This is a genomic window from Pseudoflavonifractor sp. HNCC25GI2 (assembly GCF_058136395.1).
Map to the genome: position 1 here is coordinate 55,733 of NZ_JBYUOW010000003.1, position 111,885 is coordinate 167,617.

Sequence of the window (111,885 nt, forward strand, 5' to 3'; positions counted from 1 at the left end):
GTGATGAAGGTCATTCACAAGCCCCCTCTGGTGGTGGGGCCTGGCATCAAGACCGGACTGAACATCCAGATGGATACCCCCTCCCAGGTGGGCAGCGACCGCATTGTCATTGCCGTGGCCGCCCTGGCGGAGTATGAGCCCCCCCTGACCCTGGTGGACATGGGAACGGCCACTACCATCGAGGTAGTGGGGAAGGGGAACACCTATCTGGGCGGTTGCATCATCCCCGGCGTGCGGGTGTCCCTGGAGGCCCTTACCTCCAAGACCGCTCAGCTGCCCGGCATTCAGCTGGACCGGCCCCGGAAGGTCATCGGCAAAAACACCGTGGACTGCATGCGCAGCGGCGTGATGTACGGCGCGGCGGCCATGCTGGACGGGATGCTGGACCGGGTGGAGGAGGAGCTGGGCTTAAGCACCACCGTGGTGGCCACGGGTGGCATGGCCCAGTTTGTGGTTCCTCTGTGCCGGCGGAAGATTATCCTGGAAAAGGACCTGCTGCTGAAGGGCTTGAACGTCCTGTACCAGAAAAACATTCCCGAGCGGCGGAAAGAGGAGCGGTAAGCGGGATTTCCAGGCCGAACCCTTGACAGAAAGCGGCCCATTTCGTATAATAAACCCTGCATAACCGGCCAAAGCCGGTCTGCCACAAGCGATGCGGAAGAGGAGTACCCGGAGCGGAGAAGCTGCAGAGAGGGGACGGACGGTGCAAGTCCCTGCTTTCACCCGGAGAAGTGCCTTCCAAGCTCCGCCCCCGAACCCCGGTGCAGTAAGGGGCGGCGGTGCCCGCCGTTACCGGAGACAAGTGTGGATGTTTGACATCCAAATTCAGGTGGTACCGCGGACGATGCTTCAGTTCGCCCTGAGCCTAAATGGGCTCAGGGCGTTTTTTTATGGAGTCAGGCCGAAATACGGAAGGAGGAAGCTGATGCGATGCTGAAAACCGTCACAGACTATGACAGTGCCTGCATGGAAGAGCTGCAGTGGGTGGCGGGCAAGACCTTTGCCAAAGCGTCCATTCGGAACAAGCGGGCCGGCACCTTTGCGGCGGGCGTGGTTCTTACGGTGGGCGGTCTGGGGGTGTTTGCGTGGACCCGGGCCTGGTGGCTGCTGGCCGTGTGCGCGGTGGGACTGCTGCCCCTTTTGTGGAGCATTTTTTATTACCCCTTCACCGGCTGGGCTTCCAGCCGGAATCTGGGCAAAAACCGCATGCCCTGTGACTTCTTTATGGAGAAACGGGTCATTCTGATGACACAGGGAAAGATGCGGGAGGAATATCCCTACACCCAGTGTGCCAGGCTGATGGAGGCCGAGCGGAGCATCTACGTCTTTTTGGAGAGCGGCCGGGGCCTCATTCTGGACAAGTCCAACCTGATGGGCGGGAGCGTGGAGGAACTGCGCGCCCTGCTGCAAGAGAAAACCGGAAAGCCCCTGGAGTGGTTCGGTCGGAGACCGGCCGGTAAAAAGTAAAGGAAGCAACCCTCAAACAGAGTGAAACCATACAATTTTATTGAACAGAACAGGAGACAGACAACATGGGTATTGAATTGCCAAAGGTCTACGAGCCGCAGGAGGCGGAGGGCCGCATCTATGAAAAGTGGGAAAAGGCCGGCTGCTTCCGGGGCATCCGCGACCCCAAGAAGAAGCCCTTCACCATCGTCATGCCGCCCCCCAATGTAACGGGCCAGCTGCACATGGGTCACGCCATGGACTGCGCCCTGCAGGACATCCTCATCCGCTTCAAGCGGATGCAGGGCTACGCTGCCCTGTGGGTTCCCGGCACTGACCACGCCGGCATCGCCACCCAGATCAAGGTGGAGGAGGACCTGCGGGTCAACGAGGGCCTCACCCGCTATGACCTGGGCCGGGAAAAGTTCCTGGAGCGGGTGTGGGACTGGAAGAACAAGTTCGGCAACCGCATCGTGGAGCAGCAGAAGAAGATGGGCGCCTCCTGCGACTGGGAGCGCTCCCGCTTCACCATGGACGAGGGCTGCTCCAAGGCGGTCCGGGAGGTCTTTGTCAACCTCTACGAGAAGGGCCTCATCTACAAGGGCAGCCGCATCATCAACTGGTGCCCCCACTGCGTCACCGCCCTCTCTGATGCCGAGGTAGAGTACCAGGACAAGCCCGGCTACTTCTGGCACATCCGCTATCCCATTCAGGGCGAGGAGGGCCGCTATGTCATCGTGGCCACCACCCGGCCTGAGACCATGCTGGGCGATACCGGCGTGGCTGTCCACCCCGACGACGAGCGGTACAAGGACATTGTGGGCAAGAAGTGCATCCTGCCCCTGGTGGGCCGTGAGATGCCCATCGTGGCCGACGAGTACGTGGACATGGAGTTCGGTACCGGCTGCGTAAAGATGACCCCCGCCCACGACCCCAACGACTTCGAGGTCGGCCTGCGCCAGAATCTGGAGACCATCCGGGTGCTGGACGACAACGGCAAGGTGGTGGAAGGCTACGGCAAGTACTCCGGCATGGACCGCTACGAGGCCCGCAAGGCCATCGTGGCCGACCTGGAGGAGCAGGGCTACCTGGTGAAGGTGGAGCCCCACCAGCACAACGTGGGCACCTGCTACCGCTGCCACAGCGACGTGGAGCCCATCATCTCCGCCCAGTGGTTTGTAAAGATGAAGCCCCTGGCCGAGGAGGCCCTGCGGGTGGTTAACGACGGCGAGGTCAAGTTCGTTCCCGACCGCTTTGCCAAGACCTACACCAACTGGATGGAGAACGTCCATGACTGGTGTATCTCCCGCCAGCTGTGGTGGGGCCACCAGATCCCCGTGTGGTACTGCGACGACTGCGGCCACATGACCGTCAGCCGTGAGGATGCCTGCGAGTGTGAGAAGTGCCACTCCAAGAACATCCACCGGGACCCCGACGTGCTGGATACCTGGTTCTCTTCCGCCCTGTGGCCCTTCTCCACGCTGGGCTGGCCGGACAAGACGGAGGATCTGGACTTCTTCTATCCCACCGACGTGCTGGTCACCGGTTACGACATCATCTTCTTCTGGGTGGCCCGGATGATCTTCTCCGCCTGCGAGCAGACCAAGAAGCCCCCCTTCCACACCGTGTTCATCCACGGCCTGGTCCGGGATGACAAGGGCCGCAAGATGTCCAAGTCTCTGGGCAACGGCATTGACCCCCTGGAGATTGCCGACAAGTACGGCGCCGATGCCCTGCGCTTCAACCTGGTCACCGGCAACTCCCCCGGAAACGACATGCGCTTCTACACCGAGCGGTGCGAGGCCATGCGCAACTTTGCCAACAAGATCTGGAACGCCAGCCGCTTCCTCATGATGAACCTGACCATCGACAAGTGTGAGCTGCCGGAGAAGCTGGAGCTGGAGGACAAGTGGATCCTCTCCAAGCTGAACCGGGTCATCCCCGAGGTCACTGAGAACATGGACAAGTATGAGCTGGGTGTGGCCGCGCAGAAGATCTACGACTTCATCTGGGACGACTACTGCGACTGGTATATCGAGCTGACCAAGACCCGCCTCCAGGGCGACGACCAGGACAGCAAGGTCCGGGCCCAGCAGGTGCTGTGCTATGTGCTCACCCAGATGCTCAAGCTGCTGCACCCCTTTATGCCCTTCATCACCGAGGAGATCTGGCAGGCTCTGCCCCATGAGGGCGACTTCCTCATGCTCTCCGACTGGCCCAAGGCGAACCCCGCCCTGGACTTCCCCCAGGAGGAGCAGGCCATGGAGATCATTATGGACGCCATCCGGGCTGTCCGTACCCGCCGCAGCGAGATGAACGTGCCCCCCTCCAAGAAGGCCCACCTCACCGTGGCCACCAAGGAGGAGCAGGTCTTCAGCCTGGGCGTGCCCTTCCTGAAGAAGCTGGCTTACGCCAGCGACGTGGCCATTGTTCCCGCGGACCAGGCTCCTGCCGCTGCCGGCATGGTAGCCGTGGTTACCCACGCTGCCCAGATGTTCATCCCTCTGGGTGAGCTGGTGGACCTGGAGAAGGAGAAGGCCCGCCTGGAGAAGGAACTGAAGAAGAACACCGCAGAGCTGGAGAAGCTGAACACCAAGCTCAATAACCCCGGCTTTGTGAACAAGGCCCCCGCCAATGTGGTGGAGGCGGAGCGGGAGCGCTCCGTGAAGCTCACCGAGCTGGTGGCCAAGCTGGAGGAGCAGCTTAAGGGCATGTAACCTACTTTTCTTTCAAGAAAAGTAGGCAAAAGAACTCTCTGCGAAACTTTGTTTCGCTTCTGGGGCGCCGTGGCAACACGGCGCCCCATTTTCTTTGGGTTGACACAGGCAAGAAATGGACGTTTAATTAAAAATAGGAAACGAACCTGTGAGGAGGGATTTTTATGACAACGGTTACCCTGGGCCGCACCGGCATCGTGGCCCAAAAGCAGGCCTTTGGCTGCCTGCCCATCCAGCGCATCACGGAAGCAGAGGCGGTTCGTCTGCTCCGCCGGGCCTACGACGGAGGGATGAATTATTTTGACACCGCCCGGGCCTACACCGACAGTGAGGAGAAGGTAGGTGCCGCCTTTGCCGGCATGCGGGATAAAATTTATATTGCCACTAAGACCGCCGCGGTAACGGCGGAGGGGATGTGGAAGGACCTGGAGCAGAGCCTTCGTATGCTTCAGACGGATTACATCGATGTCTATCAGTTCCATAACCCTGCTTTTTGCCCCAGACCCGGAGGGGAGGACGGCCTATATGATGCCGCTCTGGAGGCGAAAAAACAAGGCAAAATTCGGCATATTGCCATCACTAACCACCGTCTGGCCGTGGCCCATGAGGCCATTGATTCTGGGCTTTATGAGACTCTCCAGTTTCCATACAGCTATCTGGCCGGACCTCAGGAGCAGGAGCTGGTGGACAAGTGCCGGGCGGCCAACATGGGCTTTATCGCTATGAAGGCCCTGGCAGGTGGACTTATCCGCAGCGGCTATGCGGCGGCGGCCTTCATGGAGCAGCAGCCCGACGTGTTGCCCATCTGGGGCGTTCAGCACGATTGGGAGCTGGAACAGTTCCTGGATTGTGTGAAGAATCCCCCGGAGATGACGGAGGAGTACCGGGAAATCATTGAGCGGGACCGGAAAGAGCTCTCTGGGGACTTTTGCCGGGGCTGCGGCTATTGCATGCCATGTCCCGTGGGGATTGAGATCAACAACTGTGCCCGCATGTCCCTGATGCTCCGCCGGGCACCCACGGCCGGTTGGCTGAGTCCGGAGTATCAGGCCAAGATGGAGAAGATTAAGGACTGCCTCCACTGTAACCAGTGTGTCAAGAAGTGCCCCTACGGACTGGATACCCCCCGGCTTCTGGAGCAGAACTACCAGGACTATCAGACCTATTTGAAGTGAGTAAATGTGTCAGACGCTGCGGTTCGGTTTGGACCGCGGCGTCTGTCTTTCCGGGGAAGGTTGACAAGGAACGGGAAGTTGGGTAAAATTTTCAGGTACAAGCCAATCAAATCTCAAGTGTCTCCGTGGGCGTGGGGCCCACGGGGGAGAATAGGAAACCGGGTGGAAATCCCGGACGGGACCGCCGCTGTAAGCGTGTTTCGTCTCTTCCACAGGCGAAAGCCGGTCATTGGGGAAACCTGAGAAGGCGGAGGAGACTGGAGCGGAAATAATCCGTTCCAACGCGCAAAGTCAGAAGACCTGCTTGAGAGGAGTGTACCCGAGCCCCCGGGATTGGGGCGGTATGGTGCAGCCGAAAGGAACGCGGAAAAAGGCCGCGGCAGTCCATCATGGGCCGCCGCGGCGTTTTGTTTCCCTTTCCGGCGGTTGACCCAGTGTGTATTGGCGGTATGCCGCCAGGAAAGGAAGATGTGTTTATGAGGAAAGGAAGAAGACGGGGGCTCAGTTTGCTGCTGGTCCTGGTCATGCTGCTGGGACTGCTGCCCGGCACCGCCTGGGCGGCGGGAGGAGAAGACGGAACGGTTACAGTCGAGATGAAATTTGACTATCGTTCTGTGGGCGAGCCGGAAGTTCTGGCAGAAATGTTCGAATTGAGCCTCCCTACCAATCAAACGGTGACCGTGTCCGTTGGCAGCACTATATATGACGTGCTCGAAGCAGCCAAAACGAAGGGCGGTTTTACGGTTGAGTATGATACCGGGTTCGGCGGCGTAGAAAATGGCTATGTAGTCGGTATAGGTGATATTGGGGAGATCAAGGAACTTTGCGAGAACCTTGGTGCTACTTATTCCGATTTGTTCCAGTATGCCGGTTGGACTTATACCGTAGACAATCAGGACGGAACGGGGATTCAAAATGATAAGGTAACAGAGGATTGTACAGTGCTGTTTCAGTATCAAGCGTACAGCGGTTATGTAGGACAAAAGTGGACCAATTTTGACATTCCCTTTGTAGATGCCTATTATGGCCTGAAGGAAGAACTAATCGAGGCCGAGCAGCTGAGTGAGGATACGTTCTCAGGAGATTGGGAAGCCCTTCAAAATGCCATCGCGCAGGGAAAGTCGGTTCTCACGGAGCTGGAAGAAGCGGATGACACCGCAACATTAAAAAGTGGCTTGATACTGAACTATTTGTGTTCGATGCAGACGGCCATCTGGGGTGGCAGCAATTCGCCCACAGGAAAGTTGGAGGGGGCTCTTCGGAATCTAGAGTCAGCAGTGCGGGGCGAAGCGGTCCCCGAGAAAGTTGACGTGTCCAATAATTTAGAAGAATTAACCGTGGGGCAAAGCTATACGATTACCCACACAGTGCTGCCGGAGAACGCATCCCAGGCGGTGACTTATGAGGCGATCGTGGGAGGAGACTGCTTCACTGTCAGTGAAGCAGGAGAAATTATGCCCACCAAAAGCTGCAACCTGTGTATGATACAGGTAAAAGCGGAATCTAACCCGTCGGTGAGTGCTTGGTATTCATTTAAGATTATTGATGCAGTTCAAACCGTTGGGGACGAAGAAGCGCTTCTTTCCAATATTTCTGACAGCTATCGTACCAACAGCAGTGAGTGGACGATCATGGACATGGGCGCATATGCGATGATTCGCCCTGAGGGAGCCAAACTGGACAGCCAGGTCCGGGAGTCCTATATTGATCAGACCATTTTGACGCTTTCCGGGGATCCCTCCATGGCAGAGTGCGCGAAAGGGGTCTTGATTCTTTCATCTCTGGGAGTTGATCCCACTGCACTGACACTGGTGGATGGGACTACCATAAATGCAGTGGAAAAGCTAAAGGCGTGTACCTGGGATCCGGAGGATACATTCTTTGTCTACACCGCACCCTATGTTCTGTTGGCTTACCAGCAGGGAGAATGGGGAACCGAAAAACAGGAGCAGGAACTTGTTGACTATCTCCTGGGATTGCAGAAAGAGGATGGCAGCTGGGACATTACCTGGGGCTATGATACCATGGGAATGGCGATTCAGGGACTGGCTGCATATTATGGCAAACAGGATGCAGTCACACAGGCGTTGGACCGGGCGGTGCAATATCTGCGTGACACAATCCAGGAAAACGGTTTATATCCCAATAGCTATGATGAAGGAATTTCTTCGGCGGAAGTAGCCATTGGACTGAGCGCCATTGGGGTAGACCCTGCCACCATTCAGAATTTGACTACCGGAACCAGTCTGAAGGACGGAATTCTTTCCAAAGCGAATGAGGATAATACGGCCTTTACCTACAAAGGGCAGGACAATGCCGGGACAACCGAGCGGTGTTTCCGGGCATTGATCGCTATGACCGGCGTAGTGGAGAAGCAGTCGGCCTATTCGGTATATGACTTTACCTCTATTCCCAAGACCGGGGCACAGATGTCCTGGGAGGCATGTCCGGTAAAACTTACTGTGGTACCCGGAGAGGCAACGGTTGTAGTGACCGGAAGCGACGGAGAGGAGACCGCAAAGACCGGTCAGCTGTACGATTTGTCCGCTGGTGACTACACATACACTGTGTCTTGCGAAGGTTATGTGAGCAAGACAGGCAAGTTCACCGTGACAGAGGATGAGGCGAGTGCCCATCAGCTCAAAACCGTCTATGTGTCTCTGACTTCTGAAGGAGGCCAGGGAGGTGGTGAGAGCACCAAATACATCAATGTCACGCTTAAGGTCATGGTGCCTCCGACAGATACAGATCGGATGTATATCTATAAGAATGACCGTGCACTGTATACGGATTTGCTGGAGCTGTCCATGCCTATGAAGGTGGAGTCCGGAAGCACCGTGCGCGATGTATTAATTCAGGCGTTGGACCGGCAGGGAGTGAAATACAAGGAAGTCTCCGGAGGATATTTTTCTTCCATCGGTGGATGGGAAGAACAGGGACGCTTTTCTACCTCTGGTTGGATGTATATGGTTGGCAGCCAGGTCCCCCAGCAGTCGTCTGCACAGTATGTGCTGACATCCAGCAAGGAGATTACATGGTTCTATACGGATGATTATAGTAAAGACTATGGTTCCGAATCCTGGAACGGGGGGACACAGACTGGCACTGGTGCGGAGATCAAAGAGCAGGCCGACGGCAGCTACCAGGTGACCCTGCCCAAGGATAGCACCGGCTCTGTGCTGGTGACCATCCCTAAGGTTTCCGAGGGTGATCTGCTGGTGATTGTCCACGCCGACGGCACACAGGAAGTGGTCAAGAAGTCCGTGGTTCAGGACGGCACGGCCTACCTGATGCTGGATGAGAGCGCCACCGTTAAAGTCGTGGACTACGTCAGTGACTTCAATGACGTGAAAGAGGACGCCTGGTATGCCGACGCGGTGGACTTTACCGCCGGACGCGGGCTATTCTCCGGTGTGGGCGGAGGCAGCTTCGCCCCCGACGAGACGCTGAACCGAGGGATGGTCGTGACCGTCCTGTATGCTCTGGAGGACGCCGGAGCCCAGAAGACAGCGGGCCTGTTTGACGATGTGGCCGAAGATGCCTGGTATGCCCAGGGAACGGCCTGGGCAGTGGAGGCGGGTATCGTCTCCGGCTATGGGGACGGCCAGTTCGGCCCCAATGATGCCATTACCCGGGAACAGCTGGCCCTGATGCTGTACCGCTACGCACAGTATATGAAGCTGAGCACCGGCACAGGTGCTTCTCTGGAAGTCTTTGGGGATGAGGAGGAAATTTCCTCCTGGGCCCAGCAGGCTATGTCCTGGGCAGTGAGCGCCGGGATCCTGGGCGGAACGCCCGAGGGCAATCTGAATCCGGGCGGGACCGCTACCCGGGCGGAGGCCGCTGTCATGGTGAGCCAGTTTGTGGCCTGGATGCTGAAGAGCGTATAATAGTGTGCAAAAACAATCCCGCTGGTTGAACCAGCGGGATTGTTTTCACAAAAAAGTGCATGCAAAAGCATGCAAATTAAAACTGTTATTTTGCAAATCATATACCATAATTCCACATTTTAAATGCAGATAGGAGCTATGGTTATGGACAAAAGAGAGGTTAAGAATATTGGATTGCGTGTTGCTCCCGAAATACACAAAAAACTGCGCTACATTGCAAAGTACGAAGGGAGAACCATTAACGGGCAGGCGTATTATTTAATTCTGACCTGTATTCGTGAATTTGAAAAAGAACACGGGCCAATTTCCGAGGAGGAACTGAAATGAGGTTGGGAACGGCAATTCTGAATCTGCTGTTTCCGCCCAAATGTCCCTTCTGCCATAAAGTATTGGAAGAGCCCGGAGCGGGGCTCTGTCCCGACTGTCAGACCGGGTTGCCCTGGCTGACAGAAAAGGTGGCGGAGCGCAGCGTGGAGTTTGCCGACGGCTGCTATTCCCCTCTTGCTTACCGGAACCGGGTGCGGGATGGGGTGCACCACTACAAGTTTCACCGCTGCCGGGCCAGCGCCGGTCCCTTTGGAGCGCTGATGGCCCAATGTGCCCGGGATCATCTGCCGGAGATGCCGGACGCCATTACCTGGACGCCCTTGAGCCGAAAACGGCTTCGTCAGAGAGGGTTTGACCAGGCGGAGCTGTTGGCCCGGGCGGTGGGAAAGGAGCTTGGCGTGCCCGTGGTGCCTCTTTTGGAGAAAGTCCGCAACACCCAGCCCCAGTCCTCTCTTACCGAGAAGGCCCAGCGGGAGGCAAACGCCAGGGGAGCCTACCGTCTGCGCGCCGGTGTGCAGGTGTCGGGCCAGCGGCTGCTGCTGGTGGACGATGTGGTGACCTCTGGTTCCACGCTGGGGGAGTGCGCCTATCTGCTGAAGCAGGGCGGAGCACAGCGGGTGTGGTGCCTCACACTGGCCCAGGCAAGACAGAAGGGAGAAAAGGCGGAGCAGAGGAAAATTTAAGGAAGAAACGGTTGAAAACCATAGTTTGACCCGTTATAATAAAATAAGCTATGATAGGATTCCTGTGGAAACGGGTTATACTAAAAAATATTTTAACTATAAGGTGGAACATTGCTATGGGTCTGTTCAGCAAGGATATCGGTATCGATTTGGGTACCGCTTCTGTTTTGGTATATATCAAGGGCAAGGGCGTGGTGCTGCGGGAGCCTTCCGTGGTTGCCATGGACAAGAATACGGGCAAGCTGCTGAAGGTGGGCACCGAGGCTGAGGCCATGCTGGGCCGTACCCCCGGGAACATTGTGGCTATGCGTCCTCTGCGGGATGGCGTGATCTCCGATTACGACATGACCGAGCGCATGCTCAAGGAGTTTATCAAGAAGGTCACCACCTTCTCCGTTTTCAAGCCCCGCCTGCTGATCTGCGTCCCCTCGGGCATTACCGAGGTGGAGGAGCGTGCTGTGGTAGACGCCGGCATTCAGGCTGGTGCCCGCCGGGCCTACCTCATTGAGGAGCCGGTGGCTGCTGCCATCGGCGCCGGCATCGACATCACCAAGCCCGACGGCCACATGGTGGTGGACATCGGTGGCGGTACCGCCGACATCGCTGTCATTTCCCTGGGCGGCGTGGTGGAGTCTGCTTCCATCAAGACCGCCGGTGACAAGTTCGACGAGGCGGTGGTCAAGTATATCCGCCGCAAGCACAACGTCCTCATCGGCGACCGTACCGCTGAGGAACTGAAGAAGACCATCGGCTGCGTCTTCCCCCGTCCCGAAGAGGTCACCATGGAGATCAAGGGCCGCTGTCTGATGACTGGCCTGCCCCGTGTGTTCTCCGTCTCCTCAGGTGAGATGATTGAGGCCTTTGAGGAGGTATCCAGCCGCATTCTGGAGGCCATCCACGCCGTCCTGGAGCGTACGCCCCCCGAACTGGTGGCCGACATCTCCACCAACGGCATCGTGATGACCGGCGGCGGCAGCCTGGTCTGGGGCTTTGACAAGCTGGTAGAGTCCCACACCGGCATTGAGACCCACGTGGCGGATGACGCCATTTCCTGTGTGGCCTTCGGTACCGGCAAGAGCCTGGACAGCCTGGACCAGATGCAGGACGGAACCATGAATCTGTCCCGCCGCCGTCAGATGAGCTACTAATCCGCCCGGAACGGCGAGACAGACGAGAGGAGCAACCATATGGCACTGCACGAATCGGGGGAGGACTACCTGGAGGCAATCCTGGTGCTCCAGGAGCAGAAGGGAATTGTCCACTCCATTGATGTGGCCCAGCACCTGGGTTACAGCAAGCCTTCGGTAAGCCGTGCCATGTCCATCCTCCGCGCCAGCGGCCACATTGTGATGGAAAAGGACGGGCAGTTAAAGCTGACCGAGGAGGGAATGCGGGTGGCGGCCAGCATCTATGAGCGGCACAAGCTGCTCACCAACTGGCTGATCCATCTGGGTGTTTCCCAGGAAACCGCGGCTGAGGACGCCTGCAAAATCGAGCACGACATCAGTGAGGAGACCTTCCAGTGCTTGAAGCGGCACGCCCAGGAGCCCGGCGCATAATGGCATGAAAACGGCGCGGAGCAGCGTTGCTGTTCCGCGCCTTCCTTATAGCGGCATCTTGTACCGGGTAAGAACGCTTACATCATGACACCGCCTGCACCAACAGGCGAATTTTGGAGAAAGAAGGAGAATACTTGAATCTGCAAGACATCCTGTCCGGCCTGACCAGCGGGCTGAAAGTGAGCCTGAACCTGTCTGTGGGCAGCATTATACGGGTTGTGTTCCTGGTTCTGGCGGGCGTCATCCTAATCCGCATCCTCACCAAGCTGGTGGGGCGGATGCTGGAGCGTTCCAAGGCGCTGGCCTCTCTGCGGGTTTACATTCTGTCGGTGTTTCGCATTGGGCTGTGGTTTTTGCTGGTGCTGATTGCGGCTGAGTCGGTGGGAATTCCCACGGGCTCCATTATTGCACTGCTGAGTGTGGCCGGTCTGGCGGTCTCCCTGGCGCTGCAGAATACGCTGTCCAACGTTGCGGGCGGCATTACGCTGCTTGTCACAAAGCCCTTCCAGGTGGGAGACTATGTGGAGGCGGACGGGGTGAGCGGTACCGTCAAGGCGGTGGATCTGTCCTATACCACCTTTACCACCATTGATAATAAGGAAATCTTCATTCCCAACAGTCAGTTGTCTTCCGTGAAGATTGTAAACTATACCGCCTCGGGCAAGCGGCGGGTGGACCTGAATTTCAGTGCCTCCTATGACGCCCCCACCCAGACGGTCAAGGATGCCATCCGGGAAGTGGTGGACTCCATTCCTCAGATTATCCGGGATCCGGAGCCTGTCATCTGGCTGTCCGCCTATGAATCCAGCAGCATCCAATATGTAGTGCGGGCCTGGACCACCACGGAGGACTACTGGGACGTGTACTATACCCTTCTGGAGGGGGTGCGGGATTCCTTTGCCCGCCACGGGGTGGAGATGACCTATGACCACCTGAATGTCCACCTGATGAAGGAAGAGTAAAAAGCTGTCCCTAAACGCACTTCATATACGGTGAATTCGGAGACCGCCTGTCAGGGCGGTCTCTTCTTTTTTCGAATGCGGACAAGAAAAAGCAATCTGGGTCACATTCCGCCCCCGGGGCCTTCAGGGCATGGACAGCCCGTGGAGAAATCCGTCCAGCTGGGGGGAGAGCACCTCGCCGCCGATGACGGTGTTTTTGTAGAGAAGCAGATTGGCCTGGACCCCCTGCTCCCCGGTGGGATAGTTGGTGATCTCGTAAGTGTAGCGCTTGACCCGTTTGCCGGCATATTTGGTCAGATCAAAGCCCTGATCGGACTGGAGTGCCAGATATTCGTCGTAGCTCTCGTCCATCTCCTCGGGAATAAGCAGCTCCTGGGTAGCCAAGGGCTCGGAATTTACCTCCCAGCCAAAGGTGCGCAGATAGTCCACCCGGTCCTCATTGCTCTTGACGCCTGTGGGGTCCGGCCCTGCGGGGGCGGACACCTCCCAGGAATCGGAGCGAGTCAGATTCAGTACCAGGGCGCAGCAGCAGGCCAGTGCCGCCATAGCCGCGCCAAAGGCCAGTTTCCGCCGGGGAATTTTGGCGGTTACAATCAACACAGCACATTCTCCTTCCGTTGAGGGTGTTCTCCCTTCAACCTATGCGGAGGTGATTGTGCTTATACCCCAGGTTCCTCAGAAAATAAACTCCAGCCCCGGCCTGCCCTGGCGGATGCTCTCTACCAGAACACAGTAGGGGGGATGGGAGGGACTGTGCTGAAGAAGCTGGATTCGTTTTGGCTCCAGACCGGCCGCCCGAAGGGCGGCAAACAGATCTACCAGCCGCTCTGGCCGGTGGCACAGGGCAAAGCGGCCCCCGTTCCGGGTCAGCCGGCCGGCCGCGGCGCACAGCTCAGTCAGGCTGCATTGCTCCTCACTGCGGGCGGCACCGCCGCTGGTTCCCAACCCCATCGGGAAGTAAGGGGGATTGGACACCACCAGCTCAAATCCACCGGCAGAGAGGGGCGCACGGCGCAGGTCCTCCTGGACAATGGTTCCCTCCAGACCGTTTTGTTCCAGGTTTTCCCGGGCGGTCCGGGCGGCCAGAGGGTCCAGCTCCACTCCGTGCAGGGAGAGTTTCCCCTGACGGCGGGCCAGCAGCAGAAGCAGAGCCCCGCTGCCAGTGCCCAGGTCACATACCCGCCAGCCGGGGCGAACCGTGGCAAAGCCCCCCAGCGCCAGCGTGTCCTGCCCTAAGGGGAAGACACCGTCCGGCCAGGTAAGGGTGTAAGGTCCCAGTTGTTCTCGTCCTGCCATGTGTTCCGCCTCCTTCCAAGTGAGAAAAGCATACCATATTCAGGCGGTCTATGCTATAATAATGTCTGCTGAATAAACCGCAATGCGGTTTGTTCGCGCGGCGGTAGCCGCGCAATTCTATAAAAACGGCTCAAAGTGGCCATTTTTATAGAATTTAGTCATTGTTACAATGCGTATTTCCGTTGGCGCATTGAGACGCACCAACGGAAAGTGTAAGGTTTTGGACGAGACCGCCCAAAACCTTACACTGAACAAAGCCAATTGGCTTTGTTCAGTGCGCATGATAATAATGTCTACTGAATCCAACCGACAAAGGAGAATGTGACATGGCAGGCACCCTCTATCTGGTCCCCACCCCCATTGGAAACCTGGGAGACATCTCAAAACGCATGGCAGATACCTTGGCCCAGGTGGATTTTGTGGCGGCAGAGGACACACGGGTGTCGCTGAAGCTGCTCAACCACCTGGATATCAAAAAGCCCATGCTTTCCTATCACCGCCACAATACCCAGACCGGCGGTCCACAGGTGCTGGCCAGGCTGCGGGCGGGCGAGAACGGAGCGCTGGTCACAGACGCGGGCATGCCCGCCATTTCCGACCCAGGAGAGGAGCTGGTGGCCCAGTGTGTGGAGGAGGGGATCCCGGTGGTGGCCCTGCCCGGCCCCTGTGCGCTGGTGACCGCTCTGGCCGTCTCCGGGCAGCCCACGGGCCGGTTTACCTTTGAGGGCTTTCTGGCCATGAACAAGAAAAACCGCCGGGCTCACCTGGAGTCCCTGCGGGGAGAAGAGCGTACCATGATTTTCTATGAAGCGCCCCACAAGCTTGCGGCCACGCTGGAAGATCTGGCCCAGGTGTTTGGCGGGGACCGGCCGGTCTCCCTGTGCCGGGAGCTGACCAAGCTCCATGAGGAGGTGCTGCGTACCACCCTGGGGCAGGCGGCGGAGTACTACCGGAATACCCCGCCCAAAGGGGAATTTGTGCTGGTGGTGCGGGGAGCGCAGCCCCAGGCGGAGCAGGAGGCCACCCTGGAGGACGGACTTGCCCTGGTGGAGCGGCTGCGGGAAGAGGGACTCTCCCTACGGGACGCGGTCAAACGGGCCGCCAAGGAGCTGGGCCTGTCCCGGAACCAGCTTTACGACTGTGCCTTAAATGGAGATAAATAAATTAGAAGACAGGATATAAAAAATCCGCCCTTTTTTGAAAAGGGCGGATTTTTTATGCATATACAGAAAGCGGTACGAGGGAAAGGTTTTAGTCCCGCTCGCCGGAGAGAAGAGCCTTGATGCAGTTCTGGCAGACGTTCTTTCCGCGGAAGGAGACAACGTCCTTCGCTTCGTCACAGAAGATGCAGGTGGGCTGATACTTTTTCAGCACAATGGAGGGGCCGTCCATATAGATTTCCAGGCTGTCCTTCTCTGCAATATCCAGGGTGCGTCTCAATTCTATCGGAAGTACAATGCGGCCCAATTCATCTACTTTCCGAACGATACCGGTAGATTTCATGAAATCCTTCCTTTCTCTTTTCCAGTGGGGTGGGGTGTGAGCAGACCTTGCCGGAAAAGGGGGGGCGCCCTGACAGCAAGGAAAATATTCGTAAGAATATTCTACTACAAAGATAGGTTCTGTCAACAGTTTTTAAAAGATAAAATGCAAAAAAATGCGAGAAAAGCAGGAAAAATATAGCGAAAATTGGCAAAAATAGGTAGAAAATGGCGAATGAAAAATCCGGTATCAACCACCGGGCTTGCCCGTATATATGGACAAGAGGGGGCGAGAGGATGGCAATGACGGCTATTTGGACCGGAATGGTTGTGATCTCAGTATTATGCGGGCTGGCGACCGGCCAGGGAGCGGAGGTAGCGGCGGCGGCAATGGAAGGGACGGGGGCTGCGGTGGAGCTGAGCTTGTCCATTGCTGGGATGATGTGCCTGTGGACGGGAATCATGGAGGTCATGCGGCAGGCGGGGCTGGCGGAGAAGCTCTCACGGCTGCTGGCCCCGGTTCTGAAACGGCTTTTTCCCCAGGTGGCAAAGGACCGGGCCATTATGGACAGCATCTCGGCCAATGTGTCTGCAAACCTCCTGGGCTTGGGTAATGCGGCAACTCCCCTGGGACTGGAGGCGGCCAGGAGAATGGGGGAAAAGAGCGGTGGTACGGCCTCCGATGCCCTGTGTATGCTGGTGGTGTGCAATACTGCCTCCATCCAGCTGATCCCCACCACTGTGGCGGCTGTTCGGGCCGGAGCGGGGAGCCAGGCTCCCTTTGATATTCTGCCGGCGGTGTGGTTGGCCTCAGCCATATCTGTGAGCGTGGGCATCGGGGCCTGTAAGGTGCTGGCCCGGCTTTGGAGGGACTGAGATGGCGGAGCTCTTTTTTACCATGCTGGTTCCCTTTACCATCGCGGGAGTAGCCCTGTATGGCGCGGCACGGCGGGTGGATGTTTATTCGGCCTTAGTGCATGGGGCCGGAGAGGGACTGAGTACGCTGGTGCGCATTGTTCCCGCCCTTATCGGCCTGATGGCAGCGGTCTACATGCTGCGTGCCTCGGGAGCGCTGGAGCTGGCTGCAGAGTGGCTGGCGCCGCTGCTGGAGCGGGCCGGTCTGCCTGCTGAGCTGCTGCCCCTCATGCTGGTGCGTCCGGTGAGCGGCTCGGCCGCTCTGGGCGTTGGGGCTGAGCTGATGGAGACCTATGGCCCGGACTCCCTGTTGGGACGGACGGCGGCGGTGATGCTGGGGTCTACCGAGACTACCTTCTATACCATCGCGGTCTATTTTGGCGCGGTGGGAATTACCCGCACCCGCTACGCGGTGCCGGCGGCCTTATGCGCGGATTTGGCCGGATTTCTGGCCTCCGCCTGGGCGGTGCGGCTGTTTTTTGGCAATTAAGGGGAGAAAACTCCCGGCCCAATGGTTCGGCCGGGAGTTTTTAATGCGATTCTTTTGTCTCGGTGAACTGATGGGGTTCGGGAGGTGTGATGGGCGCATCATCCTCCATGTGGGTAAAGTAGTCCTGCTCCTGAAGCACGGGCTTGCGCTTCCGGGCAATAGCCAGGATACAGGGATAAAGCACTACGGCCACCAGGCCACCGGAAAAGCCGTTGTTATAGAGGTTCATTCCGGCTACCGGAGTTCCGGTGTATAACACAACGGAGGCATGGAGAAAGCCGGCCAGCACGCCGTAGGGCCAGCCGAAGTATCCGGAGACCGGGGCCAGGGTGGTGCAGAACAGACAGGCCAGCTGCACGGCGGAGTCGTCCAGGGACCAGTGCATCACAAAGCTGCCCAAGATAACACCTATCATAGGGGGGAGAATATTGAACGCGTGCTTGCCAAAGGCAGAGAACCCCATGATGGTGAGAATTCCGCCCACAGTGGGACCGTTCAGGTCTCCGCCGATGGCCAAAATAAACAGGGTCCCGATAAGCCCATTGATACCGGAATTGATCATCACCGGAGCCGGACCAAACATACGCAGGTAGTCGCTGGGGGCCCGACCGCTGGTTTGAAGCAGGCGCCGGTAGCCGGCCCATGAGGCCCAAAGGGGGAGTCTGCACAGAAACAGGCCGGAGAAAATCAGCAGCAGGCACAGCACTACCAGCATGGGCAGGAAAATTTTGTTGCAGCCCTGGGCCCAGCGGTAGTGGGTGGTGGGGTCTGCCCCAAGGGAACTCATCAGCGGGACGCAGATAAAGGCGACCAATCCGCAGGCAAAGCCCACGTTGTAGAGGTTCATGCCGTTCTGGATCCGGTAGGTGTAGGCAGCCAGAGGAGGCACAATAAAGCCGATAACCAGGCCGATGAGCGCACCGGACAGGGGAGTGCCCCAGCCGTTGTCCAGGGCGATGTAGCTGATGACCGGGGCCAGGGCAGTGGACATCAGACCGATGTTGACATAGGAGGCGTAGGGCTCTTTGCGGTATTTGGCGTACAGCCAGGAGCCCAACAGAATGGGCCAGATATTTACAAAGTTTTTGCCAAACAAAGAGAACCCGGACATGAGGCCGATGACCACCAGCGTCATACCATTCAGTACGTCCTTAGAAAAGATCAGTACGCACAGGGAAATGGCGGTGACCAGGGCGGAGTTCACCAGTGCAGCGCCCACACCGGCCACCATGACGTAGTCGGTGATGAGGGCATCCTCAGTGAGGACAATGGCCTTCAGACCGGCGAGAATATTCTCCGGGGTGTCCAGCAGAAAGCCGGTCAGGGCCAGCAGAGCGGCGTAGGCCCACAGATAGGGGAGCATTTTGTTGTAGCGGGTGTGCTGGGAAACGGAGGGAGGGGACGGCAGTTGGCCCATGGATTCGACTTCCTTTCCTGTAAAATCGGTGTCAGGGGGTCAAGTGCAGTTCAGCCGCGGCGACGGAAATAGTCCCGCGTCTGCTCTACGTTGCGGCCAATCTCCTCCGAAAGAGCCTGCAGAGAGGGGAACTTCTGCTCCCCGCGCAGGTATTTGAAAAACTCCATCCGCATGGGGTGCCCATACAGATCGCCGTCAAAGTCCAGCAGGAAGCCCTCCACGGTGACCCGGCCGTCATTTTCATCCACCGTGGGGCGGACGCCTACATTGGTGACCGCGCACCGACACTGGCCGTCGAACCAGACCCGGGTGGCGTAGACACCAAAGGCGGGAACGATGACACGCTCAGGGATTTTCAGGTTGACCGTGGGGAAGCCCAGTGAGGAGCCGCCAATGTGCTTCCCGTGGGAGACCCGGTCGGAAAGAATGTGGGGGTGGCCCAAAAACTGGGTGGCCCGTTCCATTTCGCCCTGGGCAATGAGGGTACGGATGTAGGTGGAGGAGATGGTAATCCCGTCCTGCTCCACCTTGGGAATAATGTCGTAGCCGATTCCCAGCTGCGCGCACTTTTCCCGCAGACGCTCGGGGTTTCCCTTGCCCATGTAGCCGAAGTGAAAATCATGCCCGGCTACCACATGGACAACACCCAGCTCCTTGACCAGATACTGGAGGATAAAATCCTCCCAGTCCATGCGCATCATGGCGTCGAAGGAAGCCACAATTACCTCTTTGATGCCATAATAGTGGCGCATCAGCCAGATGCGGTCCTCCACCGAACTGAGCAGCGGGACGCTTTGACCAGTAATTGCAGCGCCGGGGTGCTGATCGAAGGTAAAGGCACAGGGAACAGCCCCCAGCCGGTCAGCAGCAGTCGTCACAGCCCGGAGCAGCGCTCCGTGGCCAAGGTGAACGCCGTCAAAGAAGCCGAGAGCGATCACCCGGTTTTGGTTGTTAGCCATAGTCTCTCTCCTAAGAAATGGTATGTACGGCGTTCACCTGCGAACGCCAGTGAGCCGCCCTGTGGGGCGGAGGAGCGGCGCGGAACGCCGGTTCGATAAAATCAAATCCATGCCTTTTGCGAAGCAAAAGGCACGCCGTCAAAGAAGCCGAGAGCGATCACCCGGTTTTGGTTGTTAGCCATAGTCGCTCTTCTAAGAAACGGCATGTACGGCGCTCGCCCGCGAACGCCAATAAACCGCCTAAAGGGACAAGCTACACAGTGAAAAAGCTTTTAATTGTGCTCAGCTTGTGTCCCTCACAGCGGCCAAGAGCAAGAAATTCTCCATCCGCGCCGTATACCCGGCACTCGCCTCGAAGCGGCTCCGGGAGCTCTTCCTTGGACAGCACCAGGGTCATGCCGTTGCGCAGCTTCCGCTCCGCCTCCGGCCGAAGAATCAGGATGGGCCGTCCGGCGAAGTAGGCATCAATGGGCAAAAGCAGGGAAAGGGGCTCCTCTGCCGCCTGCACCTGCTCCAGAGTAACGGCCTCTGCCAGAGAAAAGCCCGCAGCCATAGTCCGGCGCAGGCTGCTCATGCAGCCGCCGCAGCCCAGAGCCTGCCCGATGTCGTGGCACAGAGTACGCACATAGGTGCCCTTGGAGCAGCGTACCCGGATCGTAAACTCATCAGGGGCACGCTGTTCCTCCACCGTCAGGGCGTGGATGGTGACGGGGCGGGCGGGACGCTCCACCTCCCGGCCCTTCCGGGCCAGCTCGTAGAGCTTCTTGCCGTTGATTTTGATGGCGGAGTACATGGGGGGCACCTGCTGAATGTCTCCCCGGAAGGCCGGGAGCACCGCCTCCAGCTCCTCCGGCGTGACAGAGACGGGGCGCTGTTCCAGCACCTCGCCGCTGGTGTCCTGGGTGTTGGTGACAAGCCCCAGCTTCAGTCCGGCGACGTACTCCTTTTCTCCCTCGCTGGCGAAGGAGACGGCCCGGGTAGCCCGGCCCAGAAAGACAGGCAGAACACCGGTGGCCATGGGGTCCAGGGTGCCGGCGTGGCCCACCCGCTTTTCGTGGAAAATGCCCCGCAGCTTGGCGCACACATCCATGCTAGTCCAATCCTGGGCCTTATCAATTACAAGAATACCATTAGGCATGGAAGGACCCCCTTTCCTCGCGGCGCAGCCCAGCGAAGCGGGTGCGGCGCGAAAAGGAGGAGCCGCACGCCTGGATAAGCCCTTTTGCCCTGGCGAAGGGGCGTTTCAACAGGGCGGGCTCCGACGCGGTCCAGTCCTGGGCCTTATCAATCACAAGAATTCCGTTAGCCATGCTTCACCTGCCGGATGGCGTCCAGCACCGCCTGCTTGGCCTGGGCCATGGTGCCCTGGGTCATTCCGCCCGCGGCAGCGGCGTGGCCGCCGCCGCCCAGCAGAGCACATACCTGACTGGCATTGAGACGCTGGGTGTCGGTGCGCAGAGAAATCTTCCACTTGCCGGGGGACAGTTCCCGCAGGGTGGCGGCGTTGTAAACGCCCTCCACCTGGCCCACAAAGTTGGCAATGTCCTCCAGGTCCCGTTCATCCGCCCCCACCTGGGCCAACATATCCAGACTGACGGCGGCCAGGGCGGTCTCACCGTTGTCGTGGAGCTCCATGGACTGGGCAATGAGGCCCTCCAGCTGCAGCCGCTTCATGGTCTTGGTGCGGAAGTGGCGCTTGTTCAGCTGGGCCAGGGGGATGCCGCAGTCAATAAGCTGGGCAGCGACGCGATGGGTGTCGGAGGTGGTGTTGCCGTACTGGAAACAGCCGCAGTCAGTGGAGATGGCCACATAGAGAGTGGTTCCCATTTCTGGAGTAATTTGGCAGAATTGTTTCACGATGTCGTACATCAATTCGCCGCAGGCGGCCCGCTTGGCGTCCAGGCAGGTCTCTTTGGCAAAAAATTCCTGGGAGGGGTGGTGGTCGATGGCCAGATCCACCTTGTCCAGATAGACCTGGGCGTTGTCGGGAAAGAGCCCCCGGGCGGCGATGTCCACCGACACCACGGTGTCGGGCACAAAGGAGTCGGGAGCCAGCAGCCCCTCCAGGTAGGGAGAGAAGAGAGGGGTGGTCTCGGGGTTGGGCAGAACATGGGCGGTCTTGCCCGCCTGTCGCAGGGCCAGACAGAGCCCGGCGGCGCAGCCCACCGTGTCGCCATCAGGCCTCACGTGGGTCAGAATGAGATAGTTGTCATGGGAGCGCAGAAAATCCGCTGCCTGCTGTGGGGTCATGGTATTCACTCCTCGTCCAGATGGATGTGTTCGTTGGCGGGATTGGCGGGCTTGACGATGTCAGGGTTGCGCAGCATCTCTAGGATGTGGGCACCCTGATCGATGGAGTCGTCCCGGATAAAGGTGAGCTCAGGGGTGTTGCGCAGGTTGAGGGCGTGGCCCAGCTCCCGGCGCAGATAGCCAGCTGCGGACTTCAGACCCTTGAGCACCTGCTCACAGTCGCTCTTGTCCAGCACACTGATATAAATTTTGGCGTATTTCAAATCGGGGGTGGTATCCACTGCGGTCACGGAGATCATTCCGGTCACCCGGGGGTCCTTGACCGTGGGAATAAGGGAGGACAGCTCCCGCTGGATTTCTTCGTTGATGCGTCCGATTCGGTTGTTTGCCATGGTGTTGTTCTCCTTTCCGGGCAGAGAGCTGCCCGCAGGTTTTCAGTCAGATGGTAATGGTCATCCGGCACTGACCGGGGATATAGTTCCGTACCGGGGGATTGCACAGCTGGTCCAGCGTGTCCACGCCTAAGTCGGCAAGCTGCCCGCGGAAGTGGGGCACATGGGTTTCGCGGTCGTCACCCACCCACAGGTTCCATAGCTCCACCTGTTCGCCCGGGGTGCCATTGGTCTCCAGATAGGTGCGCAGCTGCTCTGCGTCCTCTTCCGTGGCCGCCAGGTTCAGTTCGTACTGGAATGGCTTCATCTCCAGACCAAGACTGTCCACCGCATCCCGGTAGTATTCGTGGTCCTGGACGGAGAAACCAGGGACTTCCACTGTAAAACCGCCGGAGACGGTGATCCGGCGCAGATCCGGGTCGTACAGGGGCATCGGGTGGTCGGCGGCCAAAAGGAAGACGCAGCTCATGGTGTACCTCCTGTCGCAGTGCAAAATAAGCGAAACAGGGCGGGCGAAAACGCCCGCCCTGCTTTGGGGTTTCAATATTCAGGAAAGCTCCCATACCATGGGGGAACGACAGAACATTTATTCTGCCTTGTGCATTACACCTCGATCTGCTCCATGAGGAAGGCCTCGATGATGTCGCCCTCCTTGATATCCTGGAATTTTTCGAAGGTGATGCCGCACTCGTAACCGGCGGCAACCTCTTTCACGCTGTCCTTGAAGCGCTGGAGGGAGGCGATGGAGCCGTCGTAAATGACGATGTTGTCCCGCAGCAGACGCATCTGGGCGTTACGCTGCATCTTGCCGTCCAGCACGTAGCAGCCGGCCACCATGCCCACGCCGGTGATACGGAACACATTGCGCACCTCGGCGCGGCCCAGGTCCACTTCCTTGAACTTGGGGGCCAGCATGCCCTTCATAGCCGCCTCAATCTCGTTGATGGCGTCATAGATAACCCGGTACATGCGCATATCCACATTCATCCGGGCAGCGGACTCCTTGGCGTTGGCATCGGGGCGGACATTGAAGCCCACGATGATGGCGCCGGAGGTGGAGGCCAGCATAACATCACTCTCGCTGATGGCGCCAACGGCGCAGTGGATGACCCGGACCCGAACCTCGTCGTTGGAGATCTTCTCCAGGCTGGACTTCACGGCCTCGGCGGAACCTTGGACGTCGGCCTTGACGATGACGTTCAGATTCTTCATCTCGCCGGCCTGAATCTGGCTGAACAGGTCCTCCAGGGACACCTTGCCCACGGGGTTGGCGGCAGCGGCCTTTTGCTCGTGCTTGCGCTGCTCCACCAGCTCACGGGCCATGCGCTCGTCAGCCACGGCGTGGAAGTCGTCGCCGGCGCCGGGCACTTCGCCCATACCGATGATCTCCACGGGGACGGAGGGGCCGGCCTCGGTGACCTTCTGGCCCTGAGCGTTGGTCATGGCGCGGACACGGCCCACGGCGGTGCCGGCAATGATCACGTCGCCCTGGTGCAGGGTACCGTTCTGGACCAGCAGGGTGGCCACGGGACCGCGGCCCTTGTCCAGACGGGCCTCAATGACGGCACCGTGGGCGGAGCGGTTGGGATTGGCCTTCAGTTCCCGCATCTCAGCAGTGAGCACCACCATGTCCAGCAGGTTGTCAATGCCCATGCCGGTCTTGGCGGAAATGGGGCAGATAATGGTGTCGCCGCCCCACTCCTCGGGCACCAGCTCATACTCCGTGAGCTGCTGCATGATACGGTCGGGGTTGGCAGTAGGTTTATCCATCTTGTTGATGGCGACAATAATGGGAATCTCAGCGGCCTTGGCGTGGTTGATGGACTCCACGGTCTGGGGCATGATGCCGTCGTCGGCGGCCACCACCAGAATGGCCACATCGGTGATCATGGCACCGCGGGCACGCATGGCGGTAAAGGCCTCGTGGCCGGGGGTGTCCAGGAAGGTGACAGGACTGCCCTTCACATCCACCTGATAGGCGCCGATGTGCTGGGTAATGCCGCCGGCCTCGCCGGAGACCACGTTGGCGTGGCGGATATAGTCCAGAAGGGAGGTCTTGCCGTGGTCCACGTGGCCCATAACCACCACAACGGGGGCGCGGGGGACCAGATCCTCTTCCTTGTCCTCGGTGGTATCGATGAGCTTCTCCTCAATGGTGACCACCACTTCCTTCTCCACCTTGCAGCCCATCTCCTCGGCGATGATGGCGGCGGTGTCGAAGTCAATGACGTCGCTGAGGGAGGCCATGACGCCGTTCTTGATGAGGCACTTGACTACCTCGGCGCCGGTCTTCTTCATGCGGCTGGCCAGCTCGCCCACGGCGATCTCGTCGGGGATGAGCACCTTGACGGGGGCCTTCTTGGCGATCTCCAGCTGCAGACGGCGCAGACGCTCCTGTTCCTCCTGGCGGCGCTTGTTGCCGAAGTTGCCGGCCTGCTTGCCGCCGCGCTGACGCTGGGCATTGCGGCCCTGGAACTTCTGCTTGCCGCCCCGGTCCTGCTGGCGCTCCGAGGTGAAGGACTCCAGACGCTCGTCGTACTTGTCCAGGTTCACCGCCGGGCCGCCGCGGGTATCCACCACCTTCTTGGTGGGGATGCGGGAGATGGGCTTGGAGGGAGCCTGAGTCTGAGGCTGGCTCTGAGTCTGGGTCTGCTTGTTCTCCTGGTGCTGACCGCCGGCCTGCTGGGGCTGAGCCTGCTGCTTGGGCTGGTTCTGGCCCTGCTGGGGAGCGGGCTTGGCCTCCGCCTTGGGGGCGGCGGGCTGAGCCTTGGCCTTGGGGTCGTGGTAGACGTCGGCGTACACCGACTCGATGGAATCGATCTGGTTGTGCTGGGTGAGATACTCAAACACAATGGACAGCTCCTGATCGGTCAGGGGCTGCATGTGGTTCTTGGGCGGGTGGTTATACTGGGTCAGAATGTCCATGATCTCCTTGGAGGGGAGCTCCTTGGAACCCTTCTTAAAATCCTTGGCCACCTTGTGAATGGGATATTTTATCATCATAGGGGAAGCCACCTCGTTTCTTAGGGATTGTGCCGGAACTTACCGGTGAGACGCCGTGTGCCGGGGCCGGACTTGGGGGGATGGGCGGGACGGACGGAGCCGTCCTTGCCGTGCCGTGCCGCGGCACCCGGGCGGGGCGGCTTCGGCTTGGCGGGGGATTTGGAAGGACGGGCCTCAGAGGGCGTGTCCTTGACTTCTTTTGGGGGCGGAGCCCAGGGCTTGTGCTTGCCCTGACGCAGGTTCTTTTCGTGCTGACGGCGCTCCTTCTGACGCTGAAGGGCGCGGCTGGCCTTTTCCCGCAGCTGCTCGGCGGCAGGGCCGTAGCGCTCCGGGTCCCGCAGGGCCAGCTTCTCAGCCACGGCCGAGGCAAGGCCAGAGTCCGTGAGGGCCAGCATGGCGCAGGAGCCCCGGCCCAGGTGGAAGCCCAGCTCCTCCTTGGTAAAGGGGAGCTCCAGCCACAGCACGTTTCCGGCCTCACCGAAGTGGGCGCAGCGCCGGCGGGTGTTGAGGGCGGCGTCCTGAGCCAGCAGAACCAGCTTGGCGTGGCGGGCGCGGCAGACGGCGCCCACCGGCTCCTCACCGATTTCCAGCAGGCGGGCCTTCCGGGCTACCCCCAGGAGGTGGAGGATGGGATCATTGGGCATCCTGAGGCACCTCCTTCATCTGCTGCTCCAGCGCCTCCCACACCGGGTCGGGCAGGGGGGCGGAGAAGGCCCGTTCCAGGGCCTTGGCCTTCCGGGCCTTGCTGAGGCAGGCGGGATTGGGGCACACGTAGGCGCCCCGGCCGGGGAGCTTGCCCTTGAAATCCAGGCTGACCTCACCCTCAGGGGAGCGCACCACCCGGATGAGCTCTTTTTTCGGTTTCATTTCCCGGCAGCCAAGGCACTGGCGCATGGGAATCTTTTTGGGCATGACCGCACCACCCTTATGTTGGAATTGAAAATGGGGAGACAGAAATCAGGCCAGGGGGGTCTCCTCCTGGGCGGGAGTCTCCTCCGCGGGGGCCTCGTCCTCCACGAACAGGTCCTCCTCAGAGGCCTCGATGGGCTCCAGGGGGGCGGAGGCGGGCTTGATGTCAATCTTGTAGCCGGTGAGCTTGGCGGCCAGGCGGGCGTTCTGGCCCTCCTTGCCGATGGCCAGGGACAGCTGGTCGTCGGGCACCACCACGCGGCAGCTCTTGCCCTCGGGCAGCTCCTCCACGCTGATGACGTCGGCGGGAGACAGAGCGGCGGCAATGTACTCGGCAGGATTCTCGGAGTACTTGATGATGTCCATCTTCTCGCCCTTGAGCTCCTCCACGATGGTGTTCACGCGCTGGCCGCGGGGACCGACGCAGGCACCGATGGGATCCACGTTGGGGTCAGCGGACCAGACGGCCAGCTTGGTGCGGGAGCCCGCCTCGCGGGCCACGGACTTGATTTCCACAGTGCCGTCGTAAATTTCGGGTACTTCCAGCTCGAAGAGGCGCTTGACCAGACCGGGGTGGGTGCGGGAGATGAGCACCTGGGGACCCTTGGTGGCCCGGCGGACCTCGGAGACGTAAATCTTCAGCCGCTGGCCCTCCACGTAGTGCTCGCCCTTCACCTGCTCGTTGGCGCTGAGGTAGGCGTCAGTGAACTCGGAGCCGGAGTGGATGCGCAGGGTGACGGAGCCGTTGCGGGGGTCAATGCGGGTGACCACGCCGGTGAGCAGCTCGTGCTCCTTGGAGCAGAACTCGTCATACACCATGCCCTGCTCGGCCTCCCGGATGCCCTGGATGATGACCTGACGGGCGGTCTGGGCGGCGATGCGGCCGAAGCTCTTGGGCTTGATCTCAATGCGCACCACGTCGCCCAGCTGGGCCTGGGGCAGAGCAATGCGGGCCTCCTCCAGGCTGATTTCAGAGGCGGGATTGTCCACGGTCTCCACCACGTCCTTCTTCAGGAAGAGACGGACGGTGGCGGTCTCCTGATTGGCCTCGATGACCAAATTTTCTCCCACGCCCTCATGGTCCCGGCGGTAGGCGGAGAGAAGGGCCTGGGTAATTTTTTCCATCATATAGCCGGGCTTAATGCCCTTTTCCTGCTCGATCTGAGCAATGGCGGCGAAAAACTCCTTGCCGTCCAGCTCGTTGCTGTTTCCCTTTTTGGTGGTTTTCTTAGCCACGATCTTCTCCTCCTAATGTTAAAAGCGGGGGTACAGCCGTACCAGCGCAATGTCTTTTTTCGTAAACTCCATGGGGGCGGCGCCCACCTGGATGGTCACATCTCCGTCGGCGTAGGCGGTGAGCACGCCAACATAGTCCTTCCGTCCGTCCCGGGGGCGGTAGAGCTTAACCTCCACCTCCTGGCCCTGGAACTGGGCGAAGTGCTCGGGCTTTTTCAAAACCCGGTCAGCCCCGGCGGAGGACACCTCAAAGGTATAGCTTCCCTCAATGGGGTCGGCCTCATCCAGGGCGTCGGACAGGGGACGGGAGACGGCCTCGCAGTCGTCAATGGAAATGCCGCCCTCCTTGTCGATGTAGACCCGGAGGAACCACTCGCCGGCCTCCTTCACATATTCCACATCCCACAAAGAGCAGCCCGCGGCCTCCACAAAGGGGGCGGCCAGCTGGGCCACGGTATCAGTTACTTTTGCCATGGGACACCTCCTGAGCGGGCCGGAAGGCGGAGCTCCGGCCGGTTTGGTCAATCAAAAAGAGCGGAGCCGAAACCCCACTCTTACCAATACTACCATAAATAACATCCATACTATACCACAAAGCCGGAGGGATTGCAAGGGGACGGGGCGAAGTTTTTTCCAAAAACAAGGTCCGGGAGCAAAAAAAGATGTGAAAAAACTGGGGAAAGAGCGAGGTATTACCAGTTTCACCCCAAGAAAACGGCGCATACTAGAATGCGGATGGAACCTCCGAGGGAAACAAGAATGGGAGGATGCGCAGAGATGGGAAGACAATGGACGGCACTTGCTCTGGCGGGCGCGCTGGCGGTGACGCTGACGGCCTGTGGTTCCGATAAGAATATGACCGACACCAACTCCTCCGGCAGCATGGCCGGGCAGGCCGGATATGCCCGTACCGGCCGGGCCGGCTATGCCAACCGGGGGCGGGTAACCAATGATTATATGGAGGATGCCCGCTACCGTGCCGGATCGGACGGAAAGGTGGATGGCAAAGACAGCACCACCTCCCGGGACCTGACCCAGGACGCCCGGGATATGCTAAAGGATGCCGGAGACGCGGCCCGTGATGTGGGCCGGGGCATGGAAAAGGCCGCAAAGGATATTATGAACCAGTAAACGCGGCAAAAGCTATCTTGAAAAGGCAACAGGTCCGCGGCAGCGCTTCGCTGCCGCGGACCTGTTTTGTCATTTCGTCATTTGGAGCCCCGGGACTTTCCACGGGGTTTGGCGTTGGGCTTGGGCTTTGCTTTGGCCCAGCCCGCCTTCCGCTGGGGCTTGGCAGGGGAGCTGTTCCGCTCGGCGGTGTGCCGCCCGTCAAAGCGCTCCTTCCGCCCGTCGCCGGAGGGTTTTCCTCCCTTGCGGGCGGGAGGGGCGGAGGGCTTTTTGCCGCCGCTCCGGAACTCACCCTCGGGCCGGCCCTGGGCGGCCTGCCCCTTGTCGGGGCGGATGAGACAGCGCTTGCCGTAGCCAATGAGATCTTCCCGTCCCGTCTTGTGGAGGGCCTCCAGCACCAGCTTCCGGTTCTGGGGCTTCCGCCACTGCATCAGGGCCCGCTGGAGGGCCTTGTCGTGGGGCGTCTTGGGCACGAAGACGGGCTTCATGGTGCGGGGGTCGAGACCGGTGTACCACATGCAGGTGGCCAGAGTGCCCGGAGTGGGGTAGAAGTCCTGGACCTGCTCGGGCATGTGGCCCTGCTTGTTGAGCCACTCAGCCAGCTGCACCGCGTCCTCCAGGGTGCAGCCGGGGTGGGAGGAGATGAGGTAGGGTACCAGATACTGGTCCTTGCCGTAGCGGCGGTTGAGCTTAAAGTACTTCTCCCGGAACTTTTCATAGACCTCGATGTGGGGTTTGCCCATGTAGTCCAGGGTGTGGTTGACGCAGTGCTCCGGGGCCACCTTCAGCTGGCCGGAGATGTGGTACTGAACCAGGTCGGTGAAAAATTCGCCGCTGGGGTCCTTCATCAGATAGTCAAAGCGGATGCCCGACCGGATGAACACCTTTTTCACCCCGGGGATGGCCCGCAGCTTCCGCAGCAGCATCATGTAGTCGGTGTGGTCAGCGTCCAGGTTGGGGCAGGGCTCGGGGGCCAGACAGGCCCGGTTTTTGCACATGCCGTACTTCAGCTGTTTCTGGCAGGAGGGGCGGCGGAAGGTGGCGGAGGGGCCGCCCACGTCGTGGATATAGCCCTTGAAGCCGGGGTGGTGGGTGAGGGCGGTAACCTCCCGGATGACGCTCTCGTGGCTGCGGCAGGAGATGGTCCGCCCCTGATGGAAGGCCAGGGAACAGAAGTTGCAGGCCCCGAAGCAGCCCCGGTTGTGGGTGACGGAGAAGCGCACCTCCTCGATGGCGGGCACGCCGCCCATCTCGTCGTACATGGGGTGGGGCTCCCGCACGTAGGGGAGCTCGGCCACCCGATCCATCTCCTCGGTGGTCAGGGGGTAGGCGGGGGGATTGACCAGGAGAAAGTCCCGGCCGTGCTTCTGGAGAATGGCCTTGCCCACCACCGCGTCGTGCTCCAGATACTCCACCATGTTGGCCCGGGCGTAGGCCTCCTTGCTGGAAGATACCTCCTCAAAGGAGGGAACCTCCACCTTGGGGTAGGCGCATACGCCGGGGAACTTGACGGCCACGCAGGTGCCCCGCACGTCGGTGATTTCGCTCACCGGGGTGCCGCTGGCCAGGCGGGCGGCAATCTCTACCGAGGCCTTTTCACCCATGCCATAGGTGAGGATGTCCGCTTGGGCATCAAAGAGGATGGAGCGGCGCACCTTGTCCTCCCAGTAGTCGTAGTGGGCGAAGCGGCGCAGGCTGGCCTCCAGCCCGCCGATGACGATGGGGATGTCCCCGAAGGCCTCCCGCACCCGGTTGGAGTAGACGATGGTGGCGTGGTCGGGGCGCAGGCCGGCCTTCCGCCCGGGGGAGTAGGCGTCGTCGTGGCGGCGCTTCCGGGCGGCGGTGTAGTGGGCCACCATGGAGTCGATGTTGCCCGCCGAGATGAGCACCCCCAGCCGGGGACGGCCCAGGGACGCAAAGGCGTCGGCGCTGTGCCAGTCGGGCTGGGACAGGATGGCCACCCGGTAGCCCTCCGCCTCCAGCACCCGGCCGATAATGGTGGGGCCGAAGGAGGGATGGTCCACATAGGCGTCTCCGGTGATGAGGAGAAAGTCATAGAAGTCCCAGCCCCGGCGGTCCATGTCGGCCCGGGAGACGGGGAGGAACAAATCGCGGTCAAAGCTCATGGTGTGCCTCTTTTCTTTGGTGTGGTTGGGGGGATGGCAAAGGGAGCGGTTACCGCCGCTCCCTCACCTCGGAACGCCCCACCAGATAGTCCAGACTGACGTCGAAGAAGTCGGCGATGGCGATCAAACCCTTGAAATCCGGATACCGTGTGGCATATTCATAAGCCTGATAGGAATTCAGTGCCAGTCCAAACTCAGCCGCCATCTCGCGCTGTTTTAAACCGCGTTCCTTTCGCAGCTCTTTGATGCGTTCACAAAACTGTGCCATAACTTTGCCTCCGGAACCTTGACAATCACTTTGAGTGAGTATATCATATAATCACTCAAAGTGATTAAAATAAATGAGGTGATTGGATGCAGGACCTGTTGAAAAACATCCTACGGCAGGAGACCGAAACGGCCCAGGCCGCCTGGGAGCTGCTCAAGACCCTGCCCGACTACAACAAAGCCCGGCAGGAGCTGGAAAAAGCGACGGAGACCATCCGGGCCCAAGTGGATTTTCCCACCTACAACGCCTGGGAGAACGCCTGGCTGGCCTGCTGTTCCTATGAGCTGCGTACGTACTTCGCCCTGGGGCTGGGCCTTCGCCGGGAATTCATCCGGGAACTGATGCTGTGAGGAGTATTTACCGGTCGTAGCCGATGTACTTCTCCATAATGTCCAGGGGCACCCGGCTGCCCTGCTCCTCGCCCACCTTCACGAAGCCGTATTTTTCGTAAAAGCGCTTGGCGGTGGTGTTGTAGGGGGCGCAGCGCAGACGCAGCTTGTCCCGGCCCATGGGACGGAAGTAGGAGACAGCCTGGCCGATGAGCTGAACGCCCAGCCCCTTGGCCCGCCGCTCCGGCATCAGATAGAAGAAAGGTATGTAGCCCGCGTTGTCCTGGCTGTACCGCTGGGTGTCCAGTTGGATGAGACCGGCAATTTCGTTGTCGGCCATGGCCACGGTGACACCCCAGGGGGACTGCTCCAGATGGAGCCGGGCGTCCCGGAGGAAGCTCTCCCCGTCAAAGGGCACGTCGGAGCCGTGGGTAGAGGTCCAGGCCTCCCGCCGGGCCTCCAGGTAGATTGCCTCCTCGGTCTTCCAGTCCAGGGGGCGGTACCACATGTTTACATCCCGCTGCTTGCTCTCCTTACGCCACCAGGCCTGTTTGCCCAGGGTGGACAGCTCATCCCCCAGATGGGAGTTGTCAATCTCATAAATGACGTGGAAACGGTCGTTTTCAAAGGCCAGACAGCTGACGCTGGTGTTGTCGCCGTGGGCCTGGCCGCGCCACTCCTCCGGTGTGAGACCCTTGATATCGGAAAGAGCCTGGCGGATAGCGGTACCGTGGCTGAACACGGCCACCGTCTGGTCCGGATGGGAGCGGGCGATGTCATAGAGCGCCTCGCACACCCGCTGTCCCACGGCGGCAAAGGTGTCGCTCCCCTCCACCTGCCAGGTGGGGTCGCTGTGGTTGAAGCGGCGCATGTCCTCCAGATGGAAGTGGTAGGCCTCACCCCAGGGGATGTCCTCCCACACGCCCATGTGGATTTCCCGCAGGCGGGGATCGGTGTGCAGCTCCAGCCCCTTGGGCCGGTACACCGCCCGGGCGGTGGTCATGGTGCGGTACAGGTCGCTGGAGTAGACCGCGTCCACGTGGACGTCCTGAAACCGCCGCTCCAGCGCCGCGATCTGGCGGAAGCCGTTGTCGGTGATGAGGGCGTCGTACCAGCCGTGAATCCGGCGGTACACGTTGCCCTCTGCCTCCGCGTGGCGAACGAGATAAATGGTGGTCATAAACTGAAAATTCCTTCTTACTGTTCAGAATTTGGCGTGGATTGGCGCTCTCCCCGCATCTCCACGTGGATGAGCAGGGACAGCAGGGCCCGCAGGAGAATCACCGCCCCCAGCACCAGCAGCTCATTGAGCTCCTGCACCAGGACGGTTTTCAGAATCTCCGCGGCCATTTTAAATTCCAGGCTGGTGGCCAGGCCGTTGGCCAGGTCAAACTTCACGTCCCGGGGTACGTGGGTGACCAGACCCTTGCAGTAGGCCCAGAAGGCCCGCAGGGCGGAGATCACCACCACAATAATGCCCATCAGCTCACACAGGGAGATAATAGGGGGCAGAATCAGCTTGACAAATTCCTCCAGCACGGCCTTGGCCTCCTTTGCCGAAACGTAGGGGTCCTTTTATGCCCAGGGCTGCACGGCGCCGGTGAGCTGGCTCACCTTGGCAAGGCCCTGCTTTGCGGCGATGTCCCGCAGCCCGTCCCGCACGGTGAGGGGGGCGTAGGGGTCGGCGAACATAGCGGTGCCCACCGCCACGGCGGTGGCGCCCGCCAGCATCAGCTGGGCTGCGTCGGAGCCCTTGCTCACGCCGCCCATGCCAAGAATGGGCACCTTCACGCACTGGGCGACCTCCCAGACCATCCGCACCGCCACCGGGAGTACCGCCGGGCCGGACAGACCGCCGGTGTTCATCTTCAGCACCGGACGGTGGGTGTTCACATCAATGCGCATGCCGCGGATGGTGTTGATGAGGGACAGGGCGTCCGCGCCAGCGCCCTCCACCGCCCGGGCAATTTCGGTGATGTCGGTGACGTTGGGGGAGAGCTTTACCATCACAGGTACCTTGCCCGCGTGCTTCTTGGCCACCTCCGTCACCTCAGCGGCCAGCTCGGGCCGGGTGCCGTAGGCCAGACCGCCCGCCTTCACGTTGGGGCAGGAAATGTTGACCTCGATCATGTCTACCCCGGCTCCGGCGAGCTTTTCGCACATAATGCCGTACTCCTCAGGGGTGTTGCCCGAGATGTTGGCGATAACCTTCACGTCATACTGACGGAGGAAGGGGAGCTCCTCGGCGATAAAGGCGTCCACGCCGGGGTTCTGCAGGCCCACGGAGTTTAGGATGCCCATGGGCGTCTCCGCAATACGCGGAGCAGGATTTCCTTCCCGCCGGTGGAGGGTGAGTCCCTTGGCGCAGATGCCGCCAATCTCCCCAAGGTCATAGAACTGGCCGTACTCCCGGCCGAAGCCGTAGGTGCCGGAGGCCACGCAGATGGGGTTTTTCATGGTCATGCCTGCCAGGGTGACGGACATGTCCACCTCGGGCAGCGGCTGCTCCGGGGCCGCGGGGCGGACAGAGGGATTGGGCTTTTCCGGGGACGGATTTTCACCGCAGTCCACCGCCTCGGGGAGATAAACAAACTTCTTCTCAGGCATCCCAGTTCACCTCCCTGGAATCAAAGACCGGGCCGTCCTTGCACACGTGCTTCCGGGAGCCGTCGGCCATGTCGCAGGCGCACACCAGACAGGCGCCTACGCCGCAGCCCATCCGCTCCTCCATGGAGACCTGGCAGGGAACGCCGAATTCCTCGGCCACCCTGGCCACGTTCCGGAGCATGGGCTTGGGGCCGCAGGCCAGCACGCCGTCGTAATTCTTGTCCTCACTCAGCTCCTGGCGGACCAGGGCGTCCACAAAGCCGTGGTAGCCCAGGGAGCCGTCGTCGGTGGCGATGAGCACCTTGGCGCACTCATCGTTGAAGCAGTTCTGCAGGATGACCTTGTCCGCGGACCGGCCGCCCAGAATGGCGGTGGAGCGGCCCTGGGTGTACTGGGCGCAGCCACGCATGGGGGGGATGCCGATGCCGCCGCCCACCAGCAGGTAGCGGCCCTCCGGCTTTACGTCAAAGCCGTTGCCCAGCATGCCCAGCACGTCCACGCTGTGGCCAACGGGGCGGTTGGCCAGCCACTCAGTGCCCTCGCCCCGCACCTCAAAGACGATGGCCAGGGTGTCCTCCGGCTCGTCCTCCATGCAGGAGCATACAGAGATGGGACGGCGCAGCAGCAGGCCGTCGCCGCACTTTACGTGGACGAACTGCCCCGGTCCCTTGCAGGAGGTGCGCACCATGTCGCCCACTTCCAGCACCATATAGACCGCGTCGTGGTTCAGCCACTCCTTGGATACGATTTTACACTTACGCTCTACCTTCAAGCTTCATCACAACCTTAATGCAGAATCCGCCGCGCCGGGCGGAACCTTATTTTTCCCAGGGGGGCTTGCGCCACCTGCCCGGCCGGGAGGAGTCCGTTTTGGGCGGCTTGGGGCGCTGCCCGCTGGCGGCCATGCGTGCCGCGCAGCTGGGACATCCAATCCTGGGACTGTGCTTGGTGCCGCAGACCGGGCATGTGACCGGCTCTTCCGGCTCCTCCTCGGGAATAAACTGGGAGGAAAACTGCGCGTCATATAGCTCAATTTTGCCGCAGCGGGGACAGGAGAACAGGTCCACCTCATAGCTGGGCAGTCCCAGAGAGGAGAGACCTCCATAGCCATCCTGACCGATGAAAAAATTCCGCAGCCTGCACTCCAGTGTGGCGCCGCAGGCGGAGCAGAGCTTGCCCGTATTTACATTGGCATGAACCATTTCCCGCTCCTGCAGATGGGGGGAGTCCAGAATCTGCTTGCCCAGCGCCTCCCGCTCCTTGGGGGAGGCGTGCTGCAGCTGCCGGTCACAGTCGCTGCACACAATTTGTTTTGTGCCGTGGAAGTCCAGCTTAATCTGGTCCAATATTCCGACTTTCTTGCCGCAGAGTACGCAGTTGGCCATAACATTTCCTCCTTGGCACAGGTGCAGGTGGATTACACCACCGTCACAAACTGCTTGATGTCATCCCGCATGGCGATAGCGGCGTTCCGGGCAGCTTCCTTGAAGTCGTGACCGTCTCCGCCGGTCTTCTTCCAGGCGCACATGATGCCCCGGGAGGAGTTGACAATGGCGCCGTGGCCGTACTTGTCAAAGGCGTACTGCACGTCCTCGGCGGTGCCGCCCTGAGCGCCGTAGCCGGGCACCAGGAAGAAGGTGTGCTCCAGACGCTTGCGGAGCGCCCGGATGTCGGAGGGATAAGTGGCCCCAGTGACGGCGCCGGCCATGGTGTAGCCGTACTTACCCTCGGTGCCCTTGGCAATGCGCTCGTTGAGGTCGCCCATCACCTGATACACCAGCCGGTCCCCGGCCACGATGTCCTGAAGCTCGCCGGAGCCGGGGTTGGAGGTCTTCACCAGTACGAACACGCACTTGTCCTCTCCCTTGGCGGCCTCCAGGAAGGGGTTGATGGAGTCGGAGCCCATATAGCCGTTGAGGGTGACGCAGTCCACGTCGAAGGACTTGAAGGTCTCGCCCTCGATTTTGGCCCCGGACAGCCAGCCCTCAGCGTAGGCGGAGGCGGTGGAGCCGATGTCGCCCCGCTTGATGTCGGCGATGACGAAGAGGCCCTTCTCCTTGGCGTAGCGGATGGTGCGCTCCAGCATCTCCATGCCCTGCCAGCCCAGATTCTCATAATAGGCGCTCTGGGGCTTGACGGCGGGGACGATGTCGCACAGGGCGTCAATGAGGCCCACGTTGAACTGGTAAATGGCCTCGCAGGCTCCCTTCAGCCCCACGCCGTACTCCTCGAAGGCGGCCTTGCGGATGTGCTCGGGGACATACTCGATGCGGGCGTCCAGCCCGGCCACCGTGGGGTTTTTCATGGCGCGGATTTTATCCTGCAGTACATCAAAAGACATGAAACTCTTCCTCTCTCTTTGTTGTTGTGAATCAAGCGTCCTTGTAAATAATACGGCCGCCTACAATGGTGTATTTTACCCGGCCCTTGACCTTTGCTCCGGCGAAGGGGGTGTTTCGGGCCTTGGAGGCAAACTGCTCCGGGTCAATAACCCACTCCTCGTCGGGGTCAAAGATGGTGAGGTCGGCGTCCACGCCCAGGGACATGCGGCCCTTGGGCAGGTGGAGAATGTCGGCGGGGTTGGTGGTCATCCGCCGGATGATGTCGGGCATCTCCATCTTCTTGGTGTGGTACAGGGCGGTGAGGGTGATGGCCAGGGAGGTCTCCAGGCCGATCATACCGCTGGGCGCCCGGGTGAGGGAGCGGGCCTTCTCCTCGGCGGAGTGGGGGGCGTGGTCAGTGGCGATGACGTCAATGGTGCCATCCTTCAGACCAGCCAGAATCCCCTTCACATCCTTGGCGGTGCGCAGGGGAGGATTGACCCGGGCCAGAGAGCCCTTGGTGAGCACCTCGTCCTCGGTGAGGGTGAAGTACTGGGGGCAGGTCTCGCAGGTGATGGGGGCGCCCCGCTTCTTCATCCGCCGGATGATGTCCACGCTCTTGGCGGTGGACACGTGGCAGATGTGGACGTGGGCGCCGGTCTCCTCGGCCAGCATGGCGTCCCGCATGACCATAATCTCCTCGGCGATGGCGGGCCGGCCCTCCAGCCACAGCTGGCGGGACACGCTGCCCTCGTTCACCGCCCGGCCCTCCACCATGGAGGTGTCCTCACAGTGGCACAAAATGGGCAGCTCCTGCCGCCGGGCCCGAATCATGGCGTCCCGCATGAGGTTGGCGTTGTCCACATTGCTGCCGTCGTCGGACAGGGCCACCGCACCGGCCTTTTTCAGAGCCTCCGCGTCGGTGAGCTCCTCCCCGCGAAGGCCGACGGACAGCGCGGCGATGGGGTAGACCTGCACGCCGCAGGCCTCCTTGGCCCGGTTCAGCACATAGGCCACCTGCTCCGGGCAGTCCACAGTGGGGTCGGTGTTGGCCATGCAGGCCACAGAGGTGATGCCGCCCCGGGCGGCAGCGGCGCAGCCGGTGAGGATGTCCTCCTTGTAGGTAAGTCCGGGGTCCCGCAGGTGGACGTGCATATCCACCAGACCGGGACACACCACCAGCCCGGTGGCTTCAATGATCTGGTCTGCCTCGGGGGGAAGTCCCCGCTCCAGCAGAGAAATTTTTCCATCTTCCACCAACAGGTCCTGCAGCATCACCGCACCGGTGACGGGATGGACGACTCGTCCGTGTTGAATGAGTAATTTCATATGCAATTCCTTCCAAAATGTTCAACGCAGGTTGACACGAATATCCAACTATAAATTATAGCGGAACACACAGGATTTAGCAACGGATTTTTCCGCCATTCGGGGAAGAATAATGGAGCGCAAAGGAACGCGCAGAAAACGCGCGCTGCGCGGGAAGGAGTTGAACGCGGATGAACGGAACTTGCTGCTCCGGCGGCGGAAAATTTATCATGGGTATGGCGGCCGGCATGGTGGCCGGCGCGGCCATCGGCATGACCATGGCCCCCTCTCACCGGCAGATTAAGCGGGCGGCCCACCAGGCGGCCAAGCGGGTGAACGAGGCGGTGGAGAGCCTCACTGAGGCAATGGACCTGTAACAAAAAAGCCGGACGGGATTTCCGTCCGGCTTTTTTCAGCGCGCCGAGAGAGCTCGGCGCGCTTCAAAAAACGCAAGCGTTTTTTGAGGAGATTCAGCCCGCTGCAGCGCACTCGCTTCGCTTGCACGTTTGCGGGCTGAGAAGTGTTTTTTTCGACGCACATGTCGTCGAAAAAAACGGATTTCAATTTATTTCGCCGCCAGCGGCGGCGAAACTCTGCCGAGGGCTTTTAAACCTGCAAAAATTTTGCTTTTTGTAATTATACGTCGTTTCGGGGCTGGGCGCTCATCTCCCAGAAGCGCAGCTCGTGGAGGGAACTCTGCCGGAAGATTTCCCGGCATCGGGCGGCCCGCTCCGGGGTGAGCCCCGCGCAGACCTGGTTGGCAAAGTCCACCCAGTGGTCGCATACCTCCTTGTAGGAGGGATCCGCGTAGTCCCGCACCAGGGGCCAGAAGAGAGAATCCCGCACCTGAGGGGAGTTTTGGGCAATTTTCTGGAAAATCCAGCCGTAGCTGAGCATGCAGGGCAGACAGGCCATCATGCACTCGGGAGCGCCCTGGCCGTCCCGAGCGGCAGCAATCATGTAGTCCACATAGGCCCGGTTTTCCGGGCGCAGGGGTAGGGGCTGGATGGTCTGGTCGGTCAGTCCCCAGCGGGCCAGATACACCAGCCGGGTAGCGTCCTCGCTCTCCTTCAGGAAGGAGAGCAGGGAGTGGTAGGCCCGAATTTCCTCCATGTCCGTGGAGTGGAGCATGCCCCAGGCAAAGACCTTGGCGTACTCTCGCAGGTAGAGGCTGTCGTCCACAATGTAGCCCTTGAAGCAATCCTCCGGCAGGGTGCCGTCGGACAGGCGGCGGAGAAATTCAGTTTCCAGGCAGTCCTGCCAGATGGGCAGGCTGTCCTCAATGCAGGTGTCCAGAAAGGTGCTCATGACACAAAGTCCCCCTTCAAATCAAAGAGGTGGTCCAGGGGGCCGCTGCCCGCGCCCAGGTTCAGCATGGAGCCCAGAGCGCCGGAGAGGTAGTCCTTGGCCCGCTCCACCGACTCCTCCAACGTATAGCCTTTTGCCAGGTTGGAGGCGATGGCGGAGGACAGGGTGCAGCCGGTGCCGTGGGTGTTGGGGTTGTCAATGTGCTTGCCCCGGAACCAGCGGGCGGTGCCGTTGTGCCACAGAAGGTCGTTGGCGTCATTGAGACTGTGTCCGCCCTTGCACAAAACGGCGCAGCCGTAGCGCTCGCCGATGGCCCGGGCGGCCCGCTCCATGTCGGCGGGGGAGGCGATGTCCAGTCCAGACAGCACCTGGGCCTCGGGAATGTTGGGGGTGAGGACGGTGGCCAGAGGGAGCAGCCGCTCCTTCAGGGGGTCCACCGCCTCCTGGGAGATGAGGCGGGAGCCACTGGTGGCCACCATCACCGGGTCCACCACGATGTTTTCTGCCTTGTACTCTTTGAGCTTGTCCGCAATGACCTCGATGAGGGCGGAGGAGGAGACCATCCCCGTCTTGACCGCGTCCGGCCGGATGTCGGTGAAGATGCAGTCCAGCTGGTTGGCCAGAAACTCGGGGGTGGATTCCAGAATGCCGTAGACGCCGGTGGTGTTCTGGGCAGTGAGGGCCGTGATGGCGCTCATGGCGTAGACGCCGTTTGCGGTCATGGTCTTGATGTCTGCCTGGATGCCGGCGCCTCCGCTGGAGTCACTTCCAGCGATCGTCAATGCTGTTTTCATGGTATGTACTCCTTTCTCAGTAAACGCATTGAAGTTTTGTAACGCGACAGAAGGTGGTGCCCCCAATCTGCCGCGGGGGTTCCGAAAGGTTCAGGGGGAGACCAGCTCTTCCGCCAGGGCCCGCAGCCGCCGGGCGGCCCCCTCCGGGTCGGGCTGGGCGAAGAGGGCGGAGACCACCGCCACGCCCCGGATGTCGCTGCCCGCCAGGGTAGGGAGGTTGTCCGGCCCGATGCCGCCGATGGCCACTACCGGGATGTCCACGCTCTGGCAGATGTCCCGCAAGGTCTCGTAGGCCAGGGCGGTCACATTTCCCTTGGTTCCAGTGGGGAACACCGCTCCAGCCCCCAGGTAGTCCGCGCCCGCCGCCTGGGCCTGCAGGGCTTCGGCCACATTGTGGGCGGAGACCCCGATGATCTTGTCCGGTCCCAGCCGCTGCCGGGCCCGTCCGGCCTCCATGTCCTCCTGGCCCACGTGGACGCCGTCGGCGTCCACCTCCAGAGCCAGGTCCACATCGTCATTAATCAGGAAAGGAACGCCGTAACGTTGGCAGATGGCCTTGATCTCCAGGGCCTCCGCCCGGAACTGCTCCCGGCTCAGGTGCTTTTCCCGCAGCTGTACCATGGTGGCCCCGCCCTTCAGAACGCCCTCCACCTGCTGAGCCAGGCTCACGCCGGGCAGGCGGCTGCTGTCGGTGACGGCGTACAGCCGAAGCTGCTGTTCATTGAATTTCATAGTCGCTCCTCCGATCCAGAGTGTCTCCATTCAAATGGTAAATGGTGTCCAGAATTTTTCCCCGATAGGCAAAGTTGCCGTCCCAGGGCTCCATCCGGGTCCAGGCCAGCTCTCCGGCGGTGTCCATGGCGGCCACTGCGGCGGCCACCGCCTCCAGGGGACGCTCCGGATTGGCAGCCAGATAGGCACACACCAGGGCAGACAGCTGACAGCCGGTGCCGGTAATCTTGCCCATCTCCGGCCGTCCGCCCCGGAGGACGAAGCAGCGCTTTCCGTCGGACACGAGGTCAATTTCCCCGGTGATGGCCACAATGGTTCGAAGACGCCGTGCGGCCTCCTTTGCAAAGGCCACCCCCAGGGCCAGATGGTCTCCATCCACCCGGTCGGCGGGGGAGACATCCACCCCGCTGAAGGCGGGGGCCTGCTCCAGCAGGGCCTTGATCTCCGAGCTGTTGCCCCGAACGGCGGCAAAGAGGACACTCTGGAGAAGGCTTTTTGCGGTCTCCCGGCGCAGGCTGCTGCCGCCCACCCCCACCGGGTCCAGCACCACCGGATGGCCCAGCCGGGCGGCCTCCGCCCCGGCGGCGTGCATGGAGGGGATGGTCCGCCGGCTCAGGGTGCCCAGGTTGAGGGTCAGCCCCTGGCAGCCGGCGGTGATCTCCGCGACCTCCTCCGGGTCGTCGGCCATAATAGGCCGGGCACCGCAGGCCAGCAGCAGATTAGCCACGTCGTTGGCGGTGACGTAATTTGTGATGCAGTGAATGAGGGGCGCGCGCTGACGCACCGCCTCCAGACAGGAACCCAGCATGAGCCTGCCTCCTTATGAGAAATGATCAAAATGAAACCGCCGGAGCCCGTCCTGATTTCGGACGACCCCCGGCGGCGATACCATCATGCGGCTATCTCCCTGCGTTGGCATTATCCAAATCAGGTCACAGGTCGAAGCGCTCAGCTTCCTCTCAGCCCGTCTGCGAGCTCCCTTGTTGTCTCCGCGCTTTGGCACGGACTGGCAGTATTATAATCCCCGCAAAAGGAGATTGCAAGTTTTTTCCCCATAGGGTATGCTAGAGGCAGTAAGACAGAGGGGGCACAGGGATGGAGCAGGAGCGGGACCTGGCGGGGCAGATTGCCCGGGCCAGAGAGGACGAGGGCGAGATTGCAGGGGGCAGGTTCCAGGGAGCCCTGCTGGAGGGGGCGGACCTGTGGGAGCTGGAGCTTCGAGAGGTCTCTCTCATCGGCTGCCGACTGGTAAACTGTGACTGTACCAAGCTCAGCCTGTACCGCTGCCGGCTGGAGAACTGCTCCTTTGAAGGGTGCTCCTTTGCCAAGAGCTTCTGGCTGGATACCCGGCTGGAGGGCTGCAAAGGGGAGGGCTGTGACTTCCGGGGCAGCCGGGTGAAGGGGAGCGTCTGGCGGGAGGGACGGTTCCGATACGCCAATTTTGCCCAGAGCCGCTGGGAGCGCAGCCGCCTGGAGGGCTGTGACCTGCGGGAGGCGGTGCTGTCCGAGGTCCAGTTTCACCGTGCAGAGCTTAATAAGGTGGACCTGACCGGGGCGGAGCTCTTTCGGGCCCAGCTGGGCGGTCTGGACCTGTCCCGGTGTACCCTGGATCAGATTGTGCTCTCCCAGAGCTGTGCCGAGCTGAAGGGGGCGACCATCGCGCCCCATCAGGCCCCGGTGGTGGCCCGGATTCTGGGGATCAACGTGCTGGAATAAAAAGGAGGAATTTCCATGACCGATCGTGAGCTGGTGGAGCGGGCCTTTGCCATGCACAAATTTTCCTACGTGCCCTACTCCCACTTCCCGGTGGGGGCGGCCCTGCTGTGCGCCGACGGAACGGTGTTTACCGGCTGCAACGTGGAGAATGCCGCCTACGGCTCCACCATCTGCGCCGAGCGCACCGCCCTCCTGAAGGCCATCAGCGAGGGACACCGGGAGGACTGGCAGACCATCGCTATCGCCGGACAGGGAGAGGACTACTGCTGGCCCTGCGGGTCCTGCCGGCAGATGCTCTACGAATTTGCACCCAGCCTGCGGGTGCTGGCCGCCCGGGGGGATGGACAGTTTCAGTGTGTTTCCCTCCGGGAGCTGCTGCCCCACGGCTTTGGCCCGGCGTCCTTGCAGGGGTAACGGTCCATCCAAACGCATACCGCTGAAACCGGCCGCCTCCGGGCGACCGGTTTTTTGCGAAAAAAAGAAAATGGAGTGAGATTTTTCACCCCGCTCATGGATATTCTTAGTGAAAGGCCTTTCAAGAGAAAACCCGAAAGGAGGTGGGCGGTCTTGACGGAGGAGGCATTTGGCCACGCGGTGCGTACCTACGGAGATACTGTGTACCGGGTGGCACTCCATGCCCTGAAGAACCCCGCAGATGCGGAGGATGTGATGCAGACGGTGATGCTGCGGCTGCTGGAGAGCGGCCGGGACTTTGAAAGTGAGGAGCACCTGAAGCACTGGATCTTGCGGGTGGCGGTGAACGAGAGCCGGAAGGTGCTGCGATCCTTCTGGCGGCGGACCTCAGTCCCGCTGGAGGAGTGGCGGGACGGTCCCGCGCCGGAGGACCGGGAGAAAACGGAGCTGTTCCGGGCGGTCATGGGGCTGGAGACAAAGTACCGTCTGACCGTATATCTCTATTACTATGAGGGATGTACCGTGGCGGAGGTAGCGGCAGCCCTGGGTGCCAATCCATCCACGGTGCAGACCTGGCTGCTCCGGGCCCGGAAGCGGCTGCGCCGGGAGCTGACGGAAGAGGAAGAAAAGGAGGAACCTGGGTATGTTCGACCGCAGATTGTACCATGAAGTGTGCCGGGAGCTTCGGGCTCCCGAGGAAAAAATTGAGGAGATTTTGACCATGACAAAGACCAATCCCCCTAAGAAGCGTCACAGACCGGTGCGTACCATTCTGGTGGCTGCCGCCGCGGTGGCCATGATGGCCGTGGGCGTCAGCGCCGCCAACCCCCAGGCGGTGCAGGATATATTTGTCCAGATTGCCACAGTGGTGCGGGTGGACGAGTTCCGCCAGGAGATGACCACCACCGATGGCGAGCAGATGACCGTGCTGTCCCTGCCCAAAATTCAGGTGGAGAACCAGGAGGGCCGGGCGGTATTGGTGATTGACGAGGAGCAGACGGACATCACTGATGCGCTGGCTCAGGACGGAAGCTATGTGTATGAGAAGGCTACCAAGGAGGGGACCAAGCTCACTGTGACGGTGAAGGGCAGCGGCGCCGAGGACTGGACCATGGAGGTGTCCATGTACGAGGACGGAGAGGAAGTGCTCTCTTACAGCGCGAAAAGCGGCGAGGACAGCCTGGGCGTCGGCGGGGCCGTTGAGGGAATGCCTGAGGACTGGGAAGTAAATGTGGGAGAGGGAGAGGAAAACATCTCTGCCGCCATTACGGTTACCGATTCGTCCGGCTGCGTGGCTCTGGACAAAACCGTGTCCGACTGAGCCGCAGCCGATTGAAAAAGAAAAAAATCCCTGTCTGCATACTTTGACGCCAGAGGGAGAAAACTAGCCTTGGATTTCAATCCGAGGAGGTAATCTGACGTGGTTATGGACAAAATTGCCCTGACCCTGCTGATTATAGGCGGCCTGAACTGGGGCAGCGTAGGTCTGTTTCAGTTTGACCTGGTGGCCTTCGCCTGCGGCGGGTCGGGCAGCATGGTCAGCCGTGTAATTTATACACTGGTTGGCCTGTCTGCTGTGTGGTGTATCTCCCTGCTGTTTCGCAACAAGGGCGCGGCGGGGGAGCGCGGCTGATAAGGGGAAATCCAACCTTACAAAACAGGAGTCTGAAGCGGAAGCTTTGGGCTCCTGTTTGATTTTTTTACATTCTGTTCGATTTTACAAAGACTTAACAGAGCAGTTGTTTTGTATTTTACATTTGCTTTTTATACTGAGCACCGTAATCCAGAAGGAACAAAACGAACAAAAAGGAGTACTTAAAATGAAAAAACTGACTTGTCTGGGCCTGTCCATTGTGATGGCTCTCTCTCTGCTGGCTGGCTGCGGCAGCAGCAATACCGGCGATACCACTGCTGACCAGAGCAGCACCGGCAGCAACAACGCCACCTCCTCCAGCAACACCGAGACCACCCTCAGCGGTGTGGTGAACACCAACGGCTCCACCTCCATGGAGAGCGTGATGAAGATTCTGGGTGAGGCCTTCAAGGAGCTCAACCCCGACGTTGAGGTGAAGTACAACGGTTCCGGTTCCGGCGCCGGTGTGACCTCCGCCATTGACGGCACTGCCGACCTGGGCCTGGCTTCCCGTGAGCTGAAGCCCGAGGAAGAGGAGCAGGGCGCTGTGGCCCACGTTGTGGCTCTGGACGGTGTGGCCGTTGTGGTCAACCCCGAGAACGGCGTTCAGGACCTGACCGTGGAGCAGATTGCCCAGATTTTCAAGGGTGAAATCACCAACTGGAAGGAACTGGGCGGCGAGGACATGGAGATTGCCGTCTACGGCCGTGAGGCTGGTTCCGGCACCCGCGGCGCCTTCGAGGAGATTCTGGGCATCGTGGACGCTGCCAAGTACCTCAACGAGTATTCTTCCACCGGTGACGTCATCGGCAACGTAGCTTCCAACCCCGCTGCCATCGGCTATGCCTCTCTGTCCGCTGTGGGCGACACTGTCAAGGCCGTGAAGGTGGGCGGTGTGGAGTGCACCGAGGCCACCGTGCAGGACGGCAGCTACGCCATCCAGCGCCCCTTCATCATGATTACCAAGGACGGCACCGAGCTCAGCGAGGTTGCCCAGGCCTTCCTGGAGTTCGCTATGAGCGCCGATGTGGCTGACCTCATCGCCCAGGCCGGTGCGGTGCCCCCTGTCCAGTAACTCAGACAGCCTGAGAACCAAGACCAAAACACGCGTCCGTTGGTCGCGTGTTTTGGTTTGTAAACAGACAAATGCGATGTGGATTCAATGTTAGGAAAGGCGGTTTCACAGTGAAGCGCACCCAAAAAATCAATCCTCTGGAGGCCGGAATGCACGGGCTGTTCTTCCTTTGCGGCTTCGTCGCCGTGGCCTTCGTGTTGGTTATTACCGTATATCTGGTCATCTCCGGCCTCCCGGCCATTCGGGAGGTGGGCTTGGTGGACTTCCTGTTTGGAACCACCTGGGACTCGGACAATAAGACCAATCCCCAGTACGGAATTTTGCCCTTCATTCTCACCTCTATCTACGGCACCGCAGGCGCCATTATCATCGGCGTACCCGTCGGCTTTCTGACGGCGGTGTTCCTGGCCAAGGTGGCGCCCCCCAAGGTGGCCTCGGCCATCCGTCCCGCCGTGGACCTGCTGGCGGGCATTCCCTCCGTGGTCTACGGCATGGTGGGCATGGCGGTGCTGCTGCCCGCCATCCGGGAGGCCTTCGACCTGCGGGCAGGCGATACCCTACTGGCGGCCATCCTGGTGCTGGCGGTGATGATTCTTCCCTCCATTATCTCCGTGTCGGAGACAGCCCTGCGGGCGGTCCCCCGGGAATATGAGGAGGCCAGCCTGGCTCTGGGCGCCACCGAGATCGAGACCTATTTCCGGGTCACTGCCCCTGCGGCCAAGAGCGGCATTGCCGCCGCCGTGGTGCTGGGTGTGGGCCGCGCCATCGGCGAGGCCATGGCCATCATGATGGTGGCCGGCAACGCCCCCAACATGCCCGGACTGTTCAAGAGCGTGAAATTTCTTACCACCGCCGTGGCCAGCGAGATGTCCTACGCGGCGGACGGAAGCCTGCATAAAATGGCTCTGTTCTCCATCGGCCTTGTACTGTTCGTCTTTATTATGATGATCAATGTGGGGCTCAACGTGATTCTCAAGCGGGAGAAGGAGTGAGCGGGATGGAAGGAGCAGATATTATGTCACAGACTGCCGTAACGGCCGAAGCGCCCCAGGAAAAGAGCTGGGGAACCGGACTTTCCACAGGCCGGAAGGTCTATGACCGGGGCCTGCGGGCTCTGGTTTGGCTGTGTGCAGGCCTGACCTGCGCGCTGCTGCTGTTTCTCATCGGATACATCCTCTACCGGGGCCTGCCCAACCTGTCCTGGGAGTTCCTTACCACCCAGGAGTCCCTGCTGAAGGGGACCATGGGCATTTTGCCCGCCGTCCAGAACACCCTTTACGTGGTGGTGGTCACCTTGGTGATTGCCTTGCCTCTGGGTGTGGGAGCCGCCGTCTATTTGACGGAGTATGCCACCAACCACCGGCTGGTCAACGCCATTGAGTTTGCCACCGAGACCCTGTCGGGCATCCCCTCCATTCTGTATGCCCTGGTGGGCTACCTGGCCTTCAGCAACACCCTGGGTCTGGGCTACTCCCTGCTGGCCGCCTCGCTGACGCTGGCCATGATGAACCTGCCCACCATCATCCGTACCACCCAGGAGTCCCTGAAGACGGTGCCCCAGGGCTACCGGGAAGGCGCTCTGGGCCTGGGCAGCGGCAAGTGGCACATGATCCGCACCATTGTGCTGCCCGGATCCATCGACGGTATTGTCACCGGCTGCATTCTGGCCGTGGGCCGTATTGTGGGTGAGTCGGCGGTGCTGCTGTACGTGGGCGGCATGGACAGCACCATGAACAACTTCTTTGCCAGCCTGGACAAGTTCGCCCACAGCTCGGGCGCCACCCTGACCGTGCAGCTGTACGTCTTCGCCAAGGAGCGGGCCATGATGGACCCGGCTTTCGCGGTAGCTGTGGTGCTGCTGGCGCTGACCTTCCTTATCAACCTTGCGGCCAAAGTGGTGGGCAAGAAGCTCAGACAGAAATAAACGGCCGAGTTCATTGAAATAAAGGAGCCATCATCAGACATGGAAGACATTATTCTCTCCGCCCGGGACCTGAACCTGTACTACGGGGAAAACCACGCCCTGAAAAACGTGATGATTGACATTCCCGAGCGCAAGATTACCGCTTTGGTCGGGCCCTCCGGCTGCGGCAAGTCCACCTTCCTGCGCACCATCAACCGGATGAACGACCTCATTCCCGGGGTCAAGATCACCGGCTCGCTCACCTACCGCGGCCAGGAGATCTACGCCCCGGAGCAGGACGTCACCGACCTGCGCAAGCGCATCGGCATGGTGTTCCAGAAGCCCAATCCCTTCCCTATGTCCATCTACGACAACGTGGCCTACGGCCCCCGTACCCACGGCATCCGCAACAAGGTGAAGCTGGATGAGATTGTAGAGGAGTCCCTGCGGGGGGCGGCCATCTGGAACGAGGTGAAGGACCGGCTGAAGAAGTCGGCTCTGGGCCTGTCCGGCGGCCAGCAGCAGCGTCTGTGCATCGCCCGCGCCCTGGCCGTGAAGCCGGATGTGCTGCTCATGGACGAGGCCACCTCCGCGCTGGACCCCATCTCCACCTCCAAAATCGAGGACCTTGCGGCGGAGCTGAAAAATGATTATACTATCATCATGGTGACCCATAACATGCAGCAGGCCGCCCGTATTTCGGACAATACCGCCTTCTTCCTGCTGGGTGAGCTGGTGGAGTTCGGCGGCACCGAGCAGATCTTCTCCATGCCCCAGGACAAGCGGACCGAGGACTACATCACCGGGAGGTTTGGCTGATTATGAGAAATTCCTTCAACGAGCAGCTTGAGCAGCTGAACGTGGAGCTCATCAAGATGGGCGCCTTGTGTGAGGAGGCCATTTCGGCGGCCACCAAGGCGCTTTTGGAGCGGGATTTGCAGCTGGGTGAGCGTGCCCGGGTGCTGGAGCAGGAGATCGACCACAAGGAGCGAGACATTGAGAACCAGTGCATGAAGCTGCTGCTGCGCCAGCAGCCGGTGGCCGGCGACCTGCGTGCGGTGTCTGCGGCCCTTCGGATGATCTCCGACATGGAGCGCATCGGCGACCAGGCCAGCGACATTGCGGAGATTGCCCGGGACATGGAGGAGAGCCGCCTGCGCCGGACGGTGCCCATGGCGGAGATGGCCCGCGCGGCCATCGGTATGGTGACCGACAGCGTGGACGCCTTTGTCCGGGGAGACCTGGAGCTGGCCCACAATGTGCTGCGGGAGGACGACCAGGTGGACCGCCTGTTTCTCCAGGTGCGGGAGGAGCTTATTACCCTCATTGCCGCGGGAGAGAACGGGTCGGTGTGCCTGGACTTGCTCATGGTGGCCAAGTACTTTGAGCGTATCGGCGACCATGCGGTGAACATTGCCGAGTGGGTGGAGTACTCCCTGACCGGGACCCATAAGAGCGTGGAATAAGCGCGGGCGGGGCGACTGTACCGCCCGCGGGACATAGAGGAGGCCGAGAGGCGGATGATTTACATTCTGGAGGACGACGCCAGTATTCGCAAGCTGGTGGTTTATACCCTGAACAGCCAGGGCATGGAGGCGGAGGGCTTCGAGCGCCCCTCCCGATTCTGGAGCGCTCTGGAGGAGCGGAAGCCGGAGCTTTTGCTGCTGGACATCATGCTGCCTGAGGAGGACGGCCTTCAGATTCTCAAACGCCTGCGGGCCGATCCCAATACCCGGAAGCTGCCGGTCATTATGCTCACGGCCAAGGGCACGGAGTATGACAAGGTGCTGGGCCTGGACCAGGGAGCGGATGACTACATTGCAAAGCCCTTCGGGATGATGGAGCTGATGGCCCGCATCCGTACTGCCCTGCGCCACGCCGGGCAGGACGCGGAGGAGAAGACCACCTACCGGGTGGGAGAGCTCTATGTGGATCCCGGCCGGCATATCGTCCGGGACGGCCAACGGGAGGTCACTCTGACGCTGAAGGAGTTTCAGCTTCTCTGCCTGCTGCTGGAGCGGCAGGGGACGGTGTTCACCCGGGACCAGCTGCTCAATACCATCTGGGGTTATGAGTTTGACGGGGCCAGCCGGACGGTGGACGTACATATCCGGACCCTGCGGCAGAAGCTGGGGGATTCGGGCAACTGCATTGAGACGGTGCGGGGCATCGGTTATAAAATCAACGGAGAAGGGGCCTGACCCCGCCGTGCTATGACAAGGAGCCAACTATGACAGCCAAAATTTTTCGCAATTCCATGGTGGTGGGGCTCTCGGTGTTCCTGCTGTCCGTGGCTTTGTTTATGGGTGTGCTGTACCAGTACTTCGGCACACAGCTGACCCAGGAACTGGAGTCGGAGGCCGTGCTGGTGGCCCGGGGAGTGGAGTCCATGGGCATGGACTACCTGGAGGATCTGAACCTCACCAACCGCGTCACCTGGGTGGACACCGACGGAACGGTGCTCTATGACAACCAGGCCGACCCGGCTACCATGGAAAACCACGGCGACCGGGTGGAGATTCAGGAGGCCATGCGGGGCAGCCAGGGCAGCGCGGTGCGCTACTCGGAGACCCTGTCGGAAAAAACCTTTTATGTGGCGCGGCGGCTCAGCGACGGAACTGTAATCCGGTTGGCCAGCGCCCAGTACACCATTGTGGTGCTGCTGTTGTCCATGGCCCAGCCGCTGCTCATCATTCTGGTGGTGACACTGATTCTGGCGGCCGTTCTGGCAAACCGCCTGTCCAAGCGGATGATTAAGCCCATTCTGGAGCTGGATCTGGAGCACCCGGAGGAGTGCAATACCTATGATGAGCTTGCCCCCTTCCTCACCCGGATCCGGCGGCAGAACGACACCATCAAGGGGCAGATGGACCAGCTGCGCCAGCGGCAGGAGGAGTTTGCCGCCCTGACGGAAAATATGTCCGAAGGCTTTGTGCTGCTGGACCAGAGGGGACATATCCTCTCCTATAACTCCGGGGCGCTGCGCCTGCTGGGCGCGGCCATTCCCGCGCCGGAGGCCAATGTACTGGCCCTGGACCGGACCGATGCCTTCCGCCACAGCGTGGAGCAGGTGCTCGCCGGCTGCCGCAACCAAGGACGACTGGACCGGTCGGGCCGGTGCGTCCAGATTCTGGCCGACCCGGTGTTCCGGGGCAAGGAGGTGGCCGGCGCCGTACTGGTGCTGGTGGACATCACCGAGCGGGAGCAGGGGGAGAAGATGCGCCGGGAATTTACCGCCAACGTCTCCCACGAGCTGAAGACCCCCCTCACTGCCATCTCCGGTATGGCGGAAATTATGAAAAACGGCATGGTGAAGCCGGAGGACGTGGCCGGCTTTGCAGGCGACATCTATAAGGAGAGCCAGCGGCTCATTGCCCTGGTGGAGGACATCATCCACCTCTCCCGTCTGGACGAGGGCGGAGACGAGCTGAAGCGGGAGCCCACGGATATGCTGGAGCTGGCCAAAAAGGTGGCTGGCCGCATTGATCCCCTGGCCAAGCAGGCGGGGGTGTCTCTGGCCGTGGCGGGCGCTCCCTTCACTGTGCAGGGAATTTCCTCCGTGCTGGAGGAAATGGTGTATAACCTGTGCGATAACGCCGTAAAGTACAATCATGCCGGCGGCACCGTGGCGGTGTCTGTCTCGCCCAAGGGCAAGGGCGGCGTGGTAGAGGTGACCGATACGGGTATCGGCATCCCTGTTCAGGACCAGCAGCGGGTATTTGAGCGGTTTTACCGGGTGGACAAGAGTCACTCCAAGGAGATCGGCGGTACCGGCCTGGGCCTGTCCATTGTCAAGCACGGGGCCGTGCTCCACGACGCTCAGGTGGAGCTGGAGAGCACCCCGGGTCGGGGAACCACAGTGCGCCTGATTTTCCCTTGATTGAATCTGTTATCTGCGGAAGCGGACGTCCCAATTTTGGGACGTCCGCTTTTTATGCAAAAAAGGGAAAATGGGCGTGCAAAAAGAAAAGGATTAAAAATGAAAAAAGCAGGGAACATTTTTATCCGAGGACCGTCCAATAGAGCGAACTCCCCTGAAACAGGGGAGACGAAATCAAGTGAATTGAAAAGGAGAACCTGTTCCATGAAGAAGATTCTTGCTTTTGCCCTGACGCTGGCCCTGTCCCTGACCGTGCTGGCCGGCTGTTCCAACGGAGGCTCCAAGACCTCTGATAAGACCCCTGAGGAGCTGACTCAGCTCTACTCCGATGCCCTTACCGCCAACGGAGGCGAGCTGGTGGAGTACAATCCGGTGATCACCGAGGTCAGCGAGGAGAACCCCCTCAGCAGCGTGGCTCTTGAGAATATGGGCCTGACCCAGGAGGATATGACCGCCTTTGCCATCAGCACCAGCATGATGAACGTGAAGGCCTACGGCATTGCCGCTGTTATGCCCGCCGAGGGCAAGGAGGAGGCGGTGACCGAGGCGCTTCAGGGCTATATTGACCGCCAGCAGCAGAGCTTTGAGACGTATCTGGCAGACCAGTATGAGGTGGCCAAGAACGCCCGCCTGGAGACGCTGGAGGACGGAACCGTGCTGATGGTCATGTGTGAGGGCCAGGACACCATTTTTGACGGCATTTCCTCCTCCATTCTGGAGGCGTAAGGCCAATCCGACGATACCCCCTGTGAAAACAGCCGCCTGCGGGCGGCTGTTTTTTGTTTTGCGGCTGTTTCCGACAAGAAATTGGAGAAAGTTTATAAAAGACAGAGCTGATTTACGGGATTCTATTGTAATTTAAACCAAAAAATGATATGATAGCAGTGTCCCAAAGGCCAAGCAGAACCACAGGTGCGTTCCTGAAAAAAAGGAGGGTCAGATATGAACGTGGAACAAATTCAATATCCCTATAACCCCAAACTGATTGTTTCCGCCTATTCCGGGCATTTTGCCACCCGACACTCCCATAACAGCCATTACATTGACATTACCCGCATGAAGCATGAGCACACCATGGCCCGGGAGGCCGCCATGACCCTGGCGCAGGCCTACACCTATGACAAAGGGGTGGACACCATCGTCTGCCTGGACGGCAGTGAGGTGATAGGAGCATTTCTGGCCCGCCACCTGGCGAAAAAAGAGATGTTCTCCGTCAACCAGGACAAGAACATCAACGTCATTACCCCGGAGTACGACTCCAACGGGCAGCTGATTTTCCGGGACAATCTGGTCTCCATGGTGGAGGATCAGCAGGTGCTGATTCTGATTTCCACGGTGAACTCGGGCAAGACAGCCCGCCGGGCCGTGGAGTGCGTGCAGTATTACGGGGGAAAGGTCCAGGGGATTGCCGCCATTTTCCGGGTTCCCGAGCAGGTGGAGGGCATTCCGGTGTATGCCCTGTTCTCTCCGGCGGATATTCCCGGCTATGCCACCCACGATCCTAAGGAGTGCCCCATGTGTGCGGCGGGGATTAAAATTGACGCCCTGTCCAACAGCTATGGCTTCTCCCTGCTGTAAACGACTTTTTCAAGGGGGCGGTCCGTGTCAGACGGATCGCCCCCCCCTTTTTTTTCTGCCTGCAGACTGAATAACGAATGAATAAAAACGGGTGAATATACAATAAATATTCATTTTTGTGAAAAATACACGGAAAAAAATTGGAGATTAGTGAATAATAATGCGAAACGAAGCTTGCAATTTGGTGACTCCCGTGGTAGACTGTTGCTCGAAAGACAGGCAGGGGGGAGCCGACGGAGAAAAAACGCTCCGTACCGGGCTTTTGAACCTTGCCCTTGCATGAATGTTTTATGGAGGAATGGAACAATGTCTGAGATTAAGAAAGTTGTACTGGCCTATTCCGGCGGTCTGGATACATCCATCATCATCCCCTGGCTGAAGGAGAACTACAATAACCCCGAGATCATCGCCGTCTCCGGCGACGTGGGACAGGGCACTGAGCTGGACGGCCTGGAGGAGAAGGCCATCAAGACCGGCGCCTCCAAGCTCTATGTGGAGGACCTGACCGACGAGATGGTGGATGAGGTGATCATCCCCTCCATGATGATGGGCGCCAAGTATGAGGATTACCTGCTGGGTACCGCCTTCGCCCGGCCCATCATCGCGAAGCGGCTGGTTGAGATTGCCAAGGCCGAGGGTGCCGACGCCATCTGCCACGGCTGCACCGGCAAGGGCAACGACCAGGTCCGGTTTGAGCTGGCCATCAAGCGCTTTGCCCCCGAGATGAAGATCATCGCTCCCTGGCGGGAGTGGGACATCAAGGGCCGTGACGAGGAGATTGACTACGCCGAGGCTCACAACGTCCCCCTGAAGATTTCCCGGGAGACCAACTACTCCAAGGATAAGAACCTGTGGCACCTCTCCCACGAGGGCCTGGACCTGGAGGATCCCGCCAACGAGCCCCAGTACGACAAGCCCGGCTTCCTGGAGATGGGCGTGTCCCCCGCCATGGCTCCCGACAAGGCCACCTATGTGACCCTGGACTTTGAGAAGGGCTGGCCCGTGGCCATCGACGGCGAGAAGATGAAGGCCAGCGACATCATCCGCAAGCTCAACGAGCTGGGCGGCGCCAACGGCATCGGCCTTCTGGACATTGTGGAGAACCGGCTGGTTGGCATGAAGGACCGGGGCGTCTACGAGACTCCCGGCGGCACCATCCTCTACCGGGCCCACGAGGTGCTGGAGATGATCACCCTGGACAAGGACACCAAGCACATGAAGCAGAAGCTGGCCGTGGACTTCGCCGACCTGGTGTATAACGGCAAGTGGTTCACCCCCCTGCGGGAGGCTCTCACCGCCTTCGCCGTGGACACCCAGAAGCACGTCACCGGTACCGTGAAGCTGAAGCTCTACAAGGGCAACATGATCACCTCTTCCGTCACCTCTCCCGACACCCTGTATTCCGAGAATCTGGTTACCTTCGAGGAGAGCGATTACAACCAGGATGACGCCACCGGCTTCATCAACCTCTGGGGCCTGCCCGACACCGTTCAGGCGCTGCGGGAGCAGGGAAAGCTGAAGTAATGTAACGTATCATCCGGAGAGTGAAGATAGCTCCATATCTTCACTCTCCGCTCTTAAATTCGTTCCTCTTTATTCTGACAGAACGTGAGGTAGCAGCTATGAAACTTTGGGCCGGCCGGTTTCAGAAGGAAACCGATACCTTAGTAAACGATTTTAACTCTTCCATTGGCTTCGACGCCCGGCTTTACAAGCAGGACATCACCGGATCCATCGCCCATGCCACCATGCTGGGCCAGCAGGGGATCATTGAGCAGCACGAGGCCGAGAAGATCATTGAGGGTCTGAAGGCCATCCTGGCCGACATTGAGGCCGACAAGGTGGAGTTCTCCCTGGACAACGAGGACATCCACATGAACATCGAGGCGCTGCTCACTCAGCGCATCGGCGATGCGGGCAAGCGGCTGCATACCGCCCGGTCCCGGAACGACCAGGTGGCGCTGGACACCCGTATGTATGTGCGGGAGGAGATTCCCACCATCATCGGCCAGGTGCTGGAGCTGGAGAAGGTGCTTATCAAGAAAGCCAAGGGCAACCTGGACACCGTGATGCCCGGCTACACCCACCTGCAGCGGGCCCAGCCTACCACCTTCGCCCACTATATGATGGCCTACGCCAACATGTTCAAGCGGGACGTGACCCGGCTGGAGGACTGCCTGGAGCGGCTGGACGAGTGCCCCCTGGGCGCCGGCGCCCTGGCCACCTCCACCTATCCCGTGGACCGCTTTGCCACTGCCCAGGCGCTGGGCTTCAAGAAGCCCACGGACAACTCCATGGACTCCGTCTCCGACCGGGACTACGCCATCGAGCTGCTGTCCGCCCTGTCCATCCTCATGATGCACCTGTCCCGGTTCTCTGAGGAGATCGTGCTGTGGTGCTCCTGGGAGTTTAAGTATGTGGATCTGGATGACGCCTACTCCACCGGCTCCTCCATCATGCCCCAGAAGAAGAACCCCGACGTGGCCGAGCTGGTCCGGGGCAAGACCGGACGGGTGTACGGCTCTCTGGTCACCCTGCTCACCATCATGAAGTCCCTGCCCCTGGCCTACAACAAGGACATGCAGGAGGACAAGGAGGCCATCTTTGATGCCATCGATACGGTGGAGCTGTGCCTGCCCGTGTTCAGCGCCATGGTGGACACCCTGACGGTGCGGCCCAAGAACATGGCCAAGGCGGCCGCCGGCGGCTTCATCAACGCCACCGACTGCGCCGACTACCTGACCAAGAAGGGCCTGCCCTTCCGGGAGGCCTATATGATCGTAGGCCGTCTGGTCAATATGTGCATCAAGTCCGGGGACACCCTGGATACCCTGACCCTGAAGGACTTCCGGGCCATTTCCTCCCTCTTTGATGAGGACGTGTACGAGGCCCTGGCGCTGAAGACCTGCGTCAATGAAAGAAAAGTTTATGGCGGCCCGGCCAAGGAGAGCGTGGAAAAGCAGATTGCGCTCATCGAGGAGTTTGTGCAGGCCCGGGCATAACGGGAAGAAAACCGTTGCAAGTTGGGCCATACCGCTTCATAATAGGAGTAAGGCAGTCCCTCCGGCGGGTTCGGAGCCGGACCGTCCAGATGACAAAGAAACCAGGTGGATGTTGTGAAGAAACCCAAGGTATATATTGATGGCAAGGAAGGCACCACCGGCCTGCAGATTTATCAGCGGCTGGGGGAGCGGGAGGACATTGAACTTCTGCTCATCGATGAGGACAAGCGCAAGGACCCGGAGGAGCGGAAGAAATTCCTCAACGCCGCGGATCTGGTTTTCCTGTGCCTGCCCGACGCCGCCGCTGTGGAGGCGGTGTCCATGATCGAGAATCCCGGGACGCGGGTGATCGATGCCTCCACCGCCCACCGCACGGCGGAGGGCTGGGTGTACGGTTTTCCCGAGCTGCTGCCCGGCCAGCGTCAGCGGATTAAGTTTGCCAATCGGGTAGCCAATCCCGGCTGCCACGCCACGGGCTTTTTGTCCACGGCGGCTCCGCTGGTGAAGCTGGGGGTGCTGCCCCCGGACTATCCCCTCACCTGTTTCTCCCTCACGGGCTACTCCGGAGGCGGGAAAAAGATGATTGCCGAGTATGAGGCGCCCGACCGCAGCGTCCTGCTGGACGCCCCCAGCATCTATGCCACCGGCCTTCAGCACAAGCACCTGCCTGAGATGCAGAAGCTGGCCGGACTCAGCTATCCCCCTGTGTTTGCCCCCATTCTGGGCGACATTTACAAGGGCATGGCCACCTCCATTCTGCTCCAGAACCGTCTGCTGAAGGGGAACCCCTCTGCCCAGGACATCTGGGAGCTGCTCACCTCCTACTACGAGGGTCAGAGCATGATCACCATCGCCCCCTTCGGCGGAAACGCCCCCCGTCTGGCGGCCAACGCCCTGGCGGGCCGGGACGTGCTGGAGATCACCGTGTCCGGTCATGGGGACCAGACCATGCTGACTGCCCAGTTTGATAATCTGGGCAAGGGCGCTTCCGGTGCTGCAGTTCAGAACATGAACATTATGCTGGGCTTCCCGGAGGCCACCGGTCTTACCCTGTAATCCCATTTATAAAAGGAGCGTCAGGATATCATGACGATGAAGGAAATTACCGGCGGCGTGTGTGCCGCCCAGGGCTTTACCGCCGCCGCCGTCCACTGCGGCGTCAAGGCGGGCAGCAGCCCGGAAAAAGACGATCTGGCTCTGATTCTCTCCCAGAAGGAGTGTACCGCCGCCGCGGTCTATACCCTGAACCGGGTGAAGGCGGCCCCCATCTATGTCACCATGGACCACTTGGAGAACGGCGTGGCCTGGGGCATCGTGGCCAACAGCGGCAACGCCAACGCCTGCTGCCCTCAGAGCCATGAAAACGCCCAGAAGATGACCGAGGCTGCCGCAGCCGCCACCGGCCGGGAGCCCGAGGACTTTGTAGTGGCCTCCACCGGCGTCATCGGCCATACCATCAACATTGCCGCCATCGAGGCGGGTATGCCCAAGGTGGCCGCCGAGCTGAATATCCAGGGCTCTGATGCCGCCGCCAAGGCCATCATGACCACCGACACGGTGAAGAAGGAGATTGCCCTCTCCTTTACTGTGGGCGGCAAGGAGGTCAAGCTGGGCGCCATCGCCAAGGGCTCCGGCATGATTCACCCCAACATGGGCACCATGCTGGCCTTTATCACCACCGACTGCGCCATCACTCATGAGATGCTGGGGGATGCCCTTCACGAGGTGGTTACCAAGACCTTCAACCGGGTGACTGTAGACGGAGACACCTCCACCAACGACATGTGCGTGGTGCTGGCCAACGGTATGGCTGGCAACACCCTGGTGGAGTGGAAGGACGAGGACTATGAGGCCTTCCGGGATGCGCTGATGTACGTCTGCCGCTATCTGGCCCGGGGCATTGCCGGTGACGGCGAGGGCGCCAGCAAGCTGGTTACCTGTATCATGACTGGCGCCCGCAGCGAGGAGAGCGCCGAGCGGCTCGCTAAGGCTGTGGTGGGCTCCTCCCTGGTGAAGGCGGCCATGTTCGGCGCCGACGCCAACTGGGGCCGGGTGCTGTGCGCCATGGGCTACTCCAAGGCTCCCTTCCGTCCCGAGCACGTGGATGTGTCCTTCCAGTCCTGTGCCGGCGAGATCATGGTCTGCAAGCAGGGCGACGGCCTGCCCTTTGACGAGGATAAGGCCAAGGAGATCCTTTCCCAGAAGGAAGTCATCATTGCGGTGGATCTCCACGAGGGCGAGGAGAGCGCCGAGTGCTGGGGCTGCGACCTTACCTATGACTACGTAAAGATCAACGGCGATTACCGCACCTGATGCTTTCAGAGTGGAGAGCGGGGAGGGAAACTCGGACCTCACTCTCCACTCTGAACGCTTCACTCTTACTTTGAAGGGGGAATACCCGTGTCATTCAATGAAGTGGATCGGGCCCAGGTACTGGCTGAGGCCCTGCCCTATATTCAGAAGTTTTCCGGCAAGACCATTGTGGTGAAGTACGGCGGCAACGCCATGGTGTCCGACCAGCTGCGCCACGCCGTCATCTCCGACATCATCCTGCTCCATCTGGTGGGCATTCAGGTGGTGGTGGTCCACGGAGGCGGGCCGGAGATCAGCGAGATGCTGAAGAAAATCGGCAAGCAGTCCCAGTTTGTGGACGGCCTGCGCTATACCGACGAGGAGACCATGGACGTGGTGCAGCAGGTGCTGTGCGGCCGGGTGAATAAGAACCTGGTCTCCACCCTGAACCGGTTGGGCGGCCGGGCCCTGGGCCTGTGCGGCCTGGACGGCGGACTGCTCTCCGCCAAGAAGCTGGAGGATAAGTATGGCCTGGTGGGCGACATCACCCATGTGGACCCCCGCCCGGTGACCGACGCCCTGGACAAGGGCTACATCCCCGTGGTGTCCACCGTGGCCCAGGGGGAGGACGCGGAGACCTCCTACAACGTGAATGCCGACACCGCCGCTGCCAAGCTGGCCACCGCCCTGGGGGCGGAGAAGCTCATTCTCCTCACCGACGTGCGGGGTCTGCTCCGGGACCCCAAGGACGACTCCACCCTGATTCCCGAGCTGCAGCTCTCCTCTGTCCCTGCACTGGTGCGGGAGGGCATTATTTCCGGGGGAATGATCCCCAAGATCGACTGCTGCGTGGAGGCGGTACGCTCGGGCGTGGATTCTGCGGTCATTCTGGACGGCCGTGTGGAGCACTCCCTGCTCATCGAGCTGCTGTCTGACGCGGGCATCGGCACCATGCTGGTGCGCTGAAGGGGAGGAATACGCCATGACATTTGAAGAGCTGAAGGCCCTGGACGAACAGTATGTGATGCAGTCCTACGGACGCTTCCCCGTGGCCATCGATCACGGCAAGGGAGCCACCGTGTGGGATGTGGAGGGGAAGGAGTATATCGACTTCACCTCCGGCATCGGCGTGTGCTCCCTGGGCTATGACAACGAGGATTGGGTGAAGGCTGTGACCACCCAGGCATCCAAGCTGGGCCACATCTCCAACCTCTTCTACTCCGAGCCCTACATCCGTCTGGCTCAGCAGCTGTGCACCCGGACGGGGATGTCCAACGTGTTCTTTGCCAACTCCGGCGCCGAGAGCAACGAGGGCATGATCAAGCTGGCCCGGAAGTACTCTTTTGACAAGTACGGCAAGGGACGGGGCACGGTGATTACCCTCCACAAGTCCTTCCACGGCCGTACCATCACCACCCTGGCCGCCACCGGACAGGATGTGTTCCACAACTATTTCTTCCCCTTCACTGAGGGGTTCCGTTACGCCGACGCCAACGACCTGGACAGCGTGGAGGCGGTGGCCGGCCACGACGTGTGTGCGGTGATGTTCGAGCTCATTCAGGGCGAGGGCGGCGTGCTGCCCCTGGACCCGGAGTTTGTTCAGGGCGTGGCCGACCTGTGCGCCAAGCGGGACTGGCTGCTGCTCATTGACGAGGTGCAGACCGGCGTGGGACGTACCGGCTCCCTGTTTGCCTTCCAGCAGTACGGCATCCAGCCCGACGCGGTCTCCTTCGCCAAGGGGATTGCCAGCGGCCTGCCCTTCGGCGGCGTGATGGCCAATGAGAAGTGCCGGAATGTCTTTACCCCCGGCACCCACGCCACCACCTTCGGCGGAAACCCCGTGGCTGCTGCCGCCGCTCTCCAGGTGCTGGATACTCTGGACGACAAGCTGCTCCAGGAGGTAAAGGAGAAGGGCGACTATCTCCGCAGCCAAATTGAGGCCCTGAACCTGCCCTGCCTGGGCGCCACCCGGGGCATGGGCCTGATGATCGGCATTGAGGTCAAGGGTGAGAAGACCAACAAGGAGATTGCCGCCAAGCTCATTGAAAACGGCCTCCTGTGCCTCACCGCCGGACCCGGTCTGCGCCTGCTGCCCCCTCTGGTCATTACCAAGGAGGAGATGGACAAGGGCCTGGCCATCATGAAAGCGACGCTTTCTTGAATTCGGAATTTGGGATCAGGAATTAAGAAACCGGCGGGATGGACGCCGAGGGTGTAAACACCACGTTCCTGGTTGTAAGAGAGGGAAATTCACCATGAAAAAAGATCTGCTGAAGCTGCTGGATCTGTCCAAGGAGGATATCATCAAAATTCTCAACACGGCGGACCAGCTGAAGTACAATCAGAAGCACGGGATTGTCCACGACTACCTGAAGGGCAAGACCCTGGCCATGATTTTTGAGAAGAATTCCACCCGTACCCGTGTGTCCTTTGAGGCTGGTATGTTCCAGCTGGGCGGCCACGCCCTGTTTCTCTCCGGCAAGGAGAGCCAGATCGGCCGGGGCGAGCCGGTGGAGGACACCGCCCGGGTGCTGGACCGGTACTGTGACGGCATCATGATCCGCACCTTTGCCCAGGAGGAAGTGGAGAACCTGGCCCGCTACACCACCATTCCCATCATCAACGGCCTGACCGATTTCTGCCACCCCTGCCAGGTGCTGGCCGACCTGATGACCGTGCGGGAGCACAAGGCCATTCTGGAGGGCCTGAAGATGTGCTACATCGGCGACGGCAACAACATGGCCAACTCCCTCATTGTGGGTGGCCTGAAGTGCGGTATGGAGGTCTCAGTGGCCTGCCCGGAGGGCTATGACCCCGACCAGCGGGTGCTGGACTTTGCCAAGAGCGATCCCAGCTACAAGTTCTCTCTGGTGCGTACGCCCCAGGAGGCCGCCGTGGGCGCCGACGTGGTGTTCACCGACGTATGGGCCTCCATGGGTCAGGAGCAGGAGAAGGCCATCCGGGAGAAGGCCTTTGCCGGCTACCAGGTCAATGAGGAGCTGATGGCTCTCACCAACCCTGAGTGTATGGTGCAGCACTGCCTGCCCGCCCACCGGGGCGAGGAGATCACCGCTGAGGTCTTTGAAGCTCACGCAAACGAAATTTTTGACGAGGCAGAGAACCGCCTCCACGCCCAGAAAGCAGTCATGTATCTGCTGATGGGGAAGGAACGGGAAAACTGAATCGCCTGCGTGCAAAACAGCCGCCGTAAAAACGGCGGCTGTTTTTTTGTTCTTTTCTGTATTATGGAACCCAAAGCGTTTTCGCTTAAAAAATAGAAAAACAAGGAAATGATATACTTGCATAAAAAATACGAAAAGAATATAATTAAATTTGTTAAGAGGATATAAAATTTATGGCCAAAAGGGAGGCGTTTGATCGTGCCGTCTTATCCCCGGTAGGATCTCCCTTGGCGGGAGAGTGAGTCAAAGAGTTAAGGAGGGAGTATTATGGAAACAAAAACAAGTAACCGTGCCGCGTTGGCAGCGAAGTTTATCCTTTGCAGCGCACTGGGCATCTTCATGTTTTTTATCAGTGTACCCTATGGGGGAAAAAGTACCATTCCTCTGGACCATCTGACGACCATTGTACGGAATCTACTGGGAGATTATCAAAAATACGTGGTGCTGCTGGTAATTGCAGCTGGGGCAATCATGCCCTTTGCCAAGAAGACATGGAACAAGAGCACCCAGGACATCGTCTTCTCCATCTTCAAAGTGATTGGCCTTGTGTGTGCCATCATGTATGTGTTCGGCCTTGGACCGGCAGAGCTGCATGAGAATCCGGACCTGTTCCCCTTCCTGTTTGTAAGCCTGTGCTGCTCGCTGTGTTTCCTGATTCCCATCGGCGCCATCTTTTTGTCCTTCCTGACCAACTACGGCCTGATGGAATTCGTGGCTGTTTTCCTCCAGCCCGTGATGCGCAAAATCTGGAAGACACCCGGCCGCTCCGCCATTGACGCAGTGGCCTCCTTTGTGGGCAGTTACTCGCTGGCTCTGCTCATTACAGATGACCTCTATCAGCACGGCCGCTATACCAAGAAAGAGGCCTTCATCATTGCCACCGGCTTCTCCACTGTGTCCACCACCTTCATGGTGACCGTGGCCAAGACTCTGGATTTGATGGACCGGTGGAACTTCTACTTCTGGAGCACGCTGGTCATCACCTTCATTGTGACCGCCATCGTGGCCCGGCTCTATCCCACCTGCAAGGTACCGGACGAGTACATGGAGGGTGTTACGCCCCAGCCCGAGGAGGTTGTAAAGAGCAACCGCCTGAAGGTGGCCTGGGAGGACGCTATGGCTGCTGCCGAGGCCTCCGGCCCCATTCTTCCTGCTGTGTGGAAGAACACCAAGGATGGCCTGCGGATGATCAGCACCATCCTGCCCACCATCATGTCCATCGGCCTGCTGGGTATGCTCATTGCCCTGTTTACACCGGTGTTTAACATCATCGGCTACATTTTCTATCCCTTCACCGCCATTGTGCAGCTGCCTGAAGCCCTGGTTGCCGCTCAGGCTGTGGCCACCAGCATTGCGGAGATGTTCCTGCCCGCCGCCTTTGTGGTGGAGGCCTCTCTGGCCACCCGCTATGTAGTCAGCGTGGTGTGTATCTCCGAGCTGCTGTTCTTCTCCGCCGTTATCCCCTGTATCCTGTCCACTAAGATCCCTGTGAACATCCCTCAGATCCTGATCCTGTGGGTGGAACGGGTCATCCTGTCTGTGCTGCTGGCGGGAGCTGTGGCACTGATTGTATTCTGACGGCTGACAGCCATTTTGCTGCCGCAGTCAGCTGGGTAAAAAGCAAAAAAAGGAAGCGCCTTCAAGGCGCTTCCTTTTTTGTTTAACAGGGATGGTTTCAGCGCAGCACAGCGCCGCACTCCTGGGACAGAGCTTCCAGAATGGACTTTACGTCGGCATCGGCTTCCTCGCCGGTGAGGGAGCGGTCATCCGCCCGCAGAACCAGATTGAAGGCCACGGACTTCTTGCCCTCGGCAATGCCCTTGCCGCGGTAGATATCGAACAGGGTGCACTCCTTCAGAAGGCCCTTGGCCCCCTTGCGGATGCAGTTCTCCAGCTGGCCCACGGTGACCGCCTCGTCACACACCACGGCGATGTCACGGGTGACGGAGGGGAACTTGGGCAGAGGCACGTACTCGGGGTCGGCGCCCTTGGCCTGAGCCAGCTGGTCCAGGCTCAGCTCAGCGCAGTAGAGCTCGGCGTCCACGCCGTAGTTCTGGGTAACCAGGGGATGCACCTGGCCGAAGATGCCGATGCAGTTGTCGCCAGCCCACACGGTGGCCACGCGGCCGGGGTGGTAGGAGGCGTCGCTGGGGGCGCCGGTGGGACCTTCAAAGTGGACGTCCTTGGCCCGGATGTCCTTCAGGAGGGCCTCGACGATGCCCTTCATGGTGTAGAAGTCCATGTCGCTGCCGTAGGCGCCCAGAGTGAGTACCTTGGACTCGTTGGCCAGACCGTCCTCGCCGCCGGGCAGGTAGATGCGGCCTACCTCATAAAGCTTCACGTCCTGGTTGCGGAAGTTGTAGTTCCGGGTCAGGATCTCCAGCATGGAGGGCAGGGTAGTCGTGCGCATGATGGAGGTGTCCTCGCCCAGGGGATTGAGGATCTTGAAGCTCTGGCGCTTGGCATAGTCCGCCGGCCAGAGGATCTTGTCGTAGCAGGTGGGGGAGATGAAGGAGTAGGTGATGATCTCATCGTAGCCCGCGCTGCGGCACACGCTGCTCAGCTGACGCTCCAGCTGCTCCTCAGCGGAGTAGCCGCCCAGAGTGGTCTGGCCGCGCATCAGGGTGACGGGGATCTTGTTGTAGCCGTAGAAGCGGGCCACCTCCTCGGCCAGGTCGGCGATACCCTCCACGTCGCCGCGCCAGGAAGGAATGGTAACTTCGGCGGGGCCGTTGGGGAAGTCGTGGTTCTCGGTGAGAATATTGACTCGCTCCAGGTAGCAGTACTGATCCACCGGATCGATGTCAGTACCCAGCAGGGCGTTGACCCGATCGGGGTCCATGCGGATGGTGTGGGGCTGGGGCACATAGTTGAGGATGTCGATGGTGCCGTCCAGCACCTCGCCGGCCCCCAGCATTTCCACCAGCTCGCAGGCGCGGTTGACAGCGGGCAGGGTGTTCAGGGGATCCAGGCCCTTCTCAAACTTGGCGCTGGCCTCGGTGCGCATGCCCAGAGCCAGAGCGCCCTTGCGGATGCAGGTGCCGTCGAAGCAGGCGGACTCAAAAACCACATCCACAGTGTCGGAGACGATTTCGCTGTTCTCGCCGCCCATGATGCCGGCCAGGCCCACGGCCCGGTGCTCGTCGGCGATGACCAGATGGTTGGCAGTGAGCTTGCGCACCTGACCGTCCAGAGTGGTGAGCTCCTCGCCTTCCTCAGCCCGGCGGACGATGATCTTGCCGCCCTTTACGTAGCGGTAGTCAAAGGCATGCATGGGCTGGCCGTACTCCAGCATAACGTAGTTGGTGATGTCCACGATGTTGTTGATGGGGCGCACGCCGCTGGCGCGCAGCCGCTCCCGCATCCACTTGGGGGAGGGGCCGATCTTCACGTTGCGTACCATCCGGGCGGTGTACCGGGGGCACAGATCGGAAGCAGGGGTCTCCACGTCCAGGAGCTCCATCAGATTGCCGTTGCCGCCGCCCTTGACCACAGGCTCATGGAGGGACAGGGGCACGTCAAAGGTGGCGGACACTTCCCGGGCCAGACCGATGACGGACAGGCAGTCGGGGCGGTTGGGGGTGATTTCAAACTCTACCACGTGGTCGTCCGCGCCGATGATGGGCTTGATGTCGTCGCCGGGCTTCACACCCTCCTCGTGGAGGACAAAGATGCCGTCAGGAATGCAGTGGGGGAACTCCGCCTGCTGGGCGTGGAGGTCCGCCAGGGTGCAGATATGCTCCTTCTTGGTGTCCAGAGCCACCAGGTCCCCGGCATGGAGGTTGGGGCAGGCGGTGGAAACAGAGACGGAGCCGCTGTCCACCTCACAGGCGGCGGTAAACTGGTTGATGCCGTCGGTCCGTACGGCGGTCACCCGGGCGCAGACCACGCTGCCGTAGATCTTGTGGCCGGGCTGGATGTCGGCGGGGATGGAGGGCTTCTCCGGGTCGAGAGGCTTGTAGTCGTTCAGAAGGGCGGCGGGGGTGATGACGGCGTAGGGGAAATCGCGCTCGTCCAGACCCAGCTCGGAGAGGCCGCACATCATGCCGTTGGAGACCACACCGCGCAGCTTGCCCTTTTCGATCTTCTTGCCGCCGGGAAGGGTGGACTTGTGCAGGGCCACGGGCACCAGGTCGCCGGGGTGGATGTTCCAGGCACCGGTGACAATCTGGATGGGCTCGGCCTGACCCACCTCGATCTGGCAGATCCACATGTGGTCGGAGTCGGGGTGGCGCTCCATGGACAAAATCTGGCCCACCACCACGTTGGAGATCTCAGCGCCCAGATCGTGGGTCAGCTCCACCTTGGAGCCGGACAGGGTCATGGCCTCGGCAAACTCCTTGTCGTCGGCCTCCACCTTCACGAACTCGCTGAGCCATTTACGAGATAAGTTCATATTGAAAACTCCCTTAATCTGTTTTATAGGGACGCATACCATGCGCCCGCGGGCGGCTGACAGCCGCGCCTGCGGTTCTGAGGCAGTGCCTCAGAACTGCTCCAGGAACCGCACGTCGTTTTCGAAGATCAGACGCAGGTCGGCAATTTTGAACCGGCGCATGGCGGTACGCTCCAGGCCGATGCCGAAGGCCCAGCCGGAGTACTCCTCCGGGTCGATGCCGCTCATCTTCAGCACCTTGGGGTGAATCATGCCGGCGCCCAGCAGCTCGATCCAGCCCTCACCCTTACAGGTGGGGCAGCCCACGCCGCCGCACTTGTGGCACTGTACGTCCATCTCGCAGGAGGGCTCAGTGAAGGGGAAGTGGTGGGGACGGAAGCGGGTCTTGGTGCCCTTGCCGTAGAGCTGCTCCACCACGGTGTTCAGGGTACCCTTCAGGTCGGCCATGGTGACGTTCTTGTCGATGACCATGCCCTCCACCTGGTGGAACATGGGGGAGTGGGTGGCGTCCACCTCGTCCTTGCGGTAGACGCGGCCGGGGGCGATGATGCGGATGGGCAGGGGCATGGTTTCCATGGCCCGGACCTGCATGGGGGAGGTCTGGGAGCGGAGCATCACCCGGCTGTCCTCGTCAAAGTAGAAGGTGTCCGACCAGTCACGGGAGGGATGACCCTCCTCGGCGTTGAGCTTGTCGAAGTTATAGGAGGCCAGCTCGATCTCCGGCCCGTCCAGCACGGTGAAGCCCATGCCGATGAAGATTTCCTTGATCTCGTCCAGAGCGGTATACATGGGGTGGCGGCGGCCCAGCTTGATGGGCTTGCCGGGGACGGTGACGTCCAGGGCCTCAGCCTTGAGGCGGTCCTCCAGGGCCTTGGCCTCCAGCTCCTTGCCCCGGGCCTCCAGGGCCTGCTCCAGGGCGGCGCGCACCTCGTTGGCCAGCTGACCCATGACGGGGCGCTCCTCAGCGCTGAGCTTGCCCATCTGCTTCAAAACGGCGGTGAGCTCACCCTTTTTGCCCAGGTACTGCACCCGCAGGGCGTCCAGGGCGGCGGAGTCCTGCGCGGCCTGAAAGGCCTCCAGGGCCTGCTGGCGGATTGCTGCTAACTGTTCTTTCATAACCATAAGCTCCTTTTTCAGTCGGGTAGGTATTGATGGGCGGTCTGACGTGTGTTGATGTTAAAGCGGTTCAGATCGTACAGGCCGCCGGAGGTATTGGCAGAGCCGTGCCGGGTGGTAACGGTGACGGCGAAGTGCTGGGCAAGAAAATCGCTGGCCCAGGACTCCGTCTGGCCGTGGGGGTAGGCGAAGTATACCACCTTCTGTCCCACGTTGTCCTCGATGAGCTGAATGCTCTGTTCCAAATCGGGGAAGATGCGGGCCTCATAGGCCTCCCGGCTTTCGCCGGACATGCGTTTGATTCCTCTGGGGTCCTCCCGGTGGGAGTCGTAGCTGTGGGAGCCGAACTCCACCAATCCGGAGTCAGCCATCTCCCGGCACATGTCCCAGGTAAGGAAGCCGGGAACGCCGTCTTGGATTCGCTCAGCGATCAGGGCGATGACGGCCTTGGTCTGGAACTCCTGGAGAATGGGGTAGGCCAGCTGGTAATTGTCGGCGTAGCCGTCGTCAAAGGTGATGAGCACCGCCTTTTCCGGAAGCGGTGTGCCGCTGGCCAGTTCGCTGGGCAGCACGGAGGTGTAGCCGTGGTCCTTCAGCCATTGGAGATCCTCCCGCAAATGCTGGGTGGTGGTCATCCAGTCGTTGCAGCCCGAGCCGTCTCCCTCCACCACGGAGTGATACATGAGAATGTAGAGGGTGTGATTTGTAGAGACTGCCGGGGGAGGATCAGGAGTTTCGGGCTCCTCCGGCTCGACCGGCTTGGGTGTAGGTTCAGAGACATCGGGGGGCGTGTCAGGCTGAGAGACGTCAGGCGTCTCAACAGGTTGGGACACGTCGGGTTCGACCGCAGGCGGCTGAGCGGAAGAGGAAGAGCCCGCGCTGTTTTCCGAAGAAGAGAGGTCGGGCGGCGCGCTGGAGGAAATCCCCCCGCTTCCGGAAGATTGGGAGCCGGAAGAGGCGGGGGCCTGACAGGCGGTCAATGTCAGAAGCAAAGCAAAGACGGACAGGAACAGGGAAGCTTTTCGCATCATTCCCATACAATCACCTCACGAACTGTTTCCCAAGGGAGAGCAACAAAAAAGCCCTCCGTCCCCCTTCAACCAGGGACGAAAGGCAAACCTTCCGCGGTACCACCCGCATTCACGCCCGACAAAATCCAAGCGTGCACTTTTACTCCCATAACGGAGGAGACACCGTCCCGCTCTCACGGGCCGCTCCCGGGCGAACCAAGCAAATGCACTCCAAGGCGGCTTTCAGCCGGTGACCGCCTCTCTCTGACGAGCGGGGATTCGCTATTTTCCCGTTCTTCACATGTAAACTACCCATACTTATAACATAAAATCCCGTCATTTGCAAGAGTAAAATCGGAAATAGAGGGGGAAAACGGGAACTGTGGGAGACAAAAAGCGGCAGAAATTAAAAACCCTCAAAATTAGTAGGAATTTGGTGAAAATACCGTTAGACAAATAGCGGCGAGGGTGGTAAAATAAGGACGTTCCTGAGGAGCAGGAGGTTGGTCTTGGGATTGGCCGCCCGCTTTTTGGGGCAGAATGACAGAAAAAGCCGGCGAAGCCGGTGCAATAGGTACGGAGGAGCCCCATGTTAGAGTTACAGCATATTAGCTATGGTGTGGAGCAGGACGGCGAGGATAAGAACATCCTGCGGGACATCAATCTCACCATTGACGAGCATTTTGTGGCTATCACCGGCCCCAACGGGGGCGGCAAGTCCACTCTGGCCAAGGTTATTGCGGGCATTCTGGTGCCCACGGAGGGAAAGATTCTTCTGGACGGCGAGGACATCACCGGTCTTGGCGTGACGGAGCGGGCCCAGCGGGGCATCAGCTTCGCCTTTCAGCAGCCGGTGCGCTTCAAGGGCCTGACGGTGAAGGATCTCATCACCCTGGCCAGCGGAAAGAACATCGGTGTGCCGGAGGCCTGCGACTACCTCTCCGAGGTGGGCCTGTGCGCCAAGGACTATATCGACCGCGAGGTGGACGGATCTCTGTCCGGCGGTGAGCTCAAGCGCATTGAGATTGCCATGATCATGGCCCGGGGCACCAAGCTCTCCGTCTTTGACGAGCCGGAGGCGGGCATTGACCTGTGGTCCTTCTCCAACCTCATCCAGGTGTTCGAGCACCTGCATGAGAAGATCAACGGCTCCATTCTTATCATCTCCCACCAGGAGCGGATTTTGAACATCGCCGACCGCATCATTGTTCTGGCTGACGGCCGGGTGCGGGATGACGGCACCCGGGAGCAGGTGCTCCCCAAGCTGCTGGGGGATGTGCCCAGCGTGTGCAGCGCCCTGACGGATAAGGTACGCTGAGGCCGCGGCAAAGCGGCCGGGGTGAGATGCCGCGCCCCGATTCAAAAGGAGGGATTTTTGTATGGACGCAATTCAGCGCAGCCTGCTGGAGCAGGTGGCTGAGCTTCATGAGGTGCCTGAGGGCGCCTATAATATCCGGGCCAACGGAAAGTCCGCCGCCCGGAACACCACTGCCAACATTGACATCGTGTCCAAGAAGGACAAGGATGGAATTGATATTATCATCAAGCCCGGGACCAAGAATCAGTCGGTCCACATTCCGGTGGTTCTCAGCGAGAGCGGCCTTCAGGAGACGGTATACAACGACTTTTTCATCGGTGAGGACTGCGACGTCACCATCGTGGCCGGCTGCGGCATCCACAACTGCGGGGTGCAGAACTCCGAGCACTCTGGCATCCACACCTTCTATGTGGGCAAGAACGCCAAGGTGCGCTACGTGGAGCGCCACTACGGTGAGGGCGACGGCCTGGGCGAGAACATCATGAACCCCACCACCGTGGTGGAGATGGAAGAGGGCAGCTACATGGAGATGGAGACCACCCAGATTAAGGGCGTGGACTCCACCGTTCGGACCACCAAGGCTACCCTGGGCCCCGCCGCCACCCTCATCATCAAGGAGAAGGTCATGACCCACGGCAAGCAGCTGGCCAAGTCCGACTTCACCGTGGATCTGAACGGCGAAGACTGCCACACCAACGTCATTTCCCGCTCGGTGGCCCGGGACAGCTCCAAGCAGGTGTTCCTGGCCCGCATCAACGGCAATGCCAAGTGCCACGGCCACTCCGAGTGTGACGCCATCATCATGGATAATGGCGTGGTGGCGGCCATTCCCGAGGTCACGGCCAACTGTGTGGACGCGGAGCTGATCCACGAGGCGGCCATCGGCAAGATTGCCGGAGAGCAGCTCATCAAGCTGATGACCCTGGGCCTTACCGAGAAGGAGGCCGAGGAGCAGATTGTCAACGGCTTCTTGAAATAAATATCCGATCCAAAAACAGGGGAGCGCGGGAGCGCTCCCCTGTTTTTTGCTGAGAAATTGGTGCAGAGCGGCTGGTTACAGCCCCTGGGCGATCATAGCCTCGGACATCCGCTTGAAGGCGGCAATGTCGTTGCCGGCGATGAGGTCGTAGCCCAGGCCGTACTCCTCAGCGGCGGCGACGGAGGCGTCATAGATGGAGCCCATGATGTCCCGCAGCTTCTCGTCCACCTGGGCGGGCGTCCAGTTGTAGCGGATGGAGTTTTGGGCCATCTCCAGGGCGGACACAACCACGCCGCCGGAGCCGGAGGCCTTGGCCCCTGCCGTGAGGATCTTGGGACTGAGGCGCAGCAGCTTCAGCGCCTCGGAGGTGGCGGGCATGTTGGAGCCCTCCACGTAGTAGCGCACGTCGTTGGCCAGGATGCGCACTGCGTCCTCCACATCCAGCTCGTTCTGGGTGGCGCAGGGGATGACGATGTCCACAGGGACCTCCCAGGGCCGCCGGCCGGGGAAGAACTGGGCGCCGAAGCGGTCGGCGTAGGCGGATACCCGGTCCTGACCGCCTGCCCGCATGGCCAGCAGGAAGTCCAGCTTCTCCTGGGTGGTGACACCATCGGGGTCGTAGACGTAGCCGTCGGGTCCGGAGAGGGTGACCACCCTGGCCCCCAGCTCAGAGGCCTTGCGGCATACGCCCCAGGCCATGTTGCCGAAGCCGGATACGGCGATGGTCTTGCCCTGGAGGCTGTCGCTCTGGTGCTCCAGCATCCGGGCCAGGAAGTAGACGGTGCCAAAGCCTGCGGCCTCCTCACGGATTTTGCTTCCGCCATAGGTCAGCCCCTTGCCGGTGAGGGCGCTGCTCTCCGCCTTGCCCATAAGGCGCTTGTACTGGCCGTACAGGTAGCCAATCTCCCGGCTGCCCACGCCGATGTCGCCGGCAGGGACGTCGGTATCTGCGCCGATGTAGCGGTACAGGGCAGTCATGAAGGCCTGGCAGAAGCGCATGATCTCCCGCTGGCTCTTCCCTCTGGGGTCAAAGTCGGCCCCGCCGGCGGCGCCGCCGATGGGCAGGCCGGTGAGGGCGTTTTTGTAGGTCTGTTCAAAGCCCAGGAACTTGACCACCGACGGGGTGACGTCGGGGTGGAAGCGCAGGCCGCCCTTGTAGGGGCCGATGGCGCTCTTGAACTGCACACGGTAGCCGTGGTTGGTGTGGGCAAGCCCCTGGTCGTCCACCCAGGGCACCAGGAAGGTGAACATCCGGTCGGGCTCCACCATGCGGGTGAGCAGGTCCAGCTTTTTGTACTTGGGGTCGTCCAGGGCGGGATCAATCATCTCCAGCCAGGTGAGGACCGATTGGAGGTACTCCGGCTCGTGGGCGTAGCGCTGCCTCAGCTGGGCGGCGACACGGACAGCGTACTCATTCATGTATATCCCTCCTTATACCACACCGTAGGCCAGCATGGAGTCGGCCACCTTCAGGAAGCCGGCGATGTTGGCCCCTGCCGCCAGGTTGCCGGGCATGCCGTACTGGGCGGCGGCGTCAGAGGCGCTGCGGTACACGTCGCCCATGATGCCCTTCAGGCGGTTGTCAACCTCCTCAAAGGTCCAGGAGAAGCGCATGGAGTTCTGGCTCATCTCCAGGGCGGACACGCCCACGCCGCCGGCATTGGCCGCCTTGGCGGGAGCGAAGAGGAGACCGGCGGCCTGGATGGCACTGATGGCCTCGGGGGTGCAGGGCATGTTGGCGCCTTCCGCCACGGCAAAGCAGCCATTGGCGATGAGGGCCTTGGCGGACGCCTCGTTAATCTCGTTCTGGGTGGCGCAGGGGAGGGCGATGTGGCAGGGGATGTTCCAGATGCCGGAGCAGCCCTCGTGGTACTGGGCGCCCGGGCGGCGCTGGGCGTACTCCTTGATGCGCTTGCGCTCCACTTCCTTAATCTGCTTCATGAGGGCCAGGTCGATGCCGTCGGGGTCGTAGACATAGCCGTTGGAGTCGGACATGGCCACCACCTTGCCGCCCAGCTGGGTGGCTTTTTCGCAGGCGTAGATGGCCACATTGCCCGAGCCGGAGACGAGCACAGTGGCTCCGTCAAAGGAGCGCCCGGCATCCTCCAGCATGTGGCTGGCGAAGTAGCACAGGCCGTAGCCGGTGGCCTCCCGGCGCACCAGGGAGCCGCCGTAGGTCAGGCCCTTGCCGGTAAGAGCGCCGGAAAATTCGTTGCACAGGCGCTTGTACTGACCGAAGAGGAAGCCGATCTCCCGGGCGCCCACGCCGATGTCGCCGGCGGGCACGTCGGTGTCGGGGCCAATGTGCTTGGCCAGTTCCGTCATGAAGGACTGGCAGAAGCGCATGACCTCGGTGTCCGACTTGTCTCTGGGGTTGAAATTGCTGCCGCCCTTGGCGCCGCCGATAGGCAGGCCGGTGAGGCTGTTTTTGAAGGTCTGCTCAAAGCCCAGGAACTTGATGATGCTCTCGTTGACCGAGGGGTGGAAGCGGAGACCGCCCTTATAGGGGCCGATGGCGCTGCTGAACTGGATGCGGTAGCCCCGATTGACGTGGATTCTGCCCTGGTCATCCTCCCAGGGGACCCGGAACTTGATGGTGCGCTCCGGCTCCACCAGACAGTCCATCACGCCCTCGGTAATCAGCTCAGGCCGGGCGTTGACCACCGGGGCCAGAGAGGTAAGTACTTCCCGCACCGCCTGGTGAAATTCAGGCTCTCCGGGGTCCTGGCGGATAACGCGCTCCATCAGGTCGTTCAAATACTCATTCTGAATACTCATTTCCCATTCCTCCTGTTCCATTCTGCGCGGACGGTCTCTGGATTTTAATAAAATAGTTGATTAGCGTGTTAAAGTTATAACACACGGACGAAATGCAAGTCAATAGAAAAAATATTGCAAAAATAAAGTCTGTGCGATGCGTGAAAAATAAGCGGGGAGAAAAGAAAAGTTTTGTTATTTTCACAATAAAACTTTGAGACTAGTGGGATTTTGAAGGACAACCTGGAAATACGGTGGGGAGAAAAACAAAACCACAGAATGGCTGACACAAGAGTTGATGAAGGAAAAAATGGGAAAAACTGCAAGATAAAAGAGAAGACAGCCATGCGGCAGAATTGTTTATATTCCGGTAGAGGCGGCTGTATGCCTGCTTGTGGTGGACCATGCGCACTGAACCTGCCTGCTTTGCGGATGAGAAGGAGTTGCCGCGGAAAAGCAGGGGCCAGGCGCCGTGTGTTTTTTTACGTTTCGGGGGTACAAGAATGGCGCGGCAAGTGGTACAATAGCAGAAAACAAATTGCCGGAACGGGAGGGCGAGTGCTGTGAATTACGCCGCAACGACGGCAGAGATGAAGGAGCTGGACCGCGTCGCCATTCAGGAGCGGGGGATCCCCTCTCTGGAGCTGATGGAGAATGCCGCCCGAGCTGTGGTCCAGGAAGTGGTGAACCGGGTGGGCCTGCCCCAAAAGCCCAAGCAGGGAGGGGCGGGCGTCATTGGAGGTGCGGTCTCCTGCTGTGTGCTGAAAAGAAAGGGAGAGAAACTGACTCCGGAGGAGCAGCGGGAAGCAGAGGAACTGCAGCAGATTGTGGAATCCGGGAACACGGATCCCACCCCACGCATCGGCGTGTTCTGCGGCCCCGGCAACAACGGGGGGGACGGAGTGGCCGCCGCCCGCATTTTGCTGGAGGCGGGCTACCAGGTGCGGGCCTTCCTGGTGGGGGACCGGGCCAAAATGACCCCGGACGAGCGGGCTATGGAGGAGAAGCTGCTGGCTGCGGGAGGCAGTCTGGAACCCTTCGAGCCGGAGGACCAAAGGATAAGACTCTGGCTGTCCACATGCGACTGCCTGGTGGACGCCCTGTTCGGCGTGGGGCTGAAGCGTCCCCTGGAGGGGGTGTTCCGCACAGCCGTGGAGTGGATGAACCGGGGCGGACACCCTGTGGTGGCCTGCGACCTTCCCTCCGGGGTGGACGGGGATACCGGAGAGGTGCTGGGTGTGGCTGTCCGGGCCACAGCCACCGTTACCTTCACCTGCCCCAAGCCCGGGCTCTACATGGGAGAGGGAGCCGCCCTGGCCGGGAAGATCTGGGTGGAAGACATCGGGATCCCTGCTGAACTGGTGTGGTCCATGGAGAAAAAACGGCCCAATGTGACAGCGATTATGCCCGACTACATGCACTGCCTGCTGCCCCGCCGCCCGGCTGCCGCCCATAAGGGGGACTTTGGAAAGCTGTTTCTGCTGGCGGGGAGCGAGGGCTATACCGGAGCGCCGGTGCTGGCCGCCCGGGCTGCCCTACGCGCCGGTGCAGGGCTGGTGTTCCTGGGGGTGCCCCGGAGCATCTACCCCATTGTAGCCGTCAAGTGTGACGAGGCCATGCCTTTCCCGCTGCCCCAGCGCTATGAAGACATTCTTGCCAAAGCGGCCTCCTGCGACGTGGCCCTCATTGGCCCGGGCCTGGGCCAGGCCCCGGAGACCAGGGAGCTGGTGCTGCGGCTGCTGGAGGATTTGGAGATCCCGGTGGTACTGGATGCCGATGGCATAAATGCCCTGGGAGGGCATATAGATGTTCTGGACAAACGGAGGGTCCCCACCATTCTTACTCCCCACGCCGGGGAGTTTGCCCGGCTGACGGGCGCTTCCCTGCCGGTGCGGGATCGGCTGGCCGCCGCCCGGGACTTTGCCGCGGCCCACGGCTGTACCCTGGTGCTCAAGGGCAGGGGAACGGTGACCGCTGCGCCGGACGGCCGGTGCTGGATCTGCGGCACAGGCAATCCGGGTATGGCCAAGGGCGGCTCGGGGGATGTGCTCTCCGGCATGATTGCCGCCATGCTGGGGCAGAAGCACCTGGTGGGGCCGGAGCCGGAGGGCATCCCGGAGATGACCGCCTGGGCAGTGTGGTTCCACGGAAAAACGGGGGACCGGTGTGCTCAGCGGCTGGGAGAATACGCCATGCTGCCCGGCGACCTGGTGGAGACTCTTCCGGAAATTTTGAAGGAAAACCAGGTGAAGGAACCCTGACCCAAAGGAATACGGAGGTATGCGTTGTGCGCAGGCTGCTGCTTTGCGTACCAATGATAATCCTGCTGCTTTCGGGCTGTGGCCCGGCACAGTCAAGTGAGGGAGAGGAACTGGCCCTGATCATCCGGGGAGAATACCTGGAGGAGACGCCCTGGAGCACAGCGGCTGCCATTACCGCCGACTATGGGCAGCGGGTGTACCAGTATGAGCTGGAGGCCGCCTGGGACGGCGCTGAGACCACGCTGACCCTCACCGCCCCGGAGACGGTGGCTGGCATGACGGCCCGGCTTCAGAGCGGGGAGAGCCTGCTGGAGTATGACGATATCGTGCTGGAGACCGGCCCTCTGAACGAGGACGGACTTACCCCAGTGTCCGCCATCCCGGTCCTGCTGGAGACGGCGCGCAGCGGCTATATCACCGCCGTTTCCCTGGATCGGGAGGCGGGTACGCTGCGCATGGACTGCGGCGCTCCGGAAGAGGAGCCTGGGACGGGTACGGAGATCTCCCTGTGGTTTGACGCGGACAGCCACGCCCTGGTGCGGGGGGAGATCAGCCTGGACGGGTTCCGGGTGATACAGTGTGAATTTACCGATTTTACAAAGGAATCGAGGGATACCCATGGAGGAGAAGAACCTGTGGAGGACCTGGGCGGAGGTTGACCTGGACGCCCTGGCCCACAACTACCATACCCTGCGGGCCATGGCCCCGGCTGGGTGTAAATTTCTGGGGCTGGTGAAGGCAAATGCCTACGGCCACGGGGCGGTACCGGTGGCCCGGAAGCTCCAGGCCCTGGGGGCAGATATGCTGGCGGTGGCCACCGTGGACGAGGGAGAGGAGCTGCGCCGGGCGGGCATTACCCTGCCCATCCTTTGCCTGGGGCAGACCCCGACCCAGCTGGCCGGGGAACTTCTGGAGTGGAACATTACCCAGACGGTGGAGGATCTGGAAACCGGCCGGGCCCTGTCCAAAGCGGCCGTGGAGGCAGGGAAAACCCTGAAGATCCACGTCAAGCTGGATACCGGCATGAGCCGGCTGGGCTTTCTCTGGCGGGCGGGAGAGGAGAATTCCGCTCTGCTGGATGACATCCAGGCTCTGTGTTCCCTGCCCGGACTGGAGGCGGAGGGAATGTTTACCCACTTCGCCGACGCCGATGGGAATGAAGGCTACACCATGGACCAGCTGGAGAAGTTTCTGGACGCCAGAAAAGCGCTGGAGGCCCGGGGCGTGACCTTTAAAATTTGCCATTGTAGCGCCAGCGCCGCTGTGTTACAATACCCCTGTACCCATATGGACATGATCCGTCCCGGTATCGTGCTTTACGGCTACTATCCTTCCCCGGAGCTGGAGGGCCTGGATGGGCCCGGTCTCCGGCCGGTGATGACGGTGAAAAGCCGCATCGCCGCGGTGCGCAGCCTGCCTGCGGGCACCTGCGTCAGCTATGGCTGCACCGCAACCCTGGCGCGGGACAGCCGTCTGGCCGTGGTCCCCATCGGTTATGGGGATGGCTATCCCCGGCAGCTGTCCAACCGGATGGTCATGGAGATCCACGGGACGCAGTGTCCCATTGTGGGCCGAATCTGTATGGATATGTGCATGGTGGATGTTACCGACCTGCCCCAGGTGAAGGCGGGGGATGTGGCCACCGTGTACGGTCCCGGCCTGACCGAGCAGGCTGCCGGCCTGTGCGGGACCATCGTGTATGAATTGTTGTGCGACGTCTCACCCAGAGTTTCCAGGGTCTATCTGGGAAACGAGGGCTGAATCGGCGGCTCCGCGCCCAAAAAGCCGGGGACAAGACCGCAGGAAGCCCGTCCAGGACCGTGACCGACCGCCGCCGTCCTACATAGGATAAGTCGGAGCCGCGGAGAAGTGCCCTTCTCCGGGGGCGAAGGGGCGGCGGGTTTTTGGAAAAGCAGGTATAAACCCCGCCGCCGCGTGGGAGACTCATAGTACAGCGTTACATAGACCCTTCTTCGGCCTGTAACGCGTACTATCTTCCAGCGGAGTGTGAACGTACGTGGACAACAGTGTGAAACGAGGCGACATTTTCTACGCCGATTTAAGCCCGGTGGTGGGCAGCGAGCAGGGGGGCGTGCGGCCGGTGCTCATCGTGCAGAATGACACCGGAAACCGCCACAGTCCTACGGTGATTGCTGCGGCCATCACCTCCCAGACGGGAAAAGCCCGCCTGCCCACTCACATTTCCATCTCACCGGTGAACTGCGGTCTGCCCAAGGAGTCCATTATCCTGCTGGAGCAGGTGCGGACGCTGGATAAGCGCCGGCTGCGGGAAAAAATGGGCCGCGTGGATGAGAACGTGATGAAGCAGGTGGACACCGCCATTGCCGTCAGTTTCGGCCTGCACCCGGAGACTATGGTGTAGCAGGACCGGAGGGAGCCGCCCTGGGGCGGCTCCTACATAGGAGAACCAGGGCCAAGCCCGGAGCAAAGGAGTACATATGATGAACAAGAGCAAGAAGTGGGCTGCCCTGTGCGCGGCCCTGGCCCTGACCACCCTGTGCGGAGGTGCGGCGCTGGCTGCCACAGGGGACAAGAACGACCCCCTGGTGACCAAGAGCTATTTGGATCAGACGGTCATTCCCAACGTGGTCAGCCAGGTGGAGGCCAAGGCGGCCACCCGCCAGACGGAGCTGCAGAACACCTTTGCTGCCCAGATTGAGCAGTACAAAAAGGACATTGCGGCCATGGGAACCGGGGGCGGCAGCAGCGCCTCCTACACCCTGGTCACTCTGACCAGCGGTCAGACCATGTCCCTGGAGGTGGGCTGCGAGGTTATGCTGCGGGTGGGCTCGGCCACTGTGACGGCTGCCACCAGCCCTGCCCTCATTGACGTGTCCACCGGAGGGACCATCAACGGTGGCGCTTCTCTGACCAAGAACCACTTGTATATGGCCACCATTGCCGACCGGACCATCAAGCCCACGGCCAGCACCGTCAAGCTGCTGGTGCGGGGCGGATACAGCGTGAAATAAGCGGCAAATAAAAGAAAGACAAAAAGAAGGACTGCCAAAGGGCAGTCCTTCTTTTCGATTTTATCAGGTTTGCCGGCTCATGGAAAAGCCCAGTGCCGCGCCGCACAGTCCGCCCACAATGTGGGTCAAATGAGACACATTGTCCTGAACGGTTACGGAATCCACCACCTCGCCGCCCAGGTAGAGCACCACCACCAGAATCAGGGTGAGGGGGATGGCACCGTTGCGCATCCCGGCCAGGGAGGAGAGGACGATCATCATAAACACGATGCCGCTGGCGCCCAGCAGGGCCACGCCGGGGAAGAAGATGAATTGAACCAGTCCGGAGACCAGGGCGGTAATCAGGATGCAGAACAAAAGCCGTCTGGAGCCGTACTTTTCCTCCAAAGGAGGCCCTACCACCAGCAGGAGCATCATGTTGCCCAGATAGTGGGCGTAGCCGGAATGCCCCAGCACGTGCCCCACCATGCGCACATAGGTCAGCGGGTCGGTGAGAGGGGCGCGGTAGACGCAGAAAAGATGCATGGTGGTCCAGCCGTTGGTGAGAAAATCCAGCCCCAGCGCCCCCAGAGAGATCAGCGCAAAGGTGAGCACCACGGGGGCGTTGTACTGAATCCGCAGCCGCATCAGTGGTTGAGCACCCGTACCCGGATAACGCCGTCAATGGCCCGCAGCTCGTCCGCCACCTGGTCGGTGATGCGGGTGTTCACGTCCACGATGGTGTAGGCGTAGTCCTTCTTGGACTTGTTGGTCATGTTCTCCACGTTGATGCCGTCATCGGACAGGGTGGTCATGATCTTGGTCAGCATGGCGGGAACATTGCGGTGGATGAGGCACAGGCGGGAGATACCGCTCCAGTCCTGAGACACGTTGGGAAGGTTGACGGAGTTGACAATGTTGCCGTTGACCAGGTAGTCCTGCAGCTGGCGGACGGCCATGACGGCGCAGTTCTCCTCGCTCTCGGGGGTGGAAGCGCCCAGGTGGGGCAGGGCGATGACGTGGGGGACGCAGGCGATCTTCTCGTTGGGGAAGTCGGTGACGTAGCGGGCCACACGGCCGGACTCCAGAGCAGCGATCATATCGTCGTTGTTGACCAGCTCGCCCCGGGCCAGGTTCAGCACCCGGACCTGGCCCTTCATCTTGGAGATGGCCTCGGCGTTGATGAAGTCCTTGGTGGAGCTGTTGTAGGGAACGTGAATGGTGACATAGTCGGCCACCTTGTAGAGCTCATTGACATCATGGACCACATGGACGTGGCGGTCCAGACGGAGGGCGGCGTCCACGGACAGGAAGGGGTCAAAGCCGTAGACATCCATGCCCAGTTCCAGGGCGGCGTTGCACACCAGAGCTCCGATGGCGCCCAGGCCGATGACACCCACCGTCTTGCGGTAGAGCTCGGGTCCGGCAAAGGCGGACTTGCCCTTCTCCACAGCGGATACCAGATCCACGTTGGGGGTGTGAGCCTGCTCCTGCACCCACTCAGCGCCGCCGAGGATGTCACGGGAGGCGATGAGCATGGCGGCAAGGACCAGCTCCTTCACCGCGTTGGCGTTGGCTCCGGGGGTGTTGAAGACCACGATGCCGTTTTCCGAGCAGCGGTCAATGGGGATGTTGTTGGTGCCGGCGCCGGCCCGGGCAATGGCCCGCAGGGCGTCGGGGAAGACGTAGTCGTGCATGGGGGCGGAGCGCACCAGAATACCGTCCTCGTTTTCTACCTCGTCGCTGACCTGGAAGCGGCCCTTGTCCAGATGGGCCAGACCGGTAGCGGAAATTTTATTCATGGTTTTAATGCGGTACATAGCAATTCCCTCTTTACTCTCATCTGCAGAATGTGCAGGTTATCCCTGCCCGGCGCCGGAGCGCGGGCGAATCAGTTGTTCTTGTCAAAGGCGCGGATGAAGTCGCACAGCTTCTCCACACCCTCCACGGGCATGGCGTTATAAATGCTGGCCCGCATGCCGCCGGTCTTCCGGTGGCCCTTCAGGTTGACGAAGCCGGCCTGAGTGGCCTCTGCGATAAACTTGGCGTCCAGTTCCTCGTTGCCGGTGCGGAAGGTGACGTTCATGCCGGAACGGGAGCCGGGCTCGGCGTGGCAGTGGAACAGCCGGGAGTTGTCAATGGTGTCGTAGAGCATGGAGGAGCGCAGCTTTTTCAGCTTTTCCATGCCTTCCACGCCGCCCTGTTCCTCCACCCAGTCCAGGTTGAGGCCCAGCATGTAGATGCACCAGCAGGGAGGCGTATTATACATGGAGTCCTTGTCGATCATGGTCTTGTAGTTCATCATGAGGGGGGTGTAGGGCAGCTCGTGGCCGGCCAGATCCTCCCGGATGATGACCACCGTCAGGCCGGCGGGAGCCATGTTCTTCTGGGCACCGGCGTAAATGATGCCGTACTTGGACACATCCACGGGCATAGAGAGAATGTCGGAGGACATATCGCACACCAGAGGCACGTCGCCGGTCTCAGGGACATAGCCCCACTCGGTGCCGTAGATGGTGTTGTTGGCGCAGTAGTAGAAGTAGCTGGCCTGGGGGTCCAGCTTCAGATGGTCCTGGGCGGGGATGTAGGAGTGGTTGCGATCCTCGGAGGAGGCGGCCAGGTTGATCTGGCCGAACTTGCAAGCCTCCTTATAGGCCAGGTTGGAGAAATTGCCCGTCACCGCATAGTCGGCCTTTCCGGTTTTGCCGATGAGGTTGAGGGGAATCATAGAGAACTGGCCGGAGGCGCCGGTCTGAAGGAACAGAATCTTGTATCCCTCAGGAACACGCATAATCCGGCGCAGCTTATCCTGGGTCTCCTGAAAAATCTGAAGAAAGACCTTTGAGCGGTGACTCATCTCCATCACTGACATGCCGGAGCCCCGGTAGTTGGTGATTTCTGACCCGGCACGCTCCAGAACAGGCAGAGGAAGCATGGAAGGGCCGGCGGAGAAGTTGTAAACACGCTGGTCGCTCATTTGGGAGAACCCCTTTCAAACAATAAAATTGCCCCGCTCCAGAATGGACCGGGGCATTCTCTAATTATAGTGTTGGCAAAATGAAGTGTCAATCCTCAGTTTCTCCAGATTATCCCACTAAAACGGTAAAATCCACCTGGACCCGGTGGGGACCACTGCCTTCCGCGACCAGAGCGGAGGAGCCGTAGTTTTGATATCCCTGGAGAGCAGGCTGATAACTCACCTGCATCCCGTCCTGGGACCAGGAGAGAGGCTCGGCCGGGTGCTCCTCCAGCTGAGTAATCAGGCTCACCAGCTCATCCCGGGACAGACCGGGGCGGCCGTAGAGAAAGCTCCACAGCGTCTTGGTGAGTACCTGGGTGGGAAGAGCGGCGGTGGTGCCGACGCTGTCTTCAAAGCGATAGGCGCAGGACACGGCGGTGAGGACTCCCTCTTCCTGGGTGAACTCCAGTTCCACCGGAGCACTGTCAAAAAGGGAGATGGAGATAACGTTGGAAGAGTTCTGAGGCTCCTGGAAGGTGCCGTCCGGGGTAAGCTGGTTGATGGGCGTTCCAGGCCAGGACAGAAAACGGCTGAACTGGTTGTAGTTTTGGACAAACTGCTCCGTGGTCAGTCCCTCCCCCTGATATCGGGGGGACATGGCCCAGATATGCAGGAGACCGGGCAGCAGCAGAATGGCGGCAACCAGCGCCGCTGCACCCCCCAGACGTACATAGCTGGAGGGGCGGCTCCAGTACCGCTGGCCCGGGCGGTTCCCGTCGGTGTAGCGCTCGTTCCAGTCCGTCTCCCAATACAGGCTCCGGCCCTTGACGACCCGCCAGAAGGAGTAGGCCATAAGCCCCAGAGACACCAGAGAGAGAAGTGGAATCCAATTTCCCAAGCCCCAGAAGCCCGTACCCACGGCCATGGCCAGAAAGGTGCGCCGGAGGGCGTCCAGATAGCCCAGGGGGCTTCCGTCGCGTTGGGTGAGCCGCAGGCCGAACAGGGCCTTGCCCGGCGTGGCACCCCAGAAGTGGATGCACAGGGGCTCCAGTACCAGCATCAGCCCCATGGCGGCCACCTGGTCCAGAATCTCAACCGGTCCCTCGCGGAGGGTGAGGTTCACCCGGAAGACAATCTGCAGAAAGGTATGATAGAGAAAGAGACAGAGCATGAGGTCCAGGGTCCGGGCCAGAAAGCGCCGCCAGGGGGAGGGTGGAGCGGCGGTGTCCTTCTCCCAGGGCGCCTCGATGGGAGCGGGGATGGAGACGGAGGCGGTGCGGTCCAGATAGCGGTGGGCGTCCAGACTCTGGAAGCGGACGCTGTCGTGGAGCATAGCCCGGCAAAGCTCCACCGTCTCTTCCAGGGCACCCCGGGTCTGCTCCAACTCAGCCAGCCGCCGGGCAAGGGCGGCGGACAGCTCCTCCTCACCCTTCTGACAGGCGCGGATGTCCTCCAGGGAAAAGCCAAGCTGCCGCAGCAGCTTGATTTTCAGCAGGGTGTCCACGTCGCTCTGCGTGAAGTTACGGTAGCCGTTCTCCCCCCGCTCCGGGTGGAGAAAGCCCTCCGATTCATAATAGCGGATGTTGGCCCGAGGCAGTCCGGTGGCAGCTTCGATTTCCTTGATGGTCATAAAAGGGCCCCCTTTCCAAAGGATCCTGGGATTCTGGGTTCAGTGTAAGGGGTAAAGTAACTGCACAGTCAAGAGAAAATTGAAAATTTTCAACTTTATTATAGATTTTGCGGTGGGAAAAGGCAAGAAAAAACCGCCCGGCAAAGCCAGACGGAAGAGGGCGTGCAGACGGGTCAGCGCAGCACCCACTGGAGCATCAGCAGCAGCCCGAAGCCGGGCACACCCAGCAGACCAAGCACCAGGGCATTGACCAGGTTGACCCCCAGGGAGATACCCAGCAGCTGCCCCACCTGGGCAAAGAGGGCCAGGGCGGCCAGCCCCACCGAGGAGCGGAGGATGAGGCGCACCAGCTGAACCAGGGGCCAGCGCAGCAGGAACAGGGCCGCGCACAGCAGAAGACCGGCCAGGGCCCAGGCGGCGTAGTCGGGGAGGGCGCTCATGAATCCGCCTCCAGTTCCTTTACCCGGCGCAGCAGGTAGTTGTACCGGGCCTGCAGGGAATTGATTTCAAAGACATAGGATTCAATGAGGTCGCTGTCGCTGACACTGTTGAAGCCGCCGTAGGCCTGGCTGATGAGCGCCCGGGTCTGGGACAGGGAGGCCAACAGCTCCCGGCGTTCAGCCTCCCGGGGGCCGGCGGGACGGCGGGGCAAAAAAATGCGGGCAGGTTCTGGCATAGACGTGGCTCCTTTCGCGGTTGTCTTACTGTGACCATTGTATGGTTAGTTTGGACAAATATTCCAGCCTTTAACCGGGGATAGAACGAACACAGCGGGACAAACTACCCTCGGACGGCAAGAGAAGGTTTCATCCATACGCGAAAGGCACAACCCCTTTGGCGAAAGGCGGAGCGGGGACAATCCCCCTCTAAGCCGGTGCCGGGGTACAGCTGGCCGGAAGCGGCAGAACGGAAGGACGGACAAGGTCCACGTATGCAGGGATGGAGCCCGGACAGGGAAGCAGAGCTTTCGAACGGGAAAGGCTTTCCGGCCCAGCTGTCCAAGGCAAGGGCACATGTGCCCTTCGGGTTTACGCACCCGCGCAAACGGGCCGCCCCAGAAATGGGGCGGCCCGCTTCGTCGTTTTATAAGTGCTTATTTTTCAGCCATGACCTGTTCGTACTGCCGCAGAACGGTGGCAACCTCGGCCCGGGTAGCGGTGCTCTGGGGGTTCAGCTTTCCGCTGTCGCTGCCGGAGAAGAGGCCCTGGCCCACGGCCCAGTTGATGGCTTGCTCAGCCCAGGGGGAGACGGAGCTCCGATCCGAGAAGACGGACAGGTAATCGGTGGTGTCCTCCTCCTGAACATCGGACAGGTTATAGAGCATGAGTGCCAGCTGTTCCCGGGTGATGGGCCCGTCGGGATTGCCGCCGTCCGAGATGCCCTCTTCCTTGGCCCACTCCTGGGCGGCACTGTACCAGTATTGTCCGCCGGAAAGGGTGGCTTCCTCCAGGTTGGCCAGTACCACCCAGAGCATGGAGCGGGTCATGGTACCGTTGGGGGAGAAACTGTCGCTGCCTGTTCCGGAGAAGAGGCCGCGCTCCAGGGCGTACTCCACGGAGCTGTAATACCAGGCGTTGAAGGGGACGTCGGAGGGGACGATGACGGAGTCAAACAGCCGTACATAATAGGACAGGGCGTATTCCTCCTTGGTGGTGGGAGAAATATAGTGCAGGGTGATGAAGTACAGCACTGAGTCCAGGTTGGGCACGGTGTTTCCCAGGCCCAGATACTGGCTGCTGCCGGAGGTGACGCGCTCCTGAAGCACGGTCTGGGCCCGGTCCCGAAGGGTCTGGGCGGAGAGCATGTAGACCTGGCCGTTGGTCAGGGTGTAGTCCGTTCCATTCCAGGTCTCCAACGTACCGCTGGTGGTCATGCTGTCACACACGGGGGTGGATTCGCCGTCCAGCATCTCGTAGGTGCCGTCGCCGTTCAGGTCGCTGAGGTAGTCTACCTCCACCCACACACCGTCGGTGCGGGGCTGGATATAGAACATGGCGTCTCCCGCGGCGCGGTTGATCTGACAGGAGTAACGCACCGAATCATCGGAGGTAAAGGTACCGGAACCGTTCCGCCGGTACAGGACCACCTTGAGGGACTGCTCGGGAAAATCTGCGTTGTCGGCATCAATGAGGAAGGAGGCGAAGCTGTCCGCCACAGCCTCCACCGCGTGGGTCGGAAGAACCAGAGTTCCGGCCAGCGCCAGACTCAGAGCCAGACAAAACCAACGTTTTAATCTTGTCATTTTTGTCTCCTTTCGCTGCGCGAAGTATGGATTCGAAAGACATTATACTAAAAAGCAGCCTGAATGGCAAGGGAAGACGGTCATATTCCGTAGGCGGCCGTCAATTTCCAGAAAAATCGTAAACTAAAAGCAGTGCGGGGTTGACAAGTGAAAGAGAGAAATGTAAACTAGTGCAGGAAAGAAAGTTTACGTTAAGCTGAATGCTGAATGATTGATAAGAGGAGAGACCATGATGGAGACGAAGACAAAATCCCATACCTATATGCTGGCCATGGTGGCGGTTATGACGGCGGTCACCTGCGTGCTGGCGCCCATGTCCATTGCCATTGGGGCGGTACCCATCACCCTGACCAATCTGGTGGCGTACTTTTCTCTGTATCTGCTGGGCTGGAAGCGGGGGAGTCTCAGCGTGCTGGTCTATATTTTAATTGGTATGGTGGGACTGCCGGTATTCTCCGGCTTCTCCGGGGGACTGGGCAAGCTGGCCGGCCCCACGGGGGGATACATTCTGGGCTTTTTGGTGATGGCGGTCATTGCCGGATGGGTGATTGACCACACCCGCAGCCGGGTGCTTCACCTGGGCGGCATGATTTTGGGGACCGCCGTGTGCTATGCCCTGGGAACGGCCTGGTATTGCTTCCTCACCCACAACCCCGTTCAGGCCGCCCTGTGGACCTGTGTCATTCCCTTTATTCCCTTTGACCTTGGGAAGATGGCGGCGGCCATGGTGGTGGGCCCCATGCTCCGCGGGCGTCTGGTCCGGGCGGGACTTCTGGAGCAGGAGACTGTCGCCCGCCACGGCGCGGTATAAATGGAAGAAACGTGCAGTCAAAGACCGCCGGACAGATGAGGTGTTCTCAGCTGTCCGGCGGTCTTTCCATGGGGAAGGAATACTTGTTTTTTTCCAGTCTAATCTTTATAATAAGGAGCGGAAAAATTTTTTTCTTTTCTGCGCAATAAAAAGACGACCCAGCGCATTACTTGGATGACAGGAGAAATGGCACATGCTGATGCTACTGACAGCACAGACAACGGAGCGCCACGGCGTGGAAGAACGAAGGGAACTGGATGAGCTGCTTTCGGGGGTAGCCGCCGGAGACCGGGAGGCCCTGGCTCAGCTGTACCGCCGCACCCGTACGGCGGTTTACGGATTGGCCTTGTCCTATGTCAAAAACGCCCACGACGCTCAGGATGTGACCCAGGATACCTTTGTTCGGGTGTGGGACAGCGCATACCAGTATAAGCCTCAGGGCTCGCCCATGGGGTGGCTGCTGGCTGTGGCCCGGAACCTGGCGCTGATGAAGCTGCGTCAGGGGTCCCGCCAGGAGCAGCTGGAGGACGAGGAGTGGGACGCCATTCCCGCCGAAAGCCCCGCTGTCACCCCGGAGGACCGGCAGGTTCTGCAGCAGGCCATGGCCGCACTCACCGATGAGGAGCGGCAGGTGGTGATGCTCCACGCAGTCACCGGCCTGAAGCACCGGGAAATTGCCCATTTGCTTGAAATGCCCCTGGCCACCGTCCTGTCCAAGTATCATCGCGCACTGAAAAAATTAAGAGTCCAGCTGGAAGGAGATGACCCTCGATGAATGACAAGGAGCTGGAGCGGCGCCTGGAGCAGGCAGTGTCCCATGCCGCGCCCAATGACCTGGAGGGAATCCTTGCCCGCTGTGAGACGCAGAAAGGAATTGTGATTCCCATGACGGAAAAGAATTCTTCCAAGCAGAACACGAGCAAGAAAAAATGGATGTCCCTGGCCGTAGCGGCCTGCCTGGCACTGGTGGTGGTGGGCGGCGGAGCCGGCTACTACTATCAGAGCAACAACGCAGTGGCCTCGGTGGTCTCCCTGGACGTCAACCCCAGCGTGGAACTGAAGGTCAACAAGAATGAGAAGGTAATTTCCGCCACACCTCAGAACGAGGACGGCAAGGTGATTCTGGAAGGGCTGGATCTGAAGGGCGTGCCGGTGGATGTGGCAATGAACGCCGTCATCGGCTCCCTGCTCCAGCATGGCTACGTGGATGAGCTTGCCAACTCCATTCTCATCACCGTGGAGGACGACGACGTGCAGCGGGGCGAGAAGCTCCAGGAGGAGCTCACCGCCCAGGCCGACGCCGCCCTGGCCAGCGCCCAGATCAACGGCGCCATCCTTTCTCAGACCCTCCAGTATAACGAGGAGCTGAGCCGGAAGGCCGAGGAGTACGGCATTTCCGCCGGTAAGGCCGCCCTCATTCAGGCTATCGTGGAGGGCAGCAACAACACCAAGACCTTTGAGAGCCTGGTGGGGCTGACCATCAACGAGCTGAACCTGCTCTACTCCGCCCAGAATACCACCGGTACCCAGAGCCAGGAGGGGAGCACCGTCATCGGCGGAGCCGATGGCCCCACAGATATCCTGGTTTCCAATACCATCCAGACCTCCGGAACGGCCAGCCAGAGTGCCTATATCGGCGCAGATGCCGCCAAGAGCGCGGCGCTGAAGCATGCGGGCCTCTCCACCGACCAGGTCACCTTCCTGAAGGCGGAGTTCGACTACGACGACGGCCGTATGATTTATGAGGTGGAGTTCCACTCCGGCAGCAAGAAATATGAGTATGAGATTGATGCCTCCAACGGGCAGGTGGTGAAGTACGAGACGGAAGCCACCGGCACCGCACCCAGCACCGGTTCCGCCAACGCCTCCTCCTACATTGGGGAGAGCGCCGCAAAGGCGGCCGCCCTCAGCCATGCGGGCGTGAAGGAGAGCGATACCAAGTACTGCAACGCCTGGCTGGAGTACGATGACGGACGGGCCGAGTGCTACGAGGTGGAGTTCATGGTGGGCTCCAGCCGCTATGAGTACGAAATCGCCCTGACCAGCGCCACCGTCCTCAAGCACGAGGTCAAGACCTATTCCCAGAGCACCTCCGGCGGCAGTACCAGCAGCAATACCGGCAGCACCAGCACTAGCACCAGCACCGGAAATTCCGGCAGCACTTCTTCTGACATCGGCAGCGAGGCCGCCAAGAGTGCTGCGCTGAAGGACGCGGGCGTTTCCGCCTCCTCCGCCACCGGCATGAAGGTGGAGCGGGACTGGGACGACGGCCGCCTGGAATATGAGATTGAATTCTGGGTGGACAGCACCGAGTACGATTACACGGTGGACGGCACCAGCGGCGCCATCCTGAAGCGGGATACGGAGCGCCACGGCAGCACCAGCACTGGCAGCACTGGAAACTCCGGCAGCACTTCTTCCGACATCGGCAGTGACAAGGCCAAGAGCATTGCCCTGAACCACGCCGGGGTGAGCGAGTCCAGCACCTATGAGCTGAAGGTGAAGCAGGACTACGACGACGGCCGGCTGGAGTATGAGGTGGAGTTCAAGGCCAACGGTGTGGAATATGAATACACCATCCTTGCCTCCGACGGAAGCATCCTCTCCTACGAGTCTGACCGGGATGACTGAGACAAGAACAGAAACCGGAACGTAAGAAAACCCGGGCGGCGCCTGCAGGCGCCGCCCGGGTTTTGGTTTTATTAGCGTTCTTTTTTGGAATCGGAGTAGGGCAGTCCGGAGAGGTACCGCCGGGCCAGGTCGAAGGCGTGGCTGGCGGTCTGGATGCGAAGCCGTTCCCGTACGGGGCGGTTGCCCAGAGCAAGAGAACGGACATAGGAGCCCTCGGGGGTGGCGATGGCTACAAACATGGTGCCCACCTCGTTTCCGCGGTCATCCTTGTCAGGACCGGCCACGCCGGTGGAGGAGAGGGCGATGTCGCAGCCCAGCACCCGGCGGGCACCCTCCGCCATGGCCTGGGCCACCTGGGAGGAGACGGCACCGAACTGGTCCAGCAGCTCCTGAGGCACTCCCAGTACGCCAGCCTTCACCTCGTTGATGTAGGATACGATGCCGCCCTTGAATACCTTGGAGGCACCGGGCACGTCGGTCAGCCGCTTGGCCATCAGGCCACCGGTGCAGCTCTCCGCCACACCCAGAGTAAGACCTTTTTTCAACAGCAGCTGCTCCACAACCTCCTCCAGGGAGGACACGTCCACGCCGTAGACCTTGGCGCCGAAGAGGGCCTTGATCTCCTCCACCGTGGGCTTGAGCAGGGCCTGGGCCTCCTGGTCGGTGGGCGCCTTGGCGGTGACCCGCAGCTCACACTCTCCCTCCTTGGCGTAGGGGGCCAGGGTGGGATTGGACATGGTGTTCATCTGGTCCCGCAGCTGGGCCTCCATGGTGGATTCCCCAATGCCGAAGAGCTTCAGCGTGTGGGAGGCAATCACGCCCTCGGACAGGCTGAGCAGATAGGGCTTGGCCCGGTACTGGAACATGGGGCGGCACTCGCTGGGGGGACCGGGGAGCATGATGACGTGGACGCCGTCGGCGAAGAAGGCGCAGCCGGGGGCGGTACCCCAGTCGTTGTCCAGAATGGTGCAGCCCTCCGGGAGCATGGCCTGCTGCAGGTTGTTCTCTGTCATGGGGCGGCCGGTGCGGGTGAAGTAGCTGCGGATGCGCTGGGCGGAGGGCTCGTCAAAGACCAGCTTCTTGCCAAACGCCTCGGCCAGTACATTCTTAGTCAGATCATCGCAGGTGGGGCCGAGACCGCCGGTGGTGATGATGATGTCAGCCCGCTCCTTGGCAATGGCCACGGCCTGACGGGCGCGCTGAGGGTTGTCGCCCACCACCGTATGGTAGTAGACGTTCAACCCCAGCTCGCTGAGCCCCTGGGAGAGGATCTGGGCGTCGGTATTTGCAATGTTGCCCAGCAGCAGCTCGGTGCCCACGGACAAAATTTCCACGGTATGGGACATGGGAAGGACCTCCAAAATAAAATGAAATATCAATCAAAGCGGTCCAGAACCGCGGTCTGGACGGGCATGTCCGGCTCCAAAGTGAGAGAAGGGCCGGGATAGTGGATGACATCCTCGCGCAGCGCCAGGAAGTTCCCCAGCGGAGTAATGACGTCGTAGCCGAAGCCGGCGCCCCGGTAGTGCATGGGGACAACTACCCGGGCCTGGAGCTGACGGGCGGTCTCGTCGGCCTGGGCCGCGTCGATGGTGTAGTAGCCGCCCACCGGCAGCAGGACCGCATCCAACCCCTGCAGCTTTTCCAGCTGCTCCGGGGTGAGGGCGCAGCCCAGATCGCCCATGTGGGCCACCCGCAGTCCGTCGGCGGAAATCATATGAATGGTATTGGGGCCGCGGAGGGTGCCGCCCTCGGGATCGTGGAAGGTATCCAGCCGCTCCACGGTGAAGGAGGGGGACTTGCCGCTGAGCGCCACGCTGCCCCGGGCGTTGTGGTCGTGATGCTCATGGCTGCACAGCACCAGATCGGCCTGCAGATGCAGGGGAGGCAGACCGGGCACCGAGCCGTCCTCGTAGGGGTCAAAGACCACTGTGCCCTGACTGGTCTCCAGGGTAAAACAGGAATGTCCGTGCCAAATCAGCTTCATAGAAAGGCTCCTTTCCCGGCCGGATGGGCCGGAGACCTCATGTTTTTGGTGAATATGCATATTATAGCATGGGAGCGGGAAGAAGGAAAGAAGGACGAAACGGGAAATTTGCCGTCCCGGAGGGCAGAACAATGAAAAATGAAAAAGGAAAGTGTCCTTGGGCCGAAAAAAAGAAAATAGGAACCGGGTTATGCCCGGACAAAGTGCATTAAGTCTGTCACAACGCCGAAAAAACGGAGTTTAACCGGGCTTTAGACATGAAAAGTGCCAAAAAATGGAGCGCCAACCTGCGGTTTTGGTGTGATTTTTGATTTTTTTGCAATTTTTCGACCAATTTATAGTTGAAATTCTCCCTGATTTGGAATACAATGATAGCCGCGAAAACAAGGAGGAGCGGTCGTGCTGAACATTGTACTGGTGGAGCCTGAAATCCCCATGAATACCGGTAACATTGCCAGAACCTGTGCCGCAACCCGCAGTCGTCTGCACCTGGTGAAGCCCCTGGGCTTTGACATCAGCGACAAGGCGGTAAAGCGGGCGGGACTGGACTACTGGCCCATGGTGGACCTGCGGGTTTATGAGGGACTGGATGACTTTTTCACTCAGAATCCCAATCCGGATCTGTGGCTGGCCACCACCAAAGCCCCGCGGGATTATTCCCAGGTCCGGTTTGAGCCGGACTGCTGGCTGATGTTCGGCAAGGAGACGGCGGGCCTCCCTGAACAGCTGCGCCGGCGTTATTTCGACCGGTGCATCCGAATTCCCATGCGGGCGGACGCCCGCAGCCTGAATCTGGCCAATTCCGTCGCAATCCTGGCCTATGAAGCGCTGCGTCAGCAGGGCTTCCCGGAGCTTTCCGGGGTGGGGGAGATGGGCGGAATCCAGCACCCTTAGCAAAAAGAAGTTTGTTCCCGTTTGAACCGATTTCACACAGAGAGGAGTTCGTAGATTATGAACTATCATAAGAAAACCGTCAAGGACGTGGACGTCAAGGGCAAGAAGGTCCTGCTGCGCTGTGATTTCAACGTACCTATGGCCAAGGACGGCAGCGGTGTCATCACCGATGACAAGCGTATCCGCGCTGCGCTGCCCACCATCCAGTATCTGCTGGATCAGGGCGCCGCGGTCATTGCCTGCTCCCATATGGGCAAGCCCAAGGGTGAGGTGAAGCCCGAGCTGTCTCTGAAGCCGGTGGCTGCCCGCCTGAGCGAGCTGCTGGGCAAGGAAGTCATCATGGCCAACGACGTGGTGGGCGCTGACGCCCAGGCCAAGGCCAAGGCTCTGCAGCCTGGCCAGATCATGCTGCTGGAGAATACCCGCTTCGAGCCCGGTGAGACCAAGAACGATCCCGCTCTGGCCAAGGCCATGGCCGATATGGCGGACCTCTATGTGTCGGATGCCTTCGGCGCGGTGCACCGTGCCCACGCCTCCACCGCCGGTGTGGCCGATTACCTGCCCGCGGTCAGCGGCTTCCTCATTCAGAAGGAGCTGGACGTCATCGGCGGCGCTCTGGCCAACCCCAAGCGTCCTCTGGTGGCCATCCTGGGCGGCTCTAAGGTCTCCTCCAAGATCGGCGTCATCAATAACCTGCTGGAGATTGCCGACACCATCATCATCGGCGGCGGCATGGCCTACACCTTCTCTGCCGCTCAGGGCGGCAAGGTGGGCGACAGCCTGCTGGAGGCCGACTGGGAGGAGTACGCCAACGACATGGTGAAGAAGGCTCAGGAGAAGGGCGTCAAGCTGCTCCTGCCCGTGGACACCGTGTGCGGCGACAAGTTTGCTCCCGATGCCAACACCCAGGTGGTCAAGGCCGGCGAGATTCCCGACGGCTGGCAGGGCCTGGACATCGGCCCCGAGACCGTGAAGATTTACTGCGACGCCGTGAAGGACGCCGGTACTGTCATCTGGAATGGCCCCATGGGCGTGTTTGAGTTTGCCGCCTTCGCCAAGGGCACCGAGGCTGTGGCCGAGGCCCTGAGCAAGACCGACGCCATCACCATCATCGGCGGCGGCGACAGCGCGGCTGCCGTGCAGCAGCTGGGCTATGCCGATAAGATGACCCACATCTCCACCGGCGGCGGCGCCTCTCTGGAGTTCATGGAGGGCAAGGAGCTGCCCGGTGTGGCCTGCCTGCTGGACGCCTGATGCATCTGGCAATCTGACTGGTCCGGAATTTCCGGGAAGGTCGGAATACCCCTTAAAAACCTTCGTCGGAATTTCCCGGCGCGAGATGAGAAATATAAACAAGTTTTAGGGAGAGATTAACAATGAACCGTCGCTATCGTAAGACCATTATCGCCGGCAACTGGAAGATGAACAACACCCTGTCCCAGACCAAGGCTTTTGCTGAGGAGCTCAAGCCCATCATGCCCAAGGGCAAGTGGTGCAGCGTGGTGCTGTGCGTCCCCGCCACCAACATCCAGTCCGCCGTGCGTCTCTTTAAGGACTGCCACATCGCCATCGGTGCTGAGACCTGCCACTATGAGGATCACGGCGCCTACACCGGCGAGATTACCGCCGAGATGATCAAGGAGGCGGGCGCCAAGTACGTGATCATCGGTCACTCCGAGCGCCGTCAGTACTACAACGAGACCGACTTCACCGTCAACAAGAAGGTCCACGCCGCCATCAACGCCGGCCTCATCCCCATCATCTGCGTGGGCGAGAGCCTGGAGCAGCGTGAGCTGGGCGTCACCATGGAGCTCATTGCCTATCAGGTGAAGTGCGCTCTGGCCAACGTGCCCGCTGAGAAGATGCGTCACATCGTCATCGCTTACGAGCCCCTGTGGGCCATCGGCACTGGCAAGACCGCCACTGCCGAGCAGGCCGGCGAGGTTTGCCAGGCCATCCGCACCGTCATCCGCAAGCTGTACGGTGCCCATGTGGCCCGCTCCGTCACCATCCAGTATGGTGGCTCCATGAACGCCAAGAACGCTGCTGAGCTGCTGGCTCAGCCCGACGTGGATGGCGGCCTCATCGGCGGCGCCAGCCTGAAGCCCGCGGACTTCGTCCAGATCATCAACGCGGCCAACCAGGAGTAATCCGTTGGCCTCATGGGCGGCGCCAGCCTGAAGCCTGCCAGTGACCGGTTCGGCCGAAAAGAGCCGGACCGGCTGGCAGGATGGGTGCCGCTGTGCGGCAAAGCGGTTTTCACGGCAGGGAAGCTGCTTCCCTCTCCGTGCTCCCCCTCCACTCTCCGAGGGGGGATTAGGTGCCCTTTGGGCTCATTGCAAGGAGAATTTGTTTCTATGAAAACACCTACCACTTTGATTATCATGGACGGCTTTGGCATGGCGCCCGACGCTCCGGGCAACGCTGTGGCCAACGCTCCTACCCCCAATCTGGACAAGATTTTTGCTGAGTGTCCCGGCTGCCGTCTGTCCGCTTCCGGACTGGACGTGGGTCTGCCCGAGGGGCAGATGGGCAACAGCGAGGTGGGCCACACCAACATCGGCGCCGGCCGCGTGGTGTTCCAGGACCTGCCCCACATCAGCCGTGACATTGAGAGCGGCGCGTTCTTCGAGAACCCCGCCTATCTGGAGGCCATGGCCAACTGCCGGGAGTGGGGCTCCGCCCTGCACCTTATGGGCCTTCTGTCCGACGGCGGTGTGCACAGCCACATCACCCACCTTTTCGCCCTGCTGAAGATGGCCCAGGACCAGGGCATTGAGAAGGTCTACGTCCACTGCTTCCTGGACGGCCGTGACGTGCCCCCCAGCTCCGGCAAGCACTATGTGGAGCAGCTGCAGGCCAAGATGCAGCAGCTGGGCGTGGGTAAGATTGCCACTGTCATGGGCCGCTACTACGCCATGGACCGGGACAAGCGCTGGGACCGCGTGCAGCGCGCCTATGACGCCATTGTCTGCGGCCAGGCCCCCTATGTGGAGGACGCGGCCCAGGCCGTGCAGGAGTCCTATGACAAGGGCGTGACCGACGAGTTCATGGAGCCTGTGACCTGCCTGAAGAACGTGCAGGTTCAGGACAACGACTCGGTGATCTTCTTCAACTTCCGTCCTGACCGTGCCCGGGAGATTACCCGCTGCCTGGTGGACGAGGACCTGAAGGATATCAAGCGTTCCACCGGCTTTGTGCCTGTGTTCTTCGTGTGTACCACTGAGTACGACGCCACCATGCCCAACGTCACCGTGGCCTATCCCCGGCAGAAGCTGGAGAACATCTTTGGAGAGTACATCTCCAAGCTGGGCATGACCCAGCTGCGCATCGCCGAGACTGAGAAGTACGCCCATGTGACCTTCTTCTTCAACGGCGGCGTGGAGCAGGTGTTCCCCGGTGAAGACCGCTGCCTGATTCCTTCCCCCAAGGTGGCCACCTACGACCTGCAGCCTGAGATGTCCGCCTACGCCGTCACCGAGGAGGCGGTCAAGCGCATCCTCAGCGGCGCCTATGACGTCATTATTCTGAACTTTGCCAACTGCGACATGGTGGGTCATACCGGCGTGTATGAGGCGGCCTGCAAGGCTGTGACCACCGTGGACGAGTGCGTGGGCAAGGTGGTGGAGGCCACCTCCAAGATGGGAGGCGTGTCCCTCATCACCGCCGACCACGGCAACGCCGAGCGCATGGTGGACACCGACGGTGAGCCCTTCACCGCCCACACCACCAACCTGGTGCCCTTCTATATTGTGGGCGCCAACGTCAAGCTGCGGGACGGCCGTCTGGCTGACATTGCCCCCACTATGCTGGATCTGATGGGCATTGAGAAGCCTGCCGAGATGGATGGCCAGACCCTGATTACCAACTGATTTGCGTTCTGGTACGGCTTCGCAGGTGCGCGCCGTGCAGACCATATACCCCTGATGGGCGGAGCGGGTTCCGCCATAATATTGAAAGGAGCTTGAAATCCTATGAAGCAGATGATCGAGATTGTTGATGTCGTCGGCCGCGAAATCCTGGACAGCCGCGGCAACCCCACCGTTGAGGTTGAGGTGTACCTGGAGGACGGCACCATGGGCCGTGCCGCCGTTCCCTCCGGCGCTTCCACCGGTATCTATGAGGCCTGCGAGCTGCGCGACGGCGACAAGAGCCGCTATATGGGCAAGGGCGTGGAGAACGCCGTGAAGAACGTGAACACCGAGATCGCTGAGGCCCTCATCGGCACCAACGTTCTGGACCAGGTGGCCATCGACAAGATGCTCATCGACCTGGACGGCACTCCCAACAAGAGCCGCCTGGGCGCCAACGCCATTCTGGGCGCTTCCCTGGCCTGCGCCAAGGCCGCTGCCGAGAGCCTGGGCACCAGCCTCTACAACTACATTGGCGGTGTCAACGCCAAGCAGCTGCCCGTGCCCATGATGAACATCCTGAACGGCGGCGCTCACGCCACCAACAACGTGGAGATCCAGGAGTTCATGATTATGCCTGTCTCCGCTCCTTCCTTCCGCGAGGCTCTGCGCCGCTGCGCTGAGGTCTTCCACACCCTGAAGACCGTCCTGAAGGAGAACGGCACTCCCGCCGCCGGCGTGGGCGACGAGGGCGGCTATGCCCCCAACCTGAAGAAGGATGAGGACGCCCTGAAGGTTATCGTGGCCGCCATCGAGAAGGCTGGCTACAAGCCCGGCGAGGACTTTAAGATCGCTATCGACGCCGCTTCCTCCGAGTGGTGGGACGAGGAGCAGAAGATCTATATCCAGCCCAAGTCCGGCAAGAAGCTGACCCAGCAGCAGCTGGTGAACATGTGGAAGAAGTTCGCCGACAACTACCCCATCATCTCCCTGGAGGACGGCATGGCCGAGACCGACTGGGAAGGCTGGGCTATGCTGACCAAGGCCATCGGCGACCGCGTCCAGCTGGTGGGCGACGACCTGTTTGTCACCAACGTGGAGCGTCTGGCCACCGGCATTGAGAAGAAGGTTGCCAACGCCATCCTCATCAAGGTCAACCAGATCGGCACCCTGACCGAGACTCTGGACGCCATCCAGATGGCCAACCGCGCCGGCTACACCGCCATTGTGTCCCACCGCTCCGGCGAGACCGAGGACGCCACCATCGCCGACATCGCTGTGGCCCTCAACGCCGGCCAGATCAAGACCGGTGCTCCCAGCCGTACCGACCGTGTGGCCAAGTACAACCAGCTGCTCCGCATCGAGGAGGAGCTGGGCGACATCGCCGAGTATCCCGGCATGAAGGCTTTCTTCAACCTGCGCTAAGTTAAAGCTTCTGTGACAAAGCCGCCCTTCGGGGCGGCTTTGTTTTCTTATGCCCAAGAAAACAACACGGCACTGCTTATCAAGCAGCGCCGTGTTGTTTTTTGGAGAACGTAGTATTGAACACTGGGAGAGCAAAAACGAAAGCAGAGCCTCAGGCATTGAATACATACTTATCCAGCCGGTGCATCGCTTCCTGGACACGACTGAGCGGTAAGGCCAGATTCATACGCAGATGGCAGGGACCATGGAACATCCTTCCATCCTGAACCGCAACGCCGACTTTCCAGGCTGCCCGCTCTACATGTTCAATATCACATTCATGAAGCTTGCACCACTGGGAGCAGTCAAGGAAGAGTAAGTAGGTTCCCTGCGGCCGTGAAACGGAGACGCCCGGGAAATGCTCTGAAATATACTGGCAGGCGTAGTTCACATTCTCTGTGAGAACCTGACACAACTCATCTGCCCACTGGTAGCCCTCGGGCTGGTATGCGCCGATCAGTCCGTACATGGATAACAGATTCATATCGTTATAGTGGGAGAGAGAGGACTCCTTTACCATTCGATCCTGAATCCATTTGTTGTAAACGATATGATAGCTCCCAACCAAGCCGGCCAGATTAAAGGTTTTTGAGGGGGCGTAAAAGGCAGCCGTTCGCATCCGGGCATCCTCGCTGACGGATTGTGTGGGAATATGTTTATGTCCGGTCAGAATGATATCCGACCAGATCTCGTCTGAAACCACGAATACATCATATTTTTTACACAGTTCCATAAACTGCTCGATTTCCCAGCGTTCCCACACCCGGCCACACGGGTTGTGAGGGGAACAGAAGATTGCGGCGTGAATCCGTTCTTCTTTCAGCTTTTCTTCCATATCGGCAAAATCCATCCGCCAGATCCCGGCATCATCCTGTACCAACTGGCTGTGGACGATGTGATAGCCGTTGTTGCTCAGTGATTTTGTAAAACCAATATAGGTGGGGGAGTGTACCAATACCTTGTCGCCTTTGGAACAGAACACATTCAGTGCGCTGACTACGCCGCCCAACACACCGTTTTCATACTTGATGTGTTCTTTTTTCAGTCCCGTTACACCGTTTCGCGTTTCATGCCAGCGAATAATGGAGTCATAATACTCCTGCCTTGGCTCAAAGTACCCGTAATGGGGCTCTTTTGCCCGATTGATAATGGCTTCGGGAATTGTGGGACAGGCAGGAAAATTCATATCCGCCACCCACATAGGGATGACGTCCATTCCGTTTTCCGGCGGATCCGGAGCAAGACCGGGTGCTCGGCCCAGAGAATCTACCGCAAGGGCATCCATACCTTTTCGTTCCATGATGCTTGTAAAATCATATTTCATGGTTGGTACTCCTCTCCACAGTAAATTAAGTGCGCAATATTTTATCTGACAATTATTTAGGTGCTTTAATATTAAGTACCTTTAATATATAAGAGAAGAAGAAAAATGTCAACAGGAAATCATACTGATATGTGGGAGGTGGAGTGCTAGTTTGGAGAAACGGGGGATGAATATGTGGATGAACTTTCATTTTTACGGAAAAGATGATATAATCTTGCAAAGAACAGAGGAGCTGCTTCCTGTTTTGATGTTTTATGACCGGCACTGCAGGGAAGTTCCCAAAGAAATATGATTTGGGATAACGGCAGAGGTTAGCGGTTATTTGAATAAGGAGATAAGAAATCCATGGAGAACAGGAGAAAAGAACTGCTGCAGAAATTGTGGTCAGCACAAGACGAGGCCTATGAATTGATGGCGGAGTATGATTCGCTGCCTCACACATATGGAAGTGTTGTTTTATATCAGGCGGAGGCTCTCGTGGTAAATTTGATTGGCGAGCATAGTGACATTACCATTACCGAGTTGGGGAGTATTTTGAAAAAGACGGCCAGTGCCTGTTCCCAGATTGTGCGGAAACTGAAAAGTAAAGGGCTGGTGGAGCAGGTTCGAAACGAGAGCAATAACCGGCAGCTGAATCTGCGGCTAACAGACGAGGGAAAGCAGATCTATTTGGACCGGTTGAGCTTGAATCTTGAGTGCCAGAATATTCTCTTTCAAATGCTTCAGGAATTTTCCAACGAAGAAATTGCCCATCATATCGCGGTTCAGGAGAGGATCAATCAGGCGTATCGAGGCGATATCGATCGCAGCAAAATTTCTGTAACCGACTGAAAGGAAACGCTGCGGAACCGCCGTGGTGTATAGGAGAACATAACAGGAAAGCGATGAAACGGCACCGCCCACCGGGCGGCGCCGTTTCATCGCTTCATTGTATTTAAGATACACTCTGCCCATAGCGGTGGCCCTGACCATTTCCAGCCCCTGAGCCTCCGCCGTTTCCATAGCCGCTGCCCGCTCCGTTTCCACTGCCGTTCCCGGAGCCGTTGACATTCCCGCTTTGAGCATCCCCATCGGACTGGGAGAGACTGGCCAGCAGGGTGCCGATTTCCCGCATGCTCATCTGCTGCACCTCCTCCGGGGTCAAGTCGGAGCCCAGCTCACAGAGCTCCAGATAAGCGTGGTATTTTCCGTAGGAGAGCCCCAGGGCGTTGGCCTGCTCCGCCTCGCCGCTGTCCAGGGCGCAGCAGTAGGTGCCCTGCCGCTGGGCGGTGGCATTCTCAACCCCCGACAGCAGCCGATCCCGCTGCGCTTCGTTATCTCCCACCACCGTGATGGCCACAGCCGGATCGTCCCCCAGATAGTTGGTCAGGCTGGGACTGTCCAGCACCTGCTCCACCGCACTGGTGCAGGGGAGAAAGGTAAGATTCAGGGTTTCGGCCAACGCCTGGCCCTCTTGGTTGACCCCGGTGACCGAAATCACCCGGTCAAAGCGGTTTACGTTCAGTTCCAGGGAGGGATTAACGTCAATGCTCACCGTGGAGGTGGGGGTAAAGCAGGCCCAGCCTCCTGCGCCGGTGAGCAGGAGCAGAATACAGGCGGCCGCAGCGGCCAGCCGTCCCGGACGGGCGCCTGCCCGTGCGGTGTAGCCCTGGGTTTTCCGGGCCAGAAAGTCCCGGGTCTGTTCCTTCAGAGCTTCCTCCGCATAGACGTTGTCCAGAGCCCGTTTCAGCTGTTCACGCATCGGCCTCACCTCCCAGCATTTCCTGGAGCAGCTTCTTGGCACGGTTGAGAAGGGTATAGACGGTGTTTACGTTCTTCCCCAAAATCCGTCCAATCTCCGGAGCAGTGTAGTCTTCGTAGTAATGAAGGTAAATGACGTCCTTGTATTTGGGGGGCAGAGAGAGCACGGCCTGGAGCACACCGCTGTCCTCCGGGTCCGAGGTACACGCGGCAGCGGCCGCCTCCAGAGGGACCACGCGGCTGTGGAAAAAGCTTTTCAGCAGGTCCCGGCAGGCGTTGAGGGTGACCCGAATGAGCCAGGCCTTTTCGTGCTCCGGACTTTCAAAGCGCACCGAACTGAGGACATATTTCAGAAAAACGGTCTGAAAGATGTCCTGGGTATCCGCCTCGTTCTTCAGATGTACCATGCAGAGCCGGCGCACGGTGTCCCCGTAGCGCTCAATGGCTGCGTTTACCTCTTCCTCGCTGCGCATGGTCAACCCCCATTTGTGTTACTTCCCGCGGCCTCCCCGCCAGCCGGTTCCGCCGCCGATGCGGTGGTCACATATCCCGTCGCCGTTGGCATCTACAAAGCCTGTACCCTGGGCAAGGTTATCACATACCCTGTCGCCGTCGGTGTCCACAAAGCCCGCGCCCTGGCCCAAACGGTCGCATACGCTGTCATTGGTGCAGCGGCAGGACTGGATGGAACAACGAAGCCCCTTTCCTTCTCCAGCGCCCGGACCCATTCCAACCGCACCTGCGCCGATGGTGAGCAGACCCAGTGCCAGTGCAGCGGCAGCGCCTCTCTTCAGCCATTGATTCATTCTGTACTCCTCCTTGTGTGGTGTTCCTATTGTGGTTTCATCTATAAATACGAGCGGCCACGGGAAAACCATTCACCCGTACAGAAAAAATTTTACAAGAGGGAGACATCTGCGTCCGCTTGCCCTCCCAGGAGGGAAAAACGGTTCTTCCGGGCGGTGAGTACCCCTTCCCGGCGCAGCTTGCTCAGCTCGTTGGACAGGGCACTGCGGTCCACTCCCAGGTAGTCGGCCAACTGCTGACGGTCGAAGGGGATGGTGAAGGTACGGCTCCCCTGAAGCATGGCCTGGTCGGACAGGTAGGACAGCAGCCGCCCCCGGATGGTTTTGGAGGAGGTATAAAAGATACGCCGGGACAGGGCCAGATTTTTCCCGGCGGTGATGGTCAGCAGATTGCGCAGCAGAATGTCAGAGTGGGGGCAGCTGCGGGTAAACAGTCCGCTCAAATCCAGCGAAAGCAGATGGGCGTCCTCGGAGGCCGCCGCGCTGACCAGCAGGGGCTGCAGGGGGAGGCAGGCGTAGGTTTCGGCAAAGACCTCGCCTGGGGCCACGTGCCCCAGAATGGCGCGGTTGCCCCAGGCGTCGTGATTCTCAATGGTGACGCCGCCGGAGAGCACCACCCAGAGCCGGTTGGTGTGGGTGCTGGCTGCCAGAATCACGTCTCCACGGGTATATTGGCTACACCGCGCGTCCAAAGCGGACAGCAGGAGCTGAATCTCCTCCGGGGAGGCGCCGTGGAACAGGGAGGTGGTGGCTAAAAATTGGATGTCCATAAATCCTCCGTTTGTTGGAATAACAACATACAAGTGTGAGCTATTGTACTATACTGAGGCCACAACGTCAAGAACACGGAGGTACTGCTATGATTCGCAGAGTGATTGAAATTGACCAGGAGAAATGCAACGGCTGCGGGCTGTGTGCCCAGGCCTGTCACGAGGGGGCCATCGGCATGGTGGACGGCAAGGCCCGGCTGCTGCGGGATGACTACTGCGACGGCTTGGGGGACTGCCTGCCGGTCTGCCCCACGGGAGCCATCACCTTTGTGGAGCGGGAGGCGGCGGCCTACGATGAGGCCGCGGTCAAGGCTAAGAAGGCCGGGGAGGAGGGGACACTGCCCTGCGGCTGTCCGGGCAGTCAGTCCCGGACGCTGACCCGGGAGGCCTGTGAGGCTCCGGCTCCTGCCGCCGGGCCGGTCTCCTCTCAGCTTCGCCAGTGGCCGGTGCAGATTAAGCTGGCCCCGGTGAATGCACCTTACTTTGAGGGGGCCAAGCTGCTGGTGGCAGCAGACTGCGCGGCCTACGCCTATGGTTCCTTCCACCAGGATTTCATCCGGGGCAAAGTGACGCTCATCGGCTGTCCCAAGCTGGACGGCGTGGATTACAGCGAAAAGCTTACGGAGATTCTGAAGCGGAACGTCATAAAGAGCGTCACGGTGGTCCGCATGGAGGTGCCCTGCTGCGGCGGGCTGGAGCGGGCGGTCATTACCGCGCTGCAGAATTGTGGAAAGCTGATCCCCTGGCAGGTGGTCACCCTGTCCACCGACGGGCGGATTCTGGAGGAGTAATCCCAACAAGCAAAAAACCGGCGTGCCGTCTCACAGGCGGCACGCCGGTTTTGTCTATCAGGTGTGTACTTCCGATTTGGTTTCCCGGGATTCCTGGGGGACCGGGGAGAGCTTTTCCACCAGAGCCCACTCCACCCGACGGTCACACAACTCCTCCACCCGGATGCGCAGACCCATGGCCTCCACCACCGGACGGCTGCCGTCCTCTGGAATGACGGACAGCTGAGAGAAGACCAGGCCGCCCAGCGTGTCGTAATCCCGCTCTTCATCTTCGGGCAGCTCCAGGTCCATCGCCTCAGCCAGTTCCTCCAGGTCGGCGGAGCCGGACACCCGCCACTTGTTGTCCTCCAGGCGGATGATGTCCTGCTCCTCCTGGGGATCGAACTCGTCATAGATGTTGCCCACCAGCTCCTCCAGCAGGTCCTCCAGAGTGACCAGACCGCTGGTTCCGCCGTATTCGTCCACCACCAGGGCCATGTGGGTTTTCTTGCCCTGCATATCCCGGAACAGCACGTCGGCGGGCACTGTTTCAGGGACGAAGTAGGCCGGGCGCAGCAGATCCTTCATGGGCTTAGGGTCGGGCAGCCGGAAGTTGAGCAGATATTCCCGGGTGGAGAGAATGCCGATGATGTCGTCCACATCCTCCTGATACACCGGGAAGCGGGACAGACCGGACTGGCGGATGGTGTCCAGAATGGTCTCCTCGTCCTCATCCAGGGCGATGGTCACCATATCGGTGCGGTGGACCATCACGTCCTTGGCGGTCATGGTGTCAAACTCAAAGACGTTTTCAATGAGTTCCTTCTCATTGCTCTGGATGGCGCCGGACTCCTCGCCCTCCTCCACCATAGCCATGATGTTGTCCTCGGACACCGTTTTGTTCCGGTTCAGCAAGCGCAGCACGGGGCGGTACAGCAGCACAAGGTTGCCCGCCAGGCTGACAAAAAATAATATGGGCCATATTTGGTCCCCAGACACGAAAAACTCCCCCTTGTTATGTAGAACAATTCACCGTACATGATATCACGAAAAGCGGAATGCCGCAAGAGGAAAGCGCCGGGAAAGGCTGAAAGGCGGGGAGTTCAGTACAAATTGCAAAGAAGAACCGTGCTGTGTAAGAGCAAAGGTCCCGAGCCGATGCCTCAGAACGAACTTGTTGACAGCTTATGCACGGCTGTGGGAGATAAAAGACAGGTGCGGGGAGAGAAGCGGTATGTTATAATAAAAATGACAACGTTGTCCGGAGTATCCGGAGGACGGGAGGAGGAGTGGAGTTGGGCGGAGAAAACCAGCGCTGGCGGGAGCATGGCCGCGAGGGACTGGCCTTCTTCAAATGGGTGCTGTACGCCTGCGCCACCGGGCTGGTGGTGGGAGCGGTGGGCGTGGCGTTCCATGGAGGAATTGAATGGGCGGCCCATGTGCGCTCGTTGTACCCCAGGATTGTGCTGCTGCTGCCGGTGGGCGGGGTGGTCATTGTGCTCCTCTACCGCATCTGCCATATGGAGCGGGACCAGGGAACCAACCTGGTGCTGGTGGCGGTGCGGGAAGCCGTGCCGTTGAAGCTGCGCACTGCCCCGCTCATTTTCCTGGCCACCATTATCACCCACCTGGTGGGAGGCTCTGCCGGCCGGGAGGGAGCGGCGCTCCAGCTTGGAGGCGCGCTGTCCGCCTACATGGGGCGGAAAATTCACCTGGACGCCAAGGACAGCCGGATGATGGTCATGTGCGGTATGGCCGCAGCCTTCTCCGCCCTGTTCGGCACCCCGCTCACGGCCGCTGTCTTTGCCATGGAGGTGGTCAGCGTAGGGGTCATGTACTATGCGGCCATGGTGCCCTGCCTGGTGGCCTCTCTCACCGCCCTGCAGCTGGCCCAGGCCTGTGGGCTGCATGTGGAGGACGGATATCAGGTCAGCCAGATTGCCGCCCTGTCTCCCCAATCCATGGTACAGACGGCGGTTCTCGGTGTGCTGTGCGCCCTGGTGTCCATCCTGTTTTGCAAGGTGATGCATGCCGCGCCCCACCTCTATGAGAAGTACATCCCCGGCACCCTGGTGCGGGCGGCGGTGGGGGGCCTGCTGGTGCTGATGCTCACCCTTGCGGTGGGTACCCAGGACTACAACGGAGCAGGAGATGCGGTCATCCGCCGCATGCTGGCCGGAGAGACCATCCCGGAGGCCTTTCTGCTGAAAATCCTGTTTACCGCCCTCACTCTAGGGGCGGGCTTCCGGGGCGGAGAGATTGTGCCCGTGCTGTTTACCGGGTGCGCCTTCGGTTCCTGGGTGGGACCCATGCTGGGCCTGCCGCACTCTTTTTCTGGTGCGCTGGGGATGGCAGCCGTGTTCTGCGGGGCCACAAACTGCCCCCTGACCTCCATTCTCCTGGCCTATGAGCTCTTCGGCGGAGCGGGCCTTCCGCTGTACGCCCTGTGCTGCGGCGTGGCCTATATGCTCTCGGGCTACTACGGACTATACAGCGAGCAGAAAATTGTCTATTCCAAGTTCCGCACCGAGTGGATTGACAAGAAAGCGCGGTAAGGTTGGGGCCCCTTTTCAAATTGGGTTTCCGCCCCCGGCAACAGCTTTTTTTATTTTCCTCAGACCGGGAGACGCTTTTCTTTCCCGGTTGAAAAGCGGCCGGTCTCTGCTTATAATGTGGACTATCAGCGGCGGGGAATGCGGTGCATGTCCCACGCCGGTGGATAGAAGATAACAGTTGTACGCAAAGCAAAAAGCGAAGAAAGGTGAGTGTTTATGCGTCCTGAATTGATTAGTCAGCCCATTACTGGTATTTGTTCCTTTGGCCGGTACCCCATCTGCCTGGATCTGGACGAACTGAAAACCGACTTCGGTGTGCTGGGCGTCCCCTTTGATATGGATGTAGGCTTTTTGAGCGGCTCCCGTATGGGCCCCCGCCGCATCCGCGAGGCCTCTACCCAGTACGGCCGGGGCGAGGTAGGCTATTACGATTACGAGGCGGACGAGCAGATGCTGGCCGCCCCCATTACCATCTCTGACTGCGGCGATGCCGACGTGCTCCAGGGCGACCGGGACTACTCCTTCAAGTGCATTGAGCGTGCGGTCCGCCGTATCATCCGGGCGGGCGCCATTCCCATTGTTATGGGCGGCGACCACTCCATCAGCATCCCTGTGGGCCGGGCTCTGGAGGAGTACGGCAAGAAGATCTGCGTCATTCAGTTTGACGCCCACCTGGACTGGACCAGCAACGTAGGCCCCCTGGTTCAGGGCAACGGCAGCCCCATGCGCCGTATGTCTGAAATGGACCACATCGGCGACATGGTGCAGATTGGCCTGCGCGGCATGGGCAGCGGCAAGAAGTCCGACTACGACGATGCCCGGGCCTACGGCAGCCGCCTCATCTCCGCCCGGGAGCTCCACGACAAGGGCGTACAGTACGTCCTGGACCAGATCCCGGATGCCGAGGCCTACTACATCACCTTCGACATCGACGGCTACGACATGCCTCTGGCTCCCGGCGCGGCCTCCCCGCTGCCCGGCGGCATCACCTATGATGAGAGCATGGACATGCTGAAGGCCATCTGCGAGACCGGCAAAGTGGTGGCTATGGACCTGGTGGAGGTGGCCCCCGCCTACGATCCCACCGGCTGCACCGCTCGTCTGGCGGCTCTGACCATGCTTCAGGTCATTGCCCACGTGGGAAAGAAGCTTCACGAGAAGGACTAAAGCGTTACCCTGCAAGGTGACGTAAAACCCCGGCCCCGGCGGAGAAAATCCGCCGGGGCCGGGGTTTCTTGTTGAAAAAAAGCCTCCGTGCCGATATAATAGCTCTGTGAGCCTTCTCCCCACGACGGGAGCGGGCTTTCGCGGAAAGGAGAATCATTCGTATGACAAAGTTCTATCACTTTAATTTTAATGTCGTGGATTTGGACCGGAGCCTGGAGTTCTATCACAAGGCCCTGAACCTCTCTCCCGTGCGCACCAAGGAGGCCGGGGACGGCTCCTTCAAGCTGGTGTTTCTCGGGGATGAGACGGGCAGCGATTTTCAGCTGGAGCTGACCTGGCTGCGGGACCGGGGGGACAAGCCCTACGACCTGGGCGAGTGCGAGTTCCATCTGGCCTTCCGCACCGACGAGTTTGAGGCCCTCCACGCCCGGCACAAGGAGATGGGCTGCATCTGCTTTGAGAACCTGGACATGGGCGTCTACTTCATCGCCGACCCGGACGGCTACTGGATTGAGATTGTGCCGGAGAAGGACTGATGGCCAAGGGTGACCGAAATCCGGGCTGGTACGGCTTTTTCCGGGTATTTACCGTCCTGTGTGCCATCATGCTGCTGCTGGCCCAGAGCGGGCAGGCCTCCGCTTCCGGCGGAGACTGGCAGGTCCTCTCTGTATATGAAGGGCTCACCTCCTGGACGGTGCCCGCTCTGTTCCTGCTGTGGGGCATGTGCGCTCTGGAGGAGGGAAAGCCCAACCTCTCCTCCGCGCTGCTGGGGCTGGCCCTGCCGGCCTTCTGCATGCTGGTGTTCTGGGGCGCAGTGTATGCCGTGGCCGCCCAGCTGCTGGGGGGCGGCAGCCTGAGCTGGGGCGGTATCTGGAACGCCCTGGTGTCCGCCGCCAAGGGAAATACTTATTTCCATCTGTGGGTGCTCTATCCCCTTATCGGACTCTATCTGGTCCATCCGGTGATCCACCGGTTTACCGCCTCCGCCGGCCGGGGAGAGGTGCGTTACTTCCTCCTCCTGTGCCTGCTGTTTGCCAGCCTGCTGCCCATGTGGAGCGCCTTCCATCTAGAGAGTGTTCTGGCTGCCCTGCTGGAGCGGCTGAAGGTGCATCTGGTGCTGGGCTGGACAGGCTGTTATGTGGCAGGGGGGTATCTGCGCCACTACACCATCAGCCGCCTGGCGGAATTTGTTCTGTATATCCTGGGCATTCTGGGCCTGGTGTTTACCCTGATGGGGGACCGCCTGCTGGGCGGAGGTCGGGCGCTGTGGTACCAGTATACATCGCCCAACGTGGTGCTGACGGCGGTGGCCCTGTGCGTGCTGTTCCGCTATGTGCTGGGCATCAGCGAGGAGCGCTCCCGCCGCCGCTCGGTGTACTCTCTGGGCTCCTTCGCCTTTGGAATCTATCTCATCCACCAGCTGTGGGTGTTGGTGTTCCGGTGGCTGGGGGTGTCCATGACGGCGTTTTCTCCCGTCCTGGCCGTGCCCTTTTTTGCGCTGGTCTTTTTCCTGCTCTCAGCCCCCTTTGCCTGGCTGCTCTTCAAGATCCCGGGCGTTGGGAAGTATCTGATCGAATGAAGAAAGCCCCGGAACCGCAGGTTCCGGGGCTTTCTTTATTCGTGTTTACTGGAGATCGGGGTGGTACTCCTTACAGGTGCACTTTTTCCACTTCAGGCCGGAGCCGCAGGGGCAGGGGTCGTTGCGGCCGATCTTGATGACCTTTTTCACCGGCTGCTTTTGGACAGTACCGTCGCTGGCGCCGGACTCGGAGGTAATTTTGGCCACGCGCTCCCGCTTGACTTCCTCGTTCTTCTTCAGACGAACCAGGAACAGACGGCGCAGGGTCTCCTCCTGAATGGCGGCCACCATCTGCTCGAACATCTCGTAGCCTTCCTTCTTGTAGGCTACCACGGGGTCGGTCTGGGCGTAAGCCCGCAGGCCGATGCCCTGCTTCAGGTCGTTCATGGCGTCGATCTGGTCCATCCAGTACTCGTCCACCACACGGAGCATGATCACGCGCTCCAGCTCCCGCATGAGAGGAGAGCCGAACTCGGCTTCCTTCTTGGCGTAGAGCTCCTTGGCCTTGCTGCTGACCAGGTCCACCAGGGCCTCGGTATCATACTTCTGCAGCTCCTCGTCGGTGAGGTTCAGCTCGCCGGGGGCCAGGAACATGGAGCGGAAGGGGGCCACGGCCTCCCGGAAGGACTCGGCATCCATGTGCTTCTGCTCGCCCATGTGGCCGAGGATGGCGTTCTCCACCATGTTGTGGAGCATGTTCTGGATGGAGCCCTGGAGGTCTTCGCCGTCCAGCACCTGGCGGCGCTGCTTGTAGATGACCTCACGCTGGGTGTTCATCACGTCGTCGTACTGCAGAACGTTCTTACGGGTCTGGAAGTTGCGGGACTCCACCTGCTTTTGGGCGTTCTCGATGGCGCCGGAGAGCATCTTGGCGTCGATGGGGGTGTCCTCGTCCACGCCCAGCTTCTCCATCATGCCCATGACCCGCTCAGAGCCGAAGAGACGCATGATGTCGTCCTCCAGGGACAGGTAGAACCGGGTCTCGCCGGGGTCGCCCTGACGGCCGGCACGGCCGCGCAGCTGGTTGTCGATACGGCGGGACTCGTGGCGCTCGGTGCCCAGGATAAACAGACCGCCCACGTCACGGACCTTGTCCGCCTCCTCCTTGATGGCCTCCTTGTACTTGGCCTCCGCCTCGGTAAACATCTTCCGGGCGTTGAGGATCTCCTGGTTATCGGTCTCGGCAAAACCGGTGGCCTCGGCGATGAGCTCGTCGGTGAGCCCGGCCTTGCGCAGGTCGGCCTTGGCCAGATACTCCGCGTTGCCGCCCAGCATAATATCGGTACCACGGCCGGCCATGTTGGTGGCCACGGTGACGGCGCCGAACTTACCGGCCTGGGCCACGATCTCGGCTTCCTTCTCGTGGTTCTTGGCGTTCAGAACGTTGTGGGGGATGCCCTTGCGCTTGAGGATAGCGGACAGCTCCTCCGACTTCTCGATGGAGATGGTACCCACCAGCACAGGCTGGCCCTTGGCGTGGCACTCCTCGATCTGGTTGACGATGGCCCGCAGCTTGCCGGCGGTGTTCTTATACACCACGTCGGGGCGGTCGATTCGGGCCAGAGGCTTGTTGGTGGGGATCTCCACGATGTCCAGCTCGTAGATGGTGCCGAACTCCTCCTGCTCGGTCATGGCAGTACCGGTCATGCCGGAGAGCTTGTCGTAGAGACGGAAGTAGTTCTGGAAGGTGATGGTAGCCAGGGTCTTGGACTCGTTGGCCACCTCCACGTGCTCCTTGGCCTCGATGGCCTGGTGGAGGCCCTCGTTATAGCGGCGGCCGAACATGAGACGGCCGGTGAACTCGTCCACGATGATGACCTGTCCGTCCTTCACCACGTAGTCGATGTCCCGCTTCATCACGCCCCGGGCCTTGATGGCCTGGTTGATGTGGTGGGAGAGGGTGGTGTTCTCCGGGTCGGCCAGGTTTTCGATGTTGAAGAACTGCTCGGCCTTCTTGATGCCGGGGGCGGTGAGGGTGGCGGTGCGGGCCTTCTCGTCGACAATATAGTCGGCGTCGATGTCCACATCCTCCTCTTCCTTCTCATCCACCTTGGCAATGCGCTGGCAGCGCAGGCGGGAGACAAACTGGTCCACAATGGTGTAGAGCTGGGTGGACTTCTCGCCCTGGCCGGAAATAATCAGAGGAGTTCTGGCCTCGTCGATGAGGATGGAGTCCACCTCGTCCACGATGGCGAAGGCGTGACCCCGCTGCACCAGCTCGGAGGAGTAGATGGCCATGTTGTCCCGCAGGTAGTCAAAGCCGAACTCGTTGTTGGTGCCGTAGGTGATGTCGGCGGCGTAGGCGTCCTTCTTGTCCTGGCCGGTGACCCCGTGAATCACCAGGCCCACGGTGAGGCCCATGAAGCGGTAGACCTTGCCCATCCATTCGCTGTCGCGCTTGGCCAGGTAGTCGTTGACGGTGACGATGTGCACGCCCTTGCCCGCCAGAGCGTTGAGGTAGGCGGGGAGGGTAGCCACCAGGGTCTTGCCTTCACCGGTCTTCATCTCGGCGATACGGCCCTGGTGCAGCACGATGCCGCCCACGATCTGGACCCGGTAGGGACGCATGCCCAGCACGCGCCAGGCGGCCTCACGGCAGGCGGCAAAGGCCTCGGGAAGAATGTCGTCCAGGGTTTCGCCGTTCTGGAGGCGCTCCTTAAACTCCGGGGTCTTGGCCTGAAGCTGCTGGTCGGTCAGGGCCTTGTACTCCTCCTCCAGAGCCTCCACCTTGTCCGCGATGGGATAGATGGACTTCAGCTCGCGCTGGGAGGAGGTGCCGAAAATTTTGGTAAACAAACTCATAACAGTAAAACACCTCTTGGCTGTGGGGGACCGCCGAGGCATACTTCCCCCCTTATAATCAGTCATCCTATGCAGTATATCATACTCTAAACCAAGAAAAAAGAGCAAATTGTAAACATTTCAGCCGGGCGCAGCAAGAAAAATGGGAGATTGTTCCGAAAAATCCGCCTGTGACGAATTAATGTCCACCAGGGGTTGACAAAGTGAGACCTCTGTGGTATGTTTACTTTCGCAACTGAATAGGACAGACGAAGCGTGCAGGAAAACAGCCATCCGGCTTGCCGAAGGAGTAACACTCTCAGGTGTCCCCACCGGGACGAGGACTGTACGCGGATGTAACTCTGGAGAAGCTCGATTCGAGTGCCGAAGGTGCAACGCGGTTTTCACAGGCCGCCAATCTCTCAGGCAAAAGGACAGAGGATGACAAACGCCCGATTAAGTGCGCCTATGCGCGGAAAGGGCGGTGTTTTGTCGCCACGTTTTTCGGATCATGGAGTATTCTCCGTGGTCCGATTTTTTTGTTGAGGAGAGAGGAGAATCAATCATGTTAGCAGATCTGGAAGCAGTCCTTTACCCCATTGTATCCACGATTAACGTCTACTTATCCAACTATATTCTGGTCTTCCTGCTCATCGGTGTGGGCCTGTGGTACTCCATCCGCACCCACTTTGTGCAGCTGCGCTGCTTTGGCGAGGGTATGAAGAAGGTCTTCGGAAATCTGTCCCTCCGGGGCGGAAAGCAGGAGCACGGTATGAGCTCCTTCCAGGCCCTGGCCACCGCCATTGCCGCCCAGGTGGGTACCGGCAATATTGTAGGCTCCTCCGGCGCTATTTTGGCCGGCGGCCCCGGTGCCATCTTCTGGATGTGGGTGATTGCCTTCTTCGGAATGGCCACCATCTACGCGGAGGCCACCCTGGCCATCAAGACCCGCCGCAAGGACCCTGACGGCTCCTACCACGGCGGCCCTGTCTACTACATCACCACTGCCTTCAAGGGTGCCTTCGGCAAGTTCCTGGCCGGCTTCTTCGCCGTAGCCATCATTCTGGCCCTGGGCTTCATGGGCTGCATGGTGCAGTCCAACTCCATCGGATCCACCTTCCAGACCGCCTTCGGCGTACCCTCCTGGATTGTGGGTATCGTGCTGGTGGTAATCTGCGGCTTCATTTTCCTGGGCGGCGTGCAGCGTCTGGCAGCCGTCACCGAGAAGCTGGTTCCTGTCATGGCCGTCATCTTCCTGGCCGGCGGCCTGGTGGTGCTGGTGATGCGGGCCTCCTATATCCCCGCAACCTTCGCCATGATTTTCAAGTATGCCTTCCAGCCCCAGGCCATCATCGGCGGCAGCTTTGGCTACGCCCTGAAGGAGGCCATCAGCCAGGGCGCCAAGCGCGGCCTCTTCTCCAATGAGGCCGGTATGGGCTCCACCCCCCATGCTCACGCTCAGGCCAACGTCACCGACCCCCACGACCAGGGAGTGGTAGCCATGATCGGTGTGTTCATGGATACCTTCGTGGTGCTGACCCTCAATGCTCTGGTGATTATCTCCACCCTGTATACCACCGACGGACCTCTGGCCGGCTGCGGTGCCGCTGCAGCCAGCACCACGCTCAACAAGACCAATCTGGCCCAGACTGCTTTCGGCAGTGTTATGGGGGCCAACGCCGGTGCTATGTTTGTGGCGGTGTGCCTGTTCTTCTTCGCCTTCTCCACCATTCTCAGCTGGAACCTGTTTGGTAAGATCAATGTGATTTACCTCTTCGGCAAGAAGTCTGTGCCCGTCTATTCCGCCATTGCCCTGGTGTTCATCTTCCTGGGTACTCTGATGTCCAACGACCTGGTGTGGGAGATGACCGATATGTTCAATAACCTCATGGTGATTCCCAACGCCATCGGCCTGTTTGCCCTCACCAGTGTGGTGGTCGCCTCCACCCATGGTGTCGGTGTGAAGAAATAACTGCGGCGCCTTCAAAAGCCCGGCCTCTTTGTCAGGAGACCGGGCTTTTTGTCTTTACGGGGCTGGCGGGGCATGCTATGATAAAGGCAAGGAAACGAAAGTGTGAGGAAGAGACATGGAGGCTTGGAAGAAAAACAGTGTGCACACGCTGGAGATAACCGGCTATACCGCGGAAGGACTGGGGGTAGCCCGTCTGGAGGGACGGGTGGTCTTTGTTCCCCGGACCATCGCGGGGGAGCGCTGGCGGGTGCGGCTGGAGAAGGTAAATAAAAAGGTGGCCTGGGGCCGGGGCGTGGAGCTGCTGTCGGCCTCGCCGGAGCGGCTGGAGACCGACTGTCCCCTGTTCGGGAAATGCGGAGGCTGTCAGTTCCGGCATATGACCTACGCCGAGGAGCTGCGGGCCAAGCGGCAGCGGGTGGCGGATGCCCTGGTACGGGTGG

At 60.3% G+C, this 111,885-nt stretch carries 109 protein-coding genes, 2 riboswitches and 1 other annotated feature (2 of these 112 only partly in view); of the genes, 61 read left to right on the top strand and 48 right to left on the bottom strand.

Annotation, left to right across the window (positions count from 1 at the left end):
* The 10 genes from AC3YUO_RS05195 to AC3YUO_RS05240 all read left to right on the top strand — a co-directional run.
* On the top strand, nt 1-561 hold the 3' portion of the coding sequence (locus AC3YUO_RS05195; protein WP_489961977.1) for a type III pantothenate kinase. Its footprint begins 228 nt before the window's first position; 561 of the gene's 789 nt are visible here — the last part of the coding sequence; its start codon lies beyond the left edge, outside the window; it ends in the stop codon at nt 559-561.
* 82 nt (nt 562-643) lie between these two features.
* Nucleotides 644-865 (top strand) — a binding site (T-box leader).
* Nucleotides 866-930: 65 nt separating this feature from the next.
* On the top strand, nt 931-1,467 hold the full coding sequence (locus AC3YUO_RS05200) for a YcxB family protein (RefSeq protein WP_489961978.1): 537 nt from the start codon (nt 931-933) through the stop codon (nt 1,465-1,467).
* Between the two features lie 65 nt (nt 1,468-1,532).
* Nucleotides 1,533-4,163, top strand: a complete 2,631-nt coding sequence (locus tag AC3YUO_RS05205) for a valine--tRNA ligase (protein ID WP_489961979.1) — start codon at nt 1,533-1,535, stop codon at nt 4,161-4,163.
* A gap of 164 nt (nt 4,164-4,327) precedes the next feature.
* The gene (locus AC3YUO_RS05210; RefSeq protein WP_489961980.1) at nt 4,328-5,338 is read left to right on the top strand and encodes an aldo/keto reductase; all 1,011 of its coding nucleotides are present in this window, start codon (nt 4,328-4,330) and stop codon (nt 5,336-5,338) included.
* A gap of 103 nt (nt 5,339-5,441) precedes the next feature.
* Nucleotides 5,442-5,660, top strand: a riboswitch (cobalamin riboswitch).
* 154 nt (nt 5,661-5,814) lie between these two features.
* Nucleotides 5,815-9,228, top strand: a complete 3,414-nt coding sequence (locus AC3YUO_RS05215; RefSeq protein WP_489961981.1) for an S-layer homology domain-containing protein — start codon at nt 5,815-5,817, stop codon at nt 9,226-9,228.
* A 144-nt stretch (nt 9,229-9,372) separates the two neighbouring features.
* Nucleotides 9,373-9,555 (top strand): hypothetical protein, encoded by a 183-nt coding sequence (locus AC3YUO_RS05220; protein ID WP_489961982.1) that lies wholly within the window; start codon nt 9,373-9,375, stop codon nt 9,553-9,555.
* Entirely contained in the window at nt 9,552-10,238 is a 687-nt protein-coding gene (locus tag AC3YUO_RS05225) for a ComF family protein (RefSeq protein ID WP_489961983.1), read from the top strand. Before AC3YUO_RS05220 ends, AC3YUO_RS05225 begins: the two co-directional genes overlap by 4 nt.
* A gap of 116 nt (nt 10,239-10,354) precedes the next feature.
* Complete coding sequence (locus tag AC3YUO_RS05230) at nt 10,355-11,386, top strand: rod shape-determining protein (protein WP_489961984.1); 1,032 nt, start codon at nt 10,355-10,357, stop codon at nt 11,384-11,386.
* A gap of 39 nt (nt 11,387-11,425) precedes the next feature.
* A complete protein-coding gene (locus tag AC3YUO_RS05235) occupies nt 11,426-11,797 on the top strand; it encodes a metal-dependent transcriptional regulator (RefSeq protein ID WP_489961985.1) in 372 nt (123 codons plus the stop codon).
* Nucleotides 11,798-11,931: 134 nt separating this feature from the next.
* On the top strand, nt 11,932-12,759 hold the full coding sequence (locus AC3YUO_RS05240; protein ID WP_489961986.1) for a mechanosensitive ion channel family protein: 828 nt from the start codon (nt 11,932-11,934) through the stop codon (nt 12,757-12,759).
* Between the two features lie 123 nt (nt 12,760-12,882).
* Here AC3YUO_RS05240 and AC3YUO_RS05245 read toward each other — a convergent pair whose 3' ends face one another.
* Both AC3YUO_RS05245 and AC3YUO_RS05250 read right to left on the bottom strand, forming a co-directional pair.
* Nucleotides 12,883-13,359, bottom strand: a complete 477-nt coding sequence (locus AC3YUO_RS05245; RefSeq protein WP_489961987.1) for a DUF4830 domain-containing protein — start codon at nt 13,357-13,359, stop codon at nt 12,883-12,885.
* Between the two features lie 75 nt (nt 13,360-13,434).
* On the bottom strand, nt 13,435-14,055 hold the full coding sequence (locus AC3YUO_RS05250; protein ID WP_489961988.1) for a tRNA1(Val) (adenine(37)-N6)-methyltransferase: 621 nt from the start codon (nt 14,053-14,055) through the stop codon (nt 13,435-13,437).
* A 326-nt stretch (nt 14,056-14,381) separates the two neighbouring features.
* Between AC3YUO_RS05250 and rsmI the strand changes: the two genes are divergently transcribed.
* A complete protein-coding gene (gene rsmI, locus AC3YUO_RS05255; protein ID WP_489961989.1) occupies nt 14,382-15,218 on the top strand; it encodes a 16S rRNA (cytidine(1402)-2'-O)-methyltransferase in 837 nt (278 codons plus the stop codon).
* Between the two features lie 88 nt (nt 15,219-15,306).
* Here the strand turns inward: rsmI and AC3YUO_RS05260 are convergent, their stop codons facing one another.
* Complete coding sequence (locus AC3YUO_RS05260) at nt 15,307-15,558, bottom strand: AbrB/MazE/SpoVT family DNA-binding domain-containing protein (protein ID WP_489961990.1); 252 nt, start codon at nt 15,556-15,558, stop codon at nt 15,307-15,309.
* 302 nt (nt 15,559-15,860) lie between these two features.
* On the opposite strand from AC3YUO_RS05260, the gene AC3YUO_RS05265 reads away from it, so the two are divergent.
* Together AC3YUO_RS05265 and AC3YUO_RS05270 are read left to right on the top strand one after the other, a co-directional pair.
* The gene (locus AC3YUO_RS05265; RefSeq protein ID WP_489962226.1) at nt 15,861-16,412 is read left to right on the top strand and encodes a nucleoside recognition domain-containing protein; all 552 of its coding nucleotides are present in this window, start codon (nt 15,861-15,863) and stop codon (nt 16,410-16,412) included.
* A gap of 1 nt (nt 16,413) precedes the next feature.
* Complete coding sequence (locus tag AC3YUO_RS05270) at nt 16,414-16,941, top strand: spore maturation protein (protein ID WP_489961991.1); 528 nt, start codon at nt 16,414-16,416, stop codon at nt 16,939-16,941.
* 40 nt (nt 16,942-16,981) lie between these two features.
* Here AC3YUO_RS05270 and AC3YUO_RS05275 read toward each other — a convergent pair whose 3' ends face one another.
* From AC3YUO_RS05275 to rimP, 11 genes are all read right to left on the bottom strand, one after another.
* Nucleotides 16,982-18,358 carry a DUF1576 domain-containing protein gene (locus AC3YUO_RS05275; RefSeq protein WP_489961992.1) on the bottom strand — a complete coding sequence of 459 codons (1,377 nt, stop codon included), beginning with the start codon at nt 18,356-18,358 and terminating at the stop codon, nt 16,982-16,984.
* A gap of 50 nt (nt 18,359-18,408) precedes the next feature.
* Nucleotides 18,409-19,317 carry a riboflavin biosynthesis protein RibF gene (gene ribF / locus AC3YUO_RS05280; protein ID WP_489961993.1) on the bottom strand — a complete coding sequence of 303 codons (909 nt, stop codon included), beginning with the start codon at nt 19,315-19,317 and terminating at the stop codon, nt 18,409-18,411.
* 253 nt (nt 19,318-19,570) lie between these two features.
* Nucleotides 19,571-20,455: a tRNA pseudouridine(55) synthase TruB gene (gene truB / locus AC3YUO_RS05285; protein WP_489961994.1), complete on the bottom strand. Its 885-nt coding sequence runs from the start codon at nt 20,453-20,455 to the stop codon at nt 19,571-19,573.
* A gap of 164 nt (nt 20,456-20,619) precedes the next feature.
* Nucleotides 20,620-21,567: a DHH family phosphoesterase gene (locus tag AC3YUO_RS05290; RefSeq protein ID WP_489961995.1), complete on the bottom strand. Its 948-nt coding sequence runs from the start codon at nt 21,565-21,567 to the stop codon at nt 20,620-20,622.
* Nucleotides 21,568-21,572: 5 nt separating this feature from the next.
* Nucleotides 21,573-21,959, bottom strand: coding sequence for a 30S ribosome-binding factor RbfA (gene rbfA / locus AC3YUO_RS05295; protein ID WP_489961996.1), 387 nt, complete (start codon nt 21,957-21,959; stop codon nt 21,573-21,575).
* Nucleotides 21,960-22,005: 46 nt separating this feature from the next.
* Nucleotides 22,006-22,428, bottom strand: a complete 423-nt coding sequence (locus tag AC3YUO_RS05300) for a hypothetical protein (RefSeq protein ID WP_489961997.1) — start codon at nt 22,426-22,428, stop codon at nt 22,006-22,008.
* A 134-nt stretch (nt 22,429-22,562) separates the two neighbouring features.
* Nucleotides 22,563-24,962: a translation initiation factor IF-2 gene (infB, locus tag AC3YUO_RS05305; protein WP_489961998.1), complete on the bottom strand. Its 2,400-nt coding sequence runs from the start codon at nt 24,960-24,962 to the stop codon at nt 22,563-22,565.
* Between the two features lie 20 nt (nt 24,963-24,982).
* Nucleotides 24,983-25,606: a L7Ae/L30e/S12e/Gadd45 family ribosomal protein gene (locus AC3YUO_RS05310; RefSeq protein ID WP_489961999.1), complete on the bottom strand. Its 624-nt coding sequence runs from the start codon at nt 25,604-25,606 to the stop codon at nt 24,983-24,985.
* Nucleotides 25,596-25,874 (bottom strand): RNase P modulator RnpM, encoded by a 279-nt coding sequence (gene rnpM, locus AC3YUO_RS05315; protein WP_118641101.1) that lies wholly within the window; start codon nt 25,872-25,874, stop codon nt 25,596-25,598. Before rnpM ends, AC3YUO_RS05310 begins: the two co-directional genes overlap by 11 nt.
* Before the next feature lie 45 nt (nt 25,875-25,919).
* Complete coding sequence (gene nusA, locus AC3YUO_RS05320; protein ID WP_489962000.1) at nt 25,920-27,107, bottom strand: transcription termination factor NusA; 1,188 nt, start codon at nt 27,105-27,107, stop codon at nt 25,920-25,922.
* Nucleotides 27,108-27,125: 18 nt separating this feature from the next.
* Complete coding sequence (gene rimP, locus AC3YUO_RS05325; protein WP_489962001.1) at nt 27,126-27,581, bottom strand: ribosome maturation factor RimP; 456 nt, start codon at nt 27,579-27,581, stop codon at nt 27,126-27,128.
* Between the two features lie 303 nt (nt 27,582-27,884).
* Between rimP and AC3YUO_RS05330 the strand changes: the two genes are divergently transcribed.
* A complete protein-coding gene (locus AC3YUO_RS05330) occupies nt 27,885-28,238 on the top strand; it encodes a hypothetical protein (protein WP_489962002.1) in 354 nt (117 codons plus the stop codon).
* Nucleotides 28,239-28,315: 77 nt separating this feature from the next.
* Here AC3YUO_RS05330 and AC3YUO_RS05335 read toward each other — a convergent pair whose 3' ends face one another.
* Nucleotides 28,316-30,361: a YgiQ family radical SAM protein gene (locus tag AC3YUO_RS05335; RefSeq protein WP_489962003.1), complete on the bottom strand. Its 2,046-nt coding sequence runs from the start codon at nt 30,359-30,361 to the stop codon at nt 28,316-28,318.
* Nucleotides 30,362-30,410: 49 nt separating this feature from the next.
* Nucleotides 30,411-30,629 carry a helix-turn-helix domain-containing protein gene (locus AC3YUO_RS05340; protein ID WP_118641106.1) on the bottom strand — a complete coding sequence of 73 codons (219 nt, stop codon included), beginning with the start codon at nt 30,627-30,629 and terminating at the stop codon, nt 30,411-30,413.
* Between the two features lie 86 nt (nt 30,630-30,715).
* Here AC3YUO_RS05340 and AC3YUO_RS05345 point away from each other — a divergent pair, with 86 nt between their 5' ends.
* Nucleotides 30,716-30,979: a hypothetical protein gene (locus tag AC3YUO_RS05345; protein WP_489962004.1), complete on the top strand. Its 264-nt coding sequence runs from the start codon at nt 30,716-30,718 to the stop codon at nt 30,977-30,979.
* A gap of 7 nt (nt 30,980-30,986) precedes the next feature.
* On the opposite strand, the gene AC3YUO_RS05350 is transcribed toward AC3YUO_RS05345, so the two are convergent.
* The 7 genes from AC3YUO_RS05350 to AC3YUO_RS05380 form a co-directional block, all read right to left on the bottom strand.
* Entirely contained in the window at nt 30,987-32,138 is a 1,152-nt protein-coding gene (locus AC3YUO_RS05350) for a GNAT family N-acetyltransferase (RefSeq protein WP_489962005.1), read from the bottom strand.
* Between the two features lie 17 nt (nt 32,139-32,155).
* Nucleotides 32,156-32,497 carry a DUF1622 domain-containing protein gene (locus AC3YUO_RS05355; RefSeq protein ID WP_489962006.1) on the bottom strand — a complete coding sequence of 114 codons (342 nt, stop codon included), beginning with the start codon at nt 32,495-32,497 and terminating at the stop codon, nt 32,156-32,158.
* A gap of 36 nt (nt 32,498-32,533) precedes the next feature.
* Nucleotides 32,534-33,457, bottom strand: coding sequence for a dihydroorotate dehydrogenase (locus tag AC3YUO_RS05360; RefSeq protein WP_489962227.1), 924 nt, complete (start codon nt 33,455-33,457; stop codon nt 32,534-32,536).
* Between the two features lie 100 nt (nt 33,458-33,557).
* Nucleotides 33,558-34,337 (bottom strand): dihydroorotate dehydrogenase electron transfer subunit, encoded by a 780-nt coding sequence (locus AC3YUO_RS05365; RefSeq protein WP_489962007.1) that lies wholly within the window; start codon nt 34,335-34,337, stop codon nt 33,558-33,560.
* A 46-nt stretch (nt 34,338-34,383) separates the two neighbouring features.
* Nucleotides 34,384-34,950, bottom strand: coding sequence for a hypothetical protein (locus AC3YUO_RS05370; protein WP_489962008.1), 567 nt, complete (start codon nt 34,948-34,950; stop codon nt 34,384-34,386).
* 32 nt (nt 34,951-34,982) lie between these two features.
* Entirely contained in the window at nt 34,983-35,906 is a 924-nt protein-coding gene (gene pyrF / locus AC3YUO_RS05375) for an orotidine-5'-phosphate decarboxylase (protein ID WP_118641116.1), read from the bottom strand.
* A 31-nt stretch (nt 35,907-35,937) separates the two neighbouring features.
* Complete coding sequence (locus AC3YUO_RS05380; protein ID WP_489962009.1) at nt 35,938-37,215, bottom strand: dihydroorotase; 1,278 nt, start codon at nt 37,213-37,215, stop codon at nt 35,938-35,940.
* Between the two features lie 170 nt (nt 37,216-37,385).
* Here AC3YUO_RS05380 and AC3YUO_RS05385 point away from each other — a divergent pair, with 170 nt between their 5' ends.
* Entirely contained in the window at nt 37,386-37,571 is a 186-nt protein-coding gene (locus tag AC3YUO_RS05385; RefSeq protein WP_118641120.1) for a hypothetical protein, read from the top strand.
* A gap of 259 nt (nt 37,572-37,830) precedes the next feature.
* On the opposite strand, the gene AC3YUO_RS05390 is transcribed toward AC3YUO_RS05385, so the two are convergent.
* The 4 genes from AC3YUO_RS05390 to thiM form a co-directional block, all read right to left on the bottom strand.
* On the bottom strand, nt 37,831-38,502 hold the full coding sequence (locus AC3YUO_RS05390) for a TenA family protein (protein ID WP_489962010.1): 672 nt from the start codon (nt 38,500-38,502) through the stop codon (nt 37,831-37,833).
* Nucleotides 38,499-39,296, bottom strand: a complete 798-nt coding sequence (gene thiD, locus AC3YUO_RS05395) for a bifunctional hydroxymethylpyrimidine kinase/phosphomethylpyrimidine kinase (protein ID WP_489962011.1) — start codon at nt 39,294-39,296, stop codon at nt 38,499-38,501. Before thiD ends, AC3YUO_RS05390 begins: the two co-directional genes overlap by 4 nt.
* A gap of 90 nt (nt 39,297-39,386) precedes the next feature.
* Entirely contained in the window at nt 39,387-40,028 is a 642-nt protein-coding gene (gene thiE, locus AC3YUO_RS05400; RefSeq protein ID WP_489962012.1) for a thiamine phosphate synthase, read from the bottom strand.
* Complete coding sequence (gene thiM, locus AC3YUO_RS05405) at nt 40,015-40,836, bottom strand: hydroxyethylthiazole kinase (RefSeq protein WP_489962013.1); 822 nt, start codon at nt 40,834-40,836, stop codon at nt 40,015-40,017. The genes thiE and thiM overlap by 14 nt, the downstream gene beginning before the upstream one ends.
* A 287-nt stretch (nt 40,837-41,123) precedes the next feature.
* Here thiM and AC3YUO_RS05410 point away from each other — a divergent pair, with 287 nt between their 5' ends.
* From AC3YUO_RS05410 to AC3YUO_RS05515, 22 genes are all read left to right on the top strand, one after another.
* A complete protein-coding gene (locus tag AC3YUO_RS05410; RefSeq protein WP_489962014.1) occupies nt 41,124-41,744 on the top strand; it encodes a pentapeptide repeat-containing protein in 621 nt (206 codons plus the stop codon).
* A gap of 15 nt (nt 41,745-41,759) precedes the next feature.
* Nucleotides 41,760-42,158 (top strand): cytidine deaminase, encoded by a 399-nt coding sequence (cdd, locus tag AC3YUO_RS05415; protein ID WP_489962015.1) that lies wholly within the window; start codon nt 41,760-41,762, stop codon nt 42,156-42,158.
* Between the two features lie 153 nt (nt 42,159-42,311).
* A complete protein-coding gene (locus AC3YUO_RS05420; RefSeq protein WP_489962016.1) occupies nt 42,312-42,827 on the top strand; it encodes an RNA polymerase sigma factor in 516 nt (171 codons plus the stop codon).
* Nucleotides 42,802-43,479, top strand: a complete 678-nt coding sequence (locus tag AC3YUO_RS05425) for a hypothetical protein (protein WP_489962017.1) — start codon at nt 42,802-42,804, stop codon at nt 43,477-43,479. Before AC3YUO_RS05420 ends, AC3YUO_RS05425 begins: the two co-directional genes overlap by 26 nt.
* A gap of 105 nt (nt 43,480-43,584) precedes the next feature.
* Entirely contained in the window at nt 43,585-43,791 is a 207-nt protein-coding gene (locus AC3YUO_RS05430; RefSeq protein ID WP_489962228.1) for a DUF378 domain-containing protein, read from the top strand.
* Between the two features lie 187 nt (nt 43,792-43,978).
* On the top strand, nt 43,979-44,866 hold the full coding sequence (locus tag AC3YUO_RS05435; RefSeq protein ID WP_489962018.1) for a phosphate ABC transporter substrate-binding protein: 888 nt from the start codon (nt 43,979-43,981) through the stop codon (nt 44,864-44,866).
* 149 nt (nt 44,867-45,015) lie between these two features.
* Entirely contained in the window at nt 45,016-45,858 is an 843-nt protein-coding gene (gene pstC / locus AC3YUO_RS05440; RefSeq protein ID WP_489962229.1) for a phosphate ABC transporter permease subunit PstC, read from the top strand.
* Nucleotides 45,859-45,881: 23 nt separating this feature from the next.
* Nucleotides 45,882-46,790, top strand: a complete 909-nt coding sequence (gene pstA / locus AC3YUO_RS05445) for a phosphate ABC transporter permease PstA (protein WP_489962019.1) — start codon at nt 45,882-45,884, stop codon at nt 46,788-46,790.
* A gap of 39 nt (nt 46,791-46,829) precedes the next feature.
* The gene (gene pstB / locus AC3YUO_RS05450; RefSeq protein ID WP_489962020.1) at nt 46,830-47,588 is read left to right on the top strand and encodes a phosphate ABC transporter ATP-binding protein PstB; all 759 of its coding nucleotides are present in this window, start codon (nt 46,830-46,832) and stop codon (nt 47,586-47,588) included.
* 2 nt (nt 47,589-47,590) lie between these two features.
* A complete protein-coding gene (gene phoU / locus AC3YUO_RS05455) occupies nt 47,591-48,235 on the top strand; it encodes a phosphate signaling complex protein PhoU (protein WP_489962021.1) in 645 nt (214 codons plus the stop codon).
* Between the two features lie 54 nt (nt 48,236-48,289).
* Nucleotides 48,290-48,970: a response regulator transcription factor gene (locus AC3YUO_RS05460; RefSeq protein ID WP_489962022.1), complete on the top strand. Its 681-nt coding sequence runs from the start codon at nt 48,290-48,292 to the stop codon at nt 48,968-48,970.
* Nucleotides 48,971-48,999: 29 nt separating this feature from the next.
* A complete protein-coding gene (locus AC3YUO_RS05465; protein ID WP_489962023.1) occupies nt 49,000-50,649 on the top strand; it encodes a sensor histidine kinase in 1,650 nt (549 codons plus the stop codon).
* Nucleotides 50,650-50,853: 204 nt separating this feature from the next.
* A complete protein-coding gene (locus AC3YUO_RS05470) occupies nt 50,854-51,375 on the top strand; it encodes a DUF4358 domain-containing protein (RefSeq protein ID WP_489962024.1) in 522 nt (173 codons plus the stop codon).
* 216 nt (nt 51,376-51,591) lie between these two features.
* On the top strand, nt 51,592-52,227 hold the full coding sequence (locus tag AC3YUO_RS05475; RefSeq protein WP_489962025.1) for a type I phosphoribosyltransferase: 636 nt from the start codon (nt 51,592-51,594) through the stop codon (nt 52,225-52,227).
* 306 nt (nt 52,228-52,533) lie between these two features.
* On the top strand, nt 52,534-53,751 hold the full coding sequence (locus AC3YUO_RS05480; RefSeq protein ID WP_489962026.1) for an argininosuccinate synthase: 1,218 nt from the start codon (nt 52,534-52,536) through the stop codon (nt 53,749-53,751).
* A 98-nt stretch (nt 53,752-53,849) separates the two neighbouring features.
* Nucleotides 53,850-55,229 (top strand): argininosuccinate lyase, encoded by a 1,380-nt coding sequence (gene argH, locus AC3YUO_RS05485; protein WP_489962027.1) that lies wholly within the window; start codon nt 53,850-53,852, stop codon nt 55,227-55,229.
* 114 nt (nt 55,230-55,343) lie between these two features.
* A complete protein-coding gene (argC, locus tag AC3YUO_RS05490; protein WP_489962028.1) occupies nt 55,344-56,285 on the top strand; it encodes an N-acetyl-gamma-glutamyl-phosphate reductase in 942 nt (313 codons plus the stop codon).
* Between the two features lie 30 nt (nt 56,286-56,315).
* Entirely contained in the window at nt 56,316-57,542 is a 1,227-nt protein-coding gene (argJ, locus tag AC3YUO_RS05495; RefSeq protein ID WP_489962029.1) for a bifunctional ornithine acetyltransferase/N-acetylglutamate synthase, read from the top strand.
* An 87-nt stretch (nt 57,543-57,629) separates the two neighbouring features.
* Nucleotides 57,630-58,487 (top strand): acetylglutamate kinase, encoded by an 858-nt coding sequence (gene argB / locus AC3YUO_RS05500; protein WP_489962030.1) that lies wholly within the window; start codon nt 57,630-57,632, stop codon nt 58,485-58,487.
* Between the two features lie 16 nt (nt 58,488-58,503).
* Nucleotides 58,504-59,682 carry an aspartate aminotransferase family protein gene (locus AC3YUO_RS05505; RefSeq protein ID WP_489962031.1) on the top strand — a complete coding sequence of 393 codons (1,179 nt, stop codon included), beginning with the start codon at nt 58,504-58,506 and terminating at the stop codon, nt 59,680-59,682.
* 94 nt (nt 59,683-59,776) lie between these two features.
* The gene (gene argF / locus AC3YUO_RS05510; RefSeq protein ID WP_489962032.1) at nt 59,777-60,703 is read left to right on the top strand and encodes an ornithine carbamoyltransferase; all 927 of its coding nucleotides are present in this window, start codon (nt 59,777-59,779) and stop codon (nt 60,701-60,703) included.
* Nucleotides 60,704-60,970: 267 nt separating this feature from the next.
* Nucleotides 60,971-62,281, top strand: a complete 1,311-nt coding sequence (locus tag AC3YUO_RS05515; RefSeq protein ID WP_489962033.1) for a YjiH family protein — start codon at nt 60,971-60,973, stop codon at nt 62,279-62,281.
* 97 nt (nt 62,282-62,378) lie between these two features.
* Here AC3YUO_RS05515 and pheT read toward each other — a convergent pair whose 3' ends face one another.
* From pheT to AC3YUO_RS05530, 3 genes are all read right to left on the bottom strand, one after another.
* On the bottom strand, nt 62,379-65,099 hold the full coding sequence (gene pheT / locus AC3YUO_RS05520; protein WP_489962034.1) for a phenylalanine--tRNA ligase subunit beta: 2,721 nt from the start codon (nt 65,097-65,099) through the stop codon (nt 62,379-62,381).
* Between the two features lie 90 nt (nt 65,100-65,189).
* Nucleotides 65,190-66,215 (bottom strand): phenylalanine--tRNA ligase subunit alpha, encoded by a 1,026-nt coding sequence (gene pheS / locus AC3YUO_RS05525; protein WP_489962035.1) that lies wholly within the window; start codon nt 66,213-66,215, stop codon nt 65,190-65,192.
* A gap of 17 nt (nt 66,216-66,232) precedes the next feature.
* Nucleotides 66,233-67,246, bottom strand: a complete 1,014-nt coding sequence (locus AC3YUO_RS05530; RefSeq protein WP_489962036.1) for a polysaccharide deacetylase family protein — start codon at nt 67,244-67,246, stop codon at nt 66,233-66,235.
* Between the two features lie 568 nt (nt 67,247-67,814).
* Here AC3YUO_RS05530 and AC3YUO_RS05535 point away from each other — a divergent pair.
* Nucleotides 67,815-68,543 (top strand): ABC transporter ATP-binding protein, encoded by a 729-nt coding sequence (locus AC3YUO_RS05535; protein WP_489962037.1) that lies wholly within the window; start codon nt 67,815-67,817, stop codon nt 68,541-68,543.
* Nucleotides 68,544-68,604: 61 nt separating this feature from the next.
* Nucleotides 68,605-69,522 (top strand): SufB/SufD family protein, encoded by a 918-nt coding sequence (locus AC3YUO_RS05540; protein WP_489962038.1) that lies wholly within the window; start codon nt 68,605-68,607, stop codon nt 69,520-69,522.
* 75 nt (nt 69,523-69,597) lie between these two features.
* On the opposite strand, the gene gdhA (AC3YUO_RS05545) is transcribed toward AC3YUO_RS05540, so the two are convergent.
* Complete coding sequence (gdhA, locus tag AC3YUO_RS05545) at nt 69,598-70,941, bottom strand: NADP-specific glutamate dehydrogenase (RefSeq protein ID WP_489962039.1); 1,344 nt, start codon at nt 70,939-70,941, stop codon at nt 69,598-69,600.
* Nucleotides 70,942-70,953: 12 nt separating this feature from the next.
* Complete coding sequence (gene gdhA / locus AC3YUO_RS05550; protein WP_489962040.1) at nt 70,954-72,300, bottom strand: NADP-specific glutamate dehydrogenase; 1,347 nt, start codon at nt 72,298-72,300, stop codon at nt 70,954-70,956.
* Between the two features lie 542 nt (nt 72,301-72,842).
* Here gdhA (AC3YUO_RS05550) and AC3YUO_RS05555 point away from each other — a divergent pair.
* The 5 genes from AC3YUO_RS05555 (at nt 72,843) to AC3YUO_RS05575 (ending at nt 77,533) form a co-directional block, all read left to right on the top strand.
* Nucleotides 72,843-74,540 (top strand): NAD(P)H-hydrate dehydratase, encoded by a 1,698-nt coding sequence (locus AC3YUO_RS05555; protein ID WP_489962041.1) that lies wholly within the window; start codon nt 72,843-72,845, stop codon nt 74,538-74,540.
* Nucleotides 74,541-74,593: 53 nt separating this feature from the next.
* Nucleotides 74,594-75,199, top strand: coding sequence for a hypothetical protein (locus AC3YUO_RS05560; RefSeq protein WP_489962042.1), 606 nt, complete (start codon nt 74,594-74,596; stop codon nt 75,197-75,199).
* Nucleotides 75,159-76,301 (top strand): alanine racemase, encoded by a 1,143-nt coding sequence (gene alr / locus AC3YUO_RS05565; protein WP_489962043.1) that lies wholly within the window; start codon nt 75,159-75,161, stop codon nt 76,299-76,301. Before AC3YUO_RS05560 ends, alr begins: the two co-directional genes overlap by 41 nt.
* Before the next feature lie 256 nt (nt 76,302-76,557).
* Nucleotides 76,558-76,923, top strand: coding sequence for a type II toxin-antitoxin system PemK/MazF family toxin (locus AC3YUO_RS05570; RefSeq protein WP_489962044.1), 366 nt, complete (start codon nt 76,558-76,560; stop codon nt 76,921-76,923).
* Between the two features lie 76 nt (nt 76,924-76,999).
* Nucleotides 77,000-77,533: a hypothetical protein gene (locus tag AC3YUO_RS05575; protein WP_489962045.1), complete on the top strand. Its 534-nt coding sequence runs from the start codon at nt 77,000-77,002 to the stop codon at nt 77,531-77,533.
* Nucleotides 77,534-77,596: 63 nt separating this feature from the next.
* On the opposite strand, the gene AC3YUO_RS05580 is transcribed toward AC3YUO_RS05575, so the two are convergent.
* The 7 genes from AC3YUO_RS05580 to AC3YUO_RS05610 all read right to left on the bottom strand — a co-directional run bounded on the left by AC3YUO_RS05580 (nt 77,597) and on the right by AC3YUO_RS05610 (nt 84,343).
* Entirely contained in the window at nt 77,597-78,160 is a 564-nt protein-coding gene (locus AC3YUO_RS05580) for a rhomboid family intramembrane serine protease (protein ID WP_489962046.1), read from the bottom strand.
* Entirely contained in the window at nt 78,160-79,332 is a 1,173-nt protein-coding gene (locus AC3YUO_RS05585) for a phosphoglycerate dehydrogenase (RefSeq protein ID WP_489962047.1), read from the bottom strand. The genes AC3YUO_RS05580 and AC3YUO_RS05585 overlap by 1 nt, the downstream gene beginning before the upstream one ends.
* A 71-nt stretch (nt 79,333-79,403) precedes the next feature.
* On the bottom strand, nt 79,404-80,489 hold the full coding sequence (gene serC, locus AC3YUO_RS05590; protein WP_489962048.1) for a 3-phosphoserine/phosphohydroxythreonine transaminase: 1,086 nt from the start codon (nt 80,487-80,489) through the stop codon (nt 79,404-79,406).
* A gap of 109 nt (nt 80,490-80,598) precedes the next feature.
* A complete protein-coding gene (locus AC3YUO_RS05595; RefSeq protein ID WP_489962049.1) occupies nt 80,599-82,101 on the bottom strand; it encodes a MerR family transcriptional regulator in 1,503 nt (500 codons plus the stop codon).
* Between the two features lie 173 nt (nt 82,102-82,274).
* A complete protein-coding gene (locus AC3YUO_RS05600) occupies nt 82,275-82,541 on the bottom strand; it encodes a pro-sigmaK processing inhibitor BofA family protein (RefSeq protein WP_489962050.1) in 267 nt (88 codons plus the stop codon).
* Complete coding sequence (locus tag AC3YUO_RS05605) at nt 82,538-82,777, bottom strand: YaaL family protein (protein ID WP_489962051.1); 240 nt, start codon at nt 82,775-82,777, stop codon at nt 82,538-82,540. Before AC3YUO_RS05605 ends, AC3YUO_RS05600 begins: the two co-directional genes overlap by 4 nt.
* 417 nt (nt 82,778-83,194) lie before the next feature.
* Nucleotides 83,195-84,343, bottom strand: a complete 1,149-nt coding sequence (locus tag AC3YUO_RS05610; protein WP_489962052.1) for an S-layer homology domain-containing protein — start codon at nt 84,341-84,343, stop codon at nt 83,195-83,197.
* A gap of 229 nt (nt 84,344-84,572) precedes the next feature.
* Here AC3YUO_RS05610 and AC3YUO_RS05615 point away from each other — a divergent pair, with 229 nt between their 5' ends.
* The 3 genes from AC3YUO_RS05615 (at nt 84,573) to AC3YUO_RS05625 (ending at nt 87,785) form a co-directional block, all read left to right on the top strand.
* Nucleotides 84,573-85,154, top strand: a complete 582-nt coding sequence (locus AC3YUO_RS05615; RefSeq protein ID WP_489962053.1) for a biotin transporter BioY — start codon at nt 84,573-84,575, stop codon at nt 85,152-85,154.
* A gap of 193 nt (nt 85,155-85,347) precedes the next feature.
* Complete coding sequence (locus AC3YUO_RS05620) at nt 85,348-85,929, top strand: RNA polymerase sigma factor (protein ID WP_489962054.1); 582 nt, start codon at nt 85,348-85,350, stop codon at nt 85,927-85,929.
* Nucleotides 85,926-87,785: a PepSY domain-containing protein gene (locus AC3YUO_RS05625; protein WP_489962055.1), complete on the top strand. Its 1,860-nt coding sequence runs from the start codon at nt 85,926-85,928 to the stop codon at nt 87,783-87,785. Before AC3YUO_RS05620 ends, AC3YUO_RS05625 begins: the two co-directional genes overlap by 4 nt.
* A gap of 71 nt (nt 87,786-87,856) precedes the next feature.
* On the opposite strand, the gene AC3YUO_RS05630 is transcribed toward AC3YUO_RS05625, so the two are convergent.
* Together AC3YUO_RS05630 and AC3YUO_RS05635 are read right to left on the bottom strand one after the other, a co-directional pair.
* A complete protein-coding gene (locus AC3YUO_RS05630) occupies nt 87,857-89,131 on the bottom strand; it encodes a competence/damage-inducible protein A (protein WP_489962056.1) in 1,275 nt (424 codons plus the stop codon).
* 29 nt (nt 89,132-89,160) lie between these two features.
* Nucleotides 89,161-89,772 (bottom strand): MBL fold metallo-hydrolase, encoded by a 612-nt coding sequence (locus tag AC3YUO_RS05635; RefSeq protein WP_489962057.1) that lies wholly within the window; start codon nt 89,770-89,772, stop codon nt 89,161-89,163.
* 399 nt (nt 89,773-90,171) lie between these two features.
* On the opposite strand from AC3YUO_RS05635, the gene AC3YUO_RS05640 reads away from it, so the two are divergent.
* From AC3YUO_RS05640 to eno, 5 genes are all read left to right on the top strand, one after another.
* The gene (locus AC3YUO_RS05640) at nt 90,172-90,666 is read left to right on the top strand and encodes a tRNA (cytidine(34)-2'-O)-methyltransferase (RefSeq protein ID WP_489962058.1); all 495 of its coding nucleotides are present in this window, start codon (nt 90,172-90,174) and stop codon (nt 90,664-90,666) included.
* A gap of 57 nt (nt 90,667-90,723) precedes the next feature.
* On the top strand, nt 90,724-91,920 hold the full coding sequence (locus AC3YUO_RS05645; RefSeq protein ID WP_489962059.1) for a phosphoglycerate kinase: 1,197 nt from the start codon (nt 90,724-90,726) through the stop codon (nt 91,918-91,920).
* 122 nt (nt 91,921-92,042) lie between these two features.
* Nucleotides 92,043-92,816, top strand: coding sequence for a triose-phosphate isomerase (tpiA, locus tag AC3YUO_RS05650; protein WP_118641296.1), 774 nt, complete (start codon nt 92,043-92,045; stop codon nt 92,814-92,816).
* Between the two features lie 207 nt (nt 92,817-93,023).
* On the top strand, nt 93,024-94,538 hold the full coding sequence (gene gpmI / locus AC3YUO_RS05655; RefSeq protein ID WP_489962060.1) for a 2,3-bisphosphoglycerate-independent phosphoglycerate mutase: 1,515 nt from the start codon (nt 93,024-93,026) through the stop codon (nt 94,536-94,538).
* A gap of 102 nt (nt 94,539-94,640) precedes the next feature.
* Nucleotides 94,641-95,942, top strand: a complete 1,302-nt coding sequence (eno, locus tag AC3YUO_RS05660) for a phosphopyruvate hydratase (protein ID WP_489962061.1) — start codon at nt 94,641-94,643, stop codon at nt 95,940-95,942.
* Nucleotides 95,943-96,093: 151 nt separating this feature from the next.
* Here eno and AC3YUO_RS05665 read toward each other — a convergent pair whose 3' ends face one another.
* Nucleotides 96,094-97,305 (bottom strand): MalY/PatB family protein, encoded by a 1,212-nt coding sequence (locus tag AC3YUO_RS05665; RefSeq protein WP_489962062.1) that lies wholly within the window; start codon nt 97,303-97,305, stop codon nt 96,094-96,096.
* Between the two features lie 345 nt (nt 97,306-97,650).
* Here AC3YUO_RS05665 and AC3YUO_RS05670 point away from each other — a divergent pair, with 345 nt between their 5' ends.
* On the top strand, nt 97,651-98,136 hold the full coding sequence (locus AC3YUO_RS05670; protein ID WP_489962063.1) for a MarR family winged helix-turn-helix transcriptional regulator: 486 nt from the start codon (nt 97,651-97,653) through the stop codon (nt 98,134-98,136).
* Nucleotides 98,137-98,239: 103 nt separating this feature from the next.
* Here AC3YUO_RS05670 and AC3YUO_RS05675 read toward each other — a convergent pair whose 3' ends face one another.
* The 4 genes from AC3YUO_RS05675 to AC3YUO_RS05690 form a co-directional block, all read right to left on the bottom strand.
* Nucleotides 98,240-99,046 carry an anti-sigma-I factor RsgI family protein gene (locus tag AC3YUO_RS05675; RefSeq protein ID WP_489962064.1) on the bottom strand — a complete coding sequence of 269 codons (807 nt, stop codon included), beginning with the start codon at nt 99,044-99,046 and terminating at the stop codon, nt 98,240-98,242.
* On the bottom strand, nt 99,039-99,518 hold the full coding sequence (locus AC3YUO_RS05680; protein WP_489962065.1) for a sigma-70 family RNA polymerase sigma factor: 480 nt from the start codon (nt 99,516-99,518) through the stop codon (nt 99,039-99,041). The genes AC3YUO_RS05675 and AC3YUO_RS05680 overlap by 8 nt, the downstream gene beginning before the upstream one ends.
* A gap of 18 nt (nt 99,519-99,536) precedes the next feature.
* On the bottom strand, nt 99,537-99,851 hold the full coding sequence (locus tag AC3YUO_RS05685; RefSeq protein WP_489962066.1) for a hypothetical protein: 315 nt from the start codon (nt 99,849-99,851) through the stop codon (nt 99,537-99,539).
* 92 nt (nt 99,852-99,943) lie between these two features.
* A complete protein-coding gene (locus AC3YUO_RS05690) occupies nt 99,944-100,621 on the bottom strand; it encodes a Crp/Fnr family transcriptional regulator (RefSeq protein ID WP_489962067.1) in 678 nt (225 codons plus the stop codon).
* An 89-nt stretch (nt 100,622-100,710) separates the two neighbouring features.
* Between AC3YUO_RS05690 and AC3YUO_RS05695 the strand changes: the two genes are divergently transcribed.
* Nucleotides 100,711-101,412 carry an ATP-binding protein gene (locus tag AC3YUO_RS05695; protein WP_489962068.1) on the top strand — a complete coding sequence of 234 codons (702 nt, stop codon included), beginning with the start codon at nt 100,711-100,713 and terminating at the stop codon, nt 101,410-101,412.
* 57 nt (nt 101,413-101,469) lie between these two features.
* Here AC3YUO_RS05695 and AC3YUO_RS05700 read toward each other — a convergent pair whose 3' ends face one another.
* Entirely contained in the window at nt 101,470-102,390 is a 921-nt protein-coding gene (locus AC3YUO_RS05700) for a hemolysin family protein (protein WP_489962069.1), read from the bottom strand.
* A 290-nt stretch (nt 102,391-102,680) separates the two neighbouring features.
* Between AC3YUO_RS05700 and AC3YUO_RS05705 the strand changes: the two genes are divergently transcribed.
* The 4 genes from AC3YUO_RS05705 to AC3YUO_RS05720 all read left to right on the top strand — a co-directional run bounded on the left by AC3YUO_RS05705 (nt 102,681) and on the right by AC3YUO_RS05720 (nt 106,692).
* A complete protein-coding gene (locus tag AC3YUO_RS05705) occupies nt 102,681-103,946 on the top strand; it encodes a chloride channel protein (protein ID WP_489962070.1) in 1,266 nt (421 codons plus the stop codon).
* Nucleotides 103,947-104,162: 216 nt separating this feature from the next.
* Entirely contained in the window at nt 104,163-105,113 is a 951-nt protein-coding gene (locus AC3YUO_RS05710) for an agmatinase (protein WP_118641332.1), read from the top strand.
* Between the two features lie 161 nt (nt 105,114-105,274).
* On the top strand, nt 105,275-105,649 hold the full coding sequence (locus tag AC3YUO_RS05715; protein WP_489962071.1) for a VOC family protein: 375 nt from the start codon (nt 105,275-105,277) through the stop codon (nt 105,647-105,649).
* Entirely contained in the window at nt 105,649-106,692 is a 1,044-nt protein-coding gene (locus tag AC3YUO_RS05720) for an acyltransferase (protein ID WP_489962072.1), read from the top strand. The genes AC3YUO_RS05715 and AC3YUO_RS05720 overlap by 1 nt, the downstream gene beginning before the upstream one ends.
* Before the next feature lie 45 nt (nt 106,693-106,737).
* Here the strand turns inward: AC3YUO_RS05720 and secA are convergent, their stop codons facing one another.
* Nucleotides 106,738-109,494, bottom strand: a complete 2,757-nt coding sequence (gene secA / locus AC3YUO_RS05725; RefSeq protein ID WP_489962073.1) for a preprotein translocase subunit SecA — start codon at nt 109,492-109,494, stop codon at nt 106,738-106,740.
* Nucleotides 109,495-109,825: 331 nt separating this feature from the next.
* A riboswitch (glycine riboswitch) is annotated at nt 109,826-109,921 on the top strand.
* 117 nt (nt 109,922-110,038) lie between these two features.
* Here secA and AC3YUO_RS05730 point away from each other — a divergent pair.
* Together AC3YUO_RS05730 and rlmD are read left to right on the top strand one after the other, a co-directional pair.
* Nucleotides 110,039-111,445, top strand: a complete 1,407-nt coding sequence (locus tag AC3YUO_RS05730; protein ID WP_489962074.1) for an alanine/glycine:cation symporter family protein — start codon at nt 110,039-110,041, stop codon at nt 111,443-111,445.
* A gap of 115 nt (nt 111,446-111,560) precedes the next feature.
* Nucleotides 111,561-111,885 carry the 5' portion of a 23S rRNA (uracil(1939)-C(5))-methyltransferase RlmD gene (rlmD, locus tag AC3YUO_RS05735; protein ID WP_489962075.1) on the top strand. The gene runs 1,049 nt beyond the window's last position, so the window shows 325 of its 1,374 coding nt (coding positions 1-325); the start codon lies at nt 111,561-111,563; its stop codon lies off the right edge, out of view.

What these genes read in the sequence shown, in the direction of transcription:
- pstB (WP_489962020.1), top strand. Translation starts at nt 46,830, where the DNA reads ATGGAAGACATTATTCTCTCCGCCCGGGACCTGAACCTGTACTACGGG.
- AC3YUO_RS05300 (WP_489961997.1), bottom strand. Translation starts at nt 22,428, where the DNA reads ATGAGCTGCGTCTTCCTTTTGGCCGCCGACCACCCGATGCCCCTGTAC.
- AC3YUO_RS05290 (WP_489961995.1), bottom strand. Translation starts at nt 21,567, where the DNA reads ATGACCCCACAGCAGGCAGCGGATTTTCTGCGCTCCCATGACAACTAT.
- AC3YUO_RS05690 (WP_489962067.1), bottom strand. Translation starts at nt 100,621, where the DNA reads ATGGACATCCAATTTTTAGCCACCACCTCCCTGTTCCACGGCGCCTCC.
- cdd (WP_489962015.1), top strand. Translation starts at nt 41,760, where the DNA reads ATGACCGATCGTGAGCTGGTGGAGCGGGCCTTTGCCATGCACAAATTT.
- alr (WP_489962043.1), top strand. Translation starts at nt 75,159, where the DNA reads ATGGAGGAGAAGAACCTGTGGAGGACCTGGGCGGAGGTTGACCTGGAC.
- AC3YUO_RS05610 (WP_489962052.1), bottom strand. Translation starts at nt 84,343, where the DNA reads ATGACAAGATTAAAACGTTGGTTTTGTCTGGCTCTGAGTCTGGCGCTG.
- AC3YUO_RS05665 (WP_489962062.1), bottom strand. Translation starts at nt 97,305, where the DNA reads ATGAAATATGATTTTACAAGCATCATGGAACGAAAAGGTATGGATGCC.
- pstC (WP_489962229.1), top strand. Translation starts at nt 45,016, where the DNA reads ATGCACGGGCTGTTCTTCCTTTGCGGCTTCGTCGCCGTGGCCTTCGTG.
- infB (WP_489961998.1), bottom strand. Translation starts at nt 24,962, where the DNA reads ATGATGATAAAATATCCCATTCACAAGGTGGCCAAGGATTTTAAGAAG.
- phoU (WP_489962021.1), top strand. Translation starts at nt 47,591, where the DNA reads ATGAGAAATTCCTTCAACGAGCAGCTTGAGCAGCTGAACGTGGAGCTC.
- argH (WP_489962027.1), top strand. Translation starts at nt 53,850, where the DNA reads ATGAAACTTTGGGCCGGCCGGTTTCAGAAGGAAACCGATACCTTAGTA.
- AC3YUO_RS05680 (WP_489962065.1), bottom strand. Translation starts at nt 99,518, where the DNA reads ATGCGCAGCGAGGAAGAGGTAAACGCAGCCATTGAGCGCTACGGGGAC.
- rnpM (WP_118641101.1), bottom strand. Translation starts at nt 25,874, where the DNA reads ATGCCCAAAAAGATTCCCATGCGCCAGTGCCTTGGCTGCCGGGAAATG.
- AC3YUO_RS05430 (WP_489962228.1), top strand. Translation starts at nt 43,585, where the DNA reads ATGGACAAAATTGCCCTGACCCTGCTGATTATAGGCGGCCTGAACTGG.
- AC3YUO_RS05425 (WP_489962017.1), top strand. Translation starts at nt 42,802, where the DNA reads ATGTTCGACCGCAGATTGTACCATGAAGTGTGCCGGGAGCTTCGGGCT.
- AC3YUO_RS05515 (WP_489962033.1), top strand. Translation starts at nt 60,971, where the DNA reads ATGGAAACAAAAACAAGTAACCGTGCCGCGTTGGCAGCGAAGTTTATC.
- gdhA (WP_489962039.1), bottom strand. Translation starts at nt 70,941, where the DNA reads ATGAATGAGTACGCTGTCCGTGTCGCCGCCCAGCTGAGGCAGCGCTAC.
- AC3YUO_RS05505 (WP_489962031.1), top strand. Translation starts at nt 58,504, where the DNA reads ATGACATTTGAAGAGCTGAAGGCCCTGGACGAACAGTATGTGATGCAG.
- AC3YUO_RS05340 (WP_118641106.1), bottom strand. Translation starts at nt 30,629, where the DNA reads ATGGCACAGTTTTGTGAACGCATCAAAGAGCTGCGAAAGGAACGCGGT.
- AC3YUO_RS05585 (WP_489962047.1), bottom strand. Translation starts at nt 79,332, where the DNA reads ATGTACCGCATTAAAACCATGAATAAAATTTCCGCTACCGGTCTGGCC.
- AC3YUO_RS05595 (WP_489962049.1), bottom strand. Translation starts at nt 82,101, where the DNA reads ATGACCATCAAGGAAATCGAAGCTGCCACCGGACTGCCTCGGGCCAAC.
- AC3YUO_RS05370 (WP_489962008.1), bottom strand. Translation starts at nt 34,950, where the DNA reads ATGGCCAACTGCGTACTCTGCGGCAAGAAAGTCGGAATATTGGACCAG.
- AC3YUO_RS05310 (WP_489961999.1), bottom strand. Translation starts at nt 25,606, where the DNA reads ATGCCCAATGATCCCATCCTCCACCTCCTGGGGGTAGCCCGGAAGGCC.
- AC3YUO_RS05715 (WP_489962071.1), top strand. Translation starts at nt 105,275, where the DNA reads ATGACAAAGTTCTATCACTTTAATTTTAATGTCGTGGATTTGGACCGG.
- thiM (WP_489962013.1), bottom strand. Translation starts at nt 40,836, where the DNA reads ATGCTGGGTTCCTGTCTGGAGGCGGTGCGTCAGCGCGCGCCCCTCATT.
- AC3YUO_RS05730 (WP_489962074.1), top strand. Translation starts at nt 110,039, where the DNA reads ATGTTAGCAGATCTGGAAGCAGTCCTTTACCCCATTGTATCCACGATT.
- AC3YUO_RS05225 (WP_489961983.1), top strand. Translation starts at nt 9,552, where the DNA reads ATGAGGTTGGGAACGGCAATTCTGAATCTGCTGTTTCCGCCCAAATGT.
- AC3YUO_RS05470 (WP_489962024.1), top strand. Translation starts at nt 50,854, where the DNA reads ATGAAGAAGATTCTTGCTTTTGCCCTGACGCTGGCCCTGTCCCTGACC.
- AC3YUO_RS05535 (WP_489962037.1), top strand. Translation starts at nt 67,815, where the DNA reads ATGTTAGAGTTACAGCATATTAGCTATGGTGTGGAGCAGGACGGCGAG.
- AC3YUO_RS05260 (WP_489961990.1), bottom strand. Translation starts at nt 15,558, where the DNA reads ATGAAATCTACCGGTATCGTTCGGAAAGTAGATGAATTGGGCCGCATT.
- AC3YUO_RS05460 (WP_489962022.1), top strand. Translation starts at nt 48,290, where the DNA reads ATGATTTACATTCTGGAGGACGACGCCAGTATTCGCAAGCTGGTGGTT.
- pyrF (WP_118641116.1), bottom strand. Translation starts at nt 35,906, where the DNA reads ATGTCTTTTGATGTACTGCAGGATAAAATCCGCGCCATGAAAAACCCC.
- rsmI (WP_489961989.1), top strand. Translation starts at nt 14,382, where the DNA reads ATGGCAGGCACCCTCTATCTGGTCCCCACCCCCATTGGAAACCTGGGA.
- AC3YUO_RS05625 (WP_489962055.1), top strand. Translation starts at nt 85,926, where the DNA reads ATGAATGACAAGGAGCTGGAGCGGCGCCTGGAGCAGGCAGTGTCCCAT.
- AC3YUO_RS05635 (WP_489962057.1), bottom strand. Translation starts at nt 89,772, where the DNA reads ATGAAGCTGATTTGGCACGGACATTCCTGTTTTACCCTGGAGACCAGT.
- eno (WP_489962061.1), top strand. Translation starts at nt 94,641, where the DNA reads ATGAAGCAGATGATCGAGATTGTTGATGTCGTCGGCCGCGAAATCCTG.
- rimP (WP_489962001.1), bottom strand. Translation starts at nt 27,581, where the DNA reads ATGGCAAAAGTAACTGATACCGTGGCCCAGCTGGCCGCCCCCTTTGTG.
- AC3YUO_RS05540 (WP_489962038.1), top strand. Translation starts at nt 68,605, where the DNA reads ATGGACGCAATTCAGCGCAGCCTGCTGGAGCAGGTGGCTGAGCTTCAT.
- AC3YUO_RS05480 (WP_489962026.1), top strand. Translation starts at nt 52,534, where the DNA reads ATGTCTGAGATTAAGAAAGTTGTACTGGCCTATTCCGGCGGTCTGGAT.
- AC3YUO_RS05205 (WP_489961979.1), top strand. Translation starts at nt 1,533, where the DNA reads ATGGGTATTGAATTGCCAAAGGTCTACGAGCCGCAGGAGGCGGAGGGC.
- AC3YUO_RS05695 (WP_489962068.1), top strand. Translation starts at nt 100,711, where the DNA reads ATGATTCGCAGAGTGATTGAAATTGACCAGGAGAAATGCAACGGCTGC.
- AC3YUO_RS05265 (WP_489962226.1), top strand. Translation starts at nt 15,861, where the DNA reads ATGGTTGTGATCTCAGTATTATGCGGGCTGGCGACCGGCCAGGGAGCG.
- AC3YUO_RS05335 (WP_489962003.1), bottom strand. Translation starts at nt 30,361, where the DNA reads ATGAGCTTTGACCGCGATTTGTTCCTCCCCGTCTCCCGGGCCGACATG.
- pstA (WP_489962019.1), top strand. Translation starts at nt 45,882, where the DNA reads ATGTCACAGACTGCCGTAACGGCCGAAGCGCCCCAGGAAAAGAGCTGG.
- gdhA (WP_489962040.1), bottom strand. Translation starts at nt 72,300, where the DNA reads ATGAGTATTCAGAATGAGTATTTGAACGACCTGATGGAGCGCGTTATC.
- rbfA (WP_489961996.1), bottom strand. Translation starts at nt 21,959, where the DNA reads ATGGCAAACAACCGAATCGGACGCATCAACGAAGAAATCCAGCGGGAG.
- AC3YUO_RS05560 (WP_489962042.1), top strand. Translation starts at nt 74,594, where the DNA reads ATGATAATCCTGCTGCTTTCGGGCTGTGGCCCGGCACAGTCAAGTGAG.
- AC3YUO_RS05685 (WP_489962066.1), bottom strand. Translation starts at nt 99,851, where the DNA reads ATGAATCAATGGCTGAAGAGAGGCGCTGCCGCTGCACTGGCACTGGGT.
- AC3YUO_RS05200 (WP_489961978.1), top strand. Translation starts at nt 931, where the DNA reads ATGCTGAAAACCGTCACAGACTATGACAGTGCCTGCATGGAAGAGCTG.
- AC3YUO_RS05575 (WP_489962045.1), top strand. Translation starts at nt 77,000, where the DNA reads ATGATGAACAAGAGCAAGAAGTGGGCTGCCCTGTGCGCGGCCCTGGCC.
- AC3YUO_RS05435 (WP_489962018.1), top strand. Translation starts at nt 43,979, where the DNA reads ATGAAAAAACTGACTTGTCTGGGCCTGTCCATTGTGATGGCTCTCTCT.
- AC3YUO_RS05380 (WP_489962009.1), bottom strand. Translation starts at nt 37,215, where the DNA reads ATGAAATTACTCATTCAACACGGACGAGTCGTCCATCCCGTCACCGGT.
- AC3YUO_RS05410 (WP_489962014.1), top strand. Translation starts at nt 41,124, where the DNA reads ATGGAGCAGGAGCGGGACCTGGCGGGGCAGATTGCCCGGGCCAGAGAG.
- AC3YUO_RS05220 (WP_489961982.1), top strand. Translation starts at nt 9,373, where the DNA reads ATGGACAAAAGAGAGGTTAAGAATATTGGATTGCGTGTTGCTCCCGAA.
- AC3YUO_RS05600 (WP_489962050.1), bottom strand. Translation starts at nt 82,541, where the DNA reads ATGAGCGCCCTCCCCGACTACGCCGCCTGGGCCCTGGCCGGTCTTCTG.
- AC3YUO_RS05210 (WP_489961980.1), top strand. Translation starts at nt 4,328, where the DNA reads ATGACAACGGTTACCCTGGGCCGCACCGGCATCGTGGCCCAAAAGCAG.
- AC3YUO_RS05465 (WP_489962023.1), top strand. Translation starts at nt 49,000, where the DNA reads ATGACAGCCAAAATTTTTCGCAATTCCATGGTGGTGGGGCTCTCGGTG.
- AC3YUO_RS05620 (WP_489962054.1), top strand. Translation starts at nt 85,348, where the DNA reads ATGCTGATGCTACTGACAGCACAGACAACGGAGCGCCACGGCGTGGAA.
- ribF (WP_489961993.1), bottom strand. Translation starts at nt 19,317, where the DNA reads ATGGCTAACAACCAAAACCGGGTGATCGCTCTCGGCTTCTTTGACGGC.
- AC3YUO_RS05275 (WP_489961992.1), bottom strand. Translation starts at nt 18,358, where the DNA reads ATGGGCCAACTGCCGTCCCCTCCCTCCGTTTCCCAGCACACCCGCTAC.
- pheT (WP_489962034.1), bottom strand. Translation starts at nt 65,099, where the DNA reads ATGAACTTATCTCGTAAATGGCTCAGCGAGTTCGTGAAGGTGGAGGCC.
- AC3YUO_RS05230 (WP_489961984.1), top strand. Translation starts at nt 10,355, where the DNA reads ATGGGTCTGTTCAGCAAGGATATCGGTATCGATTTGGGTACCGCTTCT.
- AC3YUO_RS05530 (WP_489962036.1), bottom strand. Translation starts at nt 67,246, where the DNA reads ATGATGCGAAAAGCTTCCCTGTTCCTGTCCGTCTTTGCTTTGCTTCTG.
- AC3YUO_RS05670 (WP_489962063.1), top strand. Translation starts at nt 97,651, where the DNA reads ATGGAGAACAGGAGAAAAGAACTGCTGCAGAAATTGTGGTCAGCACAA.
- truB (WP_489961994.1), bottom strand. Translation starts at nt 20,455, where the DNA reads ATGCCTAATGGTATTCTTGTAATTGATAAGGCCCAGGATTGGACTAGC.
- AC3YUO_RS05675 (WP_489962064.1), bottom strand. Translation starts at nt 99,046, where the DNA reads ATGCGTGAACAGCTGAAACGGGCTCTGGACAACGTCTATGCGGAGGAA.
- AC3YUO_RS05630 (WP_489962056.1), bottom strand. Translation starts at nt 89,131, where the DNA reads ATGTCCCATACCGTGGAAATTTTGTCCGTGGGCACCGAGCTGCTGCTG.
- AC3YUO_RS05235 (WP_489961985.1), top strand. Translation starts at nt 11,426, where the DNA reads ATGGCACTGCACGAATCGGGGGAGGACTACCTGGAGGCAATCCTGGTG.
- AC3YUO_RS05350 (WP_489962005.1), bottom strand. Translation starts at nt 32,138, where the DNA reads ATGACCACCATTTATCTCGTTCGCCACGCGGAGGCAGAGGGCAACGTG.
- AC3YUO_RS05475 (WP_489962025.1), top strand. Translation starts at nt 51,592, where the DNA reads ATGAACGTGGAACAAATTCAATATCCCTATAACCCCAAACTGATTGTT.
- AC3YUO_RS05390 (WP_489962010.1), bottom strand. Translation starts at nt 38,502, where the DNA reads ATGAGCACCTTTCTGGACACCTGCATTGAGGACAGCCTGCCCATCTGG.
- thiD (WP_489962011.1), bottom strand. Translation starts at nt 39,296, where the DNA reads ATGAAAACAGCATTGACGATCGCTGGAAGTGACTCCAGCGGAGGCGCC.
- AC3YUO_RS05720 (WP_489962072.1), top strand. Translation starts at nt 105,649, where the DNA reads ATGGCCAAGGGTGACCGAAATCCGGGCTGGTACGGCTTTTTCCGGGTA.
- AC3YUO_RS05345 (WP_489962004.1), top strand. Translation starts at nt 30,716, where the DNA reads ATGCAGGACCTGTTGAAAAACATCCTACGGCAGGAGACCGAAACGGCC.
- serC (WP_489962048.1), bottom strand. Translation starts at nt 80,489, where the DNA reads ATGAGCGACCAGCGTGTTTACAACTTCTCCGCCGGCCCTTCCATGCTT.
- argJ (WP_489962029.1), top strand. Translation starts at nt 56,316, where the DNA reads ATGACGATGAAGGAAATTACCGGCGGCGTGTGTGCCGCCCAGGGCTTT.
- AC3YUO_RS05385 (WP_118641120.1), top strand. Translation starts at nt 37,386, where the DNA reads ATGAACGGAACTTGCTGCTCCGGCGGCGGAAAATTTATCATGGGTATG.
- argF (WP_489962032.1), top strand. Translation starts at nt 59,777, where the DNA reads ATGAAAAAAGATCTGCTGAAGCTGCTGGATCTGTCCAAGGAGGATATC.
- AC3YUO_RS05580 (WP_489962046.1), bottom strand. Translation starts at nt 78,160, where the DNA reads ATGCGGCTGCGGATTCAGTACAACGCCCCCGTGGTGCTCACCTTTGCG.
- gpmI (WP_489962060.1), top strand. Translation starts at nt 93,024, where the DNA reads ATGAAAACACCTACCACTTTGATTATCATGGACGGCTTTGGCATGGCG.
- thiE (WP_489962012.1), bottom strand. Translation starts at nt 40,028, where the DNA reads ATGAAATTCAATGAACAGCAGCTTCGGCTGTACGCCGTCACCGACAGC.
- AC3YUO_RS05270 (WP_489961991.1), top strand. Translation starts at nt 16,414, where the DNA reads ATGGCGGAGCTCTTTTTTACCATGCTGGTTCCCTTTACCATCGCGGGA.
- secA (WP_489962073.1), bottom strand. Translation starts at nt 109,494, where the DNA reads ATGAGTTTGTTTACCAAAATTTTCGGCACCTCCTCCCAGCGCGAGCTG.
- tpiA (WP_118641296.1), top strand. Translation starts at nt 92,043, where the DNA reads ATGAACCGTCGCTATCGTAAGACCATTATCGCCGGCAACTGGAAGATG.
- AC3YUO_RS05250 (WP_489961988.1), bottom strand. Translation starts at nt 14,055, where the DNA reads ATGGCAGGACGAGAACAACTGGGACCTTACACCCTTACCTGGCCGGAC.
- AC3YUO_RS05330 (WP_489962002.1), top strand. Translation starts at nt 27,885, where the DNA reads ATGGGAAGACAATGGACGGCACTTGCTCTGGCGGGCGCGCTGGCGGTG.
- AC3YUO_RS05215 (WP_489961981.1), top strand. Translation starts at nt 5,815, where the DNA reads ATGAGGAAAGGAAGAAGACGGGGGCTCAGTTTGCTGCTGGTCCTGGTC.
- AC3YUO_RS05710 (WP_118641332.1), top strand. Translation starts at nt 104,163, where the DNA reads ATGCGTCCTGAATTGATTAGTCAGCCCATTACTGGTATTTGTTCCTTT.
- AC3YUO_RS05605 (WP_489962051.1), bottom strand. Translation starts at nt 82,777, where the DNA reads ATGCCAGAACCTGCCCGCATTTTTTTGCCCCGCCGTCCCGCCGGCCCC.
- pheS (WP_489962035.1), bottom strand. Translation starts at nt 66,215, where the DNA reads ATGAAAGAACAGTTAGCAGCAATCCGCCAGCAGGCCCTGGAGGCCTTT.
- AC3YUO_RS05615 (WP_489962053.1), top strand. Translation starts at nt 84,573, where the DNA reads ATGATGGAGACGAAGACAAAATCCCATACCTATATGCTGGCCATGGTG.
- AC3YUO_RS05645 (WP_489962059.1), top strand. Translation starts at nt 90,724, where the DNA reads ATGAACTATCATAAGAAAACCGTCAAGGACGTGGACGTCAAGGGCAAG.